We start from the raw sequence: 91,476 nt of genomic DNA on the forward strand, positions 1-91,476 counted from the left end.
AATGTTCCAGTATATGGAGAAACAGGCGCACCAGCCGTAAATAATGTTCCAGACTATAAACTGACAACAGCAGGAACTAAGCAAGATCAGACTTACCAAGCACCAGCTACAAAAACAGAAGTTAAAAAAGGACTTCCAAATACTGGTACTAAAGAAAATGCTGCATTGGCATCAGTAGGATTCCTTGGATTAGTACTCGGTGCCCTTCCATTTGCCAAACGTAAAAACTAAGTCATTAAAAACATAAAAGAGAGGGAAACGTTTCCTTCTCTTTTTATTAAATTATTTATAATCTAGCTCTTCTTTATTTTGCTAACACATTCCGTATTTTTTTATTGTGAATGATGAGATAAGTCAGTATGAACTATTAAGAAAATTTTTTCACAATTTTCTGTAAGCAGTTTCCTTGACATCTTTCCTATTATGCGATATCATATGTCTATATAATATATGGGAGTCTGTGTACAGTCTGAGAGGAAGTGTTAAACTTCGACCGCATCTGATCTGGGTAATGCCAGCGTAGGTAAGGATACTTCGTCACATCTTACACCTTTTCCATATATGGGAAAGGTTTTTCTTTTTGGCAAAAGAAGAACTGAGAGGAGGAGGTTCTTATGAAAGCAAGCATTGCCTTGCAAGTTTTACCCTTATCTCAGGGGATTGACCGGATAGAGGTTATTGATCAAGTCATTGCTTATCTGCAAGCTCAAGGAGTGACTATGGTGGTAACACCATTTGAAACAGTCTTGGAAGGGGAATTTGATGAACTCATGCGTATTCTCAAAGAAGCGCTTGAAGTGGCAGGGCAGGAGGCAGACAATGTTTTTGCCAATGTGAAAATAAATGTAGGAGAGATTTTAAGCATCGATGAGAAACTTGAAAAGTATACTGAGACGACACATTAGTCTAATGGGCTTTCTCGGAGTCTTGTCAATCTGGCAGTTAGCAGGTTTTCTTAAACTGCTCCCCAAGTTTATCCTGCCGACACCTCTTGAAATTCTCCAGGCCTTTGTTCGTGATAGAGAATTTCTCTGGCACCATAGCTGGGCCACCTTGAGAGTGGCTTTACTGGGGTTGGTTCTGGGAGTCTTGATTGCCTGTCTCATGGCTGTGCTTATGGACAGTTTGACTTGGCTCAATGACTTGATTTACCCTATGATGGTGGTCGTTCAGACTATCCCGACTATTGCCATAGCTCCTATTCTGGTCTTGTGGCTCGGTTATGGGATTTTGCCCAAGATTGTCTTGATTATCTTAACGACAACCTTTCCCATCATCGTCAGCATTTTGGACGGTTTTAGGCATTGTGACAAGGATATGCTGACCTTGTTTAGTTTGATGCGAGCCAAATCTTGGCAAATCCTGTGGCATTTTAAAATCCCTGTCAGCCTGCCCTACTTTTATGCAGGTCTAAGAGTTAGTGTTTCCTACGCCTTTATCACAACAGTGGTATCTGAGTGGTTGGGAGGCTTTGAAGGACTTGGTGTCTACATGATTCAGTCCAAGAAACTGTTTCAGTATGATACCATGTTCGCTATTATCATTCTGGTATCGATTATCAGCCTTTTGGGTATGAAATTTGTCGATATTAGTGAAAAATATGTTATTAAATGGAAACGTTCATAAGAAAAAGGATGTTTCTGAAAAAGAAAAGAGGAAATTGAAATGAAAAAAACATGGAAAGTGTTTTTAACTGTTTTAACAGCTCTTGTAGCTGTTGTGCTTGTGGCCTGTGGTCAAGGAACTGCTTCTAAGGATAATAAGGAAGCAGAACTTAAGAAGATTGACTTTATCCTAGACTGGACGCCAAATACCAACCACACAGGTCTTTATGTGGCTAAGGAAAAAGGTTATTTCAAAGAAGCTGGAGTGGATGTTGATTTGAAATTACCACCTGAAGAAAGTTCTTCTGACTTAGTCATTAATGGCAAGGCACCATTTGCAGTTTATTTCCAAGACTACATGGCTAAGAAATTGGAAAAAGGAGCAGGGATCACTGCTGTTGCAGCTATTGTTGAACACAATACATCAGGGATTATCTCTCGTAAATCTGATAATGTAGCTAGTCCAAAGGACTTGGTTGGTAAGAAATACGGAACTTGGAATGACCCAACTGAACTTGCTATGTTGAAAACTTTGGTAGAATCTCAAGGTGGAGATTTTGAAAAAGTTGAAAAAGTACCAAATAACGACTCAAACTCTATCACACCGATTGCCAATGGCGTCTTTGATACTGCATGGATCTACTATGGATGGGATGGAATCCTTGCTAAATCTCAAGGTGTAGATGCTAACTTCATGTATTTGAAAGACTACGTTAAAGAATTTGACTACTATTCACCAGTAATCATCGCAAACAACGACTACCTTAAAGATAACAAAGAAGAAGCTCGTAAAGTTATCCAAGCTATCAAAAAAGGTTACCAATACGCTATGGAACACCCAGAAGAAGCTGCAGATATCTTGATTAAGAATGCGCCTGAGCTCAAAGAAAAACGTGACTTTGTCATCGAATCTCAAAAATACTTGTCAAAAGAATATGCAAGTGACAAGGAAAAATGGGGTCAATTTGATGCAGCTCGCTGGAATGCCTTCTACAAATGGGATAAAGAAAATGGTATCCTAAAAGAAGACTTGACTGACAAAGGCTTCACTAACGATTTTGTGAAATAATGACAGAAATTAGACTAGAACACGTCAGTTATGCCTATGGCCCTGAGAGGATTTTAGAGGATATCAATCTGAAAGTCACTTCGGGTGAAGTAGTCTCTATTTTAGGCCCAAGTGGTGTTGGTAAGACCACACTTTTCAACCTAATTGCTGGGATTTTAGAAGTTCAGTCGGGTCAAATCGTTCTTGATGGTGAGGAAAACCCCAAGGGGCGCGTGAGTTATATGTTGCAAAAGGACTTGCTCTTAGAACACAAGACCGTTCTTGGCAATATCATTTTACCCCTCTTGATTCAAAAGGTGGATAAGGTTGAAGCTATTTCTCGTGCGGATGAAATACTCGCTACTTTTCAGTTGACGGCTATAAGGGATAAATACCCTCATGAGTTGAGTGGTGGGATGCGCCAACGTGTGGCCTTGCTTCGTACCTACCTTTTTGGGCACAAACTCTTTCTCTTGGATGAGGCTTTCAGTGCCTTGGATGAGATGACTAAGATGGAGCTTCATGCTTGGTACCTTGAGATTCACAAGCAGTTGCAACTGACGACTTTGATTATTACTCACAGTATCGAGGAGGCCCTCAATCTCAGCGATCGTATCTATATCTTGAAGAATCGTCCTGGACAAATTGTCTCAGAAGTCAAACTAGATTGGTCTGAAGATGAGGACAAGGAAGTCCAAAAGATTGCCTATAAACGAAAAATATTAGCAGAATTAGGTTTAAATCAATAAAAATAAGGAGTTGGTGAAGATTATTCTTTGCCAACTCTTTTTCAACAGTCTAACGATTTAGGTAAAGTCAAAAATCATAAATTGTGCGTTTTCATGTGTTTACGGTGTGCTTGTTTATATCCGGTTGAGTAACCCATTTAGGGACTATTTTTATAGACTTTTTAAAACAAGGGTGATTATATGGATTAGTTTTTTATAGAAAGTCCGTATTTTCAAGGCTTTGACCTTAAAAATTTGACTTATAGAGTGTTAAATGATAGTATAGTCAAAGATAGTCAAGGTTAAAAGAAAGAGGTGGCTTTGCTATGAGATTTAAAAATACATCCGATCATATTGAGGCCTATATCAAGGCCATTTTAGATCAATCTGGTATCGTGGAATTGCAGCGAAGCCAGTTGGCGGATACTTTTCAAGTTGTTCCAAGCCAAATTAACTATGTTATTAAAACACGTTTCACAGAAAGTAGAGGCTATCTAGTTGAGAGTAAGCGTGGTGGCGGAGGCTATATTCGTATTGGCCGGATTGAGTTTTCGAGTCACCATGAAATGCTTCGCGAGTTGCTATACTCGATTGGTGAGCAGATTAGTCAAGAAATTTATGAAGACATTCTACAACTCTTGTTTGAACAAGATTTGTTGACCAAGCAGGAGATGAATTTACTGCTATCAGTAGCTTTGGATCGCGTTTTAGGAGAAGAAGCTCCAGTCCTTCGAGCAAACATGCTGCGACAGGTCATACAAGAGGTAGATAGAAAAGGGAAGTAAGATGAACTATTCAAAAGCATTGAATGAATGTATCGAGAGTGCCTATATGGTTGCTAGTCACTTTGGAGCTGATTATCTGGAGTCATGGCATTTGTTAATTGCTATGGCAAATCATGGCTATAGTGTGGCAGGTGCAACTTTAAATGATTATCCCTATGAGATTGATCGTTTGGAAGAGGTTGCCTCAGAGCTAACCGAAATGGTTTATAGTCCAGTTGAACGATATAAGGAATTGCCTTTTTCTCATCGTTTAGATGTTCTATTTGCAGAAGCTGAGTATGTAGCCTCAGTGGTACATGCAAAGATTTTGGGGACCGAGCATGTTCTTTATGCGATTTTGCATGATGGGAATGCTTTAGCGACTCGAATCTTGGAGAGAGCGGGCTTTTCTTATGAGGATAAGAAGGAGCAGGTCAAGATTGCTGCCCTTCGTCGTAATCTAGAAGATCGTGCAGGTTGGTCTAGAGATGATCTTAAGGCTTTACGTCAACGTCATCGTACAGTGGCTGACAAGCAAAATTCCATGGCTAATATGATGGGTATGCCACAGACTCCAAGCGGTGGATTGGAAGATTATACTCATGATTTGACAGATCAGGCTCGCTCTGGTAGGTTAGAGCCAGTCATCGGCCGTGACAAGGAAATCTCACGTATGATTCAGATCTTAAGCCGTAAGACCAAGAACAATCCTGTCTTGGTTGGAGATGCTGGTGTCGGAAAAACAGCCTTAGCGCTTGGGCTCGCCCAGCGTATTGCTAGTGGTGATGTACCGGCAGAAATGGCTAAGATGCGCGTGTTAGAGCTTGATTTGATGAATGTTGTTGCAGGTACACGTTTCCGTGGGGATTTTGAAGAGCGTATGAACAATATCATTAAGGATATTGAAGAAGATGGACAAGTGATTCTCTTTATCGATGAACTCCACACCATTATGGGTTCAGGTAGTGGGATTGATTCGACACTGGATGCGGCAAATATCTTGAAACCAGCCTTAGCTCGTGGAACTTTGCGAACAGTTGGTGCAACTACTCAGGAAGAATACCAAAAACATATCGAAAAAGATGCGGCCCTTTCTCGTCGTTTTGCTAAGGTGACGATTGAAGAACCAAGTGTGGCAGATAGTATGACTATCTTGCAAGGTTTGAAAGCAACCTATGAGAAACATCACCGTGTGCAAATCACAGATGCGGCTGTTGAAACGGCTGTTAAGATGGCTCATCGCTATTTAACTAGTCGTCATCTACCTGATTCTGCTATTGACCTTCTAGATGAAGCTGCAGCGACAGTTCAGAACAAGACCAAACATGCTAAAGAGGATCAATCAGGCTTGACAGCGGCTGATAAGGCCTTGATGGATGGTAAGTGGAAACAGGCGGCCCAGCTAATCGCAAAAGAAGAGGAAGTCCCAGTCTACAAAGACTTGGTGACAGAGTCTGATATTTTGACTACCTTGAGTCGTTTATCAGGAATTCCAGTCCAAAAACTGACTCAAACGGACGCTAAGAAGTATCTAAATCTTGAAGCAGAACTCCATAAACGGGTTATCGGGCAAGATCAAGCTGTCTCTAGCATCAGCCGTGCTATTCGTCGTAATCAGTCTGGTATTCGCAGTCACAAACGTCCAATTGGATCCTTTATGTTCCTAGGACCGACAGGTGTCGGTAAGACCGAATTGGCTAAAGCTCTGGCAGAAGTTCTTTTTGACGACGAATCAGCTCTTATTCGCTTTGATATGAGTGAGTATATGGAGAAATTTGCAGCCAGCCGTCTCAATGGAGCTCCTCCGGGCTATGTAGGTTATGAAGAAGGTGGGGAGTTGACCGAGAAGGTTCGCAACAAACCATATTCCGTTCTCCTTTTTGACGAGGTAGAGAAGGCCCACCCAGACATCTTTAATGTTCTCTTGCAGGTCTTGGATGACGGTGTCTTGACAGATAGCAAGGGACGCAAGGTTGATTTTTCAAATACCATTATTATCATGACTTCAAACCTTGGTGCGACAGCCCTTCGGGATGATAAGACTGTTGGTTTTGGTGCTAAGGATATCCGTTTCGACCAGGAAAATATGGAAAAACGAATGTTCGAAGAGTTGAAAAAGGCTTATCGACCAGAGTTTATCAACCGTATTGATGAAAAGGTTGTCTTCCATAGTCTATCGAACGACCATATGCAGGAAGTAGTGAAAATTATGGTCAAGCCTTTGGTGGCAAGTTTGGCAGAAAAAGGTATTGATTTGAAATTACAGGCTTCTGCTCTTAAATTACTAGCCAATCAAGGATATAATCCTGAGATGGGAGCACGTCCACTTCGCAGAACCTTGCAAACAGAAGTGGAAGACAAGTTAGCAGAACTCCTCCTCAAGGGAGAGCTGGTAGCAGGCAAAACTCTCAAGATTGGCGTTAAAGCTGGTCAGTTAAAATTTGATATTGCTTAAAATGTGAGAATCAGGGGAGACCTTGATTCTTTTTTTGAAATCTTTTTATAAAAAATAATAAAAAACTATTGACAAAATAAAAATATAGTATATAATAAAAACATAGAGAACAAAAATATTAAAAATTATAAAAAGGTTAAAGTTATGAAAAGGAAAACAGCAGTGGTATTTGGTACCTTTGCTCCATTGCACCAGGGACATATTGACCTCATTCAGCGGGCTAAACGTCAGTGTGACCAGGTTTGGGTAGTTGTTTCGGGCTATGAGGGAGACCGTGGTGAGCAGGTTGGATTGACATTGCAAAAGAGATTTCGTTATATTCGGGAAGCTTTTCGCGATGATGAGTTGACCTTGGTTTGTAAGTTAGATGAGACGCATCTTCCCCGTTACCCAATGGGCTGGGATCAGTGGTTAGAGAAAATGCTAGAAGAGATTGCCTACGATCAAAATCAGCAAGAGCTAATCTTCTTTGTGGGAGAGCAGGATTATCAACAAGAGCTGAAACAGCGTGGTTTTAAGACGGTCTTACAAGAAAGAAAGTTTGGAATCTCAGCAACTATGATTCGTGGAAATCCAATCAAGTATTGGAAATACATCGCTCAGCCCTTCCGTCGTCAATTTACTAAAAAAGTGCTAATCATGGGAAGTGCTAGTAATGGAAAAACAACTCTAGCCAAGGATTTGGCCAGGTATTACGATGCGCCAGTTAGTCTTGAGTATGCGCGTGAGTACCAGATAAAAAATAATGTTCGAGACGACGAGTTGACTCCAAAGGATTACTATTATCTGCTCTTGGGGCAGTATGATCAGACGTCCAAGTTGATTGACAGTAGTGCCAATAGGGGCTTGGTCGTCGCAGATACCAATTCTCTGGTGACCAAGGGTTACTATGATTATTACATGGAGTCAGAGGATCAAGGGGACTTATCAGGAGAGACTTTTGACAATCTTTTTGCCTCGATTTTATCTAAGGAAAAATGGGACTTGATTCTCTTTGTACAACCTGTAGGCTCCTATGTCAATGATGGTTTTAGAGATATGACCATGGCAGAGGATCACATTCGTCACAGTTTCTCACAACATTTGGATCAGATGAGGGAGCGCTACTTAGCAACTATTCCACTAGTTTATCTATCTAGTGATTATCTTGGAAATTACGAAACAGCAAAAGATGCTATTGATAGCATTTACCAAGCAGATTAGGAGAATATTATGAAAAAAATAACTAGAAAAATCACACAATTTATTGAAAACTTTAAAAATGTTCACTCGGAAGCCAAAAAGATTGGTTTTGCAGGAGTCATGCGCTTGCTTTGGAAGGATCTCTTTATGGGACGTAGTCTCTTCCAGTGGTTGTATTTAATTGCCTTGTCGAGTGTTCCTTTAATCTTGGAATTCACTCAAAATACGGATAGTCACGATTGGTTAAGCTTGTTTGCCTCTTGGACGGGGATTGTTTGTGTTATCTTAGTTGCAGAAGGACGGGCTAGCAACTATCTCTTTGGTGCTATTAATTCGGCTATCTATCTGATTTTGGCTATGAATGCGACCTTCTATGGAGAAGTCTTGACAACTGTTTATTTCTTTGTCATGCAACCAATCGGTCTTTATGCTTGGTTATCAAATCGTATCAATGAACAAGAAAAAGCAGAAGAATCCCACTTTGAAGCCAAGAAATTATCCTTGGTGGATTGGCTCAAGTACTCGGTCTTGACTGCTATCATTTGGATTGGTATGGGCTTAGCTTACCAAAGTATCCATAGTGCTCGCCCTTTCCGTGATAGTGTTACTGATGCGACAAATGGTGTTGGCCAGCTCCTGATGACTCGTCTCTACCGTGAGCAATGGATTTTCTGGATTGCAACTAACCTCTTTAGTATCTACCTTTGGTGGGGTGAAAATATTCATATTCAAGGGATGTACTGGGTCTACACATTCAACAGTCTAGTGGGTTGGTACCAATGGACTAAGGCAGTTCGTAAGGAGGCCTAACATGACTGACACGACGATTCCAGCTGGGATGAAAGAAAAAGAATATTTTGAAATTCATGCCAGTCAGGAAGAATTTTTAGACTGGTACTACAAGCAAGAACTCCCTCAATATGAAAAGCCTAGTGTGACGGTGGATATGGTAGCCTACTGCTTTGTAGAAGGAAAAATCAAGCTATTGCTAATCCGTCGCAAGGCTCATCCATATCAAAATTGTTTAGCGCTAGTTGGAGGCTTTATGGACAAGGGAGAAGACGCTGCACATGCTTGTCAGCGCGAGGTGAAAGAAGAGGTTAACCTAGACCTCCCTTTAGAAAAAATTGAACAATTGATGACAGTATCTACCCCCGGTCGTGACCCTCGGGGTTGGACTGTGACTATCGCCCACTTGGTTTATTTACCCAGTCGAGCACTTGATTTGATCAAAGCAGGGGATGATGCCAAGGATGTGGTTTTTGTAGATGTGGATTTTCAGACTGGGAAATGCTTCTTGGATGGATTAGAATTGAAAGAGCAAGCTTTTGCCTTTGACCATTATGCCATTATTAAAGAATCTATCAAACGAATCCAAGGGCGTCTAGACTGGAACCCAACCTTTCTCTATCTGCTAGAGGAGGAGTTCACTGTCTACGAAGGGACTGAACTGGTCAATCTCATCAATCCAGGTCGTCCAATCGTCAGCAATAACTTTCTCGTAAAATATGGCGAGTACGTAGAAGAGGTCGGGCTCAAACGAGTACCTAAAAAGAAACCAAGAAAAACCTATCGACTGAAATAAAAAACGAGGCCGGGGAAAAGTTCCCGACCTCTTTATTTACTGTTATGAGATGAAATTTCTCTTGCGACTACTTTTATGGGTGGCTATCCTTCTTAGAATTACTCAACATGTGAGTAAAGAAGTCTTTGTATCGTTGCTTGAGATATTTCTCATGCAAAACTAATAAAGCGATATAGCAAATCATAAAGGTTGTAGTTAGATAGAAGACATCAAATGCAGTTCGCGCATAGTAAGTTGCTGATTGATAAGAGACAATAGCTGTCACAATCAACCAAGGCAGATATTTGTAATACTTGTTTGACATAAACCTGTACCTCCTATATCCTAGTTCACTATTATTATATTCCTTTGACAAAAAAATGCAAGCGATTACACAAGGGCGATTTAAAAACTTTTAAACAAAATAAGAATTTTTCTCTGTTTTTTCTGTCAGATTACGAATAGAAGAGTAGGAGGAGAAAATGTAGTCAAGTTATTTAAGATTTTTAAAATTGCTTATATAAGTAGTTGACAGATTTAAAGATAAATGTTACAATAACATTACAAAAAGATTTCACAAAATTACTAAAACATTACAAAGAGGTAGAAAAATGAAAAAGAAAACTTATATTCAATTGATGACAGCAACTGTTTTGGCATCAACTTTACTACTAGGAGCTTGCGGAAATAAAAAAGAAACAACTCAAGCAAGCAGTTCTGCTAAAACAAGCCAATCATCTAGTACTAAAGCAAGCTCAGCAAACAATGAAAGCAAGACTCAGAAATCATCCACTTTATCAACATCTGAAAAGCCAAAGGTATCTTCTGATAAGTCTTCAACAACTGCAACTCAAACACAAGCAGCAAACGCATCAGCAACCGAACAAAGAAAGGGACAAGACGTAGCTACTCAACAAGCAGCTAGTCAGCAAACTGCTACTAAGCAACAAAGCTCTCAAGCACAAGTTAATCAAAAAAACTATGATTCAACAACTGATCGTAAATTTCAAGATAAACAAGCAGAGCAAAATAAACGCTATAAGGGTGTCTTAACTATGGTTGATGGGGATTTCTCAGCTGCAGCGGGCAATTGGAAGGGAGCTAATGGCGAAACCATTACTGTTTCTTCAGGAGGTCAATTTACAGTAGAAACTGCTGATGGCAAGAAGGAAAACTACTCTATCAAAGGTTATTCATATACCCTTGACGATGGTAAGTATAATGCTACAATCGGTGGAGGAAAGACCGTTCAAATTACCACAGGTGCAGATGGCAAGGTTTCTAGTGTTGCCTTGAGTCAATAATAGCTTTCAGTATTTGAATGTTTACAATCAAAGAAAATCCGTCAGCTCAATAAGAGTTGACGGATTATTTTATACTTGTACTTGGGTTAAAAATTCTTCTGTAGTAAGAATTTGAGCAAACTCATCTTGTAGAGTAAGGAGATTAATCTCATGGATAGTCTCAGGAGAGATGGCCTGACCGTTTTTGTTAGATAGGGTAAAACTGGCAGTAGCATCTGCTAGTAGAGTGACTTCAAAACCAAGATTTGCTGCCATTCGTGTCGTAGTAGATACACAATGAGGCAATGTCAAACCAACAAGGACTAAATGACTAATCTGATTTTTACGTAAATATGTTTCAAGATTTGTCCCAATAAAGGCGCTATTAACCGTTTTTTGAAAGACAGGTTCGGAAGCAACTGGTTCAAATCCATTTTTAAACTCCTGATTTTGTTTGTTATGAAATTGCGACTGGGGATTATCAGATATGTGTTGAATGTGTAAGACTGGAAGACCATGTTTACGAAAGTATTCCAGTACCCTGAATGCTTGGTGTTCAGCTTGAGGATTGTTTCGTTCTCCCAAAATAGGTCTATCAAATGCTTTTTGCATATCGATAATCAGTAGAGCAGTATGAACCATTTTAAGCCTTATCCAACTGCAAGAGGGCTTCAATTTCTGCCAAAGTGCTGGCTTGTGAAATAGCTCCACGGAGTTTAGCTGCACCAGATGTTCCACGGAGATAGTGAGGAGCGAGGCCACGGAATTCACGGACCGCGACGTTTTCTCCTTTGAGGTTAATCAAGCGTGTCAAGTGTTCGTAGGCGATTTTCATCTTGTCTTCAAAGGTCAAATCAGGTAGGATTTCTCCTGTTTCAAAGTAATGGTTGATTTGGTTGAAGAGGTAGGGATTGCCCATGGCTGCACGGCCAATCATAACTGCGTCAGCACCAACTTCTTCAATACGTTGTTTGGCTTCTTGGACAGTACGGATATCGCCGTTAGCGATGAAGGGAATCTTGGTAAGAGCTTGGGCAACCTTATGAAGAGTTTCAAGGTCGGCGTGGCCTGTATACATTTGTTCACGGGTACGGCCATGCATGGCGAGGGCAGAAACACCTGCAGCTTCAGCAGCGAGGGCATTTTCTACTGCCAGAGATGGGTCAGCCCAACCAGTACGCATTTTGACAGTAAGCGGAATATCAAGAACCGATTGGACCTTGTTGATGATAGAGTAGATCTTGTCTGGATCCTTGAGCCACATAGCGCCAGCTTCGTTCTTCACGATTTTATTAACTGGGCAGCCCATGTTGATATCCACGATATCGGTCTTAGTGTTTTCTTGGATAAATTCTGCTGCGCGTGCGAGGCTGTCTTCATCACTACCAAATAGTTGGATAGAAACGGGGTTTTCTCCTTCATCAATATGAAGCATGTGCAGGGTTTTTTCATTGTTGTATTGGATTCCCTTGTCAGAGACCATCTCCATTACAACGAGTCCAGCTCCGAGCTCTTTTGCGATGGTACGAAAGGCTGAGTTAGTCACACCAGCCATGGGTGCTAAAACAGTACGATTGGGAATCTCAACATTGCCAATCATAAAAGGAGTATTAAGATTTGTCACGAATGAGTTCCTCCAGATCGTTTTCATCAAAGTTGTAAGTAGTTTGGCAGAATTGACAAGTGATTTCTGCCCCGTGGTCTTCCTCTTTCATTTCCTGTAAGTCTGAGTTTGGAAGACTGGCAAGAGCGTTCATAAAGCGCTCATGGCTACAGTCACATTGGAAACGGATTTCTTCTTCAGAAAGACGCTTATAAGCCTCGTCACCGTAGATAGCCTTGAGGAGGGCTTCGATATGGTCTTCACTTTCGAGAAGGGTTGAGATAGCTGGCATTGCTTGGATGCGTTTTTCAAAGCGAGCAATCTCTTCTTCCTTGGCTCCCGGCAAGACTTGAACTAGGAAACCACCTGCAACCTTAACCTTGTCTTCTTCGTCCAAAAGGACATTGAGACCGACTGCTGAAGGTGTTTGTTGGCTTTCAGTCAGGTAAAAGGCAAGGTCTTCACCAATTTCCCCAGAGATGATAGGAGTCATAGAGTTGTATGGATTTCCAGTACCGTAGTCTGTGATAACGAGGAATTGACCATTTCCAATAAAAGGTCCGACTAAAACTTCACCAGTTGCAGTCTTTTTGATGTCAACACCAGGATTTTGAACGTAGCCCTTGACGTTACCCTTGGTATCAGCGACCGTGATGATAGCACCTAGAGAGCTAGATCCCAGCACCTTAACTGTTAGTTTGGTATTTCCTTTTTCATTGGCTGCGAGAATCTGGCTGGCGATAAGAGTTCGACCAAGCGCTACAGTTGAGCTAGCTTGGGTTTGATGTTTTTCTTGAGCAGTGCGGACGGTTTCTGTGCTATCAAGGACAAAAGCACGAAAGGCTCCACTTTCTGAAATAGTTTTAATAATTTTATCCATAGCTACTATTTTAGCATAAAAATGCCCAAAGGGGGAGCCGTGTGTTTGTTGATTTTTAGGATAATGGACTAGGAAATCAGTATGAAAATAAAAAGAGAAACAGATTATTTCATCATTTTTAAGTTTTGTGTTATTCTAAAGGAAGAAAATGAAAGGGGTAACAAATGTATTTAGGCGACTTGATGGAAAAAGCAGAATCTGGTCAATTTTTAGTACTTTCCTTTTTATTACAAAAATCTAAGACGACGGTCAAGCAAGCAATGGAAGAAACTGGATTTTCAAAAGCAACCTTGACAAAATATGTCGTCTTGCTTAACGACAAGGCCCAGGAAAAAGGTCTGGATCTGAAAATTCGTTTGGCAGATGAAATTTTGAGTTTATTAATTGGTCCAGCAGTCAAAGGGCGAGAAATTCGGAGCTTATTCTTGGGAAATGCCATAAAATACCAAATTTTAGTTTATCTCCTCTATCACCATCAGTTTTTAGCCCATCAATTGTCTCAAGAATTGATGATTAGTGAGGCAACGCTTGGTCGTCATTTATCAAGCTTAAATCATATTTTATCAGAATTTGACTTGTCTATTCAAAATGGCCGTTTGCGAGGTCCAGAACATCAGATTCGTTACTTTTATTTCTGTCTTTTCCGCAAGGTTTGGTCGAGCCAGGAGTGGGAAATGCATACGCAAAAGCCTGAGAGAAAGCAGGAAATTGCGATACTAGAAGAAATCTGTGGTGCTAGCTTGTCTTCGGGTCAGAAATTGGACTTGGTTTTGTGGGCTCACATCAGTCAACAGCGCCTCCGAGTTAATGCCTGTCAATTTCAAGTGATAGAAGAAAAAATGCGAGGGTATTTTGACAATATTTTCTACCTTCGTTTGCTTCGAAAGGCCTCTTTCTTTTTTGCTGGACAACATCTTCCTTTGGGGGCTGAGGATGGGGAGATAATGATTTTCTTTTCTTTTCTTCTCTCTCATAGGATTTTACCGCTTCATAGTATGGAGTATATCTTAGGTTTTGGTGGTCAACTTGCAGATTTGCTAACACAGATGATTCAAGAAATGAAAAAGAAGGACTTGTTGGGAGATTATACAGAGGACCATATCACTTATGAACTTAGTCAACTCTGTGGTCAAGTTTACCTATATAAGGGGTATATCTTGCAGGATCAATACAAGCATCAGTTAGACAATCGTCATCCTTATTTGCTGATGGATCATGACTTTAGAAATACAGCAAAGGATATTTTCGATGCCTTGCCTGCTTTTCAACAGGGTACAGACCTGGATAAAAAGATTAAATGGGAATGGCTCCAGTTGATGGAATATATGGCTGAAAATGGTGGCCAGCATATGAAGATTGGCTTGGACTTAACCTCTGGCTTTCTTGTCTTTTCGAGAATGTCGGCTATTTTGAAACGTTATTTAGAATACAATCGCTTTATCACCATAGAGGCGTATGACCGAACTCGGCATTATGATTTACTGGTTACAAATAACCCCATTTATAAGAAGGATCAGACACCGGTTTATTATTTGAAGAATGATTTAGATTTGGAAGATTTGGCAGGGATTCGTCAGTTACTATTCACTTAAAAGGCTTGGTTAATCCAGGTCTTTTTTGTGAAATTTACACAATCTCCTCACATTTTTTTAAAAATTAAAAAAAGTTGATAAACAAGAAAGCGCTTTATTTTGTATACTAGTTAGTGTAAAGAGGAGACATCCTCAAGATCTTTATGAGGAGGACATCACATGTCACAAGAAAAATACATTATGGCTATTGACCAGGGAACAACAAGTTCTCGTGCCATTATCTTTAATAAAAAAGGTGAAAAAGTTAGCTCTAGCCAAAAAGAGTTCACTCAAATTTTCCCTCACGCAGGTTGGGTAGAACACAATGCCAATGAAATTTGGAATTCTGTACAGTCTGTTATTGCGGGTGCTTTCATTGACAGTGGTGTGAAGCCAAGTCAAATCGAAGCAATCGGGATCACTAACCAACGTGAAACAACAGTTGTTTGGGATAAGAAAACAGGGCTTCCAATCTACAATGCCATCGTTTGGCAATCTCGTCAGACAGCTCCCCTAGCTGAGCAACTAAAAAGTAAAGGCTATGTAGAAAAATTCCATGAAAAAACTGGTTTGATTATCGACGCTTACTTCTCAGCAACCAAGGTTCGTTGGATTTTGGACCATGTTGAAGGTGCTCAAGAGAGAGCTGAAAAAGGTGAGTTGCTCTTTGGTACTATTGACACTTGGTTGGTTTGGAAATTGACAGACGGTGCGTCTCACGTAACGGATTATTCAAATGCAGCCCGTACGATGCTTTATAACATTAAAGAACTCAAATGGGATGATGAGATTTTAGAAATCCTCAATATTCCTAAGGCTATGCTTCCAGAAGTTCGCTCTAACTCTGAAATCTACGGTAAGACAGCTCCATTCCACTTCTATGGTGGAGAAGTTCCAATCTCAGGTATGGCAGGGGACCAACAGGCAGCCCTATTTGGACAGTTGGCCTTTGAACCTGGTATGGTTAAAAATACTTACGGAACAGGATCTTTCATCATTATGAATACTGGTGAAGAAATGCAGTTGTCTGAAAACAACCTCTTGACAACGATCGGTTACGGTATCAATGGTAAGGTTTACTATGCTTTAGAAGGATCCATCTTCATCGCGGGAAGTGCTATTCAATGGCTTCGTGATGGACTTCGTATGGTAGAGAACTCACCAGAATCTGAAAAGTATGCTCGTAATTCTAACAACGATGATGAAGTGTATGTCGTTCCAGCATTCACAGGATTAGGTGCTCCATATTGGAATCAAAATGCTCGCGGTTCTGTCTTTGGTTTAACTCGTGGAACAAGTAAGGAAGACTTTATCAAGGCAACTCTTCAATCAATTGCTTATCAAGTACGTGATATCATTGACACAATGCAGGTGGATGCTCAAACAGCTATTCAAGTATTGAAAGTGGATGGTGGAGCAGCTATGAACAACTTCCTCATGCAGTTCCAAGCTGATATTTTAGGTATTGACATTGCTCGTGCCAAGAACTTAGAAACTACAGCTTTAGGTGCAGCCTTCCTAGCTGGTTTAGCAGTTGGATACTGGAAAGATTTGGATGAGTTGAAACTCTTGAATGAGACTGGAGAACTCTTTGAACCATCTATGAACGAATCTCGTAAGGAACAACTTTACAAGGGTTGGAAGAAAGCTGTGAAAGCAACTCAAGTTTTTGCAGAAGAAGACTAATACTGATGACATCAGTTTAACAGTGACAGGACTTAATTAGAAAGTGTGTAGATATGGAATTTTCAAAGAAAACACGTGAATTATCAATTCAAAAAATGCAGGAACGTACCTTGGATCTCTTGATTATCGGTGGAGGAATCACCGGTGCTGGTGTAGCTTTACAGGCTGCAGCTAGTGGTTTAGATACTGGTTTGATTGAAATGCAAGACTTTGCAGAAGGAACATCAAGTCGTTCAACTAAATTGGTTCACGGAGGACTACGTTACCTTAAGCAATTTGACGTAGAAGTTGTATCAGATACGGTTTCAGAACGTGCAGTGGTACAACAAATTGCACCTCACATTCCAAAACCAGACCCAATGCTCTTACCTGTTTATGAAGAAGATGGAGCAACCTTTAGTCTCTTCCGTCTTAAAGTGGCTATGGATCTTTACGACCTCTTGGCAGGTGTCAACAATACACCAGCTGCAAACAAGGTCTTGAGCAAGGAAGAAGTATTAGAACGCCAACCAAACTTGAAGAAGGAAGGATTGGTAGGAGGTGGAGTTTATCTTGACTTCCGTAACAACGATGCACGCCTTGTAATTGAAAACATCAAACGTGCCAACCAAGATGGTGCTCTTATCGCTAACCACGTGAAGGCAGAAGGCTTCCTCTTTGACGAAAGTGGCAAGATTACAGGTGTGGTAGCTCGTGATCTCTTAACAGACCAAGCATTTGAAATTAAGGCTCGCCTTGTTATTAATACGACAGGTCCTTGGAGTGATAAAGTACGTAATTTGTCTAATAAGGGAACCCAATTCTCACAAATGCGTCCAACTAAGGGAGTTCACTTGGTAGTGGATTCAAGCAAGATTAAAGTTTCTCAACCAGTTTACTTTGATACAGGCTTGGGAGATGGTCGTATGGTCTTTGTACTTCCACGTGAAAACAAGACTTACTTCGGTACAACAGACACAGACTACACAGGTGATTTAGAACATCCAAAAGTAACTCAAGAAGATGTAGACTACCTACTTGGTATTGTAAACAACCGCTTCCCAGAAGCAAACATTACTGTTGCTGACATTGAAAGTAGCTGGGCAGGTCTTCGCCCATTGATCGCAGGCAATAGCGCTTCTGACTACAATGGAGGAAATAACGGAACCATCAGTGATGAAAGCTTTAACAACTTGATTGCGACTGTTGAATCTTATCTCTCTAAAGAAAAAACGCGTGAAGATGTTGAGGCTGCTGTCAGCAAGCTTGAAAGTAGCACATCTGAGAAACATTTGGATCCGTCGGCAGTTTCTCGTGGATCTAGCTTGGACCGTGATGACAATGGTCTCTTGACCCTTGCTGGTGGTAAAATCACAGACTACCGTAAGATGGCAGAAGGGGCTATGGAGCGCGTAGTTGAAATCTTGAAAGCAGAATTTGACCGCAGCTTTAAACTCATCAACTCTAAGACATATCCTGTTTCAGGTGGTGAATTGAACCCAGCAAGCGTGGATACAGAAATCGAAGCTTTTGCTGAACTTGGAGTATCTCGTGGTTTGGATAGCAAGGAAGCTCATTACCTAGCAAATCTTTATGGTTCAAATGCGCCTAAGGTCTTTGCTCTTGCTCATAGTTTAGAACAAGCACCAGGACTTAGCTTGGCTGATACCTTGTCACTTCACTATGCAATGCGCAATGAATTAGCTCTTAGCCCAGTTGATTTCCTTCTTCGTCGTACTAACCACATGCTCTTTATGCGTGATAGTTTGGACAGTATCGTTGAGCCAGTTCTTGATGAGATGGGACGATTCTATGATTGGACGGAAGATGAGAAAGCATCTTACCGTGCTGATGTAAAAGCGGCTCTTGCTAATAATGATTTGGCAGAATTAAAAAATTAAGAAAAAATAAAAGAGGTGGAGGGCAGGACTCCTAGTTTCCCCTCTCCTCCTTTTTATGGAGACAGAAATATGATGAATGAATTATTTGGAGAATTTCTAGGGACTTTAATCCTGATTCTTCTAGGGAATGGTGTTGTAGCAGGTGTAGTTCTTCCTAAAACCAAGAGCAACAATGCAGGTTGGATTGTCATTACTATGGGTTGGGGGATTGCAGTTGCGGTTGCAGTCTTTGTATCTGGAAAACTCAGTCCAGCTCATTTAAATCCGGCTGTGACAATTGGTGTGGCTTTAAAAGGTGACTTGCCTTGGGCTTCAGTATTTCCTTATATCTTAGCTCAGTTTGCAGGAGCTATGGTGGCTCAGATTTTGGTTTGGTTGCAATTCAAACCTCACTATGAAGCAGAAGAAAATGCAGGAAATATTTTGGCTACTTTCAGCACAGGACCAGCTATCAAAGACACTGTATCAAACTTGATTAGTGAAATCCTTGGAACCTTTGTATTGGTATTAACAATCTTTGCTTTGGGACTTTATGACTTTCAAGCAGGAATCGGAACTTTTGCAGTGGGAACATTGATTGTCGGTATCGGTCTATCACTAGGTGGGACAACAGGTTATGCCTTGAACCCGGCTCGTGATTTAGGACCTCGTATCATGCATAGTATCCTTCCAATTTCAAACAAGGGAGACGGAGACTGGTCTTACGCTTGGATCCCTGTTGTGGGACCTGTTATTGGTGCAGCCTTGGCCGTGCTTGTATTCTCACTTTTCTAATCTAGAAAACAATGATGTTGATAGAGCTTGAGATGAAAATCTCAGGCTTTTTTCATTTAGTATAACCTCTTAGTACTATCCACCAACGATAATAATTCCTTAAAAAAAGTAGGAAGAATAAAGGCAATAGCTTTTGCTTTTTCATGTGAAAATCCTCACTTTTGTTTGCTGCTATTTTATGCTAAAATATTAAAAATCAAATGTTAATTCCAAAGTTGGCAACTAAGATAGGAGAGCTACATGTCTAATTCATTTATCAAGTTGTTAGTCTCTCAATTGTTTGCAAATTTAGCAGATATTTTCTTTAGAGTAACAATCATTGCTAACATATACATAATTTCAAAATCAGTAATTGCCACATCTCTAGTTCCCATTTTAATAGGGATATCCTCTTTTGTTGCAAGTCTTTTAGTTTCTTTAGTTACTAAAAGGATAGCGCTAAATAGGGTTTTATCTTTATCCCAATTTGGAAAGACTATATTATTAACGATACTGGTAGGAATGTTCACCGTAATGCAATCAGTAGCGCCTTTGGTAACCTATCTATTTGTTGTGGCAATTTCCATATTAGATGGTTTTGCCGCACCTGTTTCCTATGCTATTGTGCCACGCTATGCGACCGATTTGGGCAAGGCTAACTCAGCCTTTTCAATGACTGGTGAAGCTGTTCAATTGGTGGGGTGGGGGTTAGGTGGACTCTTGTTTGCAACAATTGGTCTTTTACCTACCACGTTTATCATTTTAATCTTGTATATAATTTCCAGCTTTCTGATGTTATTTCTTCCTAAGGCTGAAGTGGAGGTGTTAGAGTCAGAAACTAATCTTGAAATTTTGCTCAAAGGTTGGAAGTTAGTTGCCAAAGATCCTAGATTAAGACTGTTTGTATCAGCAAATTTATTTGAAATTTTCTCAAATACGATTTGGGTTTCTTCCATCATGCTTGTTTTTGTAACGGAGTTATTAAATAAAACGGAAAGTTACTGGGGATATTCTAATACAGCATACTCTATTGGTATTATAATTAGTGGCTTAATTGCTTTTAGGCTATCTGAAAAGTTCCTCGCTGCTAAATGGGAAAGTATTCTTTTTCCTCTTGTAGGCATGGCAATAGTGACACTGACTATTCTATATTTTCCAAACGCACAGATGTTTTTACTATTTTCAGCTTTAGTTGGTATGTTATCGCAGCTAAAAGAAGTTCCTGAAAGTGTATTTCTTCAGGAAACAGTAGAGGAAAATCATTTGGTTAATGTCTATTCGGTTCTTGAAGTAATTTCGACACTATCATTTTCAGTATTTGTTTTGCTAATGAGCTATATTACTGAGAGTTTTGGTATTAGTATAAGTTTTTGGTTATCAGCCATTTGTCTGATGATAGAAGCTATTTTAATCTATATCAGACGAGATTATTTTAAATGAGAGACTAGGTAAAATGTCTTTAAAAATCAGAAAAGCGCATAGTATCAGGTGTTGAAAAAAACTTGATATTGTGCCTTTTATTACGGGAAGATTTAATTCATTTTCTCCTGAAATTTAGTGCTTGTCCAGCCTAACTCTATTTAAGACAGATATAGAAAAACTATATAATCCTTAAAATAAACTGAAATGTAGTGAAAATGTATGGTAACAAATTGAAAAAATACTCTATAAAATGGTACAATGGTAGAAAAATACCATAGTAAGAGTCCATCTTATTTAGCAAAATTACAGAAATGAAAGGTTTTTCTTGATGAAACAGAGAAAAGAACTCTATCTCTTTCTTGGTCGAACAGCCTTGTATTTTATTATTTTATTGGGTCTTCTTTACTTTTTTAGCTACCTTGGTAAAGGTCAGGGTGGTTTTATCTATAATGAATTCTAACTAGAAGGGGGCTCCCTATTGTGTCACATAAACCAATAATAGATATAATTGAGACAATTGAGCATTTTGCTCAGACACAGCCTACCTATCCTGTCTACAATATATTGGGGCAAGAACATACTTATGGAGATTTAAAGGCGGATTCGGATAGTCTAGCTGCAGTTATTGATCAGTTAGGTTTTGCAGAGAAATCTCCTGTGGTCGTTTTTGGTGGTCAAGAGTATGAAATGTTAGCAACTTTCGTCGCTTTGACAAAGTCGGGACATGCTTATATTCCAATAGATAGTCATTCAGCTTTGGAACGGGTGACTGCTATTTTAGAGGTGGCTGAGCCAAGCTTGATTATTGCCATTTCTGATTTTCCATTAGTGCAAACAAGCATACCGGTTCTGAATTTAGAGCAAGTCCATGAAGCTTTTGCTCAAGGGACTAGCTATGAGATTACGCATCCAGTCAAGGGAGAGGATAACTACTATATCATCTTTACTTCAGGTACGACTGGTAAGCCTAAGGGAGTACAGATTTCCCATGACAATCTCCTCAGCTTTACTAACTGGATGATTACGGATAAGGAGTTTGCGACACCGATTCGTCCGCAAATGCTAGCACAACCACCCTACTCTTTTGACTTGTCTGTCATGTACTGGGCACCGACCTTGGCACTGGGTGGTACACTTTTCGCTCTTCCTTCAGCCATCACTCAGGACTTTAAGCAACTCTTTGCGACTATTTTTTCATTGCCTATTGCTATCTGGACATCAACCCCTTCCTTTGCAGATATGGCTATGCTGTCAGAAGACTTTAATAGCGAGAAAATGCCGGGGATCACGCATTTCTATTTTGATGGAGAAGAATTGACTGTCAAAACAGCTCAAAAACTGCGGGAGCGTTTCCCAGATGCTCGAATCATCAATGCCTATGGCCCCACAGAAGCGACTGTGGCTCTATCAGCTGTAGCTGTGACAGACGAGATGTTGGCGACTCTCAAACGCCTACCAATCGGCTATACCAAGGCTGATTCTCCAACCTTTATCATTGATGAAGAGGGGAAGAAACTGCCAAATGGTGAACAGGGGGAAATCATTGTTTCTGGACCAGCCGTTTCAAAAGGTTATATGAACAATCCTGAAAAAACAGCGGAAGCCTTCTTTGAGTTTGAAGGGCTACCAGCCTATCATACAGGAGACGTGGGAACCATGACAGATGAGGGATTGCTTCTCTATGGTGGGCGCATGGATTTCCAGATTAAGTTTAACGGCTACCGCATTGAGCTAGAGGATGTTTCTCAAAACCTCAACAAGTCTCGTTTCATTGAGTCAGCTGTTGCAGTTCCGCGCTATAATAAAGATCACAAGGTACAAAATCTGCTGGCTTATGTCATCTTAAAGGATGGAGTTCGTGAACAGTTTGAACGTGATATCGATATTACAAAGGATATCAAGGAAGACCTTACAGACATCATGATGTCCTATATGATGCCTTCAAAATTCCTTTATCGAGATAGCCTACCTTTGACTCCAAATGGTAAGATTGATATCAAGGGCTTGATAAATGAGGTGAATAGCAGATGATGGAGTTTTTTAAGCAGCTTCCTCATCTAGAGCCATATGGAAATCCTCAGTATTTTGTATACGTAATTATTGCGACCTTGCCTATTTTTGTTAGTCTATTTTTCAAGAAACGCTTCGCCTGGTACGAAGTGCTGGTTAGTCTCTTCTTTATCGTTACCATGCTGGTAGGTGGAAAAACCAATCAATTGGCCGCCTTGGGTATTTACCTTTGCTGGGAGATATTACTCCTGCTCTTCTACAAGCACTATCGAAAAGGTAGGGATGGCAAGTGGGTCTTCTACCTAGTTAGTTTTCTGTCCCTACTTCCGATTATTTTTGTCAAGGTGCAACCGGCTATCAATGGAACGCAGTCCTTGCTAGGCTTTTTGGGTATTTCTTACCTGACATTTCGTTCGGTTGGGCTTATCATAGAGTTAAGAGATGGGGTTATCAAGGATTTTACTTTTTGGGAATTTCTACGTTTCTTGCTCTTTATGCCGACATTCTCTAGCGGGCCTATTGATCGCTTTAAGCGTTTTGATGAAAATTATCAGACCATTCCTGAGCGGGATGAGCTGATGGATATGTTAGAAGAGGCTGTTAAGTATATCATGCTTGGCTCTCTATACAAATTTATATTGGCCCATCTTCTAGGAGAAATTCTATTACCCCCTTTGAAGAACTTGGCCCTACAGACAGGAGGTATCTTTAACCTCTATGCACTAGGAGTTATGTATACTTTTGGTTTAGATTTGTTCTTTGACTTTGCAGGTTACTCCATGTTTGCCTTAGCTATTTCAAATTTGATGGGAATTCGTAGTCCTATCAACTTTAACAAGCCTTTCCTATCAAGGGATTTAAAAGAGTTCTGGAATCGCTGGCACATGAGCCTATCTTTCTGGTTCCGTGACTTTGTCTTTATGCGAATGGTAATGGTGTTGACCAGAAAGAAGGTCTTTAAAAACCGCAACGTAACCTCAAGTGTAGCTTACATTCTCAATATGCTCATCATGGGTTTTTGGCATGGAGTGACCTGGTACTATATCGCTTATGGCCTCTTTCATGGATTAGGCTTGGTTATCAATGATGCTTGGATTCGTAAGAAAAAATTGCTTAATAAGGAACGGAAAAAAGCAGGGAAGACTGCTCTACCTGAGAATCGCTGGATTCAGTTGCTTGGCATGGTTGTCACCTTCCATGTCGTCATGTTATCATTCTTAATCTTTTCTGGATTTTTGAATGATCTATGGTTAAAAAAATAAAGGAAATAAAATATGGATATCAAATCAGAAGTTATCGAAATTATTGATGAGTTGTTTATGGAAGATGTTTCTGACATGATGGATGAAGATCTTTTTGATGCAGGTGTCTTGGATAGTATGGGAACGGTTGAGTTGATTGTTGAGATTGAAAACCGTTTTGATATTCGTGTCCCTGTGACAGAGTTTGGTCGCGATGACTGGAATACAGCTAATAAAATCATAGCAGGCATTGCGGAGCTCCAAAATGCTTAAGCGTTTATGGCTGATTTTTGGACCCTTGCTTCTTGCTAGCCTACTAGTATTTTTGCTTATCTTTTTTTATCCAGAGAATCTAAGTCATAATCTGTTAGAAGAAAAATATTCTGCTGCGGCTGCTAGTACGGAAAGTTTCAAAGAAAGAAGTCAGAAGGTCAGAGCTTTTACAGATCCAAATATGCGTTTTGTCCCTTTTTTGGGATCAAGCGAGTGGATTCGTTTTGATAGTATGCATCCGGCTGTCTTGGCGGAAAAGTACAATCGCTCCTATCGCCCCTACTTTTTAGGACAAGCAGGAGCAGCATCTCTCAATCAGTACTTTGGTATGCAACAAATTTTGTCAGAAATTGAGAATAGACAGGCGGTTTTTGTCATCTCTCCTCAGTGGTTTACGGAGGAAGATTACGAGCCAGCATCCTTTCAAAATTACTTTAATAATGATCAGTTGACAGCATTTTTGGAAAATCAAGAAGGAGATATAGCTGCGAAACACGCGGCAAAACGCCTCTTAAAACAAAACCCGGGCTTATCCATGAGAGGCATGGTTGAAAAATTGTCCAAGGGTGAGGAGTTGACAGAGGTTGATCATACTATAATCAATCTCTTTGCACGATTTAATGAGAGACAGGCTTCTCTGTTTGGTCAATTTTCTATACGTGGCCAACTAAAATATAAAGAACATGTAGAAAACTATTTAAAAGATCTTCCTGATCAATTTTCTTATGATGCATTAGAAAAAATTGCTCGTAAGGATGCAGAAGAGAATACAACTAATAACGATATGGGTATGGAAAATCATTTTTACAACACCCAAGTTAAAAAGGATTTAAAAAAATGGGAAGGCTATCAAAAAAATTATAACTATCTGAAGTCTTCAGAATACAATGATTTGCAGTTGATTCTCAATCAGTTTGCCAAGTCAAAGGTTAATGTACTATTTGTTATCCAACCCGTCAACAAGAAATGGATGGACTACACAGGGCTCAGCGAAGACATGTACCAAAAAGCAGTGCATAAGATACGTTATCAGCTAGAGAGCCAAGGATTTACCAATGTTGCTGACTTCTCAAAAAATGGAGGAGATCCTTATTTTGTGAAGGACACCATCCATCTTGGTTGGTTGGGTTGGCTTGCTTTTGATAAGGCAGTTGATCCTTTCTTATCCAATCCCAAACCAGCACCGACTTACCATCTGAATGAGCGCTTTTTCAGTAAAGACTGGGCGACCTATGATGGGGATGTCAAGGAATTTCAATAATGAATAAAGTTAGCATCATGATTAAACTCTAAAAGTTGGATAATTAGTCTTCTTTTAGAGTTTTTTGTGATTCTCTATTTTTAGTTTGATGTGGAGTTCCGATTGTGCATGTAAACAAATCTTGCTACAGTTTTACCTTTTAACTTCTAATGGCAAAGTAATCTGATTTGTGTTATAGTGAATATGCTTGAGAAAATTTTCTAAAAAGAAATTATTTTTATAAGTCATTTATGTTCATTACTGTGATTAGGATAGTCTTTTGATTGACGGAAATTCTTAATGCGGTAAGATAAGATATCTTAAACAGAAAGATTTTTTCAAATTCTAATAGAGTAAGGAGAAAGAGTTGAAAGAAGTAGTAATTGTTGCAGCGGTTCGGACAGCGATTGGATCGTTTGGAGGAAGTTTAAAAGATATTTCTGTTGTTGAGTTGGGAAGCTTGGTAATCAAGAATGCGATTGAAAGAGCTAGCTTGAGACCAGAACAAGTTGATGAAGTGATTATGGGGAATGTTTTGGGGGCAGGTCTAGGACAAAATGTAGCTCGCCAAATGAGTGTTCATGCAGGTGTACCAGTTACAGTTCCAGCATTCACAATCAATAAAGTATGTGGGTCTGGTTTGAAAGCTGTTCAATTGGCAACCCAAGCAGTTTTATGTGGGGATGCAGAAGTAGTTGTTGCTGGTGGAGCTGAAAATATGAGCCAAGCTCCCTATATTCTTCCAAATCAACGTTGGGGGTCTCGAATGGGAAATGCTACAGTAGTGGATACTATGCTTCGGGATGGCTTGACAGATGGATTTGAAGATTTTCATATGGGAATCACAGCTGAAAATGTTGCTGAACAATATGGAATTACTCGTGAAGACCAAGATAGCTTTGCCCTTCAATCTCAAAAACGTGCTGTGGCTGCAGTAGAATCTGGTCGATTTAAAGAAGAAATTATTCCAGTTGAAATTCCACAAAAGCGAGGTGAGCCTCATATATTTGATACGGATGAATTTCCAAGAAAAGACGCTTCGCTTGAAAGTCTTTCTAAACTTCGTCCAGCATTTCAAAAAGACGGAAGTGTCACTGCGGGTAATTCTTCAGGTATCAATGATGGTGCAGCAGCAGTTGTGGTAATGAGTGCTGAAAAAGCCAAAGAATTGGGTATTACAGCACTAGCAACTATCAAATCTTATGCAAGTGCAGGTTTAGATCCGAAAGTGATGGGATGTGGTCCCATTTATGCCTCTCGCAAGGCACTTGAAAAAGCTGGGCTTACGGTTGCAGATCTTGATTTAGTAGAATCAAATGAAGCATTTGCTGCTCAATCCTGTGCAGTTGCTAAAGAACTGAATCTGGACTCAGAAAAAGTGAATGTTAACGGTGGAGCTATTTCACTGGGACATCCCATCGGTGCTTCAGGTTGCCGTATATTGGTTACCCTTCTTCATGAAATGCAAAAACGTGATGCAAAACGTGGACTTGCAACACTTTGTATCGGTGGAGGAATGGGGACTGCTCTTATTGTCGAGCGCTAAGCAGATACGATACTAGGATAAAAAGTAAGTTATGTAGTTAAAACACTCTATTAAGTTGTTTCTAGCTTGATAGAGTGTTTTTGTTAGCTTCTGCTTCATTAATTGGGAATCTAGCTATTTGCTTGAAAAGGAATGAAAAATAGTTGTGTTAGTTATTCTCGATGGTATTTTTCCCTGCTTTCCTTTATAATGGGTGTATGGATAAGAAAAAATTATTATTAATTGATGGGTCTTCTGTTGCTTTTCGGGCATTTTTTGCTCTTTATCAGCAGTTGGACCGTTTTAAGAATGCAGCTGGTCTTCATACCAATGCGATTTATGGCTTCCAGTTGATGTTGAGCCATTTGCTGGAGCGGGTTGAGCCCAGTCATATTTTGGTGGCTTTTGATGCGGGAAAGACGACCTTCCGGACAGAGATGTATGCGGACTATAAGGGTGGTCGGGCTAAGACTCCGGATGAGTTTCGTGAGCAATTTCCCTTCATTCGTGAGTTGTTGGATCATATGGGGATTCGTCACTATGAGTTGGCTCAGTATGAGGCGGATGACATCATTGGGACTCTGGACAAGTTAGCTGAAAAAGATGGTTTTGATATCACCATTGTCAGTGGGGATAAGGACTTGATTCAGTTGACGGATGAGCATACGGTGGTTGAGATTTCCAAGAAAGGTGTGGCTGAGTTTGAGGCCTTTACGCCAGAATATCTGATGGAAAAGATGGGGATTACACCGACTCAGTTTATCGATCTCAAGGCGCTTATGGGAGATAAGTCGGATAATATCCCTGGGGTGACCAAAATCGGTGAAAAGACGGGAATCAAACTCTTGCTGGAGCATGGTTCGCTTGAAGGTATTTATGAACATATTGATGGGATGAAGGCTTCTAAGATGAAGGAAAATCTCATCAATGATAAGGAACAGGCCTTCTTATCGAAAACACTAGCTACCATTGATACCAAGGCACCGATTGAGATTGGTTTGGAGGATTTGGTCTATAGTGGTCCAGATGTTGAAAATCTTGGGAAATTCTACGATGAGATGGGTTTCAAACAGCTCAAGCAGGCTTTAAATATGTCTTCAGGCGATGTGACTGAAAGTTTGGACTTTACTATCGTTGACCAAGTCAGTCAAGACATGCTGACTGAAGAGTCTATCTTCCATTTTGAGCTTTTTGGTGAGAATTACCATATAGATGACTTGGTTGGATTTGCCTGGTCTTGTGGGGAAAAGCTTTATGCTACAGACAAGCTTGAGCTGTTGCAAGAGCCTATTTTCAAGGATTTTCTAGAAAAAACACCTCTGAGAGTTTATGACTTTAAGAAGGCTAAAGTTCTCTTGCATCGTTTTGGTCTGAATTTGCAGGCGCCTGCTTTTGATAGCCGTTTGGCTAAATACCTCCTTTCGACTGTGGAGGACAATGAAATTGCGACCATTGCTAGTCTTTATGGTCAGACTTATTTGGTTGATGATGAGACTTTCTATGGTAAGGGTGTCAAGAAGGCTCTTCCTGAACGGGAGAAATTCTTGGAACACTTGGCGCGTAAGCTTACTGTACTAGTTGAAACAGAGCCTGTATTGCTGGAAAAACTCAGCGAAAATGGGCAGTTGGACCTTCTCTATGATATGGAACAACCTTTAGCCTTTGTCCTTGCCAAGATGGAAATTGCTGGTATTACGGTCAAGAAAGAGACCTTGCTTGAGATGCAGGCTGAAAATGAGCTTGTCATTGAAAAACTAACTCAGGAGATTTATGAACTGGCTGGTGAGGAGTTTAATATCAATTCGCCTAAGCAGCTAGGTGTACTTCTTTTTGAAAAATTGGGGTTACCTTTAGAATACACTAAGAAAACCAAAACTGGATACTCGACTGCGGTGGATGTCTTGGAACGCTTGGCACCTATTGCTCCGATTGTTAAGAAAATCCTAGACTATCGTCAGATTGCCAAGATTCAATCGACTTATGTGATTGGCTTGCAGGACTGGATTTTAGCAGATGGTAAGATTCATACTCGTTATGTGCAGGATTTGACCCAAACAGGTCGTCTGTCTAGTGTGGATCCAAACTTGCAAAATATTCCTGTTCGTTTGGAACAAGGCCGCCTCATTCGTAAGGCCTTTGTACCTGAGTGGGAGGACAGTGTGCTACTCAGCTCGGACTATTCACAGATTGAATTGCGCGTTTTGGCTCATATTTCTAAGGATGAGCACCTGATTAAGGCTTTCCAAGAGGGAGCGGATATCCATACCTCGACAGCCATGCGGGTCTTTGGCATTGAACGTCCTGAGGATGTGACTGCAAATGATCGTCGCAATGCCAAGGCGGTTAACTTTGGAGTGGTTTATGGGATTTCAGACTTTGGTTTGTCTAATAATTTGGGAATTAGCCGTAAGGAAGCCAAAGCCTACATTGATACCTATTTTGAACGCTTCCCAGGTATTAAAAACTACATGGATGAAGTGGTGCGTGAGGCGCGTGATAAGGGCTATGTAGAGACCCTCTTCAAGCGTCGTCGTGAGTTGCCAGATATCAATTCGCGCAACTTTAATATTCGTGGTTTTGCGGAGCGGACTGCCATCAACTCTCCTATCCAAGGTTCGGCGGCAGATATTCTCAAGATTGCCATGATTCAGCTGGATAAAGCCTTGGTTGCAGGTGGTTATCAGACTAAGATGCTGTTACAAGTGCACGATGAAATCGTCCTTGAGGTTCCTAAATCTGAATTGGCAGAGATGAAAAAATTGGTCAAACAAACTATGGAAGAAGCGATCGAGCTTAGTGTTCCTCTGATTGCAGATGAAAATGACGGGGCGACCTGGTACGAGGCTAAATAAATTTTGTGATGATGAAGAGGAGGGATAAAGCCCTCCTTTTATAGCAAAAATCTGCAAGCCTTTTCAAAATGTGCTATACTGATGAAAAAGGAGGATTTCTATGAGTCAAGAATTTATCAATCCAAGTGATGGCGTGATTCGTCAGTATTTAGCAACGAGTAAAACCCTTGCTGTGGTAGGTTTGTCTGATCGTGAGGAAACGACCAGCAATCGAGTGACCAAGGAAATGCAGGCTCGGGGTTATACAATCATCCCAGTCAATCCTAAGGCAGCAGGTGGCGAAATCTTGGGAGAAAAGGCCTATGCGAGTTTGGCTGAAATTCCTTTTCCGGTCGATATTGTCAATGTTTACCGTCGCAGTGAATTTTTAGCAGATGTCGCGCGTGATTTTCTCAAAGCTGATGCCAAGATTTTTTGGGCACAGCTAGGACTTGAAAGTCTAGAAGCGGAAGAAATCTTGCGTGCTGGTGGATGCGATGACATCGTGATGAATCGCTGCATCAAGAGAGAACATACACGCTTGATTGAGGAAGCATAAGAAAAAGGTAGCTGGAGGGCTACCTTTTGTATTAGAAAATGCCGATAAGGGTCTGCATACCAAGACTAGTGAGGATGATGGCAATCCAGCAAATAGCTCCGAGAACAATGGATTTTCCGCTGGATTTGACCATAGCGACCAGATTTGTTTTGAGTCCGATAGCACTCATGGCCATGATAATGAGGAATTTGGAGAGTTGTTTGAGAGGGGTAAAGAAACTACTGGACACACCAAGAGAGGTCAGTAGGGTGGTTAGGAGAGAGGCAAGGATGAAGTAAAGAATAAAAAGTGGGAAGACTTTTTTCAGTTGCAATCCTTGCTTATTTTTTTGCTCGCGACTTTGCCAGTAGGAGAGAAAGAGAGTGATGGGGATGATAGCTAGGGTGCGCGTGAGTTTGACAATGGTTGCGGATTCGAGGGTATTGCTTTGGTAGAGGCTGTCCCAGGCGCTAGCTGTGGCTGTTACAGAGGAAGTATCATTAACGGCTGTTCCTGCAAAGAGGGCGAAGCCGTCATTGGATAGATGAAGCCAGGTTCCTAGGGTTGGAAAGATGAGCGCAGCCAAGACATTGAAGAAAAAGATAACGGAGATAGCTTGGGCTACTTCCTTTTCCTTAGCATGGATAACAGGCGCTGTCGCCGCAATGGCAGAACCCCCACAGATGGAAGAACCTACTCCAACCAAGGTAGCCAGTTTTGTATCCAGTGCAAAGAAGCGCTGGAAGAAGTAGGCAATAATCAGAGCTATTGAGATAGTGGACAGGATGACAGGGAGTGAAGATTGGCCAACTGCGAAGACCTGCGAGATATTGAGACCAAAACCAAGCAAGACAACGGCATATTGGAGCAATTTTTTAGAACTAAAGGTCAACCCAGCATCCAGTTGTTTATAGGACGAGAGAAAGGGATGTAGGAGCATGCCTATGAAAATGGCAAAAACGGGCGCGCCAATAACAGGGAAGAATCCTCCTAAGTACCAAGATACGATAGAAATGAGAAGGCAGGCCAAGATACCTGCTCCATTTTTTGATAGAAATGACATAAAAAACTCCAAATAAAATCTATTACCATTATAGACCTGTAAAGAGGAAAAGTAAAATAGAAAGTGGAAAGCTATTCTATCATGTATTTTTGCGGTCGGGGGGCTTTTGTAGTATAATAGAGATACGTTTTGAAAGTAGGAGGTATCTATGGACTTAACTAAGCGCTTTAATAAACAGCTAGATAAGATTCAAGTTTCCTTGATTCGTCAATTTGATCAGGCTATTTCTGAGATTCCTGGAGTCTTGCGTTTGACTTTGGGAGAACCTGATTTTACAACGCCGAATCATATAAAAGAAGCAGCTAAGAAAGCTATTGACCAGAACCAATCCTACTATACTGGTATGAGTGGTTTAATAGCTTTAAGACAAGCTGCTAGCGATTTTGTCAAAGAAAAGTATCAGTTAGACTATGCACCTGAAAATGAGATTTTAGTTACTATTGGGGCGACGGAGGCTCTGTCTGCTACTTTGACGGCTATCTTGGAAGAAGGAGATAAGGTGCTCTTACCAGCTCCTGCTTATCCCGGTTATGAGCCTATTGTCAATCTAGTTGGTGCTGAGATTGTGGAGATTGATACCACTGAAAATGGTTTTGTTTTAACACCAGAAATGTTAGAGAAAGCTATTCTCGAGCAAGGGGATAAACTTAAGGCTGTCATTCTCAACTATCCAGCCAATCCGACAGGAATTACCTATAGTCGCGAACAATTGGAAGAGTTAGCTGCTGTTCTACGCAAGTATGAGATTTTTGTGGTTTGTGACGAAGTTTATTCAGAATTGACCTATACAGGAGAAGCTCATGTATCTCTAGGAACTATGCTGAGAGATCAGGCTATTATTATCAATGGTTTGTCTAAATCGCATGCTATGACAGGTTGGCGTTTGGGGCTGATTTTTGCTCCTGCAGTCTTCACAGCCCAGTTGATTAAGAGTCATCAGTACTTAGTAACCGCTGCAAATACCATGGCTCAACATGCTGCGGTGGAAGCCTTGACGGCGGGTAAAAACGATGCGGAACCTATGAAGAAGGAATACATTCAGCGTCGGGACTATATTATCGAGAAAATGACTGCTCTTGGTTTTGAGATTATTAAACCAGATGGGGCTTTTTATATCTTTGCTAAGATTCCAGCGGGTTACAACCAAGATTCCTTTGCCTTTCTGAAGGATTTTGCTCAGAAGAAGGCAGTTGCTTTTATTCCGGGTGCAGCTTTTGGTCGTTATGGAGAAGGCTATGTTCGCCTATCTTATGCAGCTAGCATGGAAACGATCCAAGAGGCCATGAAACGACTTGAGGAGTACATGAGAGAAGCATGATTCAGTCTATCACGAGTCAAGGCTTGGTGCTCTACAATCGCAATTTCCGTGAGGACGACAAGCTCGTCAAAATCTTTACAGAGCAGGCTGGCAAGCGTATGTTTTTTGTCAAACACGCAGGTCAGTCTAAACTAGCTCCTGTTATTCAGCCCTTAGTACTAGCTCGTTTTCTCCTGCGAATCAATGATGATGGGCTTAGCTACATCGAGGATTATCACGAGGTCATGACCTTTCCTAAGATCAATAGCGACCTCTTTGTCATGGCCTATGCGACCTACGTGGCAGCTCTTGCAGATGCGAGTTTGCAGGACAATCAGCAGGATGCTCCCCTGTTTGCTTTTTTAGAAAAGACCTTGGAGATGATGGAAGCGGGTTTGGATTATCAAGTCTTGACCAATATTTTTGAAATTCAAATCTTGACTCGATTTGGAATCAGCCTCAATTTTAATGAGTGTGTCTTTTGCCATCGGATTGGACAAGCTTTTGACTTTTCTTTCAAATACGGAGCTTGTCTCTGCCCAGATCATTATCATGAAGATGAGAAACGCTGTCATCTAAATCCTAACATCCCTTATCTACTTAATCAATTTCAAGCCATTGATTTTGAGACCTTGGAGACCATTTCGCTCAAGCCTGAAATCAAACAAGATCTTCGTAAGTTTATGGATCAGATCTATGAAGAGTATGTTGGGATTCGCCTAAAATCAAAGAAATTTATTGATTCCCTATCAGACTGGGGACAATTACTAAAAGAGGAAAAGAAATGAAAAAAATCGCAGTAGATGCCATGGGGGGCGATTACGCACCTCAAGCCATCGTTGAGGGTGTCAATCAAGCCCTAGCTGACTTTTCAGATATCGAGGTTCAACTCTACGGAGATGAAGCTAAAATCAAGCAATATCTAACAGCGACAGAGCGCGTCAGCATTATCCATACGGATGAGAAGATTGATTCAGACGATGAACCTACAAGAGCTATTCGGAAGAAGAAAAATGCCAGTATGGTATTGGCAGCCAAGGCTGTCAAAGAAGGCGAAGCAGACGCTGTTCTCTCAGCTGGGAATACAGGTGCTTTGTTGGCGGCTGGATTCTTCATCGTGGGTCGTATTAAGAATATCGACCGTCCTGGACTTATGTCAACTTTACCAACTACAGATGGAAAAGGCTTTGATATGCTAGACTTAGGAGCTAATGCTGAAAATACAGCCCAGCACCTCCATCAATATGCGGTTCTTGGATCTTTCTATGCTAAAAATGTTCGTGGGATTGCAAATCCTCGTGTTGGCTTACTTAACAACGGAACAGAAAGTAGTAAGGGTGATCCCTTACGCAAGGGAACCTATGAACTGTTAGTGGCTGATGAGAGCTTGAACTTTATCGGAAACGTGGAAGCGCGTGATTTGATGAATGGCGTTGCGGATGTTGTCGTAGCAGATGGTTTCACGGGAAACGCTGTGCTCAAAGCCATTGAGGGTACAGCCATGGGAATCATGGGCTTGCTTAAGACCGCTATTACAGGTGGAGGTCTTCGAGCAAAACTGGGTGCACTTCTTCTCAAGGATAGTCTCAGAGGTTTGAAAAAACAGCTTAACTATTCAGATGTCGGAGGTGCGGTCTTGTTTGGTGTTAAGGCACCTGTTGTTAAGACTCACGGCTCAAGTGATGCCAAGGCTGTGTACAGTACGATTCGTCAGATTCGTACCATGCTAGAAACAGACGTAGTTGCCCAAACTGCGCGTGAATTTTCAGGAGAATAAAAGAGATGACAGAAAAAGAAATTTTTGACCGTATTGTGACGATTATCCAAGAGCGACAGGGAGAGGACTTTGTCGTGACAGAATCCTTGAGTCTGAAAGATGATTTGGATGCTGACTCAGTTGACTTGATGGAGTTTATCTTGACACTGGAAGATGAATTTAATATCGAAATCAGCGATGAGGAAATTGACCAACTGCAAAGTGTAGGAGATGTGGTTAAGATTATTCAAGGAAAATAAAGAGGCCTTTTGTCAACTGTAGTGGGTTGAAGAAAAGCTAGGATCGAGACTCTGGGATAAAAAGTTCTCAGTCACAAAAAAAGCTAGAGATTTCCAATTGGACTTAGCCTGGTGGCGTGATCACCAAACGACGCAAGCTCTCTTTGAGTTGACCAAGGAGCATCACCAGCATGTTTATGGAGATCAAGAAATTTTGAATCACTACTTCAAGGATGCTTGGCTTCGCCTGCCTTTGACCTATAACCTTCAAGTGGGATCGGATAAGGATCAGCATCAGTATGGGGACTTGGCCTTGTATGATGAGTTTCCAGGTCTTCCAGCAGTTATTCATTATACATCTCACAATAAACCCTGGACAGCCAATCGTTTCAATCATTTTAGAGAGATTTGGTGGTTCTATTATGCTTTATCTTGGGAAGATGCCTTATTCCACTTGGGAAAAATGTAGAGGATAACTTCCTAATGTACAAGTTCTTGCTTAAGGCTGAGCGTGTTATTCATACAGAGAAGTGTATCTACTGGTATCGGGTCGGAAGAGAGGACACCTTATCCCAGGTCTGGACTGAGAAGCGCGTCCTGGATGAAATGGAAGCAAAAAATGAAAAGCTGGCTCTTTTAGGAATGATGGGATATGATCTGACTTTGCATCGCTATATCTACAAGACAAGGTTGAAGCGAGCGATTGAAAAGCTTTAAGAAGCCCAGCTACAAGAAACAGAAACTTATCAATGTGCCCGTATAAACTTAGGTTTGTTGGAGCCCTAGATTCTTAGTTAATGGGCTCCTTTTTAGAAAGGATTCTTATGCTAGTTATTGCACCAGAAAATAATAGAGAGTTGGAAAAAGTCAGAAAGCTACTGGCTATCTTGGGGCAGTCTTATCAGGTCCTGTTTACCAATTTGGAAACAGATTTGGGGCTAGGTGAAGATAGTTTGGCTTCCCTCTTGACCTATACAGATCCCAGCTCTAGGGAGGGGCAGCCCCTCTTTTTTAATGACTTACCTGTTCCTGATTATTGGGAGCCATGGACTATGGGGATTACGACCTATATTTTTGATGGTCAGAAAAGACGAGGAAATATAATCTTACGAAAAGATATCCAATCACGAACCGTAGAGTATGTGGAGTGGCTGGGTGAGGGGGATACTGTCCTGACTATTGAAGATTACAATCGTTATGGTTGGAGAAGCCGTAAACGACTGTTGGAAGAAGATGGACAAACCTACCTGGAAATTTACTACAATCGAAATCAGGAAGAGGTCTTGCATCATTTTGTCAAAGAAGGGTATTTCCTCTATCAGAAAAAGTCTGGTCGAGATCAGCTTTATGCTAATGAGGAGGAGTTGAGACGAGCTCTATTCGATAAGGCCCTTTCTGGTCAGGAACCCCTTATCTGTTTGGATTCGAAGGTAGTTCCCCTCCTACAAGAACTTGGAAAGGAAGACCTGATTTTTTGTAGTCCTCACCAAGAGAATTTAGGAGACCTTCAAAAACAAGTCAAGCAGATACTCATCTTGAATTACTATGCTCCTGAAGATCGAAAAGCGGACTTTCACTATGTGGCTGGATTGGTTGATCCTGGGACAATTACCTTTCAAACTAAGGCTTTGATCATGACAGCATCAGAAGAAGTGGAAAGCTTGGCCTACTTGGTAGAAAGTCTTCCCGGAGTGGACTTTCATGTTGCAGCCCTGACCAACATGGGACCCAAATTAACCAATTTAAGCTCTATTCCTAATCTTCATCTCCATCCGAATTGCTCAGAGGAGAGTTTTCAGGAGTTATTGGCAAGCTGCTCGCTATATTTGGATTTGAACCATGGTCAGGAAGTTTTAGCAGCCTCTATGAGAGCGATTGAGAGTGGGTAGCTAATTCTTGGATTAAACACGACTGTTCATTATGAGTCTTACAAAAAATTACCAACTGTCCTCGCATCTAGCGATTTATTACTAGAAAAGATCAAAGATGTGTTGCAATCACCAGAAGAGTTTACTAATCGGATTGAGGAACAAAGAGTCATCTTGCAATTGGCTAGAAAAGAAGACTTGCTTGCATTCTTCAATTGTCGAGGGGAGGAAGCCAAATGACTATTTATACCTTTAATCTCTTGCTGGGATATGAACCAAATGGGGTAGATGTGGCTCAGGCTTCTCGGGCAATTATGCTTCGTCAGTTGCAGGAGCCAGCACGATTTGTCTTTACGACCTGGCCTAGTCCTCAGAAGTTAGCCTATTATCTCTCACTTGGCCACAAGGATGAAGAACTCTTATACGCCTATCTCAGCTTTACAGATCAAGAAATCAGTGTTCCTTCTGTCACAGTCGAGGCTCTACAAACGGACTTTCAGCTAACGCGACTAGACTTGGTGAAAAAGACGGAGACTGAGGCCCATTACCAGATTTCTAATGATCAATTACTGGTCTTTACTTTAGATCCTTATCATCAAGGCTGTGTCCGCTATGTTGATTATCTAGTGAGAGGTTCTATGGTTAAACGGGAGTGGTATGGAGCTAAAAAAATAGTTACAGAATACTTTGTAGGTGGGATCATCGTTCGACGAACCTATCACCATCAAAATGGTAGAGTAGCTTTTCAGGAAATCAAGCAGGGACAAGACTGGTTTTATCAATTGGGAAGGGAAATTTTATTGACTCAAACTCAAGTGTTGGAACGTTTTCTTGCTCGACTTGATTTAGGGAAAGAGGATATTCTCTTGCTTGATCGAGCATCCTTAATGGACTTTTCCCGCCCCATTCTTGAGCAAAAGACTTCTGCTCACTTAGGGTTTGTCTTTCACTCGGAGCATGAATTTTTGAATGGTTCTCTTAATTATGAGTACTATTATGTATTTAAATATATGCAACGCTTTGACTTCCTGCTAACAGCAACAGAACTTCAAAAAGAGGTCTTATTAGAAACCTTTAAAAAGCAAGGTATAGATGTACTTCCTATTTATGTACTTCCTGTCGGACATTTGGATCAGTTACAGCAACCATCGTCCCCTCGCCAACCTCTGAGCTTGATGACAGCATCTCGCCTGGATCCTCGTAAAAGAATTGATTTAGCCATTCGGGCGGTTGCTTTGGCCCATCAAAGGGTGCCCACTTTGCAATTTCATATCTTTGGTAAAGGAGGAGAGGAGCCTACTTTGCGCCAGCTTATCCAAGATCTTCATGCGGATGATTATATCTTACTTCGAGGACATGCAGATTTAGAGTCTATTTATCCCCAGTATCAAGTTTATATCACGACTTCCCAGTGGGAAACCTTTGGTTTAACCCTGATGGAAGCCATTGGTTCGGGTTTGGTCTTACTTGGTTTTGATGCTCGCTATGGTAATCCAACCTTCATTCAGGATGGAAAAAATGGTTATCTAGTCCCATGTGGTTTGGATAGAAATGAAGAAGAATTGGTTGCTGACATGGCAGAGAAGCTCGTTTTTATCTTAGAAAATGACTTGAAGTCTATGCACCAGGCTTCTTATGATCTCGCAAGGAACTATTTGAGAGAAAGGATTGTTCAAGCTTGGCGTCAAGTGCTCGACGAACTGAGGGAGAACCTTTAAAGCCCTGAATACTAAGTGAATGAGTCTGATTTCTGCAGGGTGAAAAACTCGGCTCTTTGTCAACTGTAGTGGGTTGAAGAAAAGCTAAGATCTAGAAAGGATAAATTTCGTCCTTTCTTTTTTGATGTTCAGAGCGATAAAAATCCGTTTTTTGAAGTTTTCAAAGTTCCTGAAACCAAATGTATTTCGTTTGATAAGTTTGATGAGATTATTGGTTACTTCCAGTTTGGCGTTGGAATAGTGTAACTGAAGGGAATTAAGGATTTTCTCTTTGTCCTTAAGAGAGGTTTTAAAGATAGTCTGAAAGAAAAGATGAACCTTCTTTAGATTGTCCTCGATGAGTCCGAAAAATTTGTCAGACTCTTTATTCTGAAAGTGGAAAAGCAAGAGCTGATAGCACTTGAATCAACGCTTTTTAAGAAGAATTCTAGTAGGCATACCAGTCGTTTCGAGGTAAGGGACCTTAGATGGTTTTTGAAAATCATATTTCTTCATTTGGCTTCCGCAATCAGGGCAAGATGGAGCCTCATAATCCAGTTTAGCGATGATTTCCTTGTGGGTATCCTTATTAACAACATCCACAAATTGGATATTAGGGTCTTTAATATCGAGTAGTTGTGTAATAAAATGTAATGGTTCCATATGAATCTTTCTAATGCGTTGTTTTGTCGCTTTTCATGATAGGTCATATGGGACTTTTTTCTACACAAAAATAGGCTTCATAATATACAGATAGGATTTACTCACTACAAATCGTATAGAGCCATAATAAGCACCCTGATGTATATTATCAACCAATGACTCTTGATATGACAAAAATGATTGTTGAGTATATATAGGAGTTCCAAGGCACTTGCTTTGGAATTTTTTCTTTGGTTCAAGCGACCGTTTAGGAACAGATTTAGTCTTTCTAGGGACAGGAGAAATCTGAGGAGAAATAGGGGATATAATGAAATTAGAAAAATCATAGTCTTCGAAAATCTCTTCAAACCACGTCAACGTCGCCTTGCCGTAGATATATGATACTGACTCTGTCAGTTCTATCCACGACCTCAAAACAGTGTTTTGAGCTGACTTCGTCAGCCTTATCTACAACCTCAAAGCAGTGCTTTGAGCAACCTGCGGCTAGCTTCCTAGTTTGCTCTTTGATTTTCATTGAGTATTAGGAAAAAGGAGATGAAGATGAAATTTGGGAAACGTCACTATCGTCCGCAGGTGGATCAGATGGACTGCGGTGTAGCTTCATTAGCCATGGTTTTTGGCTACTATGGTAGCTATTATTCTTTGGCTCACTTACGAGAATTGGCAAAGACGACCATGGATGGGACGACGGCTTTGGGCTTGGTCAAGGTGGCAGAGGCAATTGGCTTTGAGACGCGAGCAATTAAGGCGGATATGACGCTATTTGACTTGCCAGATTTGACCTTTCCTTTTGTTGCCCATGTGCTTAAGGAGGGGAAATTGCTCCACTACTATGTGGTGACTGGGCAGGATAAGGATAGCATTCATATTGCCGATCCAGATCCTGGGGTGAAATTGACCAAACTGCCACGTGAGCGTTTTGCGGAAGAATAGACAGGAGTGACTCTGTTTATGGCACCTAGTCCAGACTACAAGCCTCATAAGGATCAAAAGAATGGCTTGCTCTCTTTTATCCCTATATTAGTGAAGCAACGTGGCTTGATTGCTAATATCGTTTTGGCGACACTCTTGGTAACCTTGATTAACATTATGGGTTCTTATTATCTGCAGTCTATCATTGATACCTATGTGCCAGATCAGATGCGTTCGACGCTGGGAATTATTTCTATTGGGCTGGTCATCGTCTATATCCTCCAGCAGATCTTGTCTTATGCTCAGGAGTATCTCTTGCTTGTTCTGGGGCAACGGTTGTCAATTGACGTGATTTTGTCCTATATCAAGCATGTTTTTCACCTACCGATGTCCTTCTTTGCGACACGCAGGACAGGGGAAATCGTGTCTCGTTTTACAGATGCTAATAGTATCATCGATGCACTGGCTTCGACTATTCTTTCGATTTTCCTAGATGTATCAACGGTTGTCATTATTTCCCTTGTTTTATTTTCACAAAATACCAATCTCTTTTTCATGACTTTATTGGCGCTTCCTATCTATACAGTGATTATCTTTGCCTTTATGAAGCCGTTTGAAAAGATGAATCGGGATACCATGGAAGCAAATGCGGTTCTGTCTTCTTCTATCATTGAGGACATCAATGGTATTGAGACGATCAAGTCCTTGACTAGTGAAAGTCAGCGTTACCAAAAGATTGACAAGGAATTTGTAGATTATCTGAAAAAATCCTTTACCTATAGTCGGGCAGAGAGTCAGCAAAAGGCTCTGAAAAAAGTTGCCCATCTCTTGCTCAATGTCGTCATTCTCTGGATGGGGGCTGTTCTGGTCATGGATGGCAAGATGAGTTTAGGGCAGTTGATTACCTATAATACCTTGCTTGTTTACTTTACCAATCCTTTGGAAAATATCATCAATCTGCAAACCAAGCTTCAGACAGCGCAGGTTGCCAATAACCGTCTGAATGAGGTTTATCTGGTAGCTTCTGAGTTTGAGGAGAAGAAAACGGTCGAGGATTTGAGCTTGATGAAGGGAGATATGGACTTCAAGCAGATTTCCTACAAGTATGGCTATGGTCGAGACGTCTTATCTGATATCAATTTGACCATTCCTCAAGGTTCTAAGGTGGCTTTTGTGGGGATTTCAGGGTCAGGTAAGACGACCTTGGCCAAGATGATGGTTAATTTTTACGACCCTAGTCAGGGAGAGATTAGTCTGGGTGGTGTCAATCTCAATCAGATTGATAAAAATGCTCTGCGCCAGTACATCAACTATCTGCCTCAACAGTCCTATGTATTTAACGGAACGATTTTGGACAATCTTCTTTTGGGAGCCAAGGAGGGGACGACTCAGGAAGATATCTTACGAGCAGTTGAGTTGGCAGAGATTCGGGAGGATATCGAGCGCATGCCACTGAATTACCAGACAGAATTGACTTCGGATGGGGCAGGGATTTCAGGTGGTCAACGTCAGAGAATCGCTCTGGCGCGTGCTCTCTTGACAGATGCGCCGGTCTTGATTTTGGATGAGGCGACTAGCAGTTTGGATATTTTGACAGAGAAGCGGATTGTAGATAATCTTATGGCTTTAGACAAGACCTTGATTTTCATTGCTCACCGTTTGACCATTGCAGAGCGGACAGAGAAGGTTGTTGTCTTGGATCAAGGAAAGATTGTCGAAGAAGGAAAGCATGCTGATTTGCTTGCACAGGGTGGCTTTTATGCCCATTTGGTCAATAGCTAGAAAGGGAAGAGGATGAAACCAGAATTTTTAGAAAGTGCGGAGTTTTATAATCGTCGTTACCATAATTTTTCCAGTCGGGTGATTGTACCCATGTCCCTTCTGCTCGTGTTTTTACTTGGCTTTGCAACTTTTGCAGAGAAGGAGATGAGTTTGTCTACCAGAGCGACTGTTGAGCCTAGTCGTATTCTTGCAAGTATCCAGTCTACTAGCAATAATCGCATTCTTGTCAATCATTTGGAGGAAAATAAGCTGGTTAAGCAGGGGGATATTTTGGTTCAATACCAGGAAGGGGCAGAGGGTGTCCAAGCGGAGGCATATGTTAGTCAGTTGGACATGCTTAAGGATCAAAAAAAGCAATTGGAGTATTTGCAGAAGAGTCTACAAGAAGGGGAAAACCAATTTCCAGAGGAGGATAAGTTTGGCTACCAAGCCACCTTTCGCGACTACCTTGGCCAAGCAGCTAGTCTTAGGGCTAGTACATCGCAACAAAATGAGACCATCGCATCCCAGAATGCAGCAGCTAGCCAAACCCAAGCCGAAATCGGCAACCTCATCAGCCAAACAGAGGCTAAAATTCGCGATTACCAAACAGCTAAATCAGCTATTGAAACAGGTGCTTCCTTGGCCAGTCAGAATCTAGCTTACTCTCTCTACCAGTCCTACAAGTCTCAGGGCGAGGAAAATCCGCAAGCTAAGTCTCAGGCAGTTGCGCAGGTTGAAGCACAGCTTTCTCAGTTAGAATCCAGTCTTGCTACTTACCGTGTCCAGTATGCAGGTTCGGGTACCCAGCAAGCCTACGCGTCAGGCTTAAGCAGTCAATTGGAGTCCCTAAAATCACAACACTTGGCAAAGGTTGGTCAGGAATTGACACTTCTAGACCAGAAAATCTTGGAGGCAGAGTCAGGTAAGAAGGTACAGGGAAATCTTTTAGACAAGGGGAAAATTACGGCTAGTGAAGATGGGGTGCTTCATCTTAATCCTGAGACCAGTGATTCTACCATGGTTGCAGAGGGGACCCTGCTAGCCCAACTCTATCCGTCCTTGGAAAAAGAAGGGAAAGCCAAACTTACAGCTTATCTAAGTTCAAAAGATGTAGCAAGAATCAAGGTCGGTGATTCTGTTCGCTATACTACGACTCATGATGCCAAGAATCAACTTTTCTTGGATTCTACGATTACCAGCATAGATGCGACAGCTACCAAGACTGAAAGAGGGAATTTCTTTAAAATCGAGGCGGAAACCGATCTGACTGCTGAGCAGGCTGAAAAACTTCGGTACGGGGTGGAAGGTCGCCTACAGATGATTACGGGCAAGAAAAGTTACCTACGTTATTATTTGGATCAATTTTTGAACAAAGAGTAATGTTCGTGTTTTTTTAGAGTTAAATGATTTTAAAACTGTGAGAAAGGTTCTTCTTGCAGTTTTTTCTTTATGATTTTTGAAGTAAATCTGTTATTTATTCGGTTAAATTCTTGTAGTTTTATGTTTTTTGTGGTAAAATGTGCTCAAGTAATACGAAAGGCGAACTTTAAAATGTCAAAACAATTGATCTATTCGGGAAAAGCTAAAGATATCTATACAACTGAGGATGAAAATCTTATTATTTCAACTTACAAGGACCAAGCGACTGCTTTCAATGGTGTCAAGAAGGAGCAGATTGCAGGTAAGGGAGTCTTGAATAATCAGATTTCATCTTTTATTTTTGAAAAATTAAATGCGGCTGGTGTGGCGACTCACTTTGTGGAGAAACTTTCGGACACGGAACAACTCAATAAAAAGGTTGAGATTATTCCTCTAGAAGTCGTGCTTCGTAATTACACGGCTGGTTCCTTTTCAAAACGTTTTGGCGTAGACGAAGGTATCGCATTTGAGACTCCGATTGTTGAGTTTTACTACAAAAATGATGATTTGGATGATCCATTTATCAATGACGAGCATGTGAAATTCCTTAAAATTGCGGATGACCAGCAGATTGCTTACTTGAAGGAAGAAACGCGTCGTATCAATGAACTTTTGAAAGGCTGGTTTGCTGAGATTGGCCTCAAGTTGATTGACTTTAAGCTAGAGTTCGGTTTTGACAAGGATGGCAAGATTATCTTAGCAGATGAATTTTCACCAGATAACTGCCGTTTGTGGGATGCGGATGGCAACCACATGGACAAGGATGTTTTCCGTAGAGGTCTAGGTGAATTAACAGATGTTTATGGGATTGTTTGGGAAAAGTTGCAGGGGTTGAAATAATCTGTGTACAAGACTCTTAACGTCGTTTGGAAACATTGCAAGAGCTGAAATAAAGGAATAAGAATTGATGGATAAACGTATTTTTGTTGAAAAAAAGGCTGATTTTCAGGTCAAGTCAGAGAGTTTGGTTAGAGAACTTCAGCATAACTTGGGGCTTTCAAGTTTGAAAAGTATTCGCATCGTGCAAGTTTATGATGTATTTGACTTGGCAGAGGACCTGTTTGCACCTGCAGAGAAACACATTTTCTCTGAGCAGGTGACAGACCATGTTTTGGAAGAAGCGGCTGTGCAGGCGGATCTTGCTAACTATGCTTTCTTTGCTATTGAAAGCCTACCTGGTCAGTTTGACCAGCGTGCAGCTTCTTCACAGGAAGCTTTGCTTTTGCTGGGAAGTTCGAGTGATGTGACGGTCAATACAGCCCAACTTTACTTGGTGAATAAAGATATCGATGTGACGGAATTAGAAGCGGTCAAGAACTACTTGCTCAATCCAGTTGATTCTCGTTTTAAGGACATCACGACCGGGATTGCCAAGCAAGAGTTTGCAGAATCGGATAAGACCATTCCCAAATTGACTTTCTTTGAAGGTTATGGGGCTAGCGACTTTGCCACCTACAAGGGAGAGCAAGGTTTAGCTATGGAAGTGGATGATTTGCTCTTTATCCAAGACTACTTCAAGTCAATCGGGCGCGTGCCAACTGAAACGGAACTTAAGGTTTTGGACACTTATTGGTCTGACCACTGCCGTCACACGACTTTTGAGACAGAGTTGAAACATATCGACTTTTCAGCTTCTAAATTCCAAAAGCAATTGCAGTCAACATATGACAAGTACATTTCCATGCGTGATGAGTTGGGACGTACGGAAAAACCGCAAACCTTGATGGATATGGCGACTATTTTCGGTCGTTATGAGCGTGCTAATGGACGTTTGGATGATATGGAAGTGTCAGACGAAATCAATGCTTGCTCAGTTGAAATCGAAGTGGATGTTGATGGTGTGAAAGAACCATGGCTCCTCATGTTCAAAAATGAAACCCACAACCACCCGACAGAAATTGAGCCATTTGGTGGTGCTGCTACCTGTATTGGTGGAGCCATTCGTGACCCATTATCAGGTCGTTCTTATGTTTACCAAGCCATGCGTATCTCAGGTGCGGGTGATATTACAGCACCGATTTCGGAAACTCGTGCTGGTAAGCTGCCCCAACAAGTCATTTCTAAAACAGCTGCTCATGGGTATTCTTCATATGGTAACCAGATTGGGCTTGCAACAACCTACGTTCGTGAATACTTCCACCCAGGCTTTGTAGCTAAACGCATGGAGCTTGGTGCCGTTGTCGGTGCAGCTCCTAAGGGCAATGTTGTCCGTGAAAAACCGGAAGCGGGTGATGTCATTATCCTCCTTGGAGGTAAGACTGGACGTGATGGTGTCGGTGGTGCGACAGGTTCTTCTAAGGTTCAAACGGTTGAGTCTGTGGAGACTGCTGGAGCTGAAGTTCAAAAAGGAAATGCCATCGAGGAACGCAAGATTCAGCGCCTCTTCCGTAATGGTGAGGTGACGCGTCTCATCAAGAAATCTAATGACTTTGGGGCAGGCGGTGTCTGTGTAGCTATCGGTGAATTGGCAGACGGTCTTGAAATCGACCTCAACAAGGTACCTCTTAAATACCAAGGCTTGAATGGTACCGAAATTGCCATCTCTGAATCTCAAGAACGGATGGCTGTTGTGGTGCGTCCTGAAGATGTAGATACCTTTGTTGTTGAATGTAACAAAGAAAATATTAATGCTGTTGTTGTTGCGACAGTAACTGAAAAACCAAATTTAGTCATGCACTGGAATGGTGAAACCATTGTCGACTTGGAACGTCGTTTCCTTGATACAAACGGTGTGCGTGTGGTCGTCGATGCTAAGGTTGTGGACAAGGATGTCAAGCTTCCAGAAGAGCGTACAACAAGCGTAGAAACACTGGAAGTTGATACACTTACGGTTCTGTCTGACCTCAATCATGCGAGTCAAAAAGGTTTGCAGACTATCTTTGACTGCTCTGTTGGTCGTTCTACGGTTAATCACCCACTTGGTGGTCGCTACCAATTGACGCCAACTGAGGCTTCTGTGCAGAAATTGCCAGTTCAACATGGTGTGACCCATACGGCGTCAGTCATGGCCCAAGGTTTCAACCCTTATGTGGCAGAATGGTCTCCATATCACGGTGCTGCTTATGCAGTTGTCGAAGCAACTGCTCGTTTGGTTGCTACGGGCGCCAACTGGTCTAAGGCTCGTTTCTCTTACCAAGAGTACTTCGAGCGCATGGACAAACAAGCTGAGCGTTTTGGTCAGCCAGTAGCTGCTCTCCTAGGCTCTATCGAAGCTCAGATTCAGCTTGGTCTACCATCTATCGGTGGTAAGGACTCCATGTCTGGTACTTTTGAAGAATTGACCGTACCGCCAACCTTGGTTGCCTTTGGGGTAACGACGGCAGATAGCCGTAAGGTGCTTTCTCCTGAGTTCAAAACTGCTGGGGAAAACATCTACTACATCCCAGGACAAGCCCTCTCAGCAGAGATTGATTTTGACTTGATTAAGTCTAACTTTGCTCAGTTTGAAGCTATTCAAAAGGCTCACAAAGTAACATCTGCATCGGCTGTCAAATACGGCGGTGTGGTTGAAAGTTTGGCTCTTGCTACCTTTGGAAATCATATCGGTGCAGAGGTAACCTTGCCTGAACTCGAGACAGCTTTGACAGCTCAATTGGGCGGATTTGTCTTCACCTCTCCTGAAGAAATCGCTGGAGTAGAGAAGATCGGTCAAACGAACGCAGACTTTGCATTGACTGTCAACGGTGTGAAGCTAGATGGATACAAGCTTGACAGTGCCTTCCAAGGGAAACTAGAAGAAGTTTACCCGACAGAATTTGTCCAAGCGAAAGAGCTGGAAGAAGTTCCAGCTATCGCTTCTGAGACAGTCATTAAAGCCAAAGAAACTATTGAAAAACCAGTTGTTTACATCCCAGTCTTCCCAGGAACCAACTCAGAATATGACTCAGCTAAGGCCTTTGAAAAAGAAGGTGCAGAGGTTAACTTGGTGCCATTTGTAACCTTGAATGAAGAAGCCATAGTTAAGTCAGTTGGAACTATGGTTGATAATATTGGAAAAGCAAACATACTCTTCTTTGCAGGTGGTTTCTCAGCTGCAGATGAGCCAGATGGATCCGCTAAGTTTATCGTCAACATCCTTCTCAATGAAAAAGTGCGTGCAGCCGTTGATAGCTTTATCGCTCGTGGCGGTTTGATTATCGGTATCTGTAACGGATTCCAAGCCTTGGTTAAATCAGGTCTCCTTCCTTATGGGAACTTCGAGGATGCTAGCAGTACTAGCCCAACTCTCTTCTATAATGATGCTAACCAGCACGTAGCTAAGATGGTAGAAACCCGTATTGCCAATACTAATTCACCTTGGCTTGCTGGTGTGAAAGTGGGCGATATCCACGCTATTCCTGTTTCGCACGGTGAAGGGAAGTTTGTCGTGACGGCTGAGGAATTTGCAGAGCTCCGTGACAATGGCCAAATCTTTAGCCAATATGTGGACTTCGAAGGCAAACAAAGTATGGATTCTAAGTACAATCCAAATGGTTCTGTCCATGCCATCGAAGGAATTACCAGCAAGAATGGTCAAATCATCGGTAAGATGGGACATTCAGAACGTTATGAAGATGGTCTTTTCCAAAATATTCCAGGAAATAAAGACCAGCATTTGTTCGCGTCTGCTGTACGTTATTTCACAGGGAGATAAAAGGTATAAAACAGTCAGTTTGTAAAAAGGATATTATGATTCAGTATATTGAAAGGCTAGAAAGAGATTTTTTGTTTATAGAACATGGTTTTAAAGAACAAGAGAAGAAAGCCTTAGCTGATTATAAATCCAATGATAGCGAGTATATCAAAAATTTGGCACTTTTGGCTTATGAATCAGATGTTTATCAAGTTCGAATGTATGCTGTGTTTCTTTTAGGGTACTTATCAAACGATAAAGAAATTTTAATATTCATGCGAGATGAAGTTTCCAAAGATAACAACTGGAGAGTTCAGGAAGTTCTTGCTAAAGCATTTGATGAGTTTTGTAAGACTACTGGTTATGAAACGTCACTGCCAATCATTGATGAATGGTTAAACCATAACAATCCAAATATAAGAAGAGCTGTAATAGAGGGATTAAGAAGATGGACAAGCAGGCCATATTTTAGAGAGCATCCTACCGAGGCTATTAAACGAATAGCTACTTTAAAAGTAGATACAAGTGAGTATGTTAGGAAGTCGGTAGGGAATGCTTTAAGAGACATAAGTAAGAAATTTCCTAATTTAATTAAAGAGGAAATCAAGAGTTGGAATGTAGAAAATAAAGAAATCAAAAAAGTGTACAAACTAGCCAGTAAAATTATTGAAGTTTAGAATGTAAGTACAAAAGGTATAAAAAATGACATACGAAGTAAAATCTCTTAATGAAGAATGCGGTGTTTTCGGTATCTGGGGACATCCAGATGCTGCTAAATTGACCTATTTTGGACTCCATAGTCTTCAGCACCGTGGTCAGGAGGGGGCAGGAATCCTCTCCAATGACCAAGGGAAATTGAAGCGCCATCGTGATATGGGGCTTTTATCAGAAGTCTTCAAAAATCCTGCTAATTTGGATAAATTGACAGGAAGTGGAGCAATTGGGCATGTGCGTTATGCGACTGCTGGCGAAGCTTCTGTAGATAACATCCAGCCCTTCCTCTTCCGTTTTCACGATATGCAGTTTGGTTTGGCTCATAATGGAAATCTGACTAATGCAGCCTCTCTCAAGAAAGAATTGGAACAAAGAGGAGCCATTTTCAGCGCGACATCGGACTCGGAAATCTTAGCTCACCTCATTCGTCGCAGTCACAATCCGAACTTGATGGGCAAAATCAAGGAAGCGCTCAGCCTTGTTAAAGGTGGTTTTGCTTATATCTTGCTGTTTGAAGATAAGTTAATTGCTGCTCTTGACCCAAATGGTTTCCGTCCCCTTTCGATCGGGAAAATGGCTAACGGAGCAGTCGTAGTGTCATCTGAAACCTGTGCTTTTGAAGTCATTGGTGCAGAATGGATTCGCGATTTAAAGCCAGGTGAGATTGTGATCATTGATGACAAGGGAATCCAGTATGATAGCTATACAGATGATACCCAGTTAGCAATCTGTTCTATGGAGTATATCTATTTTGCTCGCCCTGATTCTAACATTCATGGTGTCAATGTTCATACGGCACGTAAACGTATGGGTGCCCAATTGGCGCGTGAATTCAAGCATGAGGCAGATATCGTAGTCGGTGTGCCCAATTCTTCTCTCAGCGCAGCTATGGGCTTTGCGGAAGAATCAGGTCTACCAAACGAAATGGGCCTCATCAAGAACCAATACACCCAACGTACCTTTATCCAACCGACTCAAGAATTGCGGGAGCAAGGGGTGCGGATGAAACTCTCTGCTGTTTCAGGAGTTGTAAAAGGCAAGCGTGTGGTTATGATTGATGACTCTATTGTACGTGGAACAACCTCTCGTCGGATCGTTCAGCTCCTGAAAGAAGCAGGTGCGACTGAGGTTCACGTTGCCATTGGTAGTCCAGCGCTAGCTTATCCATGTTTCTACGGGATTGATATCCAGACCCGTCAGGAGCTAATTGCGGCAAATCATACGGTTGAAGAAACGCGTCAAATCATTGGGGCGGATAGCCTGACCTATCTTTCTGTTGAAGGATTGATTGATTCGATTGGTATTGAAACAGATGCGCCGAATGGTGGTCTCTGTGTCGCTTACTTTGACGGTGACTACCCAACACCTCTCTACGACTACGAAGAAGACTATCGTCGAAGTTTGGAAGAAAAGACCAGTTTTTATAAATAGGTAGCCTATCCTCCATTAAAGAAAAGTAATAAACAAATGACAAATAAAAATGCTTATGTCCCACGTTTCACTACTGACTAAAAGCTAAAGCATTTGTCAGTAGACGCTTTCTCCTATGGGGCAAAGCTAGAACCCTGACTAGTATTTTTATACTCTTCGAAAATCAAATTCAAACCACGTCAGCTTCACCTTGCCGTACTCAAGTACAGCCTGCGGCTAGCTTCCTAGTTTGCTCTTTGATTTTCATTGAGTATTAGATAAAATAATTGTTTATCTAAAAATACGTCGCAGTCTTTCCCAAAAAAAGAAAAGGAAAAATAAAATGGCAAATAAAAATGCGTACGCTCAATCTGGTGTGGATGTTGAAGCGGGTTATGAAGTTGTTGAGCGGATCAAAAAGCACGTAGCTCGTACGGAGCGTGCAGGTGTCATGGGAGCTCTTGGTGGCTTTGGTGGCATGTTTGATCTTTCAAAAACAGGTGTCAAAGAGCCCGTCTTGATCTCAGGAACTGATGGTGTCGGAACCAAGCTCATGCTGGCTATCAAGTATGATAAGCATGACACGATTGGGCAGGATTGTGTGGCCATGTGTGTCAACGATATCATCGCTGCAGGCGCGGAGCCTCTCTATTTCCTTGACTACGTAGCGACAGGCAAGAATGAACCAGCTAAACTAGAGCAAGTCGTCGCTGGTGTAGCAGAAGGTTGTGTGCAGGCTGGTGCTGCCCTTATTGGTGGGGAAACGGCTGAAATGCCTGGTATGTATGGTGCAGATGACTATGACTTGGCTGGTTTTGCAGTCGGTGTGGCTGAAAAATCTCAAATCATTGACGGTTCAAAAGTGGCAGAAGGAGATATTCTGCTCGGACTTGCTTCAAGTGGGATTCACTCCAATGGTTACTCACTCGTTCGCCGTGTCTTTGCCGATTACACAGGTGAGGAAATTTTGCCAGAATTGGAAGGCAAGAAACTCAAGGAAGTTCTTCTTGAGCCGACTCGTATCTATGTCAAGGCTGTCTTGCCACTCATCAAGGAAGGCTTGGTAAACGGCATTGCCCACATCACAGGTGGTGGCTTTATTGAAAATGTCCCTCGAATGTTTGCAGCTGACTTGGCTGCTGAGATTGAGGAAAGCAAAGTTCCAGTCTTGCCAATCTTCAAAGCCCTTGAAAAATACGGTCAGATCAAGCATGAAGAAATGTTTGAAATCTTCAATATGGGTGTGGGACTCATGCTTGCAGTTAGCCCTGAAAATGTAGGCCGTGTCAAGGAATTGTTGGATGAACCAGTCTATGAAATTGGTCGTATCGTCAAGAAAGAAAACGAAAGTGTCATCATCAAATGAAAAAAATAGCGGTTTTTGCCTCTGGTAATGGTTCAAATTTTCAGGTGATAGCCGAAGAATTTCCAGTGGAGTTTGTCTTTTCAGACCATCGTGACGCCTATGTGCTCGAACGTGCAGACAAGCTCGGCGTTCTATCCTATGCTTTTGAACTCAAGGAGTTTGAGAGCAAGACAGACTACGAAGAAGCGCTTGTTGAACTCTTGGAAGAACACCAGATTGACTTGGTTTGTCTAGCAGGCTACATGAAAATCGTTGGACCAACCTTATTGGCGGCTTATGAAGGTCGGATTGTCAACATTCATCCAGCCTACCTGCCAGAGTTTCCAGGAGCTCACGGAATTGAGGATGCTTGGAATGCAGGTGTTGAGCAGTCTGGTGTGACCATTCACTGGGTGGATTCTGGAGTAGATACAGGAAAGGTCATCAAACAAGTACGTGTACCACGGCTGGCTGATGATACGATTGACAGTTTTGAAGAACGGATTCATGAAGCAGAGTATAAACTCTATCCTCAAGTGTTGGAGAGTTTAGGGGTAGGGAGAAGATAAGAAGTAAATCAGGTTTTGATTGTGCAATATTGCTAGGAGAAAAAATGATTGATTTGAAATTAGTAGATGAGAGCAGTTTTCAGGCAGTGCTGGATTTGAAAATATCTGAAGCTGATGAACGAGCGCGTTTCGTGGCTCCAAATGTACGCTCTTTAGCTGACGCATGGCTCTACCGAGAGAATGGGGATGTGTTTCCGAGGGCAATCTATTGGGATAAGCAAGTAGTTGGCTTTCTCCTGTTGGAAATAGACGAGGATGAAGCGGAATACTTTATCTGGCGGATAATGATTGGTCAGCAATACCAAGGAAGAGGTTATGGTCGAAAAGCCTTGGAAGCTCTAATCAAAGAGGCTCAGATGGATAGAGCTTGCAGTCATATTATTGCAGATTATGTGGCCGGAAATGAAAAAATGAAGCACCTGCTGACTAGTCTGGGTTTTCAGGAAACAGGATTTATACAAGAAAATAACGAAGTCGCTATGCGCTTGGACCTAAAGAAAGAGGAATAGAATGACGAAAAAAGCTTTGATCAGCGTCTCAGACAAAGCGGGCATTGTTGAATTTGCCCAAGAACTTAAAAAACTTGGTTGGGAGATTATCTCGACTGGTGGAACCAAGGTTGCCCTTGATACTGCTGGGGTGGACACCATTGCTATCGATGATGTGACTGGTTTTCCAGAAATGATGGATGGTCGTGTTAAGACCCTTCATCCAAATATCCACGGTGGGCTCCTCGCTCGTCGTGATTTGGATAGTCACCTGGAAGCGGCCAAAGACAATCAAATCGAGCTCATTGACCTTGTAGTGGTCAACCTTTACCCATTCAAGGAAACTATTCTCAAACCAGACGTGACTTATGCTGATGCTGTGGAGAATATCGATATTGGTGGGCCATCTATGCTTCGTTCAGCAGCGAAGAATCATGCCAGCGTGACGGTTGTGGTAGACCCTGCTGACTATGATGTGGTGCTTAACGAATTGTCAGCCAATGGTGAAACGACTTACGAAACGCGTCAACGTTTAGCGGCCAAGGTTTTCCGTCACACAGCGGCTTATGACGCCTTGATTGCAGAGTATTTCACAGCTCAAGTCGGAGAAAGCAAACCTGAAAAGCTCACTTTGACCTATGACCTCAAACAAGCTATGCGTTACGGTGAGAACCCTCAACAAGACGCGGACTTCTACCAAAAAGCTTTGCCGACTGACTACTCGATTGCATCCGCTAAACAACTTAACGGGAAAGAATTGTCATTCAATAATATCCGTGACGCTGATGCGGCCATTCGTATTATCCGTGATTTCAAAGATCGTCCAACCGTTGTGGCTCTCAAACACATGAACCCATGTGGAATCGGTCAGGCTGATGACGTCGAGACTGCTTGGGACTACGCTTATGAGTCTGACCCAGTGTCCATCTTTGGTGGGATTGTTGTTCTCAACCGTGAGGTGGATGTTGCGACAGCTGAGAAGATGCATGGTGTTTTCCTCGAGATTATCATCGCACCTAGCTATACGGATGAGGCGCTAGCTATTTTGACCAATAAAAAGAAAAACTTGCGTATCCTTGCCTTGCCATTTGACGCTCAAGAAGCGAGTGAAGCGGAAGCTGAATATACTGGTGTGGTCGGTGGACTTCTGGTGCAAAACCAAGACGTTGTCAAAGAAAGTCCAGCTGACTGGCAAGTGGTGACCAAACGCCAACCAACTGAGACAGAAGCGATAGCACTTGAGTTCGCTTGGAAGTCTATTAAATACGTCAAATCAAACGGAATTATTGTGACCAACGACCACATGACACTGGGTGTTGGTCCAGGTCAGACTAACCGTGTGGCTTCTGTTCGTATCGCCATTGACCAAGCTAAAGACCGTCTTGACGGCGCTGTGCTTGCTTCGGATGCCTTCTTCCCATTTGCGGATAATGTGGAAGAAATCGCCAAAGCAGGTATTAAGGCTATCATCCAGCCCGGTGGATCGGTCCGTGATCAGGAATCCATCGAAGCTGCTGACAAATATGGCTTGACCATGGTCTTCACAGGTGTGAGACATTTTAGACATTAAGAATATAAAGGAAAGAAAACAGTTTCTTTCCTTTTTTGGCTTAAAATGCTAAGTGAAACAAGATTAAAACGAACATTTATGGTATAATTTTAATAAATAATTCGCAAAAGAGGTTAAGAGATGAAGCTGTTAGTTGTCGGTTCTGGTGGTCGTGAACATGCGATTGCCAAGAAGTTGCTTGAATCAAAAGACGTTGAAAAAGTCTTTGTGGCTCCTGGAAATGACGGAATGACTCTGGATGGTTTGGAATTGGTAAACATCTCTATTTCCGAACATTCTAAGTTGATTGACTTCGCAAAGGTCAACGATATCGCTTGGACCTTCATCGGTCCAGATGATGCCCTTGCTGCTGGCATTGTGGATGATTTTAACCAAGCTGGGCTTAAGGCTTTTGGGCCGACTAGGGCCGCTGCTGAACTGGAGTGGTCCAAGGATTTTGCTAAGGAAATCATGGTCAAATACGGTGTTCCGACAGCAGCCTATGGCACATTCTCGGACTTTGAGGAAGCCAAGGCCTATATCGAAAAGCAGGGGGCTCCTATCGTGGTCAAGGCGGATGGATTAGCGCTTGGCAAAGGTGTTGTTGTTGCAGAAACGGTTGAGCAAGCGGTCGAAGCTGCCCACGAGATGCTTTTGGACAATAAATTCGGTGATTCAGGTGCGCGTGTTGTCATCGAAGAGTTCTTAGCTGGAGAGGAGTTCTCTCTTTTTGCCTTTGTTAATGGCGACCAGTTCTACATCATGCCAACAGCTCAGGACCACAAACGTGCCTACGACGGGGACAAGGGTCCTAACACTGGTGGGATGGGTGCCTATGCACCAGTTCCACACTTGCCACAGAGTGTAGTTGATACAGCGGTTAAGACTATTGTCAAGCCAGTTCTTGAAGGTATGATTCAGGAAGGTCGCCCTTATTTGGGTGTCCTTTACGCAGGCTTGATTCTGACAGCTGATGGACCTAAGGTCATCGAGTTTAATGCACGCTTTGGAGATCCTGAAACTCAGATTATTCTGCCTCGTTTGACATCTGACTTTGCACAAAATATAACGGATATCCTGAATGGCAAGGAGCCAAACATCACTTGGACGGATAAGGGTGTGACTCTGGGTGTGGTTGTCGCATCCAACGGTTACCCGCTAGACTATGAAAAGGGTGTTGAATTGCCAGCCAAGACAGAAGGCGACATCATCACCTACTATGCAGGGGCTAAGTTTGCGGAAAATAGCAGAGCACTGCTCTCAAACGGTGGACGTGTCTATATGCTCGTCACCACAGCAGGCACTGTCAAAGAAGCCCAAGACATCATCTACCAAGAACTCACCCAACAAAAAACAGAAGGCCTCTTTTACCGAAAAGATATCGGAAGCAAGGCCATAAAAGATTAACAGATATTGGCGAGCGAAAGCGAGCCAAACTAAGATAATGGTCGCCGTGGTGAAAAGACCAGAACAATTTCTGTTCTGGTCTAGGGAAAATTTGAGACCTTAGGCTCAAATTTTAGGAATGAAACCGAAGGTTTGCTTCCGTCCCCACCACCTAAGACCATTATCAAAAAAGAAGAAAAAAGGAAAAATTATGACTAAACCAATTATTTCCATCATCATGGGCTCAAAATCCGACTGGGCAACCATGCAAAAAGCAGCAGAAGTCCTAGACCGCTTCGGTGTAGCCTACGAAAAGAAAGTTGTTTCCGCACACCGTACACCAGACCTCATGTTCAAACACGCCGAGGAAGCCCGTAGTCGCGGTATCAAGGTCATCATTGCAGGTGCTGGAGGCGCAGCCCATTTGCCAGGCATGGTAGCAGCCAAAACCACTCTGCCTGTCATTGGTGTACCAGTCAAATCACGTGCGCTTAGTGGGGTCGACTCGCTTTACTCTATCGTACAGATGCCGGGTGGCGTGCCTGTAGCGACGATGGCTATTGGTGAAGCAGGTGCGACCAATGCGGCCCTCTTTGCCCTCCGTCTTCTGTCAGTAGAGGATCAAGCTATTGCGACAGCATTGGCAGATTTCACAGAAGAACAAGGAAAAATCGCAGAGGAGTCGACAAATGAGCTCATCTAAAACAATTGGAATTATCGGTGGGGGTCAACTGGGGCAGATGATGGCCATTTCTGCTATCTACATGGGGCACAAGGTTATCGCGCTGGACCCAGCAGCGGATTGCCCAGCCTCCCGTGTGGCGGAAATCATAGTGGCGCCTTATAATGATGTGGATGCCCTCCGTCAGTTGGCGGAGCGTTGCGATGTTCTGACCTATGAGTTTGAAAATGTCGATGCTGACGGTTTGGATGCCGTCATTAAGGATGGACAGCTCCCTCAAGGTACCAATCTGCTTCGTATTTCCCAAAATCGTATTTTTGAAAAGAATTTTTTGTCAAATAAGGCTCAAGTAACGGTGGCATCTTACAAGGTTGTGACCTCAAGTCAAGACTTGGCAGATATTGATCTGTCGAAAAACTATGTCCTCAAGACTGCAACTGGTGGCTACGACGGGCATGGGCAAAAGGTCATTCGCTCAGAAGCAGACTTGGAAGAAGCCTATGCACTAGCCGATTCAGCAGACTGTGTTTTGGAAGAATTTGTCAACTTTGATCTTGAAATTTCCGTCATCGTATCAGGAAATGGCAAGGATGTGACGGTGTTCCCAGTTCAAGAAAATATCCACCGTAACAATATCCTGTCTAAGACCATCGTACCAGCCCGTATTTCAGAAAGTCTAGCTGATAAAGCCAAAGCCATGGCGGTGCGAATTGCAGAACAGCTTAACCTGTCTGGAACCCTTTGTGTAGAAATGTTTGCGACGGCTGATGACATCATTGTCAACGAAATCGCTCCGCGTCCACACAACTCAGGCCACTACTCAATCGAAGCCTGCGATTTCTCCCAGTTTGACACGCATATTTTGGGTGTTCTTGGAGCACCATTGCCAGCCATCAAACTGCATGCACCTGCTGTTATGCTCAATGTCCTCGGTCAGCATGTAAAGGCCGCTGAAAAATATGTCACAGAAAATCCAAGCGCCCACCTCCACATGTATGGTAAAATAGAAGCAAAGCACAACCGCAAGATGGGGCATGTGACTTTGTTTAGTGATGTGCCAGATAGTGTGGAAGAGTTTGGGGAAGGGATTGATTTTTAGGAGATGTCTATGATTCAAATAATCGTTAATGCATTTGTTGAAAAGGATAAGACTGGAGCAGTTGTCGAAGTCTTGTTTGCTAGTGCTGACCAAGATAAGGTACAAGCTAAATATGAAGAACTAGCTGCACAATACCCTGAAAACTATTTAGCAATTTATGATTTACCATTGGATACCGATCTCAATGAATTCTCTCACTACCCATCCGTGTTTATTGGGAAAGAGGAGTTTGAATAGGAAATATTAAAATACAATTTAATTGATTTTTATTTCGAGTATTGATACTAGTTAGGGGTATAAAATGAAAAAATATTTGAGATTTTTAGTAACAACAAGTGACTTGTCTAATTTTATTATCATTTTAGTTGCTCTATTTTTATCTTGTATAGGTACCTCAACTTTTTTCGATGGAAATATTGATTTAAATTCACGACTTCCTATTTTTTTGTATACTACTCTTGCCACATTAGTATCATCTATACTTGATCCTATTTTAGAAATTCTAAAAGTTGAGTCTAAAAAGAAAAAACAGAAAGTAATATTATTGGGAATTATAGCTAGCTTAGCAACCTATTTTTATAGCTTTTATGATAATTCAATATTCGAGAATCTTCAGTCAATCTCGAAGCGAGGAGGTTTCTCGGCTGCATCTGTAGCGCTATTATTATTTAATATGACTTATATAAACTATCAGCTACAAAAAATTAGAGAAGAAGAGTTAAACGAAGAGAAACGAAAACAACTTGAAGACAAACTAAAATCAAAAGCTACCCTAGAAGAAAAAAATGAGCTTGAAGAGCGTGTGTTAAAACTTGAAGAGCGTGTGTTAAAATTAGAAGGAAGAACGAATGAATAAATTAGAATTAAAATTGTCTTCGCAAAAAAGTGACGATACACTATATACGAATTGGCAAATTTCAAAATTATCTAATGATTTTAGTGAATTCTATTATAAATCGGTTTTATTACATGATATTTCTAACTATCTTGATCAAGGTGTTCTGAAAAAAGATGTTATTATTTTTAATTCATCTATAAAAATTAATAATCAATATACAAAATATAGAAGTGCAGAGCTTGATTTGAATAATCCTACTGATGTTGTGAAGTTTTATCACTTGGGTTCTCCAATTTCTCTTTTTCCTAATAAACAAGTTTTAGTTTTACATGAGCTTTTTGAAGCTTATCGAGTGTATTTTTCCATTGCTAGTAAGTACAAGTTAAATTTAGGTAATAAGAGGGATGATTTATCGGAACTATTTAATATCTCTAGAGAATCTTCAGATGTATTGTATTTCAGTTTTGTGAAGTTCTTTAGTGAGAAATTAACAGAGAATAACGAATTAGAAAGTGATAATAGAAGGAAGTGTCTTCAGGAAATACAATCTAAGTTTAAAATTAGAGATAATGAATTGATAGAATTATTCAATAGTTTTGATGAAAAGCAATTATCTAAGCAGTTTGATTATATATTTAACAGATTTGAACGCCCAATCGTTGGTATCAAGATGGAAGATGATAAAATTAAGCTCTTGGGAAATGAGTTCTTTGTACAATCAAAATTTACTTATTTGAATGACCGTTTTTTGGAGACCAGGTCAATAAGCCAAAATAGTCCTTTAGAAATGATGCTTAAAATGTCATTTATAGTCGTCCCTTATTTGTGGCTTATTTTTAGAGAAAAAATTGATGTGATGAGAATGCAAAATCAAAATGATCAATTGGATCAAAAAATAGAAAGCTTAGATATAGAAATCAAAAAACTAGAAAAGATTTCTGAAGACGAAGGTATTTCATTAAATCAATCAACTCCGTTACCTAATTTAAAAAAATCTGTAATACAAAAAGGTGAATCTGTACTAGATGAACTTGAAGCAAAAGTAATGTAAGGAGAAACTAACAATGATCAACCGTTACTCTCGCCCTGAAATGGCGAACATTTGGAGTGAAGAAAATAAATACCGTGCTTGGCTTGAGGTGGAAATCTTGGCTGACGAGGCATGGGCTGAGCTGGGTGAAATCCCTAAGGAAGATGTGGCTTTGATTCGTGAGAAGGCAGACTTTGACATCGACCGTATTTTGGAAATTGAGCAGGAGACTCGTCACGATGTGGTGGCTTTCACGCGTGCGGTTTCTGAAACGTTAGGGGAAGAGCGCAAGTGGGTCCATTATGGTTTGACTTCTACCGACGTGGTAGATACGGCCTATGGTTACCTCTACAAGCAGGCCAACGACATTATCCGTCGTGACCTTGAAAACTTCACTAACATCATCGCTGATAAGGCTAAGGAGCACAAGTTCACTATTATGATGGGTCGTACCCACGGTGTGCATGCTGAGCCTACAACTTTTGGTCTGAAATTAGCAACTTGGTACAGCGAAATGAAGCGTAATATCGAGCGATTCGAGCATGCTGCTGCTGGTATTGAAGCTGGTAAAATCTCTGGTGCGGTTGGGAACTTTGCCAACATCCCACCATTCGTAGAGCAATATGTCTGCGATAAGCTTGGTATCCGTGCTCAAGAAATCTCTACACAGGTGCTTCCTCGCGACCTTCACGCTGAGTACTTTGCAGTTCTTGCTAGCATTGCGACCTCCATCGAGCGTATGGCGACTGAGATTCGTGGTTTGCAAAAATCTGAACAACGCGAAGTGGAAGAGTTTTTTGCCAAGGGACAAAAAGGGTCTTCAGCAATGCCTCACAAACGCAACCCTATCGGTTCTGAAAACATGACTGGTCTTGCGCGTGTTATCCGTGGTCACATGATTACGGCTTATGAAAACGTGGCTCTCTGGCATGAGCGTGACATCTCTCACTCATCAGCTGAGCGTATCATCACACCAGATACGACTATTTTGATCGACTACATGCTTAACCGTTTCGGAAACATCGTTAAGAACTTGACGGTTTTTCCTGAAAACATGATTCGCAATATGCACTCAACTTTCGGTCTTATCTTTAGCCAACGTGCTATGTTGACCTTGATTGAGAAAGGGATGACCCGTGAGCAAGCCTATGACTTGGTGCAACCAAAAACAGCCTACTCTTGGGATAATCAAGTAGACTTTAAACCACTTCTAGAAGCAGATCCAGAGGTGACATCACGCCTCACACAAGAAGAAATCGACGAAATTTTCAATCCAGTTTATTACACTAAACGAGTGGACGATATCTTTGAGCGTCTTGGACTTGGCGACTAATCATAAATCAAAAAAGCGAGAAATTCATCTCGCTTTTTATTGTTTCTCTAAAAGACTGTTAGTCTTCTTTTTTCTTAGTCAATCCATAAGCTACAAGAGTAGTCATGAGGCCTGCGGCTATCAATCCTGCGGAATGGTGACTTCCTGTTTCAGGGAGTTTTTTCTCCGTTGCCACAGGAGCTGGATCTTGAGGAAGAGCTTTGGTTTCCCCAGCAGGAACAGATGTTGGGGCTGGTTGGCTTGGGATTTCTAGTTTTGGTTCGTCTTCAGAGATTGCATGTTGTGTCTTTTTATCATCAACATGTGTTACTAGAGTTCCCACTTCCACTACTTGAGCAATAGCTTCCTGAGCTAGGACACTGTTTACAAGTGCTCTTACTTCCTTACCATCAGTAGAAGTAGTGACAGAGTAGAAGTTTACGCGACGACCATTGACACCTTTAGTTACTACTTGAGCTTTACCTTTGGCTAATAAAGGATTTTCACGAGTAACAGTGGTAAATGGAATTTCTTCTTCTTGGATGTCAATTCTAGGTTTGATTTCTGCTACAGGTGCAAGCTCGTGTTCATCGCCGACTTGAGCTACTAGAGTTCCCACTTCCACAACTTGAGTAACAGCTTCTTGGGTTACAAGACTATCTACAAGAGTTTTTTCTTCTTTTCCATCTGCAGAAGTGGTTACAGTGTAGAAATGACTACGATGTCCATTGACACCTTTCGTCACGATTTGAGTTTTGCCTTTCAGTAATAGAGGGTTTTCATGGGTGACTGTAGTGAATGGAATTTCTTCTTCTTGGATGTCCAGTCTAGGTAGAGCTTCAGCTACTGGTGCAAGATTGTGTTCATCGCCTTTATGTTTTATAGGAGCGCCTACTTCAACCACTTGATTGACAGCTTCTTTTGTTACTTGGCTATCGAGAACGGTTTCTGTAGTTTTGCCATTTTCAGTTAGAACAGAGATATGATGAATTCGTTCCCCTTTGACCCCAGGTGTGATGATCTTTTCTTGTCCCTCTGGGAGGTTTGGATTTTCTTTTTTAATAATCTCAAACGGAATTTCTTCTGTTCTTGTGATGAGCTCTGGTTGGGTTTCGACGTTGGCAGCCACTTCATTTTCATCCAGGCTTCCTAAGTGAGTTGCAGCTGGTTTGAGGCCTAGACGGGCAGCGTGGAGTTTGTCTACAAGTGTATCGACTTCAGCCTGTTTATTACGATTGAGGTTATAGTTGAGAGCTTCTTTAGCTGCATGAAGGGCGTCTATACTTTCTTTACTATATCCTTCCAAGTTTTGAGGAAGTTGACCGACTTCGTTACGGAGAGCTGAGTAGTTAGCGCGGAAGTAGTCCTTGTTGTGGTCAGCAAAGGCAGTCATGATTTCAAAAATTTCTTCTTCCTTGTACTCAGCACTTGGTTTATCTGCCCAGATACCTAGCATACTTCCGACAGTTGGAAGGTCTACTTCGGGATACTTAGTAGAAGCAAGTTGATTGAATGGAACTTTACCAGAATTTTCAATGGCTTTTGAAAGTGGATAAGCTTCATCTTGTTTGTGATTTCCTATAACATAATACCAATCTCCGTTGGTGTTAAGAAGTTTGTAACCTTTGCTTGCCAGGTATTGAGGAGATGCAAGATTATAGCCCCACCAACCTTTAGACCAGTAAGAAATCAAGACATCTTTATCAAATTCGACATCATCCTTATCTTCATAGTAGAAGCCATCATTAAAGGCCATTGGTCGAAGGCCTCTCTCTTTAGCCATAGCAGCAAGAGTGTTAGAGTATTCAGCAAACTTACCATAGAGATTGTAGTATTTTAGATAATACCAACCTTGAGCGTTGGTTGCATCGTTGGCATATTCGTCTGTGCCGTAGTTGAATATTTTAGTCTTGCCTGCAAAGAAGTCCATGTACTTGCCGATAAGAGCTTTTGTAAAGTTCATCGCTTCTTCGTTTTCAAGGTCCATGGTTGTTTTTGAGACCTTATCAAAGTTGGCTTGCGGATTATGGATACCTAATTTTTCCATAGCAACAAGCATTGCATCCATGTGACCTGGGCTGTTGATCGCTGGGATAAGGCCTAGACCTTTAGATTTTGCATAGTCAATCAGGTCAGCAACTTCAGCTTGACTAAGTGTGGTGCCGTTTGGATCGTCGTAGTAGGCTTTTGTCCCTTCGATAATGGCATTTTTGACATCGTCACTTGTATAAGTCTTGCCGTTAGCAGTGATGCTCATATCATCTAGTAAGAATCGAAGTCCGTCATTACCAAGTAGGAGATGAAGATCAGAATATCCTAGTTCACTAGCCTTGTCAATGATGCGTTTTAATTGTTCAGCTGAGAAATACTTGCGCCCAGCATCGATTGAAATCACCTTATTTTTTTCTAGTTTTTCAAGTTCACGTTTGGCTTCTTCTTCTTTTTGAGCTTCAGGCGTGAGGGTCAAATTGCTGACAGTTTCTTGAAGTTTAGCGATAGCTTCATCAATCGTATCTTGTTGGGCACGGCTAAGGTTGTTATCGAGAGAGCGAATAGCTTTTTCAGCTTCTTTTACGGCCGCGACACTTTCTGAAGTATAGCGGTTAAGGTCTTTTGGTATCTCGTTAAGAGCCTGTTCTGCAGATTCGTAATCAGCCGCAAAGTACTCGGCGTTAGAATTTGCGAATTGGCGCATGAGTTTGAAGAGTCGTGATGGAGAATAGCGTGCAGATGGGGTATCAGCCCAGGCAGCTACCATACCACCGATAATTGGAATGTCAGCACCTTCTGTTTTTGGTACTGAAGTGATTGGAGTGCTCTTGATACCATTGAGTCCTTGATCGAGGTTGTACCAGCCTTGGCCATCTGCATTTCGTCCTAGAACGTAGTACCAAGCATCGTTGGTATTCAAGATTTGGTGTCCTTTTTCAACTAGAAGTTTAGAAGAAGCGACATCATAACCGCCCCAGCCACCAGTCCACATAGAAACGATGATATCTTTGTCAAAAGTTCCAAAGCTAGTATCACTATTGTAGTAAATACCATCGTTGAAGGCCATTGGTTTGAGGCCGTGCGATTTTACAATACGAGCTAGGTCATTGGCATAGGCAATAAATTTTTCATATCCTTTTACAGGGTAGCCTTCGTTTGGATAGTATTTATCAGCTTGAAGAACACTCCAACCTTTAGCATTTGTTGCATCATTGGCATACTCATCTAGTCCGATATTAAAGATTTCAGACTTCCCAGCGAAATAAGCAGCGTATTTATCAATCAGAGCCTTTGTAAACTCAACTGCCTCTTTATTATCAAGATCAACTGTACGGGCAGATTCTTTCCCAAAGTAGTTAAAGTTAGGGTTCTGGATACCGAGCTCTTTCATGGCATTTAAAATCGCATCCATGTGGCCAGGACTATTCACAGTTGGGACTAAGCCGATACCCTTATCTTTGGCATAGTTAATAAGATCCGTCATTTGGCTTTCTGTTAGATGGTTACCATTTGGATCATTGTAATACTCATTTGTACCTTTTTCAATGGCGCGTTTGACATCATCACTAGCATAGGTTTTTCCATTAGCTTTGATGGTCATGTCGTCCAACATGAAACGCATTCCGTCATTTCCAACTAGTAAATGAAGATCAGTAAAACCGTAGTGCTTGGCCTTGTCAATAATCTCCTTGAGTTGGTCTGGCGAAAAGTACTTACGTCCAGCATCGATTGAGATCATTTTTCTTTTGGCTAGTTTTTCATTTACCTGTGCTACTCGTTCAGTAGTTGGAGTTGGAACAGCTGGAGTAGATGGCTCATTTTGATTATCAGCTTCCTTAGTTTTTTCAGCTTGAGTAGAACTATCTGCTTGAACAATAGGTGTTGGACTTGCATTTTCACTTACTGGAGGGGTTACAGGATTGTCAACTTTTGGAGCATCTGTCTTAGCAGTGCCAACATCTGCTTTCACTTCTTCTTTAGGTTGGATTACTGTGTCTGAAAGCTTTTCGGCTTCCTTAGTTGGACCTTCTTTTAATTGCGGGTTATCTGGCATAGTTTGTAAAGTTTCAGGTTTTTGCGGTGCTGGTGTGACTCCGTCAGCGGATACGACTTGAGTACCAAAGGCAAAACCAATCAGCACTGAAGCAGCTCCAAACGCATACTTACGAATGGAAAATCGCTGTTTCTTTTCTAGTTTCATGACATAACCTCCTTGTAACACTGTTTTGATAACGTTTACATAAAACCAATTTCATTTTATTATCTATCTAATAAAAAGTCAAGTAGCTTTTATATAAGAACTATAATAAATGTAGAGAATTATAAAGTTTTGGTAAAAATCAAAAATATCAGTTAAACACATGAAAATGATATAATTTTTAACTTTTTTAGTAAAAATAGTCTAAATTAAGTAAATTAATGATATAGGGTTTTCATAATATCGTTTTCAGGTTATAGTAAAAAAGCCTAAGCAGTGCTTAAGCTTTTTATTAGTGATCACGGTCACATGAAATAAATTTAATTTTGTAGTAATCAGCTCGTTTGTATGTTTCGCTGAAGGCGAGGACTTGACCAGTAGACTCTAGTCGAGTTGTCTTAGTTTGCAAAACAGTAGGGAATTGCTCGTCAACTCCGAGCACTGAAGCAGCATGTTCTGGAGTAGGAAATGCTATTTCATTGATTTCTTCAAAATGTTCATCATTCATATGAATGTGGTAATCCAATTTAAAACGGTTATAGATTGAACTATAATATTCTAAGTTAGGATAATTTGCATTGATGTATTGCTCTGGGATATAAGATGTGTGGTAGATGTATGCGACACCATTAGTTTGACGTACACGTTCAATTTTGTAGTAGAATTGATCACCACGAAGTCCAAGTTTTTCTAAGTAGTTTAGTTTGTTTGCACGTTCGATCGAAAGAACAGTAACTTTGTCATCTTTGGTTTCGAAAACTTCTACATCAGAAAACTCTACGAGTTTATGCTTACGTGCGCGTGAAACGAATGTCCCTTTCCCTTGTTGGCGGACAATATAGCCGTCTTTGGCAAGGTCGTTCAAGGCACGGACAACAGTGATCGAACTTACATCATACATTGAAATCAATTCAGCTTCAGTGTAAAATTTATCTCCACTGGCGAATTGACCAGAGATGATTTTGTTCTTTAACTCGTCTTTAATATATTGATACTTAGGAATTGCCATATTTTCACCTCGATTTTCTTTCTCCGTTAAAGATTTTACCATAAAAATCACAAGATTAACAGTTTTTTGAATAAAAAATTTAAGATAATAAGCTATAAGGTTAATTTGTATAGGAATTATTATAAAACGATACATATTTATACTTGTTGTACAAATCTTACTACCTTTATGTATTATAAGTTTTTTTTTTGGAAAATTTAGTAAAAAATGAAAAAAATGTGAAAACCTATTGACAAATGGAAGATATTCATGTATATTTACTATATCAACGAATGAAAGCGTAAACTTTAATTGTCAGAAGGTAGTATTATGACACGATTTAAAATTACGGATGATTTCTACTTAGATGGGAAACTGTTCAAGATTTTGTCCGGCGCCATTCATTATTTTAGAATTCCAGCAGAGGATTGGTATCATTCCTTATACAACTTAAAAGCGCTTGGTTTTAATACTGTCGAGACTTACGTTGCGTGGAATTTACACGAGCCTGTTGAAGGGGAGTTTAATTTTGAAGGTGCTCTTGATTTGGAGAGATTTCTCCAGATAGCGCAGGATTTGGGGCTCTACGCTATTGTACGTCCGTCCCCATTTATATGCGCGGAGTGGGAGTTTGGCGGCTTGCCAGCTTGGCTCTTAACTAAAGACATGCGTATTCGCTCGTCTGATCCATCCTATATTGAGGCGGTTGGTCGTTACTATGATCAATTATTGCCAAGGCTTATTCCACACTTGTTGGATAAGGGTGGAAACATTCTTATGATGCAAGTTGAAAATGAATATGGATCTTACGGAGAAGATAAGTCTTATCTGAGAGCAATTCGAAAATTGATGGAAGAAAGAGGGATTGATTGTCCACTCTTTACCTCAGATGGTCCTTGGAGAGCTACTCTAAAGGCAGGAACTCTAATCGAAGATGATCTTTTTGTAACAGGGAACTTTGGTTCTAAGGCACCGTACAACTTTTCACAGATGCAGGAATTCTTTGATGAGCATGGTAAGAAATGGCCACTCATGTGTATGGAATTTTGGGATGGTTGGTTCAATCGTTGGAAAGAACCAATTATCACACGGGATCCTAAAGAATTGGCAGATGCTGTTCGAGAAGTTTTGGAACAAGGATCGATTAACCTTTATATGTTTCACGGTGGAACAAACTTTGGTTTCATGAATGGTTGCTCAGCTCGAGGAACTTTGGACTTGCCACAAGTTACATCATATGACTACGATGCCTTACTTGATGAAGAAGGAAATCCAACTGCCAAATACTTAGCAGTTAAGAAGATGATGGCAACGCATTTCCCAGAGTATCCACAGTTGGAGCCACTTTATAAAGAAAGCATGGAAATGGATTCGATTTCACTTGCTGAAAAAGTTTCCTTGTTTGAGACCTTAGATAGTTTGTCTAGTCCAGTAGAAAGCCTCTATCCTAAAAAGATGGAAGAACTTGGACAAAGTTATGGTTACCTACTCTACCGAACAGAGACAAGTTGGGATGCAGAAGAAGAACGCATTCGGATTATTGATGGTCGAGATAGAGCACAGTTGTTCGTAGATGGTAAGTGGGTTGCAACCCAATACCAAACTGAAATTGGAGAAGATATCTTTTATCAAGGAGAAAAGAAAGCGTTATCTCGATTTGATATCCTGATTGAAAACATGGGGCGTGTCAATTATGGGCACAAGTTTTTAGCCGACACACAACGTAAAGGAATCCGAACAGGTGTCTGCAAGGATTTACACTTCTTACTTAATTGGAAACAATATCCACTACCACTGGATAATCCTGAGAAAATTGATTTTTCAAAAGGATGGACAGAAGGACAACCAGCCTTTTACGCATACGACTTCACAGTTGAAACGCCGAAGGATACCTACTTAGACTTGTCTGAGTTTGGGAAAGGAGTTGCTTTTGTCAATGGGCGTAATCTAGGACGTTTTTGGAACGTCGGCCCAACACTCTCGCTTTATATCCCTCATTGTTATCTCAAGGAAGGTGCTAATCGTATCATTATTTTTGAAACAGAAGGTGAATATAAAGAAGAGATTCATTTAACTCGTAAACCTACACTAAAACACATAAAGGGGGAAAACTTATGACAATTGTAGGATGCCGTATCGATGGACGTTTGATCCACGGACAAGTAGCCAATCTTTGGGCTGGAAAACTAAATGTTTCACGTATTATGGTTGTAGACGATGAAGTTGTCAACAACGACGTTGAAAAGAGTGGTTTGAAACTTGCGACACCACCAGGTGTAAAATTGAGTATTTTGCCAATTGAAAAAGCGGCAGCCAATATCCTTGCTGGAAAATACGATAGCCAACGACTCTTTATCGTGGCTCGTAAACCAGACCGCTTCCTTGGTTTGGTCGAAGCAGGTGTACCACTTGAAACCCTTAATGTTGGGAACATGTCTCAAACACCAGAAACACGTGCCATCACACGTTCTATCAACGTAGTGGACAAGGATGTGGAAGATTTCCACAAATTGGCAGAAAAAGGTGTTAAACTTACTGCTCAAATGGTTCCAAATGATCCAATTTCAGACTTTTTGAGCTTATTAAAATAGGAAAAAATTTTTAGGAGGTCATTGTTATGATACAATGGTGGCAAATTTTACTTCTCACTTTGTACTCAGCTTATCAAATCTGTGATGAGTTGACGATCGTTTCATCTGCAGGTTCCCCTGTATTTGCTGGTTTCATTACTGGTTTAATCATGGGAGATGTGACAACTGGTTTGTTTATCGGTGGTAGCTTGCAGTTGTTCGTACTTGGGGTAGGTACCTTTGGTGGTGCTTCTCGTATTGACGCAACTTCTGGTGCGGTTCTTGCAACAGCATTCTCAGTTTCACAAGGAATTGCTACAGACCTTGCAATTACTACAATCGCTGTACCAGTAGCAGCACTTTTGACTTACTTTGACGTACTTGGTCGTATGACTACTACATTCTTCGCACACCGTATTGATGCTGCGATTGAACGTTTCGATTATAAAGCAATCGAACGTAACTACCTTCTTGGTGCTCTTCCTTGGGCTCTTTCTCGTGCCCTTCCAGTCTTCTTTGCCCTTGCCTTTGGTGGTGCATTTGTACAAACAGTAGTTGACTTGGTTAAACAGTACCAATGGGTTGCAGATGGTTTGACTCTTGCAGGACGTATGCTTCCAGGTCTTGGATTTGCAATCTTGCTTCGTTACCTTCCAGTTAAACGTAACCTTCACTACCTTGCTATGGGATTTGGTTTGACAGCTATGTTGACTGTTCTTTACTCATACGTAACAGGTCTTGGTGGCGCTGTTGCTGGTATCGTAGGTACTCTTCCTGCTGATGTTGCTGAAAAAATTGGCTTTGCTAACAACTTCAAAGGATTGTCTATGATTGGTATCTCTATTGTAGGTATCTTCCTTGCAGTGCTTCACTTCAAAAATAGCCAAAAAGTAGCTGTAGCAGCACCTTCTACACCATCAGAAAGTGGGGAAATCGAAGATGACGAATTCTAATTACAAACTAACAAAAGAAGATTTTAATCAAATCAACAAACGTAGCTTGTTTACTTTCCAATTAGGTTGGAACTACGAACGTATGCAAGCGTCTGGATACCTTTACATGATCTTGCCTCAATTGCGTAAAATGTATGGGGATGGAACTCCTGAATTGAAAGAAATGATGAAAGTTCATACTCAATTCTTCAATACTTCACCATTCTTCCACACAATTATCGCTGGTTTCGACCTTGCTATGGAAGAAAAAGATGGTGTTGGTTCAAAAGATGCCGTTAACGGTATCAAGACAGGTTTGATGGGACCATTTGCTCCTCTTGGAGATACTATCTTTGGTTCACTTGTGCCTGCTATCATGGGTTCTATCGCAGCAACTATGGCTATCGCTGGTCAACCATGGGGTATCTTCCTTTGGATCGCAGTTGCAGTTGCTTATGACATCTTCCGTTGGAAACAATTGGAATTTGCATACAAAGAAGGGGTTAACCTTATCAACAATATGCAAAGTACTTTGACAGCTTTGATTGACGCTGCATCTGTACTTGGTGTCTTCATGATGGGTGCTCTTGTAGCAACAATGATCAACTTTGAAGTTTCTTATAAATTGCCAATCGGTGAAAAATTGATTGATTTCCAAGACATCTTGAACTCAATCTTCCCACGCTTGCTTCCAGCAATCTTCACTGCCTTTATCTTCTGGTTGCTTGGTAAGAAAGGCATGAACTCTACAAAAGCAATTGGTATCATCATTGCTCTTGCAGTAGGTCTTTCATTCATCGGTAAATTCTTACTTGGAATGGGCGCATAATTTATGGTTAAATCATTAATTTTGGTGAGTCATGGTCGCTTCTGTGAAGAACTTAAAGGTAGCACAGAAATGATTATGGGCCCACAAGAAAATATTCATGCGGTAGCTCTTCTTCCAGAAGATGGCCCAGAAGATTTTACTGCAAAATTTGAAGCTGCTATTGAAGGTTTGGATGATTTCCTAGTCTTTGCGGATCTTCTCGGTGGAACACCATGTAACGTGGTAAGCCGTTTGATCATGGAAGGTCGTGATATTGACCTTTACGCAGGGATGAATCTTCCAATGGTGATTGAATTTATCAATGCGAGCCTTACAGGTGCAGATGCGGACTATAAGAGCCGTGCTGCAGAAAGTATTGTGAAAGTTAATGACCTGTTAGCGGGCTTCGATGATGACGAAGATGAATAAGATGTGACAACGTGAAAATCGTTAGAGCATTTTATATAAAATATACATGGGAATGGGGCTTACTCCCATTCCCATATTTAATAGAAAAAGAGGGATTCGATGCTAAATTATACAAAAGAAGACTTACTTAAATTGGGGGCAGAAATTACGACACGTGAAATCTACCAACAGCCTGATGTATGGAAAGAAGCTTTTGAGGCTTATCAAGCAAAACAAGAAGAGGTTGCGGCTTTCTTAAAAGGAATCGCTGATAAACATGACTATATCAAGGTTATCTTGACAGGTGCTGGGACTTCTGCTTATGTGGGAGACACTTTGGTACCTTACTTTAAGGAAGTTTATGACGAACGTAAATGGAATTTCAATGCCATCGCGACAACTGACATCGTTGCCAATCCAGAAACTTATCTTAAAAAAGATGTAGCGACGGTTCTTGTGTCATTTGCACGTAGTGGTAACTCTCCTGAGAGTGTTGCAACTGTTGACTTGGCTAAAGCCTTGGTGGATGATCTTTACCAAGTGACGATTACTTGTGCTGCAGAAGGGAAATTAGCTCTCCAGGCACATGGCGATGAACGTAATCTCTTGCTATTACAACCTGCTGCTTCAAATGACGCTGGCTTTGCCATGACATCTAGCTTTACTTCTATGATGTTGACAGCTCTCTTGGTCTTTGATCCAACAGAATTTGCTGTTAAAGCTGAACGTTTTGAAGTTGTATCTAGTCTTGCCCGTAAAGTTCTAGACAATGCAGAAGATGTCAAAGAACTTGTTGACCTAGACTTTAACCGTGTCATCTATCTAGGCGCTGGTCCTTTCTTTGGTCTTGCTCATGAAGCTCAGCTCAAGATTTTGGAATTAACAGCTGGTCAAGTTGCGACTATGTATGAAAGCCCAGTCGGCTTCCGTCACGGTCCAAAATCATTAATTAACGAAGATACAGTCGTTTTAGTCTTTGGTACAACGACAGATTACACTCGTAAGTACGACTTGGACTTGGTTCGTGAAGTTGCGGGTGATCACATTGCTCGCCGTGTTGTGCTTTTGAGTGATCAAGCCTTTGGTCTTGAAAATGTAAAAGAAGTTGCGCTTGGTTGTGGTGGTGTCTTGAACGATATTTACCGAGTATTTCCATACATCGTTTACGCTCAACTCTTTGCTTTATTAACTTCACTCAAAGTGGAAAATAAACCAGATACACCATCACCTACTGGTACAGTAAACCGAGTGGTACAAGGTGTGATCATTCACGAATATCAAAAGTAAGACTGCGTTTATAGATTCTTGATAAGAGGATTTGTATATCATCAGGCAAACCATAGATTGTGAATGGACTTTCTATGGTTTGTTTGCTTAATAGAATTAGGAAGAAGGAGAAACGAATGAAAGCATACACAGAGCGTGTCTTCGGCAGAGTTGATGAACAAGATGTCCTAGCTTATTGCTTTGAGACTGATGCAGGTTATCAGTTAGAGGTTATGACATACGGGGCGACTATCTTGCGATATGTCACACCTGACAAGGCTGGAAATTTTGCCAACGTTATTTTGGGATTTGATGACTTTGAAAGCTATGTGGGAAATAGTCCCAAGCATGGGGCTAGCGTAGGTCCTGTGGCAGGACGTATTGCAGGCGCGACTTTTGAGCTCAATGGCCAGACTTATGATCTTGAAGTCAACAATGCTAGCAACTGTAACCACAGTGGTTCTACTGGTTGGGATTCTAGCTTGTTTGAACTAGTTGAAGTAAGCGACCATGGCTTGACCCTCTACGCAGAGCGTACAGACGGTACAGGTGGATTTCCAGGCAATCTCAAGATCTGGATCAGTTACCATTTGGAAGAAACTGGTGCCTATGACATCAGCTACAAGGTAACGACCGATCAGGATACGCTGGTCAATCCAACCAACCACAGCTATTTCAACTTGTCTGGTGATTTCACGCAGACGATTGACCGTCATGTCTTCCAACTAAACACAGAGGGAATTTATCCAATTGCGCCCGATGGTGTTCCTGCTAAAACTCCAGATGCTAATCGTGATGTAGTGAAACACATTTATAATGGTGCCTTGTTGAAGGATATCTTTGCAGAAGAAGATGAGCAAATCCAGCTAGTATCTGGTTTGGATCACCCATTTGCCCTTCCTGCAGGTCATGACAATGCTGGTTTCCTTTATGACCAAAACTCAGGTCGTTTCCTGATTTTCAAGACAGAGGCTCCATGCTTTGTAGTCTACACAGCAAACTTTGTGGATGAAAGTGTCATCATAGGAGGTCAACCAATGGTACAGCACAATGGGATTGCCCTTGAAGCGCAAGCTTTACCAGATGCCATTCACAGTGAGCTCAAAGACCAAGTCATTCTCAAAGCGGGTCAAACATTTACAAGTAAGACACGTTATGAGCTTGTTGTGAAATAAAGAAATAGAATTATTGTGGGTATTACCGTCGTTAATTTTCCATGGGATTTAGACCATCATCTCTAGGTTAGTCTATCTTGCAGATGATCAGTCTTTGTGATAGAATAGCATAAAGTCCTTTTGAGGGGGAACTTGCTAGGAAATCCCCAAGCATAGTAACTAATTAACTACCCTCGCCTTTCGACGAGGGTGGTTTTTCCTTTGTAAGCAGAAAATAAGAGAGAAAGAATGTATAACATGTCGAGAATTGTCACCATTCATCCAGTCAAGGAAATCCATCGCTATGGCTTTGAGAGCACCCAGGTCTATCGAGCACGTATCGCACGACATCTAGGCTTAGACTACATCCACCTCATATCAAGTCCCCAGCTACGACCTGATTGGAAGAAAGATTTAATCAAGTTAGGATTTTTAAAAAAAGAACTGCTCTGTGTTCCGCATAGTTTTTCAGATATAGGGCATGCAGATTTATCAGTGAGACCAGAAAGCCTAACGCTAGCAGACGGAGATCAGGTTGAGCTCAATGAAGATGGTTTTGTCGCTTCTGTTACCCTAGGAGATGGTTCGGGAAGATATTACTATACCAAAGGTCCCTTCTTGTTTGAAGATTTCAAGGAAAAGGAGTTGCGTTGGTATCATGAAAATGGAGAATTGGCTCTGGAAGGACGCTTTATCGATCCCTTCAAAGAACCCTCTCCTGTCACTATCTTTTACCCAGAATACATCTACCGCATAGGAGGAGAAATCCGTTCTGAAGAGGACTTGTTAGTGAAGTTCCTAGCCGGATGGGCAAAACAGACCGATCTCTTTATCCGTGACCAACAAATCGTTCCCAAACCCAGCCTTTGGCGTTATATGGAAAACACGGACAAAAATTACTATGAAGTCGTCCATGAAAATGTCATGCGAGACTTACGCCTCGCCAATCTGCGCAAGGCAAACAAATACCTAGTTGCCAGTGAAAAGTTGACAGAAATCTTGACCAAGGAAGGTTACCAGACAAGATTCCTGCCACCTATGTTTACAGAAAATCCCGGTCAAATCAAAGAAGTGGGACCTGTGCTAGACTATTGTTTAGTGGGTCATATGGGAGAAGGCAAGAACGTTGAACTTATCATTGAAGCCTTTATCGAACTCTACAAACGTGGGTCCAAGGCCCAGATTACCTTTTATGGTGGTACAGAGGAGCGTCTGGAGGAACTGCGCAATCGCTACGACCTGCCACCAACCATTCACTTTAAGGGTATCGTTGACGAAGTGCCTTATCATTTGCACCAATGCTATCTGTCTGCAAGTTACACAGAGTTATTTGCTAATGCCTGTGTTGAAGCCTTGAATCAAGGTTTGCTGGCTTTGTTATCAGATGTGGATATCGCTCATCGTCTCTATGCTAGTCAGTCCAATGCCATCAACTTGTTTAAAACCAAATCAGAGTTGATTCAAAAGATAGAAGAGATGGAACAAGCAGACTATAGCCAGTCAAATGCAGAAAATATCGCCCTAGCATCTCACTATTCACTAGGGACAGTGACCCAAGGCTACCGCGAACTACTAGATAGGAACTTATAGGATGTTGTAAGTTGATCAATCTAGCTTTTCTCACTGGTCCAATACAATAGAAAACCAAAGGAATACTATATGAAAGCAAAATCTAAACCCATAGCTGTCATTTTGATCCGTTCGGGTTCACGCGGCTTAGTGGATAAAAATATCAAACCGCTTGCAGGTAAACCCTTGGTTTTCTATACCATAGAAGTTGCTCTAGCCTCTAAGCTATTTAGTGATATCTGGGTTTCCTCAGACTCACTCGCCTATTTAGAACTCTGTCGTCAAGCCTATCCAGAGATTCGTTGTGTCCATAGACCAAAAGAATTGGCCCTATCAACAACCTCTAGCTTAGAAACCTTACGAGATTTTTTACAACCCTTTGAGGAAGAGCAGGTCTTTGTGAATCTACAGGTGACCTCACCCCTGAGAGAGGTGGAGCACCTCGTCGAGTCCTATCAACTCTACTGTCAGTCTGGCGCCGACCATTTGATTTCCTGTGTTAAGGCGGACAAGAGTCGTAGTCTTTACTTGCAATTAGCGGAGTCGTCATTTATCCGTCCGCCTCAGGTTTCCAAGCACTATGCTCGGCAGAAAGAACCTGTCTATTACTATCCCAACGGTAGTATCTGGATTTCTCGCAAGGATCGTTACCTACGAGATGAGACCTTTTACACAGATAAGACAGTAGCCTATGAAATGCCCAAACTCTATTCTTATGATATCGACGATGCCTTGGACTTTGAAGTCGTTGAGACCTTGCTGTACCATCACCACCTAGGAGAATCAAAGAGATGAAACACCTCATCATTGCTACAACGCCCTTGCAGGCCAAGATTGCCCAGCATATCAAGAGACTCTATCCTGATCAGGACTTTGTCAGTCTTTATGTCAGTCCTGTCAAAAATGCCCGTCAGGAGCATTATGCTAAGGATTTTAACCATGTTCACTATCCTCAGACGGAAGAGGATTTGGCTCAGATTTGTCAGGAGCTGGCTGGCGACTATGACACCATTTTTTATGCTAGTTTTGACAATAACTTGATTCTGGACTTGGTTGCTAGCTCTACTTACCAACACCTCATGAGTTTCGATGATGGCTATGCGGATATTTACCCCTTGGGTATGTATGCTTGGCCTCTCCAACCCAGTCAGGTGGGTTCTTTGGGTTTGACCAGAGATGACTTGATTGAGCGAACGGAAAAGCACTATACCCTCTATCGCAGTGACTACCATGTCGTAGCTAGAGAAAAGCTAGTTTATCTGGAGCATTTTTTTGACCTGCTTCAAGCCCCAGTTTCAAATGGCAAGACGGTCAAGGTCCTGCTGGGACAAAAGTTCTCTGAAGAGGACGACCAGATCTCCATCCGCTTTATCAGCACCTATGCCAAGGCCTTGGCCATTGACCTCTATCTACCCCATCCCAAGGAAACCTTCACTATCCCTGATGTGACTTACTTGGAGACGGAGTTGATCTTTGAAGATGTTCTAGTCCAACTCTTTCAAGAATACGAGTTCGTTAAGGTCTATCACTTTACCTCATCTGTCAGTCTCCACTTAAAAGACCTGCCTCATGTGACCATTACAGGTATTTCTCTCCCCTACTATGAGGACCGTCAAAAAGAATTGCGACGATTAGGTTGTCAGTTTGAAAGGGTTTCCCTTGGCTGGTAGTATAAATGTATATTTTTAAACATGTAAATCCATGCATCTGTATGGATTTTTTATATATAACTATAGTGAAAAACTATAGTTTGAATTATCAAAAAGTAATCAAATTTCTTGTATGAGAGGTTTTGAAATGTTAAAATAGAAACGTTAGGTTTTCGAGTTTATCAATTGTTGTTTACTATAAAAATGTGGTGAATTTTGGAAATCATGCAAAAAATAGTCGTAAAGGATACTAAGGATGTTTATAAATAAAAAAGAAAAATTTTCCATTCGTAAGTTTAAAGACGGTCGTTCAGACTCAGTCAAGATCGGTACAGTAGGTCTGATTGTCGGTGCAGCCCTTGCAATGGCAGGACAAACCCAGACTGTAGAAGCAGCGATGAAAGAAAACAGCGACAACACAACAACGATCTCAAATGATAAGGGGTCAGTAATTGTAGATACAGCTAATATTGAGAACCCAAATGAAGGTAGGCAATTTTCAACTGATCCAACTGCAGAGGGAACAAATACAATTACTAAAACAGGAAAAGTAGATTACAAATATGTAACTGCTGAAGGTAATACTGTTCTAGAAGAAAATAAAAACCAAAATTCTGGTGCTGATAAAACAATCGAAACAACATACGATGTATACGGTAAATCAGGAGAAGTTTTCAAAGAAACTACTGGTGGCGATGCAGAAGATAGCGACCTAAACGACGCTAAAGAAAACGGTAAGAAAGCAACAATCGAAAAAGATGGGAAAACTTACCACCTAATCGGAGAACCTAAAGTTGAAACTACTGGAAACGGTGGAGGAGTATACTCTGACACAACTCTAGGTGATGTAACCGCGAAACTTACTCCAGAAGGATTAAGTAATGCAGAAGGTAAAATCACTTATGATACTGTAAAAGCTGGTGGAAAAGCTTGGATCGTTGAACAAACAGGGAAAGGAACATATGGTAAATATGTACTAGCTGATTCAGGTGCAATCACTTCTGATGCTAAGATGGTAGAAGCTTTCAAAGCTGGAGAAGCTGCAGCAAAAGATTTCACTTCAGCTAACGTAACAGCTGATGGTGGAATCAAAGAAGGAGACTATGTTTTCGTCCTTGAGAAAAATACCTATGTAACAGCTAAAACTGAGAGTTTCGCTTTAACAGCAAGCATACAATTGACATCTAGTGATAATGTAGCAGATGATAAAGATGGATCTGGGGCTACTGTAAATAGAACATATGCAATGGTACAAAACTTTAAAGCGGCTCCAGATACTTTAACAGGAGTAGCAAACAAAACTCTTGTGAAAGGATATCTTGCATATCTTCAAGAAAAAGGATTTGAAGATAACCTTCTTAATTTCAAACGATATATTGGTTTAGGAATAGGAGCACAAGCTGGTGACCCTAACGCGATTATTGCTGATAAGGGAGATCAAGTTGATGATAAAGGAAGACCTACAACTGATATAACAGCTGATATATCAAGCGTTTCTGAATCAGATTCAAGTACTATAGAAGATACTCCTGATTTTGTTCTTAAATTAAATACTCCTTCGCCGGATGTTGAAGAGTTTTCTTACCGTGATGAAATTACTCCTCTTCGTGCATACCGTTTAGCAAGTGGTACTACAACAATCACTTACACTTATGCAGAAGAAAAAACTCGTGAAGTAGAGAAAAAAGGTTCTGTAGTAGTGAACTACCAAACAACAGACGGAGTAGAATTAAAATCTCCTTATACTGATACTCCTGAGACAGTAGCTGAAGTAGTAACTGAACATTACTACGTAAATGCTGATGGACAAGAAGTAGTTGTAGAAGATAAAACTGTTAAAACGCCTAAAAACGTAGCGTATAACACTAAAGAAAATGCAGATGAAAAACCTCAAAAACTTACGGATGCACAAGGAAATGTTTACTACCTAAACGAAGCAAACACTAAAACTGCTGTAAACGATCAAGAAACTACATCACCAGCTGAAACAGGGACAGTAGTAGAAGGTGTTACAAAAGTAACTTACATCTATGAAAAAGCTGGATCAGTAATCGTTAACTACAAAACTGAAGATGGAACTCCACTTACAGGTACAGTAGTTGGTGATGAAAGCAAAACTGTAGAATCAGGTGCCAAAGACACTGATAATGGTAAACCAGGAACAGCTTATAACACTGCAGATAACGGAATGAAACCAGAACGTATTAAAACTGCAGAAGGAAAAGTTTACCAATTAGTTCCAGAATCAACTGAAGGTGAAGAAACAGGTGAAGTTGAATCAGGAACAACTAAAGAAGTAACATACGTTTATAAAGAAGTTAAAGGTAATGTTGTTGTTAAGTATGTAGATACAGAAGGTAACACACTTGCTGATGACGAACAAGATGAAACAGATGCTTCTCTAAATGTTAAATACGACACAGCTGACCACAAAAAAGAATCTATCGAAAAAGATGGTGTTAAATACTACTTAACAACTAAAGAACTTAAAGATGATTCTAAACCAGCTACTGGAGACGTAGTAGAAGGAACAACTACAGTAACTTACGTTTACGAAAAAGCTGGTTCAGTAATCGTTAACTATCAAACAGAAGATGGAACGCCATTAGTAGGAACTGCAGATGGAGCAAATGTAGAATCAGGTGCTAAAGACACAACAGATGCTAAAGCAGGAACTGATTACAACACTGCGGACAATGGAATGAAACCAAACCGCATCACAACTGCAGAAGGAAAAGTATACGAATTAGTACCAACAGCAACTAAAGGTGATGAAACTGGTAAAGTTGTTGCTGGAGAAACGAAAGAAGTAACATACGTTTATAAAGAAGTAAAAGGTAACGTGGTCGTTAAGTATGAAGATACTGAAGGTAACGTAATCGCTGATGACGAAAAAGACGAAACAGATGCTTCTCTAAACGTTAAATACGACACAGCAGACCACAAAAAAGATGAAATCACTAAAGATGGTGTTAAATATTACTTAACAGCTAAAGAACTTAAAGACGGTTCTAAACCAGCTACTGGAGATGTTGTTGAAGGAACAACTACAGTAACATACGTTTACGAAAAAGCAGGACAAGTAGTCGTTAACTACCAAACAGAAGACGGAACTCCACTAGTAGGTGTAGATGCAGCAGGTGCGAATGTAGCTTCAGGTGCTAAAGATACTGTAGATGGAAGACCTGGATCAGCATACGACACTTCTGATAACGGAATGAAACCAAACCGTATCACAACTGCAGAAGGCAAAGTCTACGAACTAGTACCAGCATCAACTAAAGGTGATGAAACAGGTACAGTAGTAGCTGGAGAAACTAAAGAAGTAACATACGTTTATAAAGAAGTTACTGGAGACGTAGTAGTTCACTATGTTGACAAAGAAGGTAACAAAATCGCAGCTGACAAGGATGACCTAAAAGGTGCATCTCTAAGCGAAAAGTATGACACTGCTGTTGATAACAAACCAGAAAAAATCACTGCAGAAGACGGAACTGTATACTACATTACAAAAGCTGGTCTTAAAGATGATTCTAAACCAGAAACTGGAAACGTAGTTGAAGGTAAAACTGATGTAACTTACGTTTATGAAAAAGCTGGATCAGTCATTGTTAATTACCAAACAGAAGACGGTACTCCATTAGTAGGAACTGCAGATGGTAAAGATGTAGCTTCAGGTGCAAAAGACACTGACAATGGAAAACCAGGTTCTGAATACAACACTGCAGATAACGGAATGAAACCAAATCGTATCACAACTGCAGAAGGAAAAGTATACGAACTAGTACCAGCATCAACTAAAGGTGATGAAACAGGTACAGTAGAATCAGGTCAAACTAAAGAAGTAACATACGTTTATAAAGAAGTTAAAGGTAATGTAGTTGTTAAGTATGAAGATACTGAAGGTAACACACTTGCTGAAGACGAAAAAGACGAAACAGATGCTTCTCTAAACGTTAAATATGACACAGCAGACCACAAAAAAGCTGAAATCACTAAAGACGGTATTAAATATTACTTAACAGCTAAAGAACTTAAAGATGATTCTAAACCAGCTACTGGTGATGTCGTTGAAGGTACAACTACAGTAACTTACGTTTATGAAAAAGCAGGACAAGTAGTCGTTAACTACCAAACAGAAGATGGAACTCCATTAGTAGGTGTTGACCCAGCTGGTGCAAATGTTGCTTCAGGTGCAAAAGACACTGTAGACGGACGTCCAGGATTAGACTACAACACTGCGGATAACGATATGAAACCAACTCGTATCACAACTGCAGAAGGCAAAGTATACGAACTAGTACCAACAGCAACTAAAGGTGACGAAACTGGTAAAGTTGTTGCAGGTGAAACGAAAGAAGTAACCTACGTTTATAAAGAAGTTACTGGTGATGTAGTCGTTCACTACGTTGATACAGAAGGTAACGTAATTGCTGAAGATAAAGAAGATACAAAAGGTGCTTCTCTAAACGCTAAATACGATACAACTGATAACAAACCAGAGAAAATCGAAAAAGACGGAACTGTTTACTACTTAACAGAAAAAGCTGTCAAAGACGATTCTAAACCAGAAAACGGAGACGTAGTAGAAGGTAAAACTGAAGTAACTTACGTTTACGAAAAAGCAGGACAAGTAGTCGTTCACTACACTGATGACAAAGGTAACACGATTCAAGTGGATGCTGTTGATACAAAAGACGGCAAACCAAACGCTGACTACAACACTGCTGATAACGATATGAAACCAAACCGTATCACTACTCCAGAAGGAAAAGTATACGAGTTAATCCCTCAATCAACTAAAGGTGATGAAACAGGTAAAGTTAAAGCTGGTGAAACTACAGAAGTAACTTACGTCTACAAAGAAATCACTGGTAATGTAGTCGTTCACTACGTTGATACAGAAGGAAACACATTAGCTGAAGATACGAAAGATGTAGAAAATGGATCACTAAGTGAGAAATATGATACAACTGACAACAAACCAGCTAAACTTGAAAAAGATGGACAAGTTTACTACTTAACAGCTAAAGAGCTTAAAGACGGTTCTAAACCAGAAAACGGTGCTGTTGTAGAAGGAACTACAGAAATCACTTATGTATACGAAAAAGCAGGAAACGTTCTTGTTCATTACGTAGACGAAGCTGGAAACACTCTTCAAGCAGATGCTGTTGATACTAAAGACGGTCAACCAGGAGCTAAGTACGATACTTCTGATAACGATATGAAACCAACTCGTATCACAACTCCAGAAGGAAAAGTATATGAACTCGTTCCAGCATCAACTAAAGGTAACGAAACTGGTGATGTTGAAGCAGGTAAGACAACAGAAGTAACATATGTGTATAAAGAAGTTAAAGGAAACGTAGTCGTTCACTACACTGATGAAGCGGGTAACACAATCGCTGAAGATGTTAAAGATACGACTGACGGATCAGTAAGCTCAGCATATGACACAACTGACAACAAACCAGCTGTAATTACTACAAAAGATGGTAAGAAATACGCATTAGTACCAACTGCAACTAAAGGTACTGAGAACGGTAAAGTAACAGAAGGAACAACAGAAGTTACTTACGTTTATAAAGAAGTAACTGGTGATGTAGTAGTTCACTATGTTGACACAGAAGGTAACGTAATCGCTGACGATAAAGAAGATACTAAAGGTGCTTCTCTAAACGCTAAATACGATACAACTGACAATAAACTAGCAACAATCGAAAAAGATGGTGTTAAATACTACTTAACAGAAAAAGCTGTTAAAGAAGATTCTAAACCTGAAACAGGAGACGTAGTAGAAGGTAAAACTGAAGTAACTTACGTTTACGAAAAAGCAGGACAAGTAGTAGTTCACTATGTAGACGAAGCTGGAAACACAATCCAAACAGACGCTGTTGATACTAAAGACGGTAAACCAGGAGTTACTTACAACACTACTGATAATGATATGAAACCAACTCGTATCACTACTCCAGAAGGAAAAGTATACGAATTGGTACCAGCATCAACTAAAGGTGACGAAAACGGAAGTGTTGAAGCAGGTAAAACAACAGAAGTAACATATGTGTACAAAGAAATTAAAGGGAACGTAGTAGTTCGTTATGTAGACGAAGCGGGTAACGCAATCGCAGAAGACGTTAAAGATACTACAGACGGATCTATAAATTCAGCATATGACACAACTGATAACAAACTAGCTACAATCACTACAAAAGATGGTAAGAAATACGCATTAGTACCAACTGCAACTAAAGGTGCTGAAACTGGTAAAGTAACAGAAGGAACAATAGAAGTTACTTATGTGTATAAAGAAATTAAAGAAGAAACTCCTGAAAAACCTGAGAACCCAGGAACTCCAGAGACTCCGAAAACTCCTGAAAAACCTGAGAACCCAGAAACACCAGGAATACCGAACACTCCTGAAAAGCCAGGAACAAATCAAGAAAACCCAATGAATCCGGTAGATCCTACATCTCCAAGTCAACCAACAACACCAGCTGCTCCAGCAACACCAATGATGCTATCAGCACCAGTAACTGGTGAAGCACCACAAGCTCCAGCAGCTTCATCAGAAGCTAAAGGACAAGCTGAACTTCCAAACACTGGTACTGAAGACAATGCTAGCCTAGCAGCACTTGGACTTCTAGGTGTCTTAAGTGGATTTGGACTTGTTGCTCGCAAGAAAAAAGAAGACTAATTCTAATTAGATTTTCTGACAAGAATAAGGAGTAGGATATTATATCCGCTCCTTTTTCTTTGGCGTATAAAATGGCTTTATGTGATCCTCTTTACAAGAAAATTTTAATTGGTGTTTGATGTAGCTTTTTTGTATAATGTAGAAAAAGGATAAAAGGAAAAATACGATGATGAAACAGAAATGGATTCTAGGCTTAGTTGTGGCCGTGTCAGTCGGTTGTTTAACTGCTTGTAGTTCGATTGGCTTACCAGAACCCACGAAAAACTTTGTTGGAGGGACCAAGGAAGAAACGAAAAAGGCGGTAGAAGATCTTTATAAGAGTGTTTTTGAGGACTATGAGGTGATTTTATCTTCTGGAAAAATGTCTGTTCCTGATATTGAAGCAAAACTTCATAAGTCTGATCGGGTGATTCATTCATGGGTGATTGAATCTGCAGCGGCTGACCCATCTAGACAACGTTATGCGTTTTCAGATTTGGATGGGGATGGTCAGTCAGAGATGATTATTGGAAGTCAAGCTGCAGGTAAGAATTATTTCTTGACGGGTGTGTATTACCTAAAAGACGGTCAACCAAGCTTGCTTGCTGATGGATTTGTAGCAGGACAAGGTGGTGCCCGTAGTGCAATTAAACTCTTTAAAACGGGTGAGATTTTATCTTTGGGCTGGTCTTCAGGAACTGGTGATGGCGTGGGGACTCTAGACAAGTTAGAAGGAGCTAAGGGTATTACCAAACTTAGTAGCAAGGAAATTAAAATTACTGATAAGAAATTACTAGAGAAATTTGGGAAAACAGAGGCTGATGAGTTAACTCCAGATCAACTTTCATGGAAAGAATTTAGCTATACTCCTAGTAAAGAAAGACTAACCTCTACTTCAGAAATGACTACTAGTTCGTCAAGTGGGAACGCAAAAGATCCTAAGGGGACGACCTCTTCTAAGTCAGAAGAAAAAGGACCTTGGACAGCGGGTAAGTCTGCAGCTTTAGCAGAGTTTATGGTGACTTGGGGAAATCAAATGGGACAACCTAACTACCAAAAAGGGATAGTAGCAGGAAATATCGGTGCGGATATGCTCTATTGGACAGATGGTAGCAAACTTGATGCGGAATTTTCAAAAACAGGTAGTGGTACTGCCAAATACCGCATTGTAGAAACTTACAGTAATTGGGATAAATACCCAACCGTTCACAATTACTTCTTTGCTATTACAGATACTGGCGAAGGAATCGTTTTCCACTCACCAACGACCAATGGTGACAAGATGTATCTCAATCCCACAGAAAACGTCGATTTAAGAAATAACTTTGCTAGCCTAGTAAAATAAATACAAAACAATCCGAGAAGAATTTTCTGGGATTGTTTTTTGCTAGGGGAGTTCCTTCAAGTTGTCTGGCTTGACTTTCTTGATAGAAATTATATAATAGTTGTAATAATTTCGATTACAATAAAAGAGAGAAATATTTATGACCTATGAATACAAGAGCCACGTTTATTTAGCAGAGGCAGTTTTAAATGTAGAGGATTTGGCAAGTCAAACAGCCTTTTATCAGCAAATTATTGGTTTAGAAATCTTATCTCAAACTGAGACAGAGGCCATTCTAGGCCTTGGTGGAAAAGCCTTGGTACATTTGATTCAAGCACAAGAGAGTGGAGAAGTAAGGGGACATTATGGTCTTTACCATCTGGCTATTCTCTTGCCGACACGCAAGGCTTTGGCGGATGTCTTGAAACACCTGACAGAATTACAGATTCCTCTTGTCGGTGGTGCAGACCACGGTTACAGTGAGGCCCTTTACTTGGAAGATTTGGAGGGAAATGGCATCGAGCTCTATCGAGATAAGCCAGTTTCCACATGGGATATTCGAGAAGATGGTCGCATTATTGGGGTGACAGAGGCCCTTGCGGCGCAGGATATCTATGAGTTGGGGGAAAGAGTAGAGCCCTTTATTCTAGCAGATGGCACGAGAATGGGGCATATTCATCTTTCCGTCAAGGATAGTCGAAAGTCCAGCCAGTTTTATCAAAAAGTGTTAGGACTAGAGGATAAATTCAGTGTGCCTAGCGCTAGTTGGATTGCGGCTGGGGATTACCATCATCATTTAGCTGTCAACGAATGGGGAGGAAAAGGCCTAGCTACGCGTAAGCAAGGCTTGCCAGGCTTAGCCTATTATGTCATTGAAGTCGCACATAAAGAAGAACTGTTAACGATTGCCCAGAGAGCACAAGAAGTTGATGTATCAATCAAATGGCTGACATTGAGCCAGTTGGAAATCACAGACCCAGATGGAATTGTGACTCGTATTCGTTTAGCAAGATAAAACTAGGGATTTCTATCGAGTTATCAGTACGGCTAGTTTGCCTTTTGAAAAGTTTTTGGTAATAGAATCGCGTGAGCTGGATGGGCGAGAATTTTGACAAAGAAGCTGATTAGAGATATAATGAAGAAAAATCGAGCAAGGAAAAAGAAATGACAAACTCAAAGTATATTATTCGTTTGAAACGTTCAGAGGGCCAGTTGCGTGGAATTCAAAAAATGATTGAAGAAGATCGTGATTGTGCTGATATTGTGACGCAATTGACAGCAGTGAAATCTAGTGTGGAGCGCGTGATTGAGATGATAATTACCGAAAATCTTACTGAATGTATCAACCAGCCGCTAGATGATCCTGAAGCTCAAAAAGAACGCCTAGAAAAGGCTATCCGCTACTTGATTAAACGGAAATAAAGAGATAAGAGTTGCAAAGATCTCTGCTATTAGAATAGTTTAATGTGAATCAAGAGAGGCTGGAAAAAGTCTTTAAAATTAAAAAAACGCATAGTATCAGGTATTGAAAAACCTTGATACTATGCGTTTTATTGTGGGGAGATTTATACTCTTCGAAAATCTCTTCAAACCACGTCAGCTTCACCTTGCTGTAGAAATATGTTCCTGACTTTGTCAGTCTTATCTACAACCTCAAAACAGTGTTTTGAGCAGCCTGCAGCTTGCACTTTGATTTTCATTGAGTATTACTTCACTTTCTCCTGAAATTGCGTTTTTGCCCAGCTCCGCTTGATTATTCTACTTGACCAGGCCAAGCATTCATACCACCTTCTACATTGGTAACGGTAAGGCCTTGGGCGCTGAGAAATTGGCAGGCAGATGCAGAGCGGACTCCTCCTTGACAGATGACATGGTATTCATGGTCAGGTTTGAGTTCTTTGTAGCCTTGTTCCAAGGTACTTAATGGAAGATTTTTGGCACCTGGTGCATGTCCTGCTTGGAATTCATGTACTTCACGGACATCGATAAGTTCTAGATTTTCATTTTGATATTTTCCATAAAAGTCAGCCATACTGATACTAGTTTCCATATTCTACTCCTTCTGGGTTAGCTATTTTGTATAGTGAATAAGCGCCGTCAAGGTTTTGGACGGCAAATCCTGCTTGCTTGAGGATACGCTCTGCGATATAGCTGCGAAAACCACTGTGGCAGCTGACGATGTAGGCTTGGTTCTTGTCAAGTTCATCCAAGCGATCCCGTAGTTCGTTTAGGGGGATGTGTATAGTGTCTACCTTAAGTCGGCCACTTTGAAGTTCGCTACTTGTCCGTACATCAAGGAATTTCTTTCCCTTAGCTAGTTCGTCTTCGAGCTGGTACCATTGAACATTGTCGCTGAGACCTTCGATAAGGTTCAAGGCTGCGTAGCCCAGCATATTGACGGGATCCTTGGCAGATCCAAAAGGTGGCGCATAGGTGAATTCCAATTCTGGTAAGTCAAAGACGGTGAGCTTTCCCTTGATAGCAGTTGCTAGAATATCGATTCGCTTGTCAACACCTTTCTTCCCAACTCCTTGGGCACCATAGATTTTTCCAGTGGTTGGGTCAAAGAGGAGCTTCAAGGTCATATCAGTAGCTCCTGGGTAATAACCGGCGTGGTCTTTTCCGCTGACATGAAGTGCCTTGTAAGGAAGTTGATTCATGCTAAGGATATGTTCGCTGAGACCAGTCGAAGCAGCTGTCATATCAAAGGCACGAACAATAGCAGTGCCGATACTGCCCTTGTTTGTACGTCCTAGTCCTGCGATGACGTCCGCTACTTGTCGTCCTTGACGATTGGCAGGAGAAGCGAGAGAGATGAGAGCGTCTTGGCCCGTAATCTCTTGCTTGACGACAATGGCATCCCCAACTGCAAAAATATCTTTTTGACTGGTTTCGTAATGTTCATCAACCAGAATCCCACCTCTAAGTCCCAGTTCAATCCCCGCAGATTTGGCCAATCCGTTTTCAGGTTCAACACCGACAGAAAGGATGGTGAGGTCAGAAGTGATCTTTTGACCGTTTTCGAGAACGATGACTTTTCCTTGGTCTTCAAATCGAGTCGCAGACTGAGAAGTGATAACGCGAACGCCGTTTTTAACCAATTCTTCTTGAACAAAGGCTGCCATTTCTTGATCTAATGGTGTCAAGACATGGGGTGCTTTCTCAACAATAGTAACTTGCAAGCCACGTTTTGCCAGATTTTCAGCCATTTCAAGCCCGATAAAGCCTGCACCGATAACGACAGCTTCTTTTGGATAATTGTCCAAGGCTGCCATAATTTCATCGAGATCGGGAACATTGCGGAGCGTGTAGGCGTTCTTAGATTCTGCCAAGCCTTCAATGGTAGGAACAAATGGTTTAGCTCCTGGGGAGAGGATCAACTTGTCGTAGCTTTCTGTGAATTCCTGTTCATCGTGTCGCACTGTTACAGTGTGTTCTGCTGGCGAAATGCTGATAACCTCATGGAAAGGACGAACATCCAGATTAAAGCGTGCCTTGAGACTTTCAGGAGTTTGGACCAATAAACTATCACGGTTTGCAATCTCTCCTGAAACATAGTAAGGAAGTCCGCAGTTTGCAAAGGAAACAAAGGGACCTTTCTCAAAAATAGTGATTTCAGCGTCTTCCATGAGACGTCTGAGGCGGGTTGCTGCTGACATACCGCCTGCAACTCCCCCGACAATGATCATTTTCATTGACTTCTCCTTTATGCTTCTAGATGACTTTACCTGTCCAAGCACTCATACCGCCTCGGACATTGATGACATCGTAGCCTTTTTTCTTTAGCTTTTTAGCAGCCATCTTACTTCGTACACCAGAATGACAAATGACATAAAGTGTTTCTTTTGTTGCTGGTGTGTAGGAACCAATTTCGGTTAGAGGAACATTTTTGGCATTTTTGATATGACCTCTACGGAATTCCATAGGCGTCCGAACATCCAGTAGCTGAATCGGTTTCTTGAGTTTAGCTTCTAACTCGCTGGTAGAAATACTGTCAATTTTTGTAAATAAGTGAAACATAGGCACCTCCAAATATACCCTTATGGGGTATATTAAACCATGAAGTCAAGCTTTTGTCAAGCAAGTTGTTTTGACTTGGTGGAGATTGGTTGCGATTGTATTGTTTTTATTCTCAGTGCATCACCTTCTTTCTTGACACTCGGTCAGCTTTTGATACAATAGTACAAAATTAGAGGAGGTGGGTTATGATTCAGAAACATGCGATTCCTATTTTAGAATTCGATGATAATCCTCAGGCGGTCATCATGCCCAATCACGAAGGTTTGGATTTGCAATTGCCCAAGAAGTGTGTCTATGCATTTTTGGAGGAGGAGATTGACCGCTATGCGAGGGAAGTAGGGGCGGACTGTGTCGGCGAATTCGTTTCAGCCACCAAGACCTATTCAGTCTATGTCGTTAACTACAAAGGCGAGGAGGTCTGTCTGGCTCAGGCTCCTGTCGGTTCAGCCCCAGCTGCCCAGTTTATGGATTGGTTGATTGGCTATGGTGTGGAGCAGATTATTTCCACCGGAACCTGTGGTGTGCTGGCTGATATAGAAGAAAATACCTTTCTAGTCCCTGTTCGGGCTCTGCGAGATGAAGGAGCCAGTTATCACTATGTGGCACCTTCTCGTTATATGGAAATTCAGCCAGAGGCTATTACTGCTATTGAGAAAGTTTTGGATGCCAGAGAGATTCCCTATGAAGAAGTCATGACCTGGTCCACAGATGGTTTTTACCGAGAAACGGCTGAAAAGGTGGCTTATCGCAAGGAAGAAGGCTGTGTTGTTGTGGAGATGGAGTGTTCTGCACTTGCAGCAGTAGCCCAACTGCGTGGGATTCTCTGGGGAGAGTTGTTGTTTACAGCTGATTCCTTAGCAGACTTAGACCAGTACGATAGTCGTGACTGGGGTTCAGAAGCTTTCGAGAAGGCCTTGGAACTATGCCTTGATATAGTCTCTCAGTTCTAGCTCTTCTCCTTCTTTTTATGGTACAATGGATGTATGTTATTCAAATTATTTGTGAAAAAAATTGAAAGAGCCTTGGGTGGACTTTCGCCTGCTCGTCGAATCTTTTTGAGTTTCGCTGGAGTTATTTTTATAGGTTCTCTTCTTTTGAGCTTACCTTTTGTTCAGGCAAGTGGTTCGCAGGCCACTTATTTTGACCATCTTTTTACGACAGTATCAATGGTCTGTGTGACTGGTCTTTTTACGCAACCAGTGGCTACGACCTATAATGTCTGGGGGCAGTTGATTTGTATGCTCTTGATACAGATTGGTGGTCTGGGGCTCATGACTTTTATCGGGATTTTTTATATCCAAGGCAAGCAAAAGCTTAGTCTGCGTAGTCGTGAAACCATTCAGGAGAGTTTTAGTTATGGGGAAAGTAAGTCTTTGAAGTCTTTTATGCGTTCCATCTTTTTGACGACTTTTCTGGTGGAGGGTTTGGGAGCTTTTCTTCTTAGTTTCCGTTTTATTCCTGAGTTCGGCTGGGGACGAGGCATTTTCACCTCTATCTTTTTAGCCATTTCAGCCTTTTGTAATGCTGGTTTTGATAATTTCGGCAGTAGCAGTTTAGTGGCTTTTCAGACGGATCCCTTAATCAATCTGGTTATTGCTGGTTTGATTATCACAGGAGGTCTTGGCTTTATGGTCTGGTTTGACTTGGCAACCCAGTTTGACAAGAAGAAAAAACGCCGTCTGCGTTTCCACACCAAGCTGGTCCTATTCTTGACCGCAGGGATTTTGCTGTTTGGGACAGTATCCACACTCTTTACGGAGTGGCACAATCCAGGAACCATTGGCAATCTCAGCGTTCCAGAGAAAGTGCTGGTTAGCTTTTTCCAAACCGTTAGCATGAGAACGGCTGGCTTTGCTTCTATTGACTACACTCAAGCTCGGCCTGTGACCTTGTTTATCTATATCCTACAGATGTTTCTGGGTGGGGCGCCTGGAGGGACGGCTGGGGGGCTCAAGATTACGACTTTCTTTGTCTTATTGGTCTTTGCGCGTAGTGAATTGCTGGGCCTGCCTCATGCCAATGTTGCGCAGAGAACCATTGAGGCTCGCACAGTCCAAAAATCCTTTAGTGTCTTTATTATCTTTTTGATGACCTTCTTGTTGGGTTTGGTGTTGTTGGGAATTACGGCAGAAGGAACACCGCGATTTATCTACCTCATGTTTGAGACCATTTCAGCCCTTGCGACAGTTGGGGTAACAGCAAATCTGACACCAGAATTGGGCAAGATGGCTCTCAGCATTGTCATGGTGCTCATGTTTATTGGCCGTATTGGTCCCTTGACCTTGCTGGTTAGTCTAGCGGACTACCAGCCTGATAAGAAAGATTTGATTCACTATATGAAAGCAGATATTAGTATTGGATAAGAAAGGAAGAACTATGTCAGATCGTACGATTGGAATTTTAGGTTTGGGAATTTTTGGGACCAGTGTCCTGACAGCGCTCGCCAAACAAGATATGAATATTATTGCCATTGATGACCACGAAGAGCATATCAATCAATTTGAACCTGTTTTGGCGCGTGGAGTTGTTGGGGATATTACAGATGAGGAACTCCTCAGAACTGCGGGGATTGACACCTGTGATACAGTTGTCGTTGCGACGGGAGAAAGTCTAGAGTCCAGTGTTCTTGCAGTCATGCACTGTAAGAGTCTGGGAGTACCGACTGTTATTGCTAAGGTCAAAAGTCATACAGCCAAAAAGGTCTTGGAAAAAATTGGTGCAGATGTGGTCATCTCACCTGAGTATGAAATGGGACAGTCTCTCGCACAGAATATTTTGTTTCATAATTGCGTCGATGTCCTTCAATTAGATAAAAATGTTTCTGTTGTAGAGATGAAGATACCGAGTGCTTGGGCTGGTCAAAGTTTGAGTCAGCTAGATTTACGCGGCAAGTATAACCTCAATATTATCGGATTTCGTGAGCAGGAAAATGCACCCTTGGATGTCCAATTTGGCCCCAATGATCTCTTGAAGGCAGACACCTATATTTTAGCTGTTATCAATAATCAGTATTTGGATGCTTTGGCGGAAATCAATTCGTAGAAAATTAATATAAGTATTTTATAAGAGGGATTTAAGAAAAATTTTAACTTTTTCTTAATCCTTTTTAATTTTAGGAGATTATACTAGAGTCATCAAATAAAGAAAAACTCTAAGGAGAATCCTATGAAATTCAATCCAAATCAAAGATATACTCGTTGGTCTATTCGCCGTCTTAGTGTCGGTGTTGCCTCAGTTGTTGTAGCCAGTGGCTTTTTTGTCCTAGTTGGGCAGCCAAGTTCTGTACGTGCCGATGTGGTCAATCCAACCCCTGCTCAAGTTGTGCCAGATGCTACTCCGGTGAGTGAAAAGAGTGACTTACCAGCAGAACTTCTCAAAGAAGCAGTCGATACAGCTCTTCCTTCAGAACAGGCAGAGTCAACACCTAAAGCAAGCTTGGATACTACAAGCTCTCCAGAAAAAGCGGATGTGACTACTAAAGACCAAGTAGTAGCACCAAAAGAAGAAGTGCAAGCAAAACCAGAATCTAAGAAAGAAACAGAAGATGTGGTTAAACCTGCGACAAATCCTGCGCCTACAGTTTCTGGACAAGACCGTGAAGCAAATGAAGCTCAACCAGCAACCACCCCAGCTGAAGTCCAAAAGGGCGTGGCTGACAATACTAAAGACACAGTAGATGTTCCAGCTGCTTATCTAGATAAAGCGAACTTCCCAGGTCCATTCACAGCTGGTGTCAACCAAGTCATTCCATATGAATTCTTCGCTGGTGACGGTATGTTAACTCGCCTTATCTTAAAAGCATCCGACAAGGCTCCATGGTCAGACAATGGTTCGGCCAAAAATCCTGCTCTTCCACCAGTAGAGAAATTGGGCAAAGGCCTCTACTTCTACGAAGTGGACTTGGCCGGCACCCAAGGTAAATCAGATAAAGAGCTTCTAGACCTCTTGAAACAAAACGGCACTCAAAGCTATAAAGCTACCATCAAAGTTTACGGTGCTAAAGATGGCAAAGCAGATTTGAGCAACCTTGTAGCGACAAAAGATTTGGATGTCAACTTAAATGGCTTGACTACTCCAGCTGAAGTGCAAAAAGGTGTGGCAGACAATACTAAAGATACAGTAGACGTTCC

At 41.3% G+C, this 91,476-nt stretch carries 76 protein-coding genes and 2 pseudogenes; 67 read left to right on the top strand and 11 right to left on the bottom strand.

Annotation, left to right across the window (positions count from 1 at the left end; genetic code table 11):
* The 10 genes from HMPREF1117_RS02710 to HMPREF1117_RS02755 all read left to right on the top strand — a co-directional run.
* The coding region (locus HMPREF1117_RS02710; RefSeq protein ID WP_000295543.1) for an LPXTG cell wall anchor domain-containing protein at positions 1-231 on the top strand (231 nt) is incomplete at its 5' end.
* Positions 232-614: 383 nt separating this feature from the next.
* A complete protein-coding gene (locus HMPREF1117_RS02715; RefSeq protein ID WP_000647685.1) occupies positions 615-905 on the top strand; it encodes a thiamine-binding protein in 291 nt (96 codons plus the stop codon).
* Entirely contained in the window at positions 868-1,626 is a 759-nt protein-coding gene (locus tag HMPREF1117_RS02720; RefSeq protein WP_007556272.1) for an ABC transporter permease, read from the top strand. The genes HMPREF1117_RS02715 and HMPREF1117_RS02720 overlap by 38 nt, the downstream gene beginning before the upstream one ends.
* 39 nt (positions 1,627-1,665) lie before the next feature.
* Positions 1,666-2,673, top strand: a complete 1,008-nt coding sequence (locus tag HMPREF1117_RS02725) for an ABC transporter substrate-binding protein (RefSeq protein ID WP_000754560.1) — start codon at positions 1,666-1,668, stop codon at positions 2,671-2,673.
* Positions 2,673-3,401 (top strand): ABC transporter ATP-binding protein, encoded by a 729-nt coding sequence (locus HMPREF1117_RS02730; protein ID WP_000136213.1) that lies wholly within the window; start codon positions 2,673-2,675, stop codon positions 3,399-3,401. Before HMPREF1117_RS02725 ends, HMPREF1117_RS02730 begins: the two co-directional genes overlap by 1 nt.
* A 305-nt stretch (positions 3,402-3,706) precedes the next feature.
* Positions 3,707-4,165, top strand: a complete 459-nt coding sequence (locus tag HMPREF1117_RS02735; protein WP_001211268.1) for a CtsR family transcriptional regulator — start codon at positions 3,707-3,709, stop codon at positions 4,163-4,165.
* A 1-nt stretch (position 4,166) separates the two neighbouring features.
* Positions 4,167-6,599, top strand: coding sequence for an ATP-dependent Clp protease ATP-binding subunit (locus tag HMPREF1117_RS02740; RefSeq protein WP_001109718.1), 2,433 nt, complete (start codon positions 4,167-4,169; stop codon positions 6,597-6,599).
* A 144-nt stretch (positions 6,600-6,743) separates the two neighbouring features.
* Positions 6,744-7,802, top strand: coding sequence for an AAA family ATPase (locus HMPREF1117_RS02745; RefSeq protein ID WP_007556293.1), 1,059 nt, complete (start codon positions 6,744-6,746; stop codon positions 7,800-7,802).
* A 9-nt stretch (positions 7,803-7,811) separates the two neighbouring features.
* Positions 7,812-8,591: a nicotinamide riboside transporter PnuC gene (gene pnuC / locus HMPREF1117_RS02750; RefSeq protein ID WP_000724502.1), complete on the top strand. Its 780-nt coding sequence runs from the start codon at positions 7,812-7,814 to the stop codon at positions 8,589-8,591.
* 1 nt (position 8,592) lies between these two features.
* The gene (locus tag HMPREF1117_RS02755) at positions 8,593-9,366 is read left to right on the top strand and encodes an NUDIX domain-containing protein (protein WP_000132754.1); all 774 of its coding nucleotides are present in this window, start codon (positions 8,593-8,595) and stop codon (positions 9,364-9,366) included.
* A 73-nt stretch (positions 9,367-9,439) separates the two neighbouring features.
* Here HMPREF1117_RS02755 and HMPREF1117_RS02760 read toward each other — a convergent pair whose 3' ends face one another.
* Positions 9,440-9,670 (bottom strand): hypothetical protein, encoded by a 231-nt coding sequence (locus HMPREF1117_RS02760; protein ID WP_000066942.1) that lies wholly within the window; start codon positions 9,668-9,670, stop codon positions 9,440-9,442.
* 286 nt (positions 9,671-9,956) lie between these two features.
* Here HMPREF1117_RS02760 and HMPREF1117_RS02765 point away from each other — a divergent pair, with 286 nt between their 5' ends.
* Positions 9,957-10,649, top strand: coding sequence for a hypothetical protein (locus HMPREF1117_RS02765; RefSeq protein ID WP_000730917.1), 693 nt, complete (start codon positions 9,957-9,959; stop codon positions 10,647-10,649).
* Positions 10,650-10,718: 69 nt separating this feature from the next.
* Here the strand turns inward: HMPREF1117_RS02765 and HMPREF1117_RS02770 are convergent, their stop codons facing one another.
* The 3 genes from HMPREF1117_RS02770 to hslO are packed head-to-tail and all read right to left on the bottom strand — an operon-like array spanning position 10,719 to position 13,111.
* Complete coding sequence (locus HMPREF1117_RS02770; protein WP_000233710.1) at positions 10,719-11,270, bottom strand: cysteine hydrolase family protein; 552 nt, start codon at positions 11,268-11,270, stop codon at positions 10,719-10,721.
* 1 nt (position 11,271) lies between these two features.
* Complete coding sequence (gene dusB / locus HMPREF1117_RS02775; RefSeq protein ID WP_000183309.1) at positions 11,272-12,252, bottom strand: tRNA dihydrouridine synthase DusB; 981 nt, start codon at positions 12,250-12,252, stop codon at positions 11,272-11,274.
* Positions 12,239-13,111 (bottom strand): Hsp33 family molecular chaperone HslO, encoded by an 873-nt coding sequence (gene hslO / locus HMPREF1117_RS02780; RefSeq protein ID WP_000357835.1) that lies wholly within the window; start codon positions 13,109-13,111, stop codon positions 12,239-12,241. Before hslO ends, dusB begins: the two co-directional genes overlap by 14 nt.
* Before the next feature lie 164 nt (positions 13,112-13,275).
* Here hslO and HMPREF1117_RS02785 point away from each other — a divergent pair, with 164 nt between their 5' ends.
* From HMPREF1117_RS02785 to HMPREF1117_RS02845, 13 genes are all read left to right on the top strand, one after another.
* Positions 13,276-14,703 carry a helix-turn-helix domain-containing protein gene (locus HMPREF1117_RS02785; RefSeq protein WP_000280563.1) on the top strand — a complete coding sequence of 476 codons (1,428 nt, stop codon included), beginning with the start codon at positions 13,276-13,278 and terminating at the stop codon, positions 14,701-14,703.
* 159 nt (positions 14,704-14,862) lie between these two features.
* A complete protein-coding gene (gene glpK, locus HMPREF1117_RS02790) occupies positions 14,863-16,368 on the top strand; it encodes a glycerol kinase GlpK (RefSeq protein WP_000076763.1) in 1,506 nt (501 codons plus the stop codon).
* A gap of 53 nt (positions 16,369-16,421) precedes the next feature.
* Positions 16,422-18,248: a type 1 glycerol-3-phosphate oxidase gene (gene glpO, locus HMPREF1117_RS02795; protein ID WP_000395966.1), complete on the top strand. Its 1,827-nt coding sequence runs from the start codon at positions 16,422-16,424 to the stop codon at positions 18,246-18,248.
* 69 nt (positions 18,249-18,317) lie between these two features.
* Complete coding sequence (locus tag HMPREF1117_RS02800; RefSeq protein WP_000980810.1) at positions 18,318-19,022, top strand: MIP/aquaporin family protein; 705 nt, start codon at positions 18,318-18,320, stop codon at positions 19,020-19,022.
* A 240-nt stretch (positions 19,023-19,262) separates the two neighbouring features.
* A complete protein-coding gene (locus HMPREF1117_RS02805) occupies positions 19,263-20,441 on the top strand; it encodes a ryptide export MFS transporter (protein ID WP_000071448.1) in 1,179 nt (392 codons plus the stop codon).
* Positions 20,442-20,751: 310 nt separating this feature from the next.
* Complete coding sequence (locus tag HMPREF1117_RS02810) at positions 20,752-20,883, top strand: teichoic acid D-Ala incorporation-associated protein DltX (RefSeq protein ID WP_000813665.1); 132 nt, start codon at positions 20,752-20,754, stop codon at positions 20,881-20,883.
* 20 nt (positions 20,884-20,903) lie between these two features.
* Positions 20,904-22,454, top strand: a complete 1,551-nt coding sequence (gene dltA, locus HMPREF1117_RS02815) for a D-alanine--poly(phosphoribitol) ligase subunit DltA (protein WP_000018524.1) — start codon at positions 20,904-20,906, stop codon at positions 22,452-22,454.
* Positions 22,451-23,695: a D-alanyl-lipoteichoic acid biosynthesis protein DltB gene (gene dltB / locus HMPREF1117_RS02820; protein WP_000969716.1), complete on the top strand. Its 1,245-nt coding sequence runs from the start codon at positions 22,451-22,453 to the stop codon at positions 23,693-23,695. Before dltA ends, dltB begins: the two co-directional genes overlap by 4 nt.
* Before the next feature lie 12 nt (positions 23,696-23,707).
* Positions 23,708-23,947, top strand: coding sequence for a D-alanine--poly(phosphoribitol) ligase subunit DltC (gene dltC, locus HMPREF1117_RS02825; RefSeq protein ID WP_000351966.1), 240 nt, complete (start codon positions 23,708-23,710; stop codon positions 23,945-23,947).
* Positions 23,940-25,208: a D-alanyl-lipoteichoic acid biosynthesis protein DltD gene (gene dltD / locus HMPREF1117_RS02830; protein WP_000919850.1), complete on the top strand. Its 1,269-nt coding sequence runs from the start codon at positions 23,940-23,942 to the stop codon at positions 25,206-25,208. Before dltC ends, dltD begins: the two co-directional genes overlap by 8 nt.
* A gap of 346 nt (positions 25,209-25,554) precedes the next feature.
* Entirely contained in the window at positions 25,555-26,733 is a 1,179-nt protein-coding gene (locus tag HMPREF1117_RS02835; protein WP_000665970.1) for an acetyl-CoA C-acetyltransferase, read from the top strand.
* 197 nt (positions 26,734-26,930) lie between these two features.
* Positions 26,931-29,564: a DNA polymerase I gene (gene polA / locus HMPREF1117_RS02840; RefSeq protein WP_007556263.1), complete on the top strand. Its 2,634-nt coding sequence runs from the start codon at positions 26,931-26,933 to the stop codon at positions 29,562-29,564.
* Between the two features lie 100 nt (positions 29,565-29,664).
* Complete coding sequence (locus tag HMPREF1117_RS02845; RefSeq protein WP_000076492.1) at positions 29,665-30,102, top strand: CoA-binding protein; 438 nt, start codon at positions 29,665-29,667, stop codon at positions 30,100-30,102.
* Between the two features lie 31 nt (positions 30,103-30,133).
* Here the strand turns inward: HMPREF1117_RS02845 and HMPREF1117_RS02850 are convergent, their stop codons facing one another.
* The gene (locus HMPREF1117_RS02850) at positions 30,134-31,144 is read right to left on the bottom strand and encodes a YeiH family protein (RefSeq protein ID WP_000009156.1); all 1,011 of its coding nucleotides are present in this window, start codon (positions 31,142-31,144) and stop codon (positions 30,134-30,136) included.
* Positions 31,145-31,292: 148 nt separating this feature from the next.
* Here HMPREF1117_RS02850 and HMPREF1117_RS02855 point away from each other — a divergent pair, with 148 nt between their 5' ends.
* From HMPREF1117_RS02855 to HMPREF1117_RS02890, 8 genes are all read left to right on the top strand, one after another.
* Positions 31,293-32,462 carry a pyridoxal phosphate-dependent aminotransferase gene (locus HMPREF1117_RS02855; protein ID WP_000366371.1) on the top strand — a complete coding sequence of 390 codons (1,170 nt, stop codon included), beginning with the start codon at positions 31,293-31,295 and terminating at the stop codon, positions 32,460-32,462.
* Complete coding sequence (gene recO / locus HMPREF1117_RS02860) at positions 32,459-33,229, top strand: DNA repair protein RecO (RefSeq protein WP_000616128.1); 771 nt, start codon at positions 32,459-32,461, stop codon at positions 33,227-33,229. Before HMPREF1117_RS02855 ends, recO begins: the two co-directional genes overlap by 4 nt.
* Positions 33,226-34,218, top strand: a complete 993-nt coding sequence (plsX, locus tag HMPREF1117_RS02865) for a phosphate acyltransferase PlsX (protein WP_000717436.1) — start codon at positions 33,226-33,228, stop codon at positions 34,216-34,218. Before recO ends, plsX begins: the two co-directional genes overlap by 4 nt.
* A 5-nt stretch (positions 34,219-34,223) precedes the next feature.
* Positions 34,224-34,457 (top strand): acyl carrier protein, encoded by a 234-nt coding sequence (locus tag HMPREF1117_RS02870; protein ID WP_000136446.1) that lies wholly within the window; start codon positions 34,224-34,226, stop codon positions 34,455-34,457.
* A gap of 97 nt (positions 34,458-34,554) precedes the next feature.
* On the top strand, positions 34,555-34,905 hold the full coding sequence (locus HMPREF1117_RS02875; protein WP_007556294.1) for a glycosyltransferase: 351 nt from the start codon (positions 34,555-34,557) through the stop codon (positions 34,903-34,905).
* Positions 34,906-34,919: 14 nt separating this feature from the next.
* On the top strand, positions 34,920-35,153 hold the full coding sequence (locus HMPREF1117_RS02880; protein ID WP_000276405.1) for a hypothetical protein: 234 nt from the start codon (positions 34,920-34,922) through the stop codon (positions 35,151-35,153).
* 107 nt (positions 35,154-35,260) lie between these two features.
* Complete coding sequence (locus HMPREF1117_RS02885; protein ID WP_000960136.1) at positions 35,261-36,325, top strand: hypothetical protein; 1,065 nt, start codon at positions 35,261-35,263, stop codon at positions 36,323-36,325.
* 215 nt (positions 36,326-36,540) lie between these two features.
* The gene (locus HMPREF1117_RS02890) at positions 36,541-38,022 is read left to right on the top strand and encodes a glycosyltransferase (RefSeq protein WP_000158490.1); all 1,482 of its coding nucleotides are present in this window, start codon (positions 36,541-36,543) and stop codon (positions 38,020-38,022) included.
* Positions 38,023-38,106: 84 nt separating this feature from the next.
* Here the strand turns inward: HMPREF1117_RS02890 and HMPREF1117_RS11455 are convergent.
* Positions 38,107-38,664: pseudogene (locus HMPREF1117_RS11455) on the bottom strand (transposase).
* 540 nt (positions 38,665-39,204) lie between these two features.
* Between HMPREF1117_RS11455 and comA the strand changes: the two are divergent.
* The 17 genes and pseudogenes from comA (at position 39,205) to purB (ending at position 59,814) form a co-directional block, all read left to right on the top strand.
* Positions 39,205-41,358, top strand: a pseudogene (gene comA, locus HMPREF1117_RS11360) (peptide cleavage/export ABC transporter ComA).
* 12 nt (positions 41,359-41,370) lie between these two features.
* Entirely contained in the window at positions 41,371-42,720 is a 1,350-nt protein-coding gene (gene comB / locus HMPREF1117_RS02915) for a competence pheromone export protein ComB (RefSeq protein WP_000801598.1), read from the top strand.
* 171 nt (positions 42,721-42,891) lie between these two features.
* Positions 42,892-43,599 carry a phosphoribosylaminoimidazolesuccinocarboxamide synthase gene (purC, locus tag HMPREF1117_RS02920; RefSeq protein ID WP_000043281.1) on the top strand — a complete coding sequence of 236 codons (708 nt, stop codon included), beginning with the start codon at positions 42,892-42,894 and terminating at the stop codon, positions 43,597-43,599.
* A gap of 67 nt (positions 43,600-43,666) precedes the next feature.
* Positions 43,667-47,392 (top strand): phosphoribosylformylglycinamidine synthase, encoded by a 3,726-nt coding sequence (locus tag HMPREF1117_RS02925; RefSeq protein WP_000361199.1) that lies wholly within the window; start codon positions 43,667-43,669, stop codon positions 47,390-47,392.
* Positions 47,393-47,427: 35 nt separating this feature from the next.
* A complete protein-coding gene (locus HMPREF1117_RS02930) occupies positions 47,428-48,048 on the top strand; it encodes a DNA alkylation repair protein (protein ID WP_000617031.1) in 621 nt (206 codons plus the stop codon).
* Between the two features lie 25 nt (positions 48,049-48,073).
* The gene (purF, locus tag HMPREF1117_RS02935; RefSeq protein ID WP_000220608.1) at positions 48,074-49,516 is read left to right on the top strand and encodes an amidophosphoribosyltransferase; all 1,443 of its coding nucleotides are present in this window, start codon (positions 48,074-48,076) and stop codon (positions 49,514-49,516) included.
* A 322-nt stretch (positions 49,517-49,838) separates the two neighbouring features.
* Positions 49,839-50,861 carry a phosphoribosylformylglycinamidine cyclo-ligase gene (gene purM / locus HMPREF1117_RS02940; RefSeq protein ID WP_001284579.1) on the top strand — a complete coding sequence of 341 codons (1,023 nt, stop codon included), beginning with the start codon at positions 49,839-49,841 and terminating at the stop codon, positions 50,859-50,861.
* Positions 50,858-51,409, top strand: coding sequence for a phosphoribosylglycinamide formyltransferase (gene purN / locus HMPREF1117_RS02945; protein ID WP_000717489.1), 552 nt, complete (start codon positions 50,858-50,860; stop codon positions 51,407-51,409). The genes purM and purN overlap by 4 nt, the downstream gene beginning before the upstream one ends.
* 44 nt (positions 51,410-51,453) lie before the next feature.
* Positions 51,454-51,918 carry a GNAT family N-acetyltransferase gene (locus HMPREF1117_RS02950; protein ID WP_000566244.1) on the top strand — a complete coding sequence of 155 codons (465 nt, stop codon included), beginning with the start codon at positions 51,454-51,456 and terminating at the stop codon, positions 51,916-51,918.
* A 1-nt stretch (position 51,919) separates the two neighbouring features.
* Positions 51,920-53,467, top strand: coding sequence for a bifunctional phosphoribosylaminoimidazolecarboxamide formyltransferase/IMP cyclohydrolase (purH, locus tag HMPREF1117_RS02955; protein ID WP_000161902.1), 1,548 nt, complete (start codon positions 51,920-51,922; stop codon positions 53,465-53,467).
* 120 nt (positions 53,468-53,587) lie between these two features.
* Positions 53,588-54,853: a phosphoribosylamine--glycine ligase gene (gene purD / locus HMPREF1117_RS02960; RefSeq protein ID WP_000772214.1), complete on the top strand. Its 1,266-nt coding sequence runs from the start codon at positions 53,588-53,590 to the stop codon at positions 54,851-54,853.
* Positions 54,854-55,043: 190 nt separating this feature from the next.
* Entirely contained in the window at positions 55,044-55,535 is a 492-nt protein-coding gene (gene purE / locus HMPREF1117_RS02965; protein ID WP_000165483.1) for a 5-(carboxyamino)imidazole ribonucleotide mutase, read from the top strand.
* Entirely contained in the window at positions 55,522-56,613 is a 1,092-nt protein-coding gene (purK, locus tag HMPREF1117_RS02970; protein WP_000099041.1) for a 5-(carboxyamino)imidazole ribonucleotide synthase, read from the top strand. Before purE ends, purK begins: the two co-directional genes overlap by 14 nt.
* 9 nt (positions 56,614-56,622) lie before the next feature.
* A complete protein-coding gene (locus HMPREF1117_RS02975) occupies positions 56,623-56,850 on the top strand; it encodes a hypothetical protein (RefSeq protein ID WP_000614690.1) in 228 nt (75 codons plus the stop codon).
* Between the two features lie 64 nt (positions 56,851-56,914).
* Positions 56,915-57,469, top strand: coding sequence for a hypothetical protein (locus tag HMPREF1117_RS02980; RefSeq protein WP_000760418.1), 555 nt, complete (start codon positions 56,915-56,917; stop codon positions 57,467-57,469).
* The gene (locus tag HMPREF1117_RS02985) at positions 57,462-58,502 is read left to right on the top strand and encodes a hypothetical protein (protein ID WP_001037134.1); all 1,041 of its coding nucleotides are present in this window, start codon (positions 57,462-57,464) and stop codon (positions 58,500-58,502) included. The genes HMPREF1117_RS02980 and HMPREF1117_RS02985 overlap by 8 nt, the downstream gene beginning before the upstream one ends.
* Before the next feature lie 13 nt (positions 58,503-58,515).
* Positions 58,516-59,814 (top strand): adenylosuccinate lyase, encoded by a 1,299-nt coding sequence (gene purB / locus HMPREF1117_RS02990; RefSeq protein ID WP_000610718.1) that lies wholly within the window; start codon positions 58,516-58,518, stop codon positions 59,812-59,814.
* Positions 59,815-59,872: 58 nt separating this feature from the next.
* Here the strand turns inward: purB and strH are convergent, their stop codons facing one another.
* The gene (gene strH / locus HMPREF1117_RS02995) at positions 59,873-63,985 is read right to left on the bottom strand and encodes an LPXTG-anchored beta-N-acetylhexosaminidase StrH (RefSeq protein ID WP_000764163.1); all 4,113 of its coding nucleotides are present in this window, start codon (positions 63,983-63,985) and stop codon (positions 59,873-59,875) included.
* A gap of 289 nt (positions 63,986-64,274) precedes the next feature.
* Complete coding sequence (locus HMPREF1117_RS03000) at positions 64,275-64,991, bottom strand: GntR family transcriptional regulator (RefSeq protein WP_001007195.1); 717 nt, start codon at positions 64,989-64,991, stop codon at positions 64,275-64,277.
* Positions 64,992-65,300: 309 nt separating this feature from the next.
* On the opposite strand from HMPREF1117_RS03000, the gene HMPREF1117_RS03005 reads away from it, so the two are divergent.
* From HMPREF1117_RS03005 to HMPREF1117_RS03070, 14 genes are all read left to right on the top strand, one after another.
* Positions 65,301-67,088 (top strand): glycoside hydrolase family 35 protein, encoded by a 1,788-nt coding sequence (locus HMPREF1117_RS03005; protein ID WP_000196631.1) that lies wholly within the window; start codon positions 65,301-65,303, stop codon positions 67,086-67,088.
* Complete coding sequence (locus HMPREF1117_RS03010; RefSeq protein WP_000156970.1) at positions 67,085-67,561, top strand: PTS sugar transporter subunit IIB; 477 nt, start codon at positions 67,085-67,087, stop codon at positions 67,559-67,561. The genes HMPREF1117_RS03005 and HMPREF1117_RS03010 overlap by 4 nt, the downstream gene beginning before the upstream one ends.
* A gap of 26 nt (positions 67,562-67,587) precedes the next feature.
* Positions 67,588-68,493 (top strand): PTS mannose/fructose/sorbose/N-acetylgalactosamine transporter subunit IIC, encoded by a 906-nt coding sequence (locus tag HMPREF1117_RS03015; protein ID WP_000616998.1) that lies wholly within the window; start codon positions 67,588-67,590, stop codon positions 68,491-68,493.
* A complete protein-coding gene (locus HMPREF1117_RS03020; RefSeq protein ID WP_000185290.1) occupies positions 68,480-69,301 on the top strand; it encodes a PTS system mannose/fructose/sorbose family transporter subunit IID in 822 nt (273 codons plus the stop codon). Before HMPREF1117_RS03015 ends, HMPREF1117_RS03020 begins: the two co-directional genes overlap by 14 nt.
* Before the next feature lie 3 nt (positions 69,302-69,304).
* Entirely contained in the window at positions 69,305-69,709 is a 405-nt protein-coding gene (locus tag HMPREF1117_RS03025; RefSeq protein ID WP_000240986.1) for a PTS sugar transporter subunit IIA, read from the top strand.
* A 99-nt stretch (positions 69,710-69,808) separates the two neighbouring features.
* Positions 69,809-70,975: an SIS domain-containing protein gene (locus HMPREF1117_RS03030; protein ID WP_000936002.1), complete on the top strand. Its 1,167-nt coding sequence runs from the start codon at positions 69,809-69,811 to the stop codon at positions 70,973-70,975.
* A 116-nt stretch (positions 70,976-71,091) separates the two neighbouring features.
* Positions 71,092-72,129 carry an aldose epimerase family protein gene (locus HMPREF1117_RS03035; protein WP_000649443.1) on the top strand — a complete coding sequence of 346 codons (1,038 nt, stop codon included), beginning with the start codon at positions 71,092-71,094 and terminating at the stop codon, positions 72,127-72,129.
* 237 nt (positions 72,130-72,366) lie between these two features.
* On the top strand, positions 72,367-73,698 hold the full coding sequence (locus HMPREF1117_RS03040; protein ID WP_000087129.1) for a glycosyltransferase: 1,332 nt from the start codon (positions 72,367-72,369) through the stop codon (positions 73,696-73,698).
* Positions 73,699-73,767: 69 nt separating this feature from the next.
* Complete coding sequence (locus tag HMPREF1117_RS03045) at positions 73,768-74,472, top strand: acylneuraminate cytidylyltransferase family protein (protein WP_000645005.1); 705 nt, start codon at positions 73,768-73,770, stop codon at positions 74,470-74,472.
* The gene (locus HMPREF1117_RS03050) at positions 74,469-75,347 is read left to right on the top strand and encodes a glycosyltransferase family 52 (protein WP_000681394.1); all 879 of its coding nucleotides are present in this window, start codon (positions 74,469-74,471) and stop codon (positions 75,345-75,347) included. The genes HMPREF1117_RS03045 and HMPREF1117_RS03050 overlap by 4 nt, the downstream gene beginning before the upstream one ends.
* A 235-nt stretch (positions 75,348-75,582) precedes the next feature.
* Complete coding sequence (locus HMPREF1117_RS03055) at positions 75,583-82,023, top strand: MucBP domain-containing protein (RefSeq protein WP_000470454.1); 6,441 nt, start codon at positions 75,583-75,585, stop codon at positions 82,021-82,023.
* A 166-nt stretch (positions 82,024-82,189) separates the two neighbouring features.
* Entirely contained in the window at positions 82,190-83,347 is a 1,158-nt protein-coding gene (locus HMPREF1117_RS03060) for a DUF4767 domain-containing protein (protein WP_000977618.1), read from the top strand.
* Positions 83,348-83,486: 139 nt separating this feature from the next.
* Positions 83,487-84,341 (top strand): VOC family protein, encoded by an 855-nt coding sequence (locus HMPREF1117_RS03065; RefSeq protein ID WP_000220725.1) that lies wholly within the window; start codon positions 83,487-83,489, stop codon positions 84,339-84,341.
* Between the two features lie 149 nt (positions 84,342-84,490).
* The gene (locus tag HMPREF1117_RS03070) at positions 84,491-84,748 is read left to right on the top strand and encodes a metal-sensitive transcriptional regulator (RefSeq protein ID WP_000185147.1); all 258 of its coding nucleotides are present in this window, start codon (positions 84,491-84,493) and stop codon (positions 84,746-84,748) included.
* Positions 84,749-85,079: 331 nt separating this feature from the next.
* Here the strand turns inward: HMPREF1117_RS03070 and HMPREF1117_RS03075 are convergent, their stop codons facing one another.
* Genes HMPREF1117_RS03075 through HMPREF1117_RS03085 form a run of 3 tightly spaced genes read right to left on the bottom strand, consistent with a single transcriptional unit; the run spans position 85,080 to position 87,346 of the window.
* Positions 85,080-85,376: a rhodanese-like domain-containing protein gene (locus tag HMPREF1117_RS03075; protein WP_000450185.1), complete on the bottom strand. Its 297-nt coding sequence runs from the start codon at positions 85,374-85,376 to the stop codon at positions 85,080-85,082.
* Positions 85,366-87,021, bottom strand: coding sequence for an FAD-dependent oxidoreductase (locus HMPREF1117_RS03080; RefSeq protein ID WP_000781982.1), 1,656 nt, complete (start codon positions 87,019-87,021; stop codon positions 85,366-85,368). Before HMPREF1117_RS03080 ends, HMPREF1117_RS03075 begins: the two co-directional genes overlap by 11 nt.
* A 19-nt stretch (positions 87,022-87,040) precedes the next feature.
* Positions 87,041-87,346: a rhodanese-like domain-containing protein gene (locus HMPREF1117_RS03085; protein ID WP_000468859.1), complete on the bottom strand. Its 306-nt coding sequence runs from the start codon at positions 87,344-87,346 to the stop codon at positions 87,041-87,043.
* Positions 87,347-87,531: 185 nt separating this feature from the next.
* Here HMPREF1117_RS03085 and HMPREF1117_RS03090 point away from each other — a divergent pair, with 185 nt between their 5' ends.
* The 4 genes from HMPREF1117_RS03090 to HMPREF1117_RS03105 all read left to right on the top strand — a co-directional run.
* A complete protein-coding gene (locus tag HMPREF1117_RS03090) occupies positions 87,532-88,296 on the top strand; it encodes a nucleoside phosphorylase (protein ID WP_000614989.1) in 765 nt (254 codons plus the stop codon).
* A gap of 33 nt (positions 88,297-88,329) precedes the next feature.
* Complete coding sequence (locus HMPREF1117_RS03095; RefSeq protein WP_000897706.1) at positions 88,330-89,709, top strand: TrkH family potassium uptake protein; 1,380 nt, start codon at positions 88,330-88,332, stop codon at positions 89,707-89,709.
* Between the two features lie 13 nt (positions 89,710-89,722).
* Entirely contained in the window at positions 89,723-90,388 is a 666-nt protein-coding gene (locus HMPREF1117_RS03100; RefSeq protein WP_001283914.1) for a potassium channel family protein, read from the top strand.
* Between the two features lie 123 nt (positions 90,389-90,511).
* The coding region (locus tag HMPREF1117_RS03105; RefSeq protein ID WP_000671399.1) for an SSURE domain-containing protein at positions 90,512-91,476 on the top strand (965 nt) is incomplete at its 3' end.

This window comes from Streptococcus sp. SK643, assembly GCF_000259505.1.
Lineage (GTDB): Bacteria > Bacillota > Bacilli > Lactobacillales > Streptococcaceae > Streptococcus.

What these genes read in the sequence shown, in the direction of transcription:
- HMPREF1117_RS03040 (WP_000087129.1), top strand. Translation starts at nt 72,367, where the DNA reads ATGTCGAGAATTGTCACCATTCATCCAGTCAAGGAAATCCATCGCTAT.
- HMPREF1117_RS03010 (WP_000156970.1), top strand. Translation starts at nt 67,085, where the DNA reads ATGACAATTGTAGGATGCCGTATCGATGGACGTTTGATCCACGGACAA.
- glpO (WP_000395966.1), top strand. Translation starts at nt 16,422, where the DNA reads ATGGAATTTTCAAAGAAAACACGTGAATTATCAATTCAAAAAATGCAG.
- HMPREF1117_RS03000 (WP_001007195.1), bottom strand. Translation starts at nt 64,991, where the DNA reads ATGGCAATTCCTAAGTATCAATATATTAAAGACGAGTTAAAGAACAAA.
- HMPREF1117_RS02720 (WP_007556272.1), top strand. Translation starts at nt 868, where the DNA reads ATGAGAAACTTGAAAAGTATACTGAGACGACACATTAGTCTAATGGGC.
- HMPREF1117_RS03095 (WP_000897706.1), top strand. Translation starts at nt 88,330, where the DNA reads ATGTTATTCAAATTATTTGTGAAAAAAATTGAAAGAGCCTTGGGTGGA.
- HMPREF1117_RS02890 (WP_000158490.1), top strand. Translation starts at nt 36,541, where the DNA reads ATGACTATTTATACCTTTAATCTCTTGCTGGGATATGAACCAAATGGG.
- dltB (WP_000969716.1), top strand. Translation starts at nt 22,451, where the DNA reads ATGATGGAGTTTTTTAAGCAGCTTCCTCATCTAGAGCCATATGGAAAT.
- HMPREF1117_RS03020 (WP_000185290.1), top strand. Translation starts at nt 68,480, where the DNA reads ATGACGAATTCTAATTACAAACTAACAAAAGAAGATTTTAATCAAATC.
- HMPREF1117_RS03090 (WP_000614989.1), top strand. Translation starts at nt 87,532, where the DNA reads ATGATTCAGAAACATGCGATTCCTATTTTAGAATTCGATGATAATCCT.
- plsX (WP_000717436.1), top strand. Translation starts at nt 33,226, where the DNA reads ATGAAAAAAATCGCAGTAGATGCCATGGGGGGCGATTACGCACCTCAA.
- HMPREF1117_RS03015 (WP_000616998.1), top strand. Translation starts at nt 67,588, where the DNA reads ATGATACAATGGTGGCAAATTTTACTTCTCACTTTGTACTCAGCTTAT.
- comB (WP_000801598.1), top strand. Translation starts at nt 41,371, where the DNA reads ATGAAACCAGAATTTTTAGAAAGTGCGGAGTTTTATAATCGTCGTTAC.
- strH (WP_000764163.1), bottom strand. Translation starts at nt 63,985, where the DNA reads ATGAAACTAGAAAAGAAACAGCGATTTTCCATTCGTAAGTATGCGTTT.
- HMPREF1117_RS02805 (WP_000071448.1), top strand. Translation starts at nt 19,263, where the DNA reads ATGTCTAATTCATTTATCAAGTTGTTAGTCTCTCAATTGTTTGCAAAT.
- HMPREF1117_RS03005 (WP_000196631.1), top strand. Translation starts at nt 65,301, where the DNA reads ATGACACGATTTAAAATTACGGATGATTTCTACTTAGATGGGAAACTG.
- purM (WP_001284579.1), top strand. Translation starts at nt 49,839, where the DNA reads ATGGCAAATAAAAATGCGTACGCTCAATCTGGTGTGGATGTTGAAGCG.
- HMPREF1117_RS02845 (WP_000076492.1), top strand. Translation starts at nt 29,665, where the DNA reads ATGAGTCAAGAATTTATCAATCCAAGTGATGGCGTGATTCGTCAGTAT.
- HMPREF1117_RS02745 (WP_007556293.1), top strand. Translation starts at nt 6,744, where the DNA reads ATGAAAAGGAAAACAGCAGTGGTATTTGGTACCTTTGCTCCATTGCAC.
- HMPREF1117_RS02760 (WP_000066942.1), bottom strand. Translation starts at nt 9,670, where the DNA reads ATGTCAAACAAGTATTACAAATATCTGCCTTGGTTGATTGTGACAGCT.
- HMPREF1117_RS02725 (WP_000754560.1), top strand. Translation starts at nt 1,666, where the DNA reads ATGAAAAAAACATGGAAAGTGTTTTTAACTGTTTTAACAGCTCTTGTA.
- HMPREF1117_RS03045 (WP_000645005.1), top strand. Translation starts at nt 73,768, where the DNA reads ATGAAAGCAAAATCTAAACCCATAGCTGTCATTTTGATCCGTTCGGGT.
- HMPREF1117_RS03050 (WP_000681394.1), top strand. Translation starts at nt 74,469, where the DNA reads ATGAAACACCTCATCATTGCTACAACGCCCTTGCAGGCCAAGATTGCC.
- purF (WP_000220608.1), top strand. Translation starts at nt 48,074, where the DNA reads ATGACATACGAAGTAAAATCTCTTAATGAAGAATGCGGTGTTTTCGGT.
- purE (WP_000165483.1), top strand. Translation starts at nt 55,044, where the DNA reads ATGACTAAACCAATTATTTCCATCATCATGGGCTCAAAATCCGACTGG.
- HMPREF1117_RS03025 (WP_000240986.1), top strand. Translation starts at nt 69,305, where the DNA reads ATGGTTAAATCATTAATTTTGGTGAGTCATGGTCGCTTCTGTGAAGAA.
- HMPREF1117_RS02980 (WP_000760418.1), top strand. Translation starts at nt 56,915, where the DNA reads ATGAAAAAATATTTGAGATTTTTAGTAACAACAAGTGACTTGTCTAAT.
- HMPREF1117_RS02730 (WP_000136213.1), top strand. Translation starts at nt 2,673, where the DNA reads ATGACAGAAATTAGACTAGAACACGTCAGTTATGCCTATGGCCCTGAG.
- HMPREF1117_RS02975 (WP_000614690.1), top strand. Translation starts at nt 56,623, where the DNA reads ATGATTCAAATAATCGTTAATGCATTTGTTGAAAAGGATAAGACTGGA.
- HMPREF1117_RS02925 (WP_000361199.1), top strand. Translation starts at nt 43,667, where the DNA reads ATGGATAAACGTATTTTTGTTGAAAAAAAGGCTGATTTTCAGGTCAAG.
- recO (WP_000616128.1), top strand. Translation starts at nt 32,459, where the DNA reads ATGATTCAGTCTATCACGAGTCAAGGCTTGGTGCTCTACAATCGCAAT.
- HMPREF1117_RS03070 (WP_000185147.1), top strand. Translation starts at nt 84,491, where the DNA reads ATGACAAACTCAAAGTATATTATTCGTTTGAAACGTTCAGAGGGCCAG.
- HMPREF1117_RS02715 (WP_000647685.1), top strand. Translation starts at nt 615, where the DNA reads ATGAAAGCAAGCATTGCCTTGCAAGTTTTACCCTTATCTCAGGGGATT.
- HMPREF1117_RS02985 (WP_001037134.1), top strand. Translation starts at nt 57,462, where the DNA reads ATGAATAAATTAGAATTAAAATTGTCTTCGCAAAAAAGTGACGATACA.
- purK (WP_000099041.1), top strand. Translation starts at nt 55,522, where the DNA reads ATGAGCTCATCTAAAACAATTGGAATTATCGGTGGGGGTCAACTGGGG.
- HMPREF1117_RS02735 (WP_001211268.1), top strand. Translation starts at nt 3,707, where the DNA reads ATGAGATTTAAAAATACATCCGATCATATTGAGGCCTATATCAAGGCC.
- purC (WP_000043281.1), top strand. Translation starts at nt 42,892, where the DNA reads ATGTCAAAACAATTGATCTATTCGGGAAAAGCTAAAGATATCTATACA.
- HMPREF1117_RS02785 (WP_000280563.1), top strand. Translation starts at nt 13,276, where the DNA reads ATGTATTTAGGCGACTTGATGGAAAAAGCAGAATCTGGTCAATTTTTA.
- HMPREF1117_RS03080 (WP_000781982.1), bottom strand. Translation starts at nt 87,021, where the DNA reads ATGAAAATGATCATTGTCGGGGGAGTTGCAGGCGGTATGTCAGCAGCA.
- HMPREF1117_RS03075 (WP_000450185.1), bottom strand. Translation starts at nt 85,376, where the DNA reads ATGGAAACTAGTATCAGTATGGCTGACTTTTATGGAAAATATCAAAAT.
- purN (WP_000717489.1), top strand. Translation starts at nt 50,858, where the DNA reads ATGAAAAAAATAGCGGTTTTTGCCTCTGGTAATGGTTCAAATTTTCAG.
- HMPREF1117_RS02885 (WP_000960136.1), top strand. Translation starts at nt 35,261, where the DNA reads ATGCTAGTTATTGCACCAGAAAATAATAGAGAGTTGGAAAAAGTCAGA.
- HMPREF1117_RS02810 (WP_000813665.1), top strand. Translation starts at nt 20,752, where the DNA reads ATGAAACAGAGAAAAGAACTCTATCTCTTTCTTGGTCGAACAGCCTTG.
- HMPREF1117_RS02880 (WP_000276405.1), top strand. Translation starts at nt 34,920, where the DNA reads ATGTACAAGTTCTTGCTTAAGGCTGAGCGTGTTATTCATACAGAGAAG.
- HMPREF1117_RS02870 (WP_000136446.1), top strand. Translation starts at nt 34,224, where the DNA reads ATGACAGAAAAAGAAATTTTTGACCGTATTGTGACGATTATCCAAGAG.
- HMPREF1117_RS03060 (WP_000977618.1), top strand. Translation starts at nt 82,190, where the DNA reads ATGATGAAACAGAAATGGATTCTAGGCTTAGTTGTGGCCGTGTCAGTC.
- dltC (WP_000351966.1), top strand. Translation starts at nt 23,708, where the DNA reads ATGGATATCAAATCAGAAGTTATCGAAATTATTGATGAGTTGTTTATG.
- hslO (WP_000357835.1), bottom strand. Translation starts at nt 13,111, where the DNA reads ATGGATAAAATTATTAAAACTATTTCAGAAAGTGGAGCCTTTCGTGCT.
- HMPREF1117_RS03035 (WP_000649443.1), top strand. Translation starts at nt 71,092, where the DNA reads ATGAAAGCATACACAGAGCGTGTCTTCGGCAGAGTTGATGAACAAGAT.
- dltD (WP_000919850.1), top strand. Translation starts at nt 23,940, where the DNA reads ATGCTTAAGCGTTTATGGCTGATTTTTGGACCCTTGCTTCTTGCTAGC.
- HMPREF1117_RS02850 (WP_000009156.1), bottom strand. Translation starts at nt 31,144, where the DNA reads ATGTCATTTCTATCAAAAAATGGAGCAGGTATCTTGGCCTGCCTTCTC.
- HMPREF1117_RS03100 (WP_001283914.1), top strand. Translation starts at nt 89,723, where the DNA reads ATGTCAGATCGTACGATTGGAATTTTAGGTTTGGGAATTTTTGGGACC.
- HMPREF1117_RS02770 (WP_000233710.1), bottom strand. Translation starts at nt 11,270, where the DNA reads ATGGTTCATACTGCTCTACTGATTATCGATATGCAAAAAGCATTTGAT.
- HMPREF1117_RS02755 (WP_000132754.1), top strand. Translation starts at nt 8,593, where the DNA reads ATGACTGACACGACGATTCCAGCTGGGATGAAAGAAAAAGAATATTTT.
- HMPREF1117_RS03030 (WP_000936002.1), top strand. Translation starts at nt 69,809, where the DNA reads ATGCTAAATTATACAAAAGAAGACTTACTTAAATTGGGGGCAGAAATT.
- HMPREF1117_RS03085 (WP_000468859.1), bottom strand. Translation starts at nt 87,346, where the DNA reads ATGTTTCACTTATTTACAAAAATTGACAGTATTTCTACCAGCGAGTTA.
- purD (WP_000772214.1), top strand. Translation starts at nt 53,588, where the DNA reads ATGAAGCTGTTAGTTGTCGGTTCTGGTGGTCGTGAACATGCGATTGCC.
- HMPREF1117_RS02765 (WP_000730917.1), top strand. Translation starts at nt 9,957, where the DNA reads ATGAAAAAGAAAACTTATATTCAATTGATGACAGCAACTGTTTTGGCA.
- glpK (WP_000076763.1), top strand. Translation starts at nt 14,863, where the DNA reads ATGTCACAAGAAAAATACATTATGGCTATTGACCAGGGAACAACAAGT.
- HMPREF1117_RS03065 (WP_000220725.1), top strand. Translation starts at nt 83,487, where the DNA reads ATGACCTATGAATACAAGAGCCACGTTTATTTAGCAGAGGCAGTTTTA.
- HMPREF1117_RS02740 (WP_001109718.1), top strand. Translation starts at nt 4,167, where the DNA reads ATGAACTATTCAAAAGCATTGAATGAATGTATCGAGAGTGCCTATATG.
- purH (WP_000161902.1), top strand. Translation starts at nt 51,920, where the DNA reads ATGACGAAAAAAGCTTTGATCAGCGTCTCAGACAAAGCGGGCATTGTT.
- HMPREF1117_RS02930 (WP_000617031.1), top strand. Translation starts at nt 47,428, where the DNA reads ATGATTCAGTATATTGAAAGGCTAGAAAGAGATTTTTTGTTTATAGAA.
- HMPREF1117_RS03055 (WP_000470454.1), top strand. Translation starts at nt 75,583, where the DNA reads ATGTTTATAAATAAAAAAGAAAAATTTTCCATTCGTAAGTTTAAAGAC.
- purB (WP_000610718.1), top strand. Translation starts at nt 58,516, where the DNA reads ATGATCAACCGTTACTCTCGCCCTGAAATGGCGAACATTTGGAGTGAA.
- pnuC (WP_000724502.1), top strand. Translation starts at nt 7,812, where the DNA reads ATGAAAAAAATAACTAGAAAAATCACACAATTTATTGAAAACTTTAAA.
- HMPREF1117_RS02800 (WP_000980810.1), top strand. Translation starts at nt 18,318, where the DNA reads ATGATGAATGAATTATTTGGAGAATTTCTAGGGACTTTAATCCTGATT.
- polA (WP_007556263.1), top strand. Translation starts at nt 26,931, where the DNA reads ATGGATAAGAAAAAATTATTATTAATTGATGGGTCTTCTGTTGCTTTT.
- HMPREF1117_RS02950 (WP_000566244.1), top strand. Translation starts at nt 51,454, where the DNA reads ATGATTGATTTGAAATTAGTAGATGAGAGCAGTTTTCAGGCAGTGCTG.
- HMPREF1117_RS02855 (WP_000366371.1), top strand. Translation starts at nt 31,293, where the DNA reads ATGGACTTAACTAAGCGCTTTAATAAACAGCTAGATAAGATTCAAGTT.